This is a genomic window from Psychrobacter sp. N25K4-3-2 (genome assembly GCF_015351755.1).
Lineage (GTDB): Bacteria > Pseudomonadota > Gammaproteobacteria > Pseudomonadales > Moraxellaceae > Psychrobacter > Psychrobacter glaciei.
In genome coordinates this window covers 1153429-1268771 of record NZ_JADKLX010000001.1, presented here as the reverse complement: position 1 = coordinate 1268771, position 115343 = coordinate 1153429, and the positions used below count along the sequence as shown (strand labels likewise).

82 protein-coding genes and 1 pseudogene (2 of these 83 only partly in view) are annotated in these 115343 nt (G+C 43.7%); 53 read left to right on the top strand and 30 right to left on the bottom strand.

The genetic code is table 11. The features are described 5' to 3' along the window. From rpoB to IOD06_RS05065, 3 genes are all read left to right on the top strand, one after another. Positions 1-1205 carry the end of a DNA-directed RNA polymerase subunit beta gene (rpoB, locus tag IOD06_RS05075; RefSeq protein WP_189585786.1) on the top strand. Its footprint begins 2914 nt before the window's first position, so 1205 of the gene's 4119 nt are visible here — the last part of the coding sequence; its start codon lies off the left edge, out of view; its stop codon occupies positions 1203-1205. 185 nt (positions 1206-1390) lie between these two features. Then, complete coding sequence (gene rpoC, locus IOD06_RS05070; protein ID WP_010201712.1) at positions 1391-5608, top strand: DNA-directed RNA polymerase subunit beta'; 4218 nt, start codon at positions 1391-1393, stop codon at positions 5606-5608. Between the two features lie 275 nt (positions 5609-5883). Then, complete coding sequence (locus tag IOD06_RS05065; protein ID WP_189585783.1) at positions 5884-6411, top strand: DUF6586 family protein; 528 nt, start codon at positions 5884-5886, stop codon at positions 6409-6411. 127 nt (positions 6412-6538) lie between these two features. Here the strand turns inward: IOD06_RS05065 and IOD06_RS05060 are convergent, their stop codons facing one another. Beyond that, positions 6539-9211, bottom strand: a complete 2673-nt coding sequence (locus IOD06_RS05060; protein ID WP_194619555.1) for a penicillin-binding protein 1A — start codon at positions 9209-9211, stop codon at positions 6539-6541. A 193-nt stretch (positions 9212-9404) separates the two neighbouring features. Here IOD06_RS05060 and pilM point away from each other — a divergent pair, with 193 nt between their 5' ends. The 11 genes from pilM (at position 9405) to IOD06_RS05005 (ending at position 26337) form a co-directional block, all read left to right on the top strand. Beyond that, complete coding sequence (gene pilM, locus IOD06_RS05055; RefSeq protein ID WP_194619553.1) at positions 9405-10460, top strand: type IV pilus assembly protein PilM; 1056 nt, start codon at positions 9405-9407, stop codon at positions 10458-10460. Further along, positions 10460-11119, top strand: a complete 660-nt coding sequence (locus tag IOD06_RS05050) for a PilN domain-containing protein (RefSeq protein ID WP_010201708.1) — start codon at positions 10460-10462, stop codon at positions 11117-11119. Before pilM ends, IOD06_RS05050 begins: the two co-directional genes overlap by 1 nt. Further along, positions 11116-11847 (top strand): type 4a pilus biogenesis protein PilO, encoded by a 732-nt coding sequence (locus IOD06_RS05045; protein WP_194619551.1) that lies wholly within the window; start codon positions 11116-11118, stop codon positions 11845-11847. Before IOD06_RS05050 ends, IOD06_RS05045 begins: the two co-directional genes overlap by 4 nt. Beyond that, positions 11847-12380: a pilus assembly protein PilP gene (locus IOD06_RS05040; protein WP_194619549.1), complete on the top strand. Its 534-nt coding sequence runs from the start codon at positions 11847-11849 to the stop codon at positions 12378-12380. The genes IOD06_RS05045 and IOD06_RS05040 overlap by 1 nt, the downstream gene beginning before the upstream one ends. A 27-nt stretch (positions 12381-12407) precedes the next feature. Further along, on the top strand, positions 12408-14768 hold the full coding sequence (gene pilQ / locus IOD06_RS05035; protein ID WP_194619547.1) for a type IV pilus secretin PilQ: 2361 nt from the start codon (positions 12408-12410) through the stop codon (positions 14766-14768). Between the two features lie 165 nt (positions 14769-14933). Next, positions 14934-15494, top strand: coding sequence for a shikimate kinase AroK (gene aroK, locus IOD06_RS05030; RefSeq protein ID WP_026037374.1), 561 nt, complete (start codon positions 14934-14936; stop codon positions 15492-15494). 137 nt (positions 15495-15631) lie between these two features. Further along, positions 15632-16759 carry a 3-dehydroquinate synthase gene (gene aroB / locus IOD06_RS05025; protein ID WP_194619546.1) on the top strand — a complete coding sequence of 376 codons (1128 nt, stop codon included), beginning with the start codon at positions 15632-15634 and terminating at the stop codon, positions 16757-16759. 65 nt (positions 16760-16824) lie between these two features. Continuing rightward, complete coding sequence (locus tag IOD06_RS05020; RefSeq protein ID WP_194619544.1) at positions 16825-17931, top strand: hypothetical protein; 1107 nt, start codon at positions 16825-16827, stop codon at positions 17929-17931. Between the two features lie 898 nt (positions 17932-18829). Next, positions 18830-23293 carry a glutamate synthase large subunit gene (gene gltB / locus IOD06_RS05015; RefSeq protein WP_194619542.1) on the top strand — a complete coding sequence of 1488 codons (4464 nt, stop codon included), beginning with the start codon at positions 18830-18832 and terminating at the stop codon, positions 23291-23293. Positions 23294-23485: 192 nt separating this feature from the next. Further along, positions 23486-24907, top strand: coding sequence for an FAD-dependent oxidoreductase (locus tag IOD06_RS05010; protein WP_189585753.1), 1422 nt, complete (start codon positions 23486-23488; stop codon positions 24905-24907). Positions 24908-25113: 206 nt separating this feature from the next. Continuing rightward, a complete protein-coding gene (locus IOD06_RS05005; protein ID WP_194619540.1) occupies positions 25114-26337 on the top strand; it encodes an FUSC family protein in 1224 nt (407 codons plus the stop codon). A gap of 80 nt (positions 26338-26417) precedes the next feature. Here the strand turns inward: IOD06_RS05005 and IOD06_RS05000 are convergent, their stop codons facing one another. After that, positions 26418-27551 (bottom strand): PotD/PotF family extracellular solute-binding protein, encoded by a 1134-nt coding sequence (locus tag IOD06_RS05000; RefSeq protein ID WP_194619538.1) that lies wholly within the window; start codon positions 27549-27551, stop codon positions 26418-26420. A gap of 358 nt (positions 27552-27909) precedes the next feature. Here IOD06_RS05000 and IOD06_RS04995 point away from each other — a divergent pair, with 358 nt between their 5' ends. Beyond that, positions 27910-28722, top strand: coding sequence for a 3-oxoacyl-ACP reductase (locus IOD06_RS04995; protein ID WP_194619536.1), 813 nt, complete (start codon positions 27910-27912; stop codon positions 28720-28722). A gap of 51 nt (positions 28723-28773) precedes the next feature. After that, a complete protein-coding gene (locus IOD06_RS04990; RefSeq protein WP_194619534.1) occupies positions 28774-29034 on the top strand; it encodes a hypothetical protein in 261 nt (86 codons plus the stop codon). Positions 29035-29134: 100 nt separating this feature from the next. On the opposite strand, the gene IOD06_RS04985 is transcribed toward IOD06_RS04990, so the two are convergent. Then, positions 29135-29965, bottom strand: a complete 831-nt coding sequence (locus IOD06_RS04985; RefSeq protein ID WP_194619532.1) for a Cof-type HAD-IIB family hydrolase — start codon at positions 29963-29965, stop codon at positions 29135-29137. A 301-nt stretch (positions 29966-30266) separates the two neighbouring features. Here IOD06_RS04985 and IOD06_RS04980 point away from each other — a divergent pair, with 301 nt between their 5' ends. Then, entirely contained in the window at positions 30267-30773 is a 507-nt protein-coding gene (locus IOD06_RS04980; protein ID WP_194619530.1) for a hypothetical protein, read from the top strand. A 294-nt stretch (positions 30774-31067) separates the two neighbouring features. Further along, positions 31068-31547: a BLUF domain-containing protein gene (locus tag IOD06_RS04975; RefSeq protein WP_194619528.1), complete on the top strand. Its 480-nt coding sequence runs from the start codon at positions 31068-31070 to the stop codon at positions 31545-31547. Positions 31548-31645: 98 nt separating this feature from the next. Here the strand turns inward: IOD06_RS04975 and IOD06_RS04970 are convergent, their stop codons facing one another. Together IOD06_RS04970 and parC are read right to left on the bottom strand one after the other, a co-directional pair. Beyond that, positions 31646-32692 carry a TIR domain-containing protein gene (locus tag IOD06_RS04970; protein ID WP_194619526.1) on the bottom strand — a complete coding sequence of 349 codons (1047 nt, stop codon included), beginning with the start codon at positions 32690-32692 and terminating at the stop codon, positions 31646-31648. Positions 32693-32760: 68 nt separating this feature from the next. Further along, positions 32761-35067, bottom strand: a complete 2307-nt coding sequence (gene parC, locus IOD06_RS04965; protein ID WP_194619524.1) for a DNA topoisomerase IV subunit A — start codon at positions 35065-35067, stop codon at positions 32761-32763. A 350-nt stretch (positions 35068-35417) separates the two neighbouring features. On the opposite strand from parC, the gene IOD06_RS04960 reads away from it, so the two are divergent. From IOD06_RS04960 to IOD06_RS04935, 6 genes are all read left to right on the top strand, one after another. Next, positions 35418-37220 carry a VWA domain-containing protein gene (locus IOD06_RS04960; RefSeq protein WP_194619522.1) on the top strand — a complete coding sequence of 601 codons (1803 nt, stop codon included), beginning with the start codon at positions 35418-35420 and terminating at the stop codon, positions 37218-37220. A gap of 360 nt (positions 37221-37580) precedes the next feature. Next, entirely contained in the window at positions 37581-39308 is a 1728-nt protein-coding gene (locus tag IOD06_RS04955; RefSeq protein WP_189585723.1) for an AMP-binding protein, read from the top strand. Positions 39309-39811: 503 nt separating this feature from the next. Further along, entirely contained in the window at positions 39812-41596 is a 1785-nt protein-coding gene (locus IOD06_RS04950) for an AMP-binding protein (RefSeq protein WP_194619520.1), read from the top strand. 259 nt (positions 41597-41855) lie between these two features. Beyond that, positions 41856-42572, top strand: a complete 717-nt coding sequence (rph, locus tag IOD06_RS04945; RefSeq protein WP_010201684.1) for a ribonuclease PH — start codon at positions 41856-41858, stop codon at positions 42570-42572. 163 nt (positions 42573-42735) lie between these two features. After that, positions 42736-43227 (top strand): hypothetical protein, encoded by a 492-nt coding sequence (locus IOD06_RS04940; RefSeq protein WP_194619518.1) that lies wholly within the window; start codon positions 42736-42738, stop codon positions 43225-43227. A gap of 302 nt (positions 43228-43529) precedes the next feature. Continuing rightward, on the top strand, positions 43530-44366 hold the full coding sequence (locus IOD06_RS04935) for a hypothetical protein (RefSeq protein WP_194619516.1): 837 nt from the start codon (positions 43530-43532) through the stop codon (positions 44364-44366). Positions 44367-44522: 156 nt separating this feature from the next. On the opposite strand, the gene hemJ is transcribed toward IOD06_RS04935, so the two are convergent. The 6 genes from hemJ to serB form a co-directional block, all read right to left on the bottom strand. Continuing rightward, on the bottom strand, positions 44523-44957 hold the full coding sequence (gene hemJ / locus IOD06_RS04930; RefSeq protein ID WP_010201681.1) for a protoporphyrinogen oxidase HemJ: 435 nt from the start codon (positions 44955-44957) through the stop codon (positions 44523-44525). Positions 44958-45033: 76 nt separating this feature from the next. Next, complete coding sequence (gene bioB / locus IOD06_RS04925; protein WP_194619679.1) at positions 45034-46104, bottom strand: biotin synthase BioB; 1071 nt, start codon at positions 46102-46104, stop codon at positions 45034-45036. Positions 46105-46439: 335 nt separating this feature from the next. Next, the gene (locus IOD06_RS04920) at positions 46440-46946 is read right to left on the bottom strand and encodes an SCP2 sterol-binding domain-containing protein (protein ID WP_189585708.1); all 507 of its coding nucleotides are present in this window, start codon (positions 46944-46946) and stop codon (positions 46440-46442) included. Between the two features lie 225 nt (positions 46947-47171). Further along, positions 47172-47573 (bottom strand): AciT family ciprofloxacin tolerance protein, encoded by a 402-nt coding sequence (gene aciT, locus IOD06_RS04915; RefSeq protein ID WP_227669887.1) that lies wholly within the window; start codon positions 47571-47573, stop codon positions 47172-47174. Positions 47574-47811: 238 nt separating this feature from the next. After that, positions 47812-48801 carry a DUF368 domain-containing protein gene (locus IOD06_RS04910; RefSeq protein ID WP_194619514.1) on the bottom strand — a complete coding sequence of 330 codons (990 nt, stop codon included), beginning with the start codon at positions 48799-48801 and terminating at the stop codon, positions 47812-47814. 504 nt (positions 48802-49305) lie between these two features. Next, positions 49306-50496 (bottom strand): phosphoserine phosphatase SerB, encoded by a 1191-nt coding sequence (gene serB, locus IOD06_RS04905; RefSeq protein WP_194619512.1) that lies wholly within the window; start codon positions 50494-50496, stop codon positions 49306-49308. Between the two features lie 460 nt (positions 50497-50956). Between serB and IOD06_RS04900 the strand changes: the two genes are divergently transcribed. The 6 genes from IOD06_RS04900 to IOD06_RS04875 all read left to right on the top strand — a co-directional run bounded on the left by IOD06_RS04900 (position 50957) and on the right by IOD06_RS04875 (position 56485). Continuing rightward, positions 50957-52513, top strand: a complete 1557-nt coding sequence (locus IOD06_RS04900) for a hypothetical protein (protein ID WP_194619510.1) — start codon at positions 50957-50959, stop codon at positions 52511-52513. Between the two features lie 194 nt (positions 52514-52707). Further along, a complete protein-coding gene (locus IOD06_RS04895) occupies positions 52708-52941 on the top strand; it encodes a PA3496 family putative envelope integrity protein (RefSeq protein WP_010201674.1) in 234 nt (77 codons plus the stop codon). 520 nt (positions 52942-53461) lie between these two features. Beyond that, entirely contained in the window at positions 53462-54019 is a 558-nt protein-coding gene (locus IOD06_RS04890) for a YecA family protein (protein WP_010201673.1), read from the top strand. A 154-nt stretch (positions 54020-54173) separates the two neighbouring features. Beyond that, the gene (locus tag IOD06_RS04885) at positions 54174-54632 is read left to right on the top strand and encodes a YbjQ family protein (RefSeq protein WP_194619508.1); all 459 of its coding nucleotides are present in this window, start codon (positions 54174-54176) and stop codon (positions 54630-54632) included. Between the two features lie 49 nt (positions 54633-54681). Continuing rightward, a complete protein-coding gene (locus IOD06_RS04880; RefSeq protein ID WP_194619506.1) occupies positions 54682-55167 on the top strand; it encodes a YbjQ family protein in 486 nt (161 codons plus the stop codon). 394 nt (positions 55168-55561) lie between these two features. Further along, on the top strand, positions 55562-56485 hold the full coding sequence (locus IOD06_RS04875; protein ID WP_189585690.1) for a bile acid:sodium symporter family protein: 924 nt from the start codon (positions 55562-55564) through the stop codon (positions 56483-56485). Positions 56486-56618: 133 nt separating this feature from the next. Here IOD06_RS04875 and IOD06_RS04870 read toward each other — a convergent pair whose 3' ends face one another. Further along, positions 56619-57746, bottom strand: a complete 1128-nt coding sequence (locus IOD06_RS04870; protein WP_194619504.1) for a formate/nitrite transporter family protein — start codon at positions 57744-57746, stop codon at positions 56619-56621. Between the two features lie 356 nt (positions 57747-58102). On the opposite strand from IOD06_RS04870, the gene IOD06_RS04865 reads away from it, so the two are divergent. The 5 genes from IOD06_RS04865 to IOD06_RS04845 all read left to right on the top strand — a co-directional run bounded on the left by IOD06_RS04865 (position 58103) and on the right by IOD06_RS04845 (position 65456). After that, a complete protein-coding gene (locus IOD06_RS04865; RefSeq protein WP_194619502.1) occupies positions 58103-61048 on the top strand; it encodes a valine--tRNA ligase in 2946 nt (981 codons plus the stop codon). Positions 61049-61256: 208 nt separating this feature from the next. Then, positions 61257-63005 (top strand): hypothetical protein, encoded by a 1749-nt coding sequence (locus IOD06_RS04860; RefSeq protein WP_194619500.1) that lies wholly within the window; start codon positions 61257-61259, stop codon positions 63003-63005. A gap of 8 nt (positions 63006-63013) precedes the next feature. Then, positions 63014-64315, top strand: coding sequence for a VWA domain-containing protein (locus tag IOD06_RS04855; protein ID WP_194619498.1), 1302 nt, complete (start codon positions 63014-63016; stop codon positions 64313-64315). Positions 64316-64579: 264 nt separating this feature from the next. Beyond that, complete coding sequence (locus IOD06_RS04850) at positions 64580-65002, top strand: YbaN family protein (RefSeq protein ID WP_194619496.1); 423 nt, start codon at positions 64580-64582, stop codon at positions 65000-65002. A gap of 244 nt (positions 65003-65246) precedes the next feature. Next, the gene (locus tag IOD06_RS04845; RefSeq protein WP_010201661.1) at positions 65247-65456 is read left to right on the top strand and encodes a cold-shock protein; all 210 of its coding nucleotides are present in this window, start codon (positions 65247-65249) and stop codon (positions 65454-65456) included. A gap of 293 nt (positions 65457-65749) precedes the next feature. Here IOD06_RS04845 and IOD06_RS04840 read toward each other — a convergent pair whose 3' ends face one another. Further along, positions 65750-66835 (bottom strand): YeiH family protein, encoded by a 1086-nt coding sequence (locus tag IOD06_RS04840; RefSeq protein WP_194619494.1) that lies wholly within the window; start codon positions 66833-66835, stop codon positions 65750-65752. A 205-nt stretch (positions 66836-67040) separates the two neighbouring features. On the opposite strand from IOD06_RS04840, the gene IOD06_RS04835 reads away from it, so the two are divergent. After that, positions 67041-67976 (top strand): LysR substrate-binding domain-containing protein, encoded by a 936-nt coding sequence (locus IOD06_RS04835; RefSeq protein ID WP_194619492.1) that lies wholly within the window; start codon positions 67041-67043, stop codon positions 67974-67976. 154 nt (positions 67977-68130) lie between these two features. On the opposite strand, the gene IOD06_RS04830 is transcribed toward IOD06_RS04835, so the two are convergent. Next, complete coding sequence (locus IOD06_RS04830) at positions 68131-68592, bottom strand: universal stress protein (protein WP_010201658.1); 462 nt, start codon at positions 68590-68592, stop codon at positions 68131-68133. A gap of 434 nt (positions 68593-69026) precedes the next feature. On the opposite strand from IOD06_RS04830, the gene IOD06_RS04825 reads away from it, so the two are divergent. Further along, a complete protein-coding gene (locus IOD06_RS04825) occupies positions 69027-72104 on the top strand; it encodes an insulinase family protein (protein WP_194619490.1) in 3078 nt (1025 codons plus the stop codon). A gap of 72 nt (positions 72105-72176) precedes the next feature. On the opposite strand, the gene IOD06_RS04820 is transcribed toward IOD06_RS04825, so the two are convergent. Next, the gene (locus IOD06_RS04820; RefSeq protein WP_010201656.1) at positions 72177-72740 is read right to left on the bottom strand and encodes an NUDIX hydrolase; all 564 of its coding nucleotides are present in this window, start codon (positions 72738-72740) and stop codon (positions 72177-72179) included. Positions 72741-73438: 698 nt separating this feature from the next. Here IOD06_RS04820 and IOD06_RS04815 point away from each other — a divergent pair. Continuing rightward, positions 73439-74176, top strand: a complete 738-nt coding sequence (locus IOD06_RS04815; RefSeq protein ID WP_194619488.1) for a CoA pyrophosphatase — start codon at positions 73439-73441, stop codon at positions 74174-74176. A gap of 54 nt (positions 74177-74230) precedes the next feature. Here IOD06_RS04815 and IOD06_RS04810 read toward each other — a convergent pair whose 3' ends face one another. Beyond that, entirely contained in the window at positions 74231-75562 is a 1332-nt protein-coding gene (locus IOD06_RS04810; protein WP_194619486.1) for an oxygenase MpaB family protein, read from the bottom strand. A gap of 89 nt (positions 75563-75651) precedes the next feature. Beyond that, on the bottom strand, positions 75652-76851 hold the full coding sequence (gene nhaA, locus IOD06_RS04805; RefSeq protein ID WP_189585653.1) for a Na+/H+ antiporter NhaA: 1200 nt from the start codon (positions 76849-76851) through the stop codon (positions 75652-75654). A 502-nt stretch (positions 76852-77353) separates the two neighbouring features. Here nhaA and IOD06_RS04800 point away from each other — a divergent pair. After that, positions 77354-78109 carry a TSUP family transporter gene (locus IOD06_RS04800; protein ID WP_189585651.1) on the top strand — a complete coding sequence of 252 codons (756 nt, stop codon included), beginning with the start codon at positions 77354-77356 and terminating at the stop codon, positions 78107-78109. A gap of 489 nt (positions 78110-78598) precedes the next feature. Here the strand turns inward: IOD06_RS04800 and IOD06_RS04795 are convergent, their stop codons facing one another. The 3 genes from IOD06_RS04795 to radC form a co-directional block, all read right to left on the bottom strand. Then, positions 78599-79975, bottom strand: coding sequence for a dicarboxylate/amino acid:cation symporter (locus IOD06_RS04795; protein WP_194619485.1), 1377 nt, complete (start codon positions 79973-79975; stop codon positions 78599-78601). Positions 79976-80440: 465 nt separating this feature from the next. After that, complete coding sequence (locus IOD06_RS04790; RefSeq protein ID WP_194619483.1) at positions 80441-83338, bottom strand: acyl-CoA dehydrogenase; 2898 nt, start codon at positions 83336-83338, stop codon at positions 80441-80443. Positions 83339-83877: 539 nt separating this feature from the next. After that, positions 83878-84561, bottom strand: a complete 684-nt coding sequence (gene radC, locus IOD06_RS04785; protein ID WP_189585640.1) for a DNA repair protein RadC — start codon at positions 84559-84561, stop codon at positions 83878-83880. A 128-nt stretch (positions 84562-84689) separates the two neighbouring features. Between radC and coaBC the strand changes: the two genes are divergently transcribed. Together coaBC and IOD06_RS04775 are read left to right on the top strand one after the other, a co-directional pair. Next, entirely contained in the window at positions 84690-86114 is a 1425-nt protein-coding gene (coaBC, locus tag IOD06_RS04780; RefSeq protein ID WP_194619481.1) for a bifunctional phosphopantothenoylcysteine decarboxylase/phosphopantothenate--cysteine ligase CoaBC, read from the top strand. A gap of 39 nt (positions 86115-86153) precedes the next feature. Next, positions 86154-86936 carry a sulfite exporter TauE/SafE family protein gene (locus IOD06_RS04775; protein WP_194619479.1) on the top strand — a complete coding sequence of 261 codons (783 nt, stop codon included), beginning with the start codon at positions 86154-86156 and terminating at the stop codon, positions 86934-86936. A 48-nt stretch (positions 86937-86984) separates the two neighbouring features. Here IOD06_RS04775 and IOD06_RS04770 read toward each other — a convergent pair whose 3' ends face one another. The 3 genes from IOD06_RS04770 to IOD06_RS04760 form a co-directional block, all read right to left on the bottom strand. Beyond that, positions 86985-87902, bottom strand: coding sequence for a histone deacetylase (locus IOD06_RS04770; protein WP_194619476.1), 918 nt, complete (start codon positions 87900-87902; stop codon positions 86985-86987). Between the two features lie 118 nt (positions 87903-88020). After that, entirely contained in the window at positions 88021-88854 is an 834-nt protein-coding gene (locus IOD06_RS04765) for a YbjN domain-containing protein (RefSeq protein WP_194619474.1), read from the bottom strand. Positions 88855-88918: 64 nt separating this feature from the next. Continuing rightward, entirely contained in the window at positions 88919-89956 is a 1038-nt protein-coding gene (locus IOD06_RS04760) for a hypothetical protein (RefSeq protein WP_227669886.1), read from the bottom strand. Between the two features lie 133 nt (positions 89957-90089). Here IOD06_RS04760 and ccmA point away from each other — a divergent pair, with 133 nt between their 5' ends. From ccmA to ccmE, 5 genes are all read left to right on the top strand, one after another. Next, positions 90090-90719, top strand: coding sequence for a heme ABC exporter ATP-binding protein CcmA (gene ccmA, locus IOD06_RS04755; protein ID WP_194619470.1), 630 nt, complete (start codon positions 90090-90092; stop codon positions 90717-90719). Between the two features lie 56 nt (positions 90720-90775). Further along, on the top strand, positions 90776-91513 hold the full coding sequence (locus IOD06_RS04750; protein WP_010201640.1) for a heme exporter protein CcmB: 738 nt from the start codon (positions 90776-90778) through the stop codon (positions 91511-91513). A 219-nt stretch (positions 91514-91732) separates the two neighbouring features. Beyond that, complete coding sequence (ccmC, locus tag IOD06_RS04745) at positions 91733-92521, top strand: heme ABC transporter permease CcmC (protein WP_194619468.1); 789 nt, start codon at positions 91733-91735, stop codon at positions 92519-92521. Positions 92522-92565: 44 nt separating this feature from the next. Further along, a complete protein-coding gene (gene ccmD, locus IOD06_RS04740) occupies positions 92566-92787 on the top strand; it encodes a heme exporter protein CcmD (RefSeq protein WP_194619460.1) in 222 nt (73 codons plus the stop codon). A 242-nt stretch (positions 92788-93029) separates the two neighbouring features. After that, positions 93030-93530 (top strand): cytochrome c maturation protein CcmE, encoded by a 501-nt coding sequence (gene ccmE, locus IOD06_RS04735; protein ID WP_189585613.1) that lies wholly within the window; start codon positions 93030-93032, stop codon positions 93528-93530. A gap of 272 nt (positions 93531-93802) precedes the next feature. Here the strand turns inward: ccmE and IOD06_RS04730 are convergent, their stop codons facing one another. From IOD06_RS04730 to IOD06_RS04700, 7 genes are all read right to left on the bottom strand, one after another. Further along, entirely contained in the window at positions 93803-94651 is an 849-nt protein-coding gene (locus tag IOD06_RS04730; protein WP_194619458.1) for an aldo/keto reductase, read from the bottom strand. A gap of 357 nt (positions 94652-95008) precedes the next feature. Beyond that, a complete protein-coding gene (locus IOD06_RS04725; protein WP_194619456.1) occupies positions 95009-95968 on the bottom strand; it encodes a MetQ/NlpA family ABC transporter substrate-binding protein in 960 nt (319 codons plus the stop codon). A gap of 169 nt (positions 95969-96137) precedes the next feature. Then, entirely contained in the window at positions 96138-96824 is a 687-nt protein-coding gene (locus IOD06_RS04720; RefSeq protein WP_189585604.1) for a methionine ABC transporter permease, read from the bottom strand. Positions 96825-96843: 19 nt separating this feature from the next. Then, a complete protein-coding gene (locus IOD06_RS04715; protein WP_194619454.1) occupies positions 96844-97614 on the bottom strand; it encodes a methionine ABC transporter ATP-binding protein in 771 nt (256 codons plus the stop codon). 281 nt (positions 97615-97895) lie between these two features. Continuing rightward, positions 97896-100103 (bottom strand): sensor histidine kinase, encoded by a 2208-nt coding sequence (locus IOD06_RS04710; RefSeq protein WP_194619452.1) that lies wholly within the window; start codon positions 100101-100103, stop codon positions 97896-97898. Positions 100104-100214: 111 nt separating this feature from the next. Further along, positions 100215-100937, bottom strand: a complete 723-nt coding sequence (locus IOD06_RS04705; RefSeq protein ID WP_010201627.1) for a response regulator transcription factor — start codon at positions 100935-100937, stop codon at positions 100215-100217. A gap of 327 nt (positions 100938-101264) precedes the next feature. After that, positions 101265-102500: an efflux RND transporter periplasmic adaptor subunit gene (locus tag IOD06_RS04700; RefSeq protein WP_194619450.1), complete on the bottom strand. Its 1236-nt coding sequence runs from the start codon at positions 102498-102500 to the stop codon at positions 101265-101267. Between the two features lie 798 nt (positions 102501-103298). Between IOD06_RS04700 and pilG the strand changes: the two genes are divergently transcribed. The 7 genes and pseudogenes from pilG to IOD06_RS04665 form a co-directional block, all read left to right on the top strand. Then, positions 103299-103676, top strand: coding sequence for a twitching motility response regulator PilG (pilG, locus tag IOD06_RS04695; protein WP_010201623.1), 378 nt, complete (start codon positions 103299-103301; stop codon positions 103674-103676). Positions 103677-104009: 333 nt separating this feature from the next. Next, positions 104010-104372 carry a PleD family two-component system response regulator gene (locus tag IOD06_RS04690; RefSeq protein ID WP_010201622.1) on the top strand — a complete coding sequence of 121 codons (363 nt, stop codon included), beginning with the start codon at positions 104010-104012 and terminating at the stop codon, positions 104370-104372. A 3-nt stretch (positions 104373-104375) separates the two neighbouring features. Further along, positions 104376-104906 (top strand): chemotaxis protein CheW, encoded by a 531-nt coding sequence (locus IOD06_RS04685; RefSeq protein ID WP_010201621.1) that lies wholly within the window; start codon positions 104376-104378, stop codon positions 104904-104906. 380 nt (positions 104907-105286) lie between these two features. Further along, positions 105287-106501, top strand: a pseudogene (locus tag IOD06_RS04680) (methyl-accepting chemotaxis protein); the annotation flags it as partial. Between the two features lie 128 nt (positions 106502-106629). Beyond that, positions 106630-107580: a protein-glutamate O-methyltransferase CheR gene (locus IOD06_RS04675; protein ID WP_194619448.1), complete on the top strand. Its 951-nt coding sequence runs from the start codon at positions 106630-106632 to the stop codon at positions 107578-107580. Between the two features lie 30 nt (positions 107581-107610). Then, positions 107611-114570, top strand: coding sequence for an Hpt domain-containing protein (locus IOD06_RS04670; RefSeq protein WP_194619446.1), 6960 nt, complete (start codon positions 107611-107613; stop codon positions 114568-114570). After that, positions 114560-115343, top strand: partial view of a chemotaxis protein CheB gene (locus IOD06_RS04665; protein ID WP_194619444.1) — the 5' portion only. The gene runs 212 nt beyond the window's last position; only the first 784 of its 996 coding nucleotides appear in the window; the start codon lies at positions 114560-114562; its stop codon lies beyond the right edge, outside the window. The genes IOD06_RS04670 and IOD06_RS04665 overlap by 11 nt, the downstream gene beginning before the upstream one ends.

Below are 115343 nucleotides of genomic sequence, written 5' to 3'. Positions count from 1 at the left end.
TTGATAGTTACCGTAAAGATTTAAAAGAAGAGCTACGTATCTTTGAAGAAGCCGCTCGTGGTCGTATTGGTAATTTGCTTGATGGTCAAAAAGTCAGTGGTGGTTCAGGTCTAAAGGCCGGTACAGTGATGGCATTGGCTGATATGAAAGATATGAGCCTTGAGACTTTGCTTGATATTCAGCCAGTTGAAGAAGAAATCTCTGAGCGTCTGACGCAAATCGCTGATTACTTAGTTGATAAGCAAAAAGACATCGATGTGAAGTTTGCTGAGAAAAAACGCAAATTGACTGCCGGTGATGATTTACAGCATGGCGTACAAAAAATCGTTAAAGTATATCTAGCGGTTAAGCGTCGTATTCAGCCTGGTGATAAGATGGCTGGTCGTCATGGTAACAAAGGTGTGGTATCGCGCATTATGCCGGTTGAAGACATGCCTTATGACGAAAATGGTAATACCGTTGACATCGTACTGAACCCACTAGGTGTTCCGTCTCGTATGAACATCGGTCAGGTGCTAGAGACGCATTTGGGTATGGCAGCAAAAGGTTTGGGCGAGAAAATCGATGGTATGCTTAAAGCACAAGCCGCGATCAAAGACTTACGTGATTTCTTAGACCAAATCTATAACAAAGTAGGCGGTGAACAAGTTGATCTAGATAGCTTGAGTGATGACGACATCATGGCACTATCAGACAACTTGCGTGGCGGTGTACCGATGGGCACGGCAGTATTTGATGGTGCGCATGAGCATCAAGTCAAAGACTTGTTAGAGCTTGCTGGTCTAGCCAGAAACGGTCAGCAGACGTTGTATGATGGTCGTACGGGTCAGAAGTTTGATCGTCAAGTAACCGTCGGCTACATGTATATGCTCAAGCTTAACCATTTGGTTGATGACAAAATGCATGCACGTTCAACCGGTTCTTACTCACTAGTCACGCAGCAGCCACTTGGTGGTAAAGCGCAGTTTGGTGGTCAGCGCTTCGGTGAGATGGAAGTATGGGCACTAGAAGCTTACGGCGCGACTTACACGCTGCAAGAGATGTTGACAGTGAAATCGGATGATGTTGAAGGCCGTACCCGTATGTATAAAAACATCGTCGATGGTGAGCAATATATGGATCCAGGTATGCCTGAATCGTTTAACGTCTTGACCAAAGAAATCAAATCATTGGGTATTAACATTGAGTTAAAACAAACCCATTAAGAATGGCTGGCTGACTGAATTAAGATTATTACAGTCAGTTATTAACCTTAGTGGTTAGCTAAAAGCAGTATGCTAAATTGCTGCTGCTTTTAGCCATTTATCTCAACCCTATTCATTGCCTTCATTCATCTTATCCGCGTTAATAGTACGCTGTCAGATGATTATAAAGATAACGGAGAAGCAACTTGAAAGATTTACTCGATATCATGCAAAGCCCTACCGGCAACGGTAATCAAGAGTTTGATAGCATTCAAATTACTTTGGCCTCACCTGACGTGATCAAGTCATGGTCGCATGGTGAAGTGAAAAAGCCTGAAACCATTAACTATCGTACGTTTAAGCCTGAGCGTGATGGTCTTTTTTGTGCCAAAATTTTTGGCCCAGTAAAAGATTTTGAATGTCTATGTGGTAAGTACAAACGCCGTAAATTCCAAGGCGTTATCTGTGAAAAATGTGGCGTTGAAGTCACTACCGCCAAAGTCCGTCGCGATCGCATGGGTCATATTGACCTAGCCAGTCCTGTGGCGCACATTTGGTTCTTAAAATCACTACCAAGCCGCATCGGTCTCTTGCTAGACATGACGCTACGTGATATTGAGCGCGTTCTATATTTTGAAAGCTATATCGTCACTGAGCCGGGTTTAACTTCTTTAGAGAAGTACCAATTGCTTGACGATGAAGATTACTACCGAGCGCTTGAAGAGTTTGGCGACGAATTCACTGCCAAGATGGGTGCAGAAGCGGTACAAGACCTATTAAAAGATATCGACTTAGATTTAGAAATCGATGAGCTGCGTGAAGCGATTCCGCAAACGGGTTCTGAAACTAAGCTTAAAAAGATGTCTAAGCGTCTTAAACTATTAGAAGCATTCCGTGATTCTAATAACAAACCTGAATGGATGGTTATGACCATCTTGCCAGTATTACCACCAGATCTACGCCCTCTAGTACCACTAGAAGGTGGTCGTTTTGCGACTTCAGATCTAAATGATTTGTATCGCCGTGTGATCAACCGTAACAACCGTCTCAAGCGTCTGCTTGAGCTGAGCGCCCCTGATATCATCGTACGTAACGAAAAACGTATGTTGCAAGAGTCAGTCGATGCGTTATTAGATAACGGTCGTCGCGGTCGTGCGATTACTGGTAGTAATAAGCGTCCATTAAAATCTTTGGCAGATATGATCAAAGGTAAGCAAGGTCGTTTCCGTCAAAACTTACTTGGTAAGCGTGTCGATTATTCTGGTCGTTCGGTTATCGTTGTAGGTCCAACACTACGCCTACATCAGTGTGGTCTACCGAAGAAAATGGCGCTTGAGTTATTCAAGCCATTTACTTATAACAAACTATTATCTCATGGTTTGGCGACTACAATTAAAGCTGCCAAAAAGATGGTTGAGCGTGAAGAGCCGCAAGTGTGGGACATGCTGGCCATGGTTATCCGTGAGCATCCAGTACTTCTTAACCGTGCACCAACGCTTCACCGTTTGGGTCTACAAGCGTTCGAGCCAGTACTAATCGAAGGTAAAGCAATTCAATTGCATCCGCTCGTATGTACTGCATTCAACGCCGATTTTGATGGTGACCAAATGGCCGTTCACGTGCCATTGACGCTAGAAGCTCAGCTTGAGTCACGTGCTTTGATGATGTCGACCAACAACATCTTGTCACCTGCGAACGGTGATCCAATCATCGTACCGTCACAAGATGTGGTATTGGGTTTGTATTACATTAGCCGCTCATCAGTGAATGCTAAAGGCGAAGGCATGATCTTTGCCACCGTCAATGAAGCATTGCGCGCGATTGGCTCAAACGATTTGCATGTAAACGCGAAAATTAAAGTTCGTGTGACTGAAACGCATTTCGATGAAGAAGGTAACGAGACCAAAGAAATCAGTATCAAAGATACGGTTGCTGGTCGTTTACTTATCTGGAACATCATGCCTAAAGGTATGACGTTTGATGAATGTAACCAAGAGATGACGAAGAAAAACATCTCACGCTTGATCAACTCTTGCTATCGTAAAGTAGGCGTTAAAGACAGTGTTATGTTTGCTGACCAATTGATGTATCTAGGTTTTGCACAAGCAACGCTGTCTGGTGTGTCTATCGGTTTGGATGACATGGTTATTCCACCGAGCAAAAAGCAAATTATTGAAGTTGCTGAAGGCGAAGTGCGCGAGATTGAAGATCAGTTTGAGCAAGGTTTTGTGACGGCTGGTGAGCGTTATAATAAAGTGGTCGACATCTGGTCACGTACCAATGACAAAGTCGCGAAGGCGATGATGGATAACTTGGCGACTGATAAAGTCATCAACGCGCAAGGTGAAGAAGAAGAGCAGAAGTCATTTAACTCTATCTTTATCATGTCAGATTCTGGTGCTCGTGGTAGTGCGGCACAGATTCGTCAGTTGGCTGGTATGCGTGGCCTGATGGCTAAGCCGGATGGTTCAATCATTGAGACACCGATTAAAGCCAACTTCCGCGAAGGTTTGACGGTACTACAGTACTTTATCTCTACGCATGGTGCACGTAAAGGTCTAGCAGATACGGCATTGAAAACGGCTAACTCGGGTTATTTGACTCGTCGTTTGGTTGATGTTGCACAAGATTTGGTTATCACCAGTGATGACTGTGGTACCGAGCAAGGCTTGCTCATGAAACCACATATTCAAGGTGGCGAAATCATTGAGAAATTGGGTGAGCTAGTACTTGGTCGTGTGACCGCGCGTGATGTCACTTACAATGATGACGCTGATAAGATATTGATTCCAGCGGGTACGTTGATCGATGAGCATTGGGTCAATGTGCTTGATGAAAACGCGATCGATGATATCTGGGTACGTTCAGTTATTACTTGTAATGTTGAGCATGGCGTTTGTTCACAGTGCTATGGTCGTGACCTTGCTCGTGGTCATAAAGTGAATATCGGTGAATCAGTCGGGGTTATGGCCGCTCAGTCTATCGGTGAGCCGGGTACTCAGTTAACCATGCGTACGTTCCACGTGGGCGGGGCAGCAAGCTCAGCCTCTGTAGACAACAGCATCTCTGTACGTAATGCTGGTCAAGCGCATTTCGAAAACATGAAAACGGTTCAACATACCGATGGTCACCTAGTCATCGTATCGCGTTCTGCTGAAATCGCGTTGACCGATGAGCTTGGTCGTGAGCGTGAACGCTATAAAGTTCCTTACGGTTCAAGCGTACTTGTGAAAGATGAAGATCAGGTCGAAGGTGGTCAGACCATCGCTAAATGGGATCCGCACACGCATCCTATCATCACAGAATTTGCTGGTACAGCACGTTTCAGTGATATCACTGATGGTCTAACAGCGACTGTGAAGGTTGATGACGCGACTGGTATGAGCTCGTTTGAGATTCTTGCTACTCGTGACCGTTCAAGCTCAGCAAAAGACTTACGTCCTGCTATTATCTTGAACACAGACGAAGGCAAAGAAGTGGTTTACTTCTTACCAGCTGAAACCATCATTCGTGTGAGCGATGGTGAAAAAGTTGCCGCAGGTTCGATCCTAGGCCGTGTACCACAAGCGTCTTCAGGTACCAAAGATATTACTGGTGGTCTACCACGTGTTGCTGATTTGTTTGAAGCACGTCGCCCGAAAGATCATGCCATCATGGCAGAAATGTCAGGTGTGGTGAGCTTTGGTAAAGAGACTAAAGGTAAAAACCGCTTCATTATCACCAATGAAGATGGTGAAGTACATGAAGAGCTGATCCCGAAATGGCGTCAAATTAACGTCTTTGAAAACGAGACAGTTGCTCGTGGTGAAGTGATCGCTGATGGTCCACAAAACCCACACGATATCTTGCGCCTAAAAGGTCAAACGGCACTTGCTGATTATATCGTTAACGAAGTACAGGACGTTTATCGTCTGCAGGGTGTAAAAATCAACGATAAGCACATCGAAGTTATTATTCGTCAGATGCTGCGCAAAGTTGAAATTACCGATGGCGGCGATTCAAGTCACTTCAAAGGCGATCAGGTCGAGTACGCTGATATCAAAGCGTTGAATGCCAAACTAGAAGCGGAAGATAAATTCCCAGTACAGTTCGAGCGTCAATTACTAGGTATCACCAAAGCCAGCTTGGCAACGGAAAGCTTTATCTCAGCAGCGTCGTTCCAGGAAACGACTCGTGTGCTAACTGCTGCTGCCGTTACTGGTAAAGTCGATGAACTACGTGGTCTGAAAGAAAACGTCGTCGTTGGTCGCTTGATTCCAGCTGGTACTGGTCTTGCTTATCATAAAGCCCGTAAAGAGAAAGCGGATCAAAAGCTACAAGACAAAGATCTCAATGCAGCGTTTGATATGACTGCTAGCACTGATAGTAAAGACTTTGCTAGCTTTGATGAAGCCTTTGCACAAGAGCTGAACCAAGATAACTAATAGTATTAGACATCTTTGATTCATTGTTAACTTAATAAAAAAGCCAGCCTACGTTGCTGGCTTTTTTACGTTTGCAAATTAGTAAGGTAGTGAGAAAAATTGGTCTAAGAGCTATATCTGGTAAGCGGATAAGTCTTAATATAGCGCCGCTATTTTTTAGCTGATATACTTTCTAGCAAGATTGCTCCAGTTAGTAGTACACTCAAAAAATCATATCATGAGTTATGGATGTGCTAACTGGTCATATTTATTATTAATATAAGGATAATTAAAGCATGGCAGGTAAAACGCGCGTTGCTAAATATCAAGCAGATCGAACCAACCAAAAGCTGTATTTTTGTCGTTTATCTTGCCAAGCGGCTGGAAGTACCAACGATAAGCAGTTATATCAAGCACACTGTGAAACTGCTATTTTTCATTTGTATGGCAGTTTTCTAGCTTTTATCCAAGAGCTTGGTCATTTTTATAGCTTAAACATGACGGCACCCACTTTGTCAGATATCGAGCAAGCACTGAGCGAACGTACTCAAGTGTCACCTGAAATTCAACGCTTGCAGCAGTTACAAGAACAAGGCTTTCTTGCCAATGTAGAGCGCGCTTATCAACGTTGCCTGTATGCGGTACTGCCAGATAATTCGGCGGCTGAAAATGCTAATATGGTTGAGATAGAGCCAAAAGATCTTATCGTTAACGTTGTCACTTTATCGAATCAATGGTTGCCAGATGAGGCGACCATACGTGAGTGGCGGCAGCAGCTTTTAGAGCTGATTGAGCAGTTGCGTGCGGGCATGGTTGAGTTTTAGTAGGGTAGGACTTAACTGATTCTATAAGCAGATCTTTAAGATTATAGTTTCAAAATAAAAAAAGGCTGGTTCAGTGATTACTGAACCAGCCTTTTAATGCTAAATAGCCGTTACCCTCGTAAAGTATTTACTCTGGCATGGGTGGCATACGTTCGACAGGGGTGACCATTAAAGGGTTTTGTGGCACGCTATCGGCGTTATTATTGCTTGGCTGTGACACGGGCGAACGCTCAGGTTCTGATGGCTTACGTTGCTGTGCTTTGGTCTTGACGGGTTTGGCTGACGTGCTAGTATCGGCATCAACATCTTCGCTGTCAACAATGCCATCATCTGTCATTTCTAGGATTTGTTGCATCTGTTTCTTAGATTTGGCACGGTTGTTAACAGACACCCATTGATTAGGCACATCTTTAAGCTGCGCTCTCATAAAGTCCATCCATACAGGCAGCGCCGCCACGCCACCATACTCACGGCGACCCATGGTTGATGGTTGATCAAAACCCATCCATACGACAGTAGTATTAGTAGGATGAAACCCTGCAAACCATGCGTCTTTCGCATCGTTGGTTGTACCAGTTTTACCACCAATATCATCACGTCCCAACGCTTTTGCTCGTACAGCTGTACCACGCTGCACGACATCACGCAAGATATCAGCCATATCGTAAGCCACTCTTGGCTTCAAAATACGCGGTGCTTGCATGGCAGTAATGTACTGCACGACAGGTGCTTTCAAACGATCTGAGGCTGGACTCCCATCATAAATATTTAAATCAAGCGCCTCGTTATCTTTTGCCGTATTGTCGCTATTTTCTGCATTGAGGTCAGCAGCTGATTTATTCTCTGCTGCTTTGTCTTTAGCGTTGACTTTTTCCTCTTTTTTAGCAGCAAGCGCTGCATTCTCTTTTTCTATTTTTGCCTCATAATCTACGATAAGCTTTTTATTGAGATTTTCAAGTTGTTCGTTAAAGCATACAGCACAAGCTTGCTGCGGATTGGCTTGGAATAACAATTTGTTGTCGTAGTTGTAGATCTGTTCTATAAAGTAAGGTTGAACACGGTGACCACCATTGGCGAACGTAGAGTAAGCCGTTGCCATTTGTAATGGCGTTGCTTGCCCTGCGCCTAATGCCAACGATAAAGTCGTTGGTAGCTTTTCTTTATCAAGACCGAATTCGTCCAATAGATTGCGGGCATCAGAGATACCAATAGCCTGTAATAAGCGAATAGAGACTAAGTTACGTGATAAATACAAGCCACGACGTAAAGTGATATCACCTAAGAAACGTTGATCGGAATTTTTCGGTTTCCAGTCACCTACTTGAATCGGGCGATCCGAGACAATACTATCTGGGCGATAGCCTTTTTCTAATGCAGTGGTGTAGACCAGCGGCTTAATCGTTGAGCCTGGCTGACGCCACCCTTGCAAGGCACGGTTGAACTTACTGTGGTTAAAGTCAAAACCACCAACCAATGCATTAACCGCTCCAGTTTCTGGATTCAAGGAGACCAGACTTCCTTGTATTTTAGGAATTTGTCCCAACTGCCAATTACCATTCGCGGTCGGTATCAAACGAATGATATCGTTTTTATTAACAATTTGGCGAGCATTGTCAGGAAAGTAACCGATACGATTAGCAGAAATATACTTGCGTGCCCAGCTCATCCCAGACCAACCAACAGTCACATTCTCACCAGAGGGCATTGTCGCCTCAAAACTGCGAGCATTCACTTTGGTGACTTTGGCAGGAGTCATATTACTATAACGACGGAAATTTTCTAGCGGTTCATCATTTGCTTCAGCCCCGCGCCAACCATGACGATGTTCGTAAGCCACCAAACCTGTCAGTATCGCCGCTTCCGCATCTGTTTGTGCTTTGCTATCAACCGTAAGGCGTACCCGCCATCCACTATGCATCACTTGCTCACCATAGCGATCAACTAAGGTAGAGCGTGTCATTTCTGCCAAATAAGGCATATTAACGTCTAGCTTTTCTTGATATAAATTGATGGCTACCGGAGAGTTTACCGCTTCGTCGTGTTGCGCTTTATTGATATAGCCCAGCTCAAGCATACGGCCAATGATCCAGTTACGGCGAGTAAGGGCGCGGCTAGGGTTGGCAACAGGGTTATATTTAGAAGGGGCTTTTGGCAGACCTGCTAACATTGCCATCTCAGCAATATTCAGGTTTTCTAACGATTTACTATAATATTTTTTGGCAGCGGCACGAATGCCATAAGCCCCTTCACCGAGGTAAATTTTATTAACATAGAGAGTCAAGATATCATTTTTACTGAGTTCGTCTTCAATCTTACGAGCCAAAAACAATTCCGTCAATTTACGATTTAAGGTACGTTCTGGACTTAAAAAGTAATTTTTGGCAACCTGCATGGTGATGGTAGAGCCACCAGTTTGGCTGTCATCGTCAGTCACCACTTCAGTCACCGCGCGACCAAGACCTTTAATACTAATACCACTATGCTGGAAAAAGGCCGCGTCTTCTGCCGCTAAAAAAGCATGCGTGAGATCTTCAGGAATGTCATCAAAAGTAACAGGTAGGGAGAGACGATTACCATACTGACCGATTAATTTGTCATCTCGGCTATAGATCTGTAATGGCATCTCTAAATTGGCAGTTTTGATTTCTTGGGTACTAGGCAAGGTGGGTGATAGATACATCGCCATCCCATAGAAACCAATAGGCACAGCAAGCGCTAAGATAACGGCGAGCGCCAGACAGGCAATGAAAAGCCCCACCAAAAAGCGAATGAGACGAACGGTAGCATTTTTTTTAGCCATAATGAGACTTATCAATTAAAATTTGCAACAAATAAGGCATTATACCTTGAACAAAATAGGGAGGTCATAATAAATGTGTAAGTTGACCTTAATAACTTATTTAAATGCTTGAATCTATCTGGTAAGTAAAGTATTGTACTAAAATATTACAAATCACTATCAGATTGTACACTTAATATAAGGTATAGAGTTTGTGAGGCTATTTACTTCCAAGAGTCGACATTTGATTGGCATAGATATCTGTGCTACTTCGGTCAAATTGGTTGACATACAGCGCCAACAAGGGATGTTTCATCTAAAATCCTATGGTATTGAAAGACTACCGGAAGGCGTAGTCGTTGACAAACTTCTTGTAGATACTGAGGCAGTGGGTAATATTATAGCTGGCTTGGCGCGACGCTGTCAGGTAGCGGGCAGCGATGCCGCCGCCGCCGTCTCAGGCTCAGCAGTGATCACCAAAATCATTGATATGGATATGGTGCTAAGCGATATTGAGCGCGAAGCGCAAATCCGTCTGGATGCTGATCAATATGTGCCTTATCCCTTAGAAGATGTCAATCTGGATTTTGAAGTATTGGGCCCTTCTTTAGTAAATGACGAGATGGTACAAGTGTTGCTTGCTGCCTCACGCTCGGAAAATGTCGACCAAAGAGTTGATGCTTTAACCTTTGGTGGCTTGCAAACCAAGGTCATGGATATTGAAACACATGCTATTGAGCGTGCGTTCGGTTTGATGGCAGACAACTTGCCAAATATGCCAGAGATTGTCGCCTTGGTCGATATCGGACACAACCAAACCACATTATATATCGCCAAAAATGGCGAGTTTATATATAGCCGTGAACAGTTATTTGGTGGCTCTCAGCTCACAGAGGCGATACAAAATCGCTATGGACTATCAGCTGAAGAAGCAAATATTAGTAAACGTGCAGGTACTTTGCCTGATGATTACTATCCAGATGTATTGACCCCCTTTATAGAAAATACTATCCAACAAGTCACGCGCTCTCTACAGTTTTATTTTTCCTCGAGCCAATACAGTAGTATCGATCATATCGTACTGGCAGGTGGTAGTAGTTCTATTGCAGGTCTGGCCGGTATGGCGCAACAAAAACTGGGTGTGACTGTTAGTATTGCCAATCCTTTCACCAACATGACCATTGCGCCGCACATTGATAATGAGCAGCTGGTCATTGATGCCCCGAGTTTAATGGCCGCGTGCGGTCTTGCGTTAAGGAGCTTCGACTAATGGCTCGTATTAACCTACTGCCCTGGCGGCAAGAAGAACGCGCGCGTCGCAATAAAGAATTTCTTACTTTAGTAGTGGCGGTCACTTTATTTGCCTTACTAGCAGCGTTCGCTTCATGGAGCTATTTTAATAATGAGCTTGATGAACAACGCAATGCGAATGTACTGATTGAGCAAGAGAACGCTCGCTTAGACAAAGCATTGATCGAAATTGATAGCCTAGAGCAACGCCGTGAAGATATTATCTCTCGCATGCAGGTGATTCAAGATTTGCAAGGTCGACGACCTGTGCCTGTACGTCTATGGGATGATTTGGCCAAAGCCATTCCGCCTGCGCTTTATCTAAATAACTTAAAGCGCGAAGGCGATATCCTTACTTTGACGGGTCTTGCGGACAATCCAAATATCGTATCAAGTTTGATTCGTAACCTTGATAGTAGCAAATGGATGGGCAACTCAGCGGTCAGCAATATTCAGCAAAATATTAGCGCGTATACACCAGCGCCTGCGCTTAATGAGCCGGTAACAACTGATGGACAGCCACGTCCCGTTTATCCTGAGGACAGTTACGTACAGTTTGTCGTAACGACCAAGGTGCAATCAGAGACTGCTGTAGCCGTTGATGCTGATGGTAGTACTGGGCTGGGAGGTGAGTTATGAAGCTGAGCCGTAAAAAAAGCCTAATCAAGACTAAAAAGAGCGCTGTCAATCCTAAAAAACAGTTTGACTTGAATGAGTTTCGCCGCAGTTTTGAGTCTTTGGATTCTGAAAACTATGGCAGCTGGCCAGTTCCGGTAAAGATAACGGTCATTGGATTTATCATTGCACTGATAGCGGCGCTATCGTGGGCGCTACCGATTAGCAGCAAGATTGATGAGATTACTGCGGCAGAAAGTCAGCAGCAAACCTTACTTGATAGTTACCGTGAAAAAGAATCACGTGCACGTCACTTAAAAACTTATCAAGCACAGGTTGTCCAGATGGAGACGGAATTCAACACCTTACTTGACCAACTGCCAAAAGACACCCGCGTGTCAGAGCTGGTAGAGGGTATTAACATGACAGGTGTTGGCAGTAATATACGTTTCCAAGATATTTCTGTAGAGCCTGAGATTGAAAATGAATTCTTTATCGAGCAGCCTATTCGCATTGCAGCGTTAGGGGAATATCATCAGTTTGGTAGCTTTATCAGTGGTCTTGCTGCCTTACCACGCATCATTACGATGCACGATTTTGAAGTCAGTAATCCACAGCCTACTTTAGATGTGTTGCCGGAGCTGAATTTGGTATTACAAACCAAAACGTATCGCTCAAAAGAAGCGGCGCCTGAAGGTGAAGAGGCTGTTGCTAATGATGCCGCTACGACCGATGCTGCAGGAGGCAACTAATGAATATCAAAAAACTGCCCATGCTACTGATTTTAAGCACCGCTGCTTTATCAATCACAGGTTGTAGTGATCGTATTGGTATGGCAGAAAAGGCGATGACCGATATTCGCAATCAGCCTGCTCAGCCTATCGAGCCACCGCCAAAAGCTGAGCTGGTAGAAGATTTTGTCTATAGTGCCAGTACGCAGCGTAGCCCGTTTTTGCCGCCAAGCTTAGTCAATGTACAAGGTCCTAGCACCTCTATCGATGGCGTACGCCCTGATATCACCAGAGTAAAAGAACCGCTTGAGCAATATGAGCTCTCACAGCTGACTTTTCGTGGCGTCGTAATTTCGCCAGAAGGTCAGCAGTATGCACTTGTACAGCGTCCTGATGGTTCGGTTGCTAGTGTGAGAGTAGGTGATTATCTTGGATTAAATGACGGCCGTATTGTTGAAATCACGCCGACCCAAATTAATTTGATTGAAATTGTGCCAGACAGTCGCGCCGGGTTTATTGAAAAACCCCAGTCGCTGGTCTCCCCTATAAGTTAAGTCGGCAGATTTTTTGAGGAATAAATAATGACAGTACGCAATAACAAGGTAATGATGATGAGCAACCGCGTCTCTTCTGCTTTTGCCATTTCTGCATTGGCAATCAGCATGGTAGCAGTTAGTAGCAGCGCCCATGCCGCCCAGCGCATTAATAATGTCTCTGTGGTACAGACTGCACCAGCAGTGACACAAATGCGTTTAGGCTTTGTAGGTTTGCCAGTATTACCTGCCGCTTACCAGCTTGATGATCCTAGCCGTCTAGTGCTGGATTTTGAACAGGTGCAAAACGGACTTGCCAGTCGCTTTAACGAATACAATATTGGTATGGTAAATGATGTCACGACGCTAAGCAGTGACAGTACCACGCGTCTGATCGTTGGGCTTAAACAAGCGGGCAACTATACGACAGCGATTGATGGCAATGATCTGCTGTTGACCCTTACCGATCCCAGTCGCCCAGTCATCACCAATGACCCGATTCAAGACGTACTCAATGACAATAATGGCATTACCACGACGGCAGTGGTCACACCGATTGTAGAAACCAGTAGCGTGCCTGTCACTTCAGTGAGAACAGTCGCAACTAGCACGACCGTGGTGAATAACCAAGTGCCGACGGATACAATGGTCGTACGCGTAAATCCTCTACTAAATCCGCAACTTGCTGCCTCTCAAGTCAGTAAGCAGTATAGCTATGATGGCTTAACGGCGGTGAATTTTTCAGCAGGGAGTAACGGCGGTGGCAACGTTAGCGTTGCGCTTGCCAACGAAGCGATTCCGGTTGATGTACAGCGCCAAGGCAATAAATTGGTCGTACGACTAACTGGCAGCACGGTACCGAGAAACTTATTGCGTCGCTTGAATATTAATAGTGGTCTCGTTAGTAGTATTGATACCAAAAACCAAGGTCAAAATGGGGTTATCACCATTAATATGACTGAAGATTATGAGTATCAAGCGTATCAGTCGGGTAACCAGCTAAATGTCAGTATCAGTAAACCTGAGCTGCTACGAGAGCCAACACTGGAAGAGAGAGTGTACAGTGGCGAAGCGCTATCTATGGAATTCCAAGATGTTGAAATCCGTAGCGTCTTAGATATCTTAGCGCAGTTTACCGATATGAATATCGTCGCTAGTGATTCGGTGGCGGGTAACATCACCTTGCGCCTGATCAATGTGCCTTGGGATCAAGCGCTTGATATTATTCTAAAAAGTAAAAATCTGGGCAAACGCGAGAATGGCAATGTGATTTTAGTCGCGCCATCTACAGAACTTGCTGAACAAGAAGCGCGTGAGCTTGAAGCGCAGCAAGCGGTTGAATCTTATGCGCCACTGCGTACCGAATACATTCGCTTAAGCTATGCAAAAGCGCAAGATGTATTGACGCTTATTTCGCAAGGTAGTGGTTCATCTGGTGGCAGCAACACTGGCAATTCAAATACTAATGACAACAATACTTTATTGTCTAATCGTGGAACGGTTACGGTTGATGAGCGTACCAATACTCTGATTATCAAAGATGTCGCGGATAGTATCGAAAATATCCACAATCTAATCAGCAAAATTGATATTCCGGTTCGTCAAGTGATGATTGAAGCGCGTATCGTTAGTGCGACTGATAGCTTTAGTAAAGAGATTGGCGTTCGTTGGGGTATCCTATCGAATGGCGCAGCGAATAACCGTAGCCTATTGGTCGGCGGTAGTAATCAGACTTTGGCAGATCTTAAGGATTTTGATATTGAAACGACGACTGTCAATGGTCAAACGGTTTCTTATCCTTCTTATGATATCAGCCGTCCCGATAACTTAAACGTTGATTTAGGCGTTGCCAATCCAGCGGGTAGTATCGCTTTTGGCTTGTTAAGTATGTCTGATGTGATGCTGGATCTTGAATTGTCAGCACTGCAAGCCGACAATCGCGGTGAAGTTATTTCAACGCCGAAGATTTTGACAGCGGACAAACAAACAGCCAAAGTATCATCGGGTACGCAGATTCCTTATCAAGAAGCGTCTGCCAGTGGAGCAACCACGACCAGCTTTAAAGAAGCGGCACTCAGCTTAGAAGCGACGCCAAACATTACACCAGATGGTAAAATTGGCTTGCAACTGGTCATTACCAATGGCACGCCAACAATTATCAATAATCAGGTAGCAATTGCCGAAGATTCAATCTCGACCAATGTCATCGTTGAAGATGGTCAAACCATCGTACTAGGCGGGGTCTTTAAAAACCGTACCACTAATGAGGTATCTAAAGTGCCTTTCTTAGGGGACTTGCCTTACGTCGGTCGTGCATTCCGTCGTGATGTCCGTAGTAACTCCAAAGAAGAGCTACTGATATTTGTTACGCCAAAACTGATCAACGATGGTGTGAGCCGTTTAAATTAATAATCGTGTTATCGGCTATGAATCAAAAAAAGCAAGCCCTAGTGCTTGCTTTTTTTATGGGTAAGTTTTTGTGCGTGCGTGGATTTTACTCATAATAATCACTGCTCATTACTAGCCAGAATATCAATGACGTTGTATCATACCTAATTTAGCTGAGTGAGTGTTATGGTGGAGGAATTACCGTCGGTATTTTTAGTGGGGCCGATGGGAGCGGGGAAGACCACAATTGGCCGACTGCTTGCCAAGCAGTTAGGGCGGACATTCGTAGATAGCGATTGGTATATCGAGTCGCAAACCGGCGCTGATATTGCTTGGATATTCGCTAAAGAAGGCGAAGCGGGCTTTCGTGAACGTGAGACACGTGCCATTGATGAGCTGAGCCAGCAAAAGCAGATTGTCTTGGCAACGGGTGGTGGTGCTGTCATGGCTGCTGAAAATCGTGAATTTCTTAAGCAGCGTGGTATCGTGGTTTATCTCAATGCACCAGTTGATGTGCAAATGGCCCGCACTGCCAAAGATAAGTCGCGACCTTTATTACAACAGCCCAACCCCAGAAAAATATTGCAAGATTTATACAGTAAGCGCGATCCATTATACCGGCAAGTGGCTCATATCATTATGCCTACTGGTCATACATATCCTCGCCATATGGTCAATCAATTATTACAGCAGCTCGAATCCTTGTGTTGCGCGCCTTCTATAACACCAGACTCTAAAGAAGATTGAAGATAAAGAATAATAGACTATGGCGTGTCCTCAATTTAATCCCTTTAGCTCGCTATCGATTAAATTGAGGACACGCTCTAGATGTATAACGATACTCAGCTAATGTAACTTCACTAAAAATGCTCAGGGAGACTTTCATGGCAACGGCACTGTTTCATGATGGCTTAACGGTACACACACAAAGCCATGATTATCCAATCATCATTACTGAAAAATCTGCGGCAGAAGCTAGCAGTATGGCGAAGCAAGTCGCACCTTATATTAGCGGTCGCCAAGTATTGATTGTCACCAATGATATTGTGGCACCTTTATACTTAAAATCGTTAGAAGATGAGCTAGCACAGCAATTTACGGTAAAGGTCTGTGTGTTACCAGATGGTGAGCAATATAAGAACCAGACGAGTATTGACCAAATTTATGATGCCCTAATGGCTGAGCATTTCAATCGTGATGTTACGCTTATCGCACTTGGCGGCGGCGTGGTTGGTGATATGACAGGCTTTGCAGCCGCAAGCTTTATGCGCGGAGTGAATTTTATCCAAATTCCAACCACGTTATTGTCGCAAGTGGATTCAAGCGTTGGTGGCAAAACAGGCATCAATCATGCCCAAGGCAAAAATATGATTGGGGCTTTTTGGCAGCCGCAAATAGTACTTGCTGAGATGAGTACGCTAAAAACCCTACCAGCGCGTGAGCTTTCGGCAGGCCTTGCTGAAGTCATTAAATATGCTCTTATCATGGATGCGGATTTTTTGACGTGGCTTGAGCACAATTTACCGGCGATGATGACTTTAGATTTGGCGGTACTTGGCGAGGCGGTTAAACGTTGCTGTCAGTACAAAGCCGATGTCGTCGCCCAAGATGAAAGAGAGTCGGGTGTGCGTGCGTTATTGAACTTTGGCCACACTTTTGGTCATGTGATCGAAACCCATGAAGGCTATGGTAATTGGCTGCATGGTGAGGCCGTTGCCGCTGGCATGGTACAAGCGGCTGAGCTGTCACAAAAACTAGGCTGGTTGACGAATGAGGACGTGGCTCGTGTTAAGCGCGTTTTGACATTGGCCAATTTGCCTATTACCCCGCCTACTATTGACGTACAAACGGCTTTAGACTTGATGGGTCATGATAAAAAAGTGAAACACGGACAAATCCGCCTTATTTTGCTAAAATCAATAGGTGAAGCTGTGTTGACCAATGATTTTGATGCCAAGCTTCTCATGGATGTCTTGTCACAACATAGCTCATCAGAACGTCAAATTTATTGATTGTCACTGTATTGGTATGAGCACAGATTTAAAGCGTTTAACTATATTTCACCAAGGATCTCCTCATGGCAGCATCTAGCTCGTCGACTCGCACCGCTGGTCAGTCATATCGTCGTCAAGCACTGATTTGGTTGTTAGTGACCCTAGTGTTGGGCGTTGCTACGGCTTTGGTCTGGATGTTTAGTCAAACACCAGCGATGGGTGCCAAGATTGAAAATGCCCCGATATCAGCTCCGCAAACATTAAGTGCCGAACTTGAGCAGCCGTTGGCCATTGAATCGCTACATGAGCTAGATACGGATGTGCAGCCGATCAGTTTTGATGCGACGGTTCGTGATTTACGCAGTTATCCTAATGAGTTTAAAGACAAGCGTTATCTGCTGGCTAATAAAGGAAAATGGACCGTACAGGTGATGAATGTTGCGGAAAACGAGGTGATTGTCAGTTATTTAGAAGGCCGTGAAGACCGTGAGAAGTTTTCGTACTTTCGCTATCTTGATGATAATAATCAGATCCGTTATATGCTGACTTATGGTTTGATGAGTAGTCCGCAAGAGGCTGTTGGTGCTGCCAAATTAATTGATTTTAGACTACCGGCCAATGTGCGTGTCTTGCCTGAAGAAATTAATCGCTATGTCAGTATCATCGACAATTATGAACGCCCTGATCCGGTCAAAGACTTGAGTGCTAGACGCACACAATCTGTTAATTTGCGTCCAACCAAACGTGAATTGCCGGTGCGTCAGACAACGCAAACTAATGATAGTGTCAATGAAAAAGCTGTCAGCAATAATGCCAATCGTGGTGGTCAAGAAGTAACTAATAGTAGTAGTGAGGAAAGTATCCGTCAGTCGGTTGATACTTCAGCGACCTTGTCGGTCAATGAAGAACGTACTGTTGGTAATGAATCACAATCAATCTCTGAAGTACCGGCTAAAAACGAAAATGAGGCAAATAGGTCTAATCAGGACAATAAAACGCCTACGACATCAGGAACAGGTAATAGTCCTATAAAAAAACCACCAGTGGTAGTAGCGCCAAAACCACCAAATACGAATAGCAGTAATGGTGCAAGCAATAATTCGAACGCTACTGGTCGAGTCGCCAATACCAATCCTTCAAAAAATAATAGTGACAGCATGAAGGCGCTAATAGAAGATAAAAGCAACTGATCCTTATTGAGTGTTAATTTAATAATGAAACCCACTAACAAGAATAGTTAGTGGGTTTTTTGATGTATTAGCATTCGTTTTGGCTGTTTTAAAGTGAGGCTTAGAGACAGCTAGGCTTTATGTCTCTTGGCAGTTAAGTCTTAAATTTCTCTCTTTGTATTAAGTTTTCAATTCGGTTTTTCATTGTCCTATAACTAATAGTAATAAGTTGTCTTACAATTTATGGCTGATGAATCGATAGAAAAGACTAGATTTTTTGTCAAGCATTAACTAAGATGAGTATGGGCAACGCTCTGTATAGTTATCGTAAATAACGGTTTAACGAGCAGTCATTTAGTAACTTATTATTAGTGGTAAGATAGTTGCTTACTAAACGGTTGTCGCTTTAAGCGCGGCGATTGGCCCTCTATAGTAAGCTTATTACAAATCGCAAAATCCCTGCTAGTGTCACTTCGATTAGGGTTACTAAGGCGCTTGTATATAGAGTGTCTGATATTCAATATTAATAAAATGCCATATTGTCGCATGCTCAACTAGCCGCTTACTAAGCCACGCTAGTAGGATGTAACACCAAGCGTTAATGAAAGTGCTAATGAGTGGGTAACTGGTATACAGGGTGTTATTTTACCCGGTTGCCATGGGCGGTTACTGACTGTTTATTGGTGCATTTTATTATTACACGAGTGGTCTGTTATTAGATTATCAAAGGATTGGTTGCCAAAGCACTGTGAGAGTTAGAGTTTCCTCTTATTCTCACAGCATAACTGTCTACTGAGCATCGCACTATTTATTAATTCGCATATACGAATATTTACCTACCAGCCCGTTCTGCCTGCGGTCACCAGTTTATACTCCGCATTGGATATATAAGCTGCCCGTTTACTCAAAAGGACAAGCTATGTCAATGATTTCTTCCCATACGCATTTGGCCACGCCGGATGACTTTTCTGATAACTGCGGCTTTGGTTTGATTGCTCATATTGAGGGACAAGCCAGTCACGATTTGGTAAAAACGGCTATTCATAGCCTCAGCTGTATGACGCACCGTGGTGGTGTTGCTGCTGACGGTAAGACAGGCGATGGTTGTGGTTTGCTATTGGCAACGCCCACGGCTTTCTTCAAAGACATTGCCCGCGAGCAACAGTTAGTAGTCACAGATAATTTCGCCGTGGGTATGGTGTTTGTTAATCTCGACGAGTCCAAAGCCCAGTACAGTCAGCAGGTACTTGCTGATGAAATTATTGCTGAGGGTTTAGAGATTGCTGGCTGGCGCGACGTACCACTTGATCTAAGTATTGTCGGTGAGATTGGTCGTGAGACCTTGCCAGGCTTTAAGCAAGTATTTGTCAATGCACCTGACACTTTAGATGCGGAAGATTTTAACCGTAAGCTGTTTGTAGCCCGCAAAAAAGCAGAGCAGCGTTTGGTGGATGACGAGCTGTTTTATGTGTGCTCGCTGAACTGTCAAACGATTATTTACAAAGGCTTGGTAATGCCTTCCGATCTACCAGCGTTCTTTTTAGATTTACAAGATGAGCGTCTGGCCTCGCATATCGTGGTGTTCCACCAGCGTTTTTCAACCAATACATTGCCGCGCTGGCCATTGGCACAGCCATTCCGTTATCTTGCCCACAATGGTGAACTGAATACCATCACGGGTAATCGTAACTGGTCTAAAGCACGTACGCCAAAATTAAAATCAGATAAATTGCCTAACTTAAATGAACTGACGCCATTAGTGAATAGCACAGGTTCGGACTCATCAAGCCTAGATAACATGCTTGAAGTACTGATGTCTGGTGGTATGAACTTGTTCCATGCAATGTCGATTCTGGTACCACCTGCGTGGCAGAATGTTGATAGCATGGATATGGATTTGCGCGCATTTTATGAATTTTACTCGCAGCATATGGAAGCGTGGGATGGTCCAGCAGGTCTTGTGATTCAAGATGGACGCTATGCGGTCTGTATGCTCGATAGAAACGGCCTGCGCCCTTCACGTTGGGTGACGACCAAGAACGGCTATATTACCGTTGCGTCAGAGGTTGGCGTTTGGGATTACTCGCCACAAGATGTATTGGCAAAAGGTCGAGTCGGACCTGGTCAAATGCTGGTCATTGATACGTTGACTGGTCAAGTCTTAGATACGACTGCCATTGCAACTTTGCTAAAAACGGCTCATCCATATCGTAAATGGCTACGTGAAGAAGCGACACGCGTTCGTGATGATGAGCGCTTAGAAGAAACCTTGGCAGCGCAAGCTTGCCGTGGTGATAAGCTAAAAGCTTTACAGAAAATGTATCACATCACTAATGAAGAGCGTACAGAAATCATTCGTCCTAACGCTGAAAATGGTCAAGAGCCAGTTGGTTCGATGGGTGATGATACGCCAATGGCGGTACTGTCGCAGCAAATTCGCCATGTCGGTGACTTCTTCCGTCAGCAGTTCGCTCAAGTAACCAATCCACCAATCGATCCACTACGTGAATCCATTGTGATGTCGTTACAGACCTGCTTAGGTGCGGAAACCAACGTATTTGCGCCATCAGCTAGAGACGCACACCGTATTATTTTATCGTCACCAGTCTTGTCAGCCAGCAAAATGCAGCAGCTTGAAACCTTAGATGATTCGGCGTTCAAAATGACGCGCATTGATCTGAACTATGACCGTACTGTAGAGCTGTCTGATGCTATCGTGGCTATCTGTGAGCAAGTAGCGACTAGCATCCGTGCTGGTAACACGCTGATCGTATTGTCTGATAAAGATATCGATGCCGACAAAGTACCAGCCAATGCCATCATGGTTACGGGCGCCGTACATCACTACTTAATTGGCCAAGGTATTCGTACTGATGCCAACTTGGTGATTGAGACAGGTCTGGCTCGTGACTCGCATCAAATAGCAGTATTGATTGGTTTTGGCGCGACTTGTGTGTATCCGTACTTAGCTTATGACGTCATCGATGATTTGGTTGCCACTGGTGAGCTACTTGGTGATCCGATTCAAGCGCGGGTTAATTTCCGCAAAGGCTTGGATAAAGGACTGCTAAAAATCTTATCAAAAATGGGTATTTCTACCATTGTTTCTTATCGCGGCGCACAATTATTTGAAGCAGTTGGTCTATCTGAAGAAGTGGTGGGTCTGTGCTTTAAAGGTGTGCAAAGTCGTATCAAAGGGGCTACCTTCGCAGACTTAGCTGCCGATCAAGCTCAGCTAGCAGCCAATGCCTTTAAACGTCGTGCGCCACTGGATCAAGGTGGTCTGCTCAAGTTCGTCTTTAATAAAGAATACCATGCCTTTAATCCTGACGTGATTAACAGCCTACATACCGCTGTGCGTACGGGCGATTATGACAATTATCGTAATTATGCCAATTTGGTTAATAGCCGCCCAGTTGCCACTTTGCGTGACTTATTGCAGTTAAAGACGGACAATCCTATCGATGTCAATGACGTCGAAGATATCTCCAAGATTTTGACTCGTTTTGACTCGGCTGGTATGTCGTTAGGCGCGCTATCTCCTGAAGCGCATGAAGCCATTGCTATGGCGATGAATACCATTGGTGGTCGCTCAAACTCTGGTGAGGGCGGCGAAGATCCTGTACGTTATGGTACCTTGCGCAACTCAAAAATTAAACAAGTTGCCTCGGGTCGTTTTGGCGTAACTCCAGCGTATCTACGCTCGGCGGAAGTTATGCAAATTAAAGTGGCACAGGGTGCTAAGCCGGGTGAGGGTGGTCAGTTGCCGGGCGGTAAAGTCAACGCCTTGATTGCCCGTCTGCGTTATTCAGTGCCGGGGGTGACGTTGATTTCACCGCCGCCGCATCATGATATTTACTCTATTGAAGATTTGGCGCAGCTGATTTTTGACTTAAAACAAGTCAATCCAGATGCCTTGGTTTCAGTCAAACTGGTCTCACGTCCCGGTGTTGGTACTATCGCTACTGGCGTGGCAAAAGCCTATGCCGATTTGATTACCATCTCAGGTTATGATGGTGGTACCGCCGCTTCACCATTGTCGTCTATCCATCATGCTGGCTCGCCGTGGGAGCTAGGTCTTGCTGAGACGCATCAGTCATTGCGAGTCAATGGTCTTCGAGACAAAGTGCGTATCCAAACAGATGGCGGTCTAAAAACTGGTCTGGATGTGGTTAAAGCCGCTATCCTTGGCGCTGAAAGCTTCGGCTTTGGTACGACGCCGATGATTGCTGTTGGTTGTAAGTATTTGCGTATTTGCCATTTAAATAACTGCCCGACTGGCGTTGCCACGCAAAAAGCCCAACTGCGTGATGAGCATTTCATCGGCGAAGCTGAAATGTTGATTAACTTCTTTAAATTTGTCGCTACGGAGACACGCGAGTGGTTAGCAGCATTAGGCGTGCGTAGTATGGAAGAGCTGGTCGGACGTACAGACTTGCTTGACGTGCTAGAAGGCAATACTGATAAGCAGCGCCATTTAGATTTATCACCACTATTATTTAGCCATCCGGCCAGTAGTGGCAAAGCGCAGACCTGTCAAGTAGAGCGTAATGAGCCATTTGATAAAGGCTTACTTGCAGAGCAAATGATTAGTGATATGCTGCTCAATATTCGTCAAGGTAATGGCGGCGATTATAGCTATTTTGTTGGTAACTGTGACCGATCTATCGGTGCTCGTATTTCTGGCGAGATTGCACAAGTATGGGGCAACCTTGGCATGAGTGATATGCCGATAAAACTTCGTTTGACTGGTACAGCAGGGCAGAGTTTGGGCGTGTGGAATGCTGGCGGTTTGAATATTGAGCTTGAAGGCGATGCCAATGACTATGTTGGAAAAGGCATGGCAGGTGGTGAGATTGTCATTTATCCGCCAAAAGGCTCAAACTTTATCGCTCAAGAAACAGCCATCATCGGCAATACCTGCCTATATGGTGCAACTGGTGGCAAGCTATATGCTGCTGGTACCGCAGGTGAGCGTTTCGGGGTTCGTAACTCTGGTGCGCATGCGGTCATCGAAAGCACAGGTGATCATTGCTGTGAATATATGACGGGCGGCATAATGACCATTCTTGGTCGTACTGGTCTCAACTTCGGTGCCGGTATGACGGGTGGCTTTGCTTATGTGCTCGACATGGAAGGGGATTTCTTTGATCGCTGTAATCATGAATTGATTGATTTAAACCGTATCTCAAGTGAGCAGACGGAAGGTCATCGCATTCATTTACAACAAGTGATTGAGACCCATGTAGAGAAAACTGGTAGCGCGTGGGGTCAGACTATTTTGGCTGATTTTGAGCATTATGTTCGTAAGTTTTACTTGGTGAAGCCAAAAGCGGCAAACATTGCGAGTCTCCTTAAAACCACGATGGCTGACCCACAGTAGCTTGTATTAAGTTGATTTAATCAATTAATTTAATCAGAGTCGCCAGCGTTCCGTTTTAAGACACGTTTTAACTCACAGGTTTCGAGTAGGTAAGTGGCAGCAACGACGTAGAGATTTTAAGTCCTGATGTATTAAGTATCGTTGCCTGCCACCACCCATCATAGAAGAGCCTTATATTACAGAGATAACACCATGGCAAAACGCTTAGAAAATAGCTTTCAGTTTTTAGATGTACCTCGGCTTGAGCCGACCAAAAAAGACATCGCGACGCGCTCAACAGAGTTTGTCGAGATTTACAAACCGTTTGAGAATGAATCAGTGGCGCAGCAGTCGCATCGCTGTCTTGAGTGTGGTAACCCGTACTGTGAGTGGAAATGTCCAGTACACAACTACATTCCAAATTGGCTCAAACTGGCGACAGAAGGTCAAATATTTCAAGCAGCAGAATTGTGCCACCGTACCAATACCTTGCCTGAAGTATGCGGACGAGTTTGTCCACAAGACCGTCTGTGCGAAGGTGCTTGCACGTTGAATGACGGCTTTGGTGCAGTGACGATTGGTAACGTTGAAAAATATATCAATGACACCGCCTTTGCACTCGGTTGGCGTCCAGATATGTCTGAAGTGGTATGGACGGACAAAAAAGTCGCGGTTATCGGTGCGGGACCAGCAGGTCTTGGCTGCGCAGATATCTTGGTCAGAAATGGCGTAAAACCTGTCATCTTTGATAAACGTCCTGAAATCGGTGGCTTACTGACTTTTGGTATCCCTGAGTTCAAAATGGAAAAAGACGTCATGCGTAATCGCCGTGTGATTTTTGAAGACATGGGTATGGAATTCCGCCTAGAAACAGAAATTGGCACAGATGTCACTATCGATGAGCTATTGGCTGAATATGATGCAGTCTTTATGGGTATGGGTACGTACACCTATATGCGCGGCGGCTTTGCTGGTGAAGAACTGACAGGCGTTTACGATGCGCTAGATTACTTAATCGCCAATGTGAACCGTTGTAATGACTGGGAAAAAGACGCCGAAGAGTATATCGACTTCAAAGGCAAGAGAGTGGTGGTATTAGGTGGCGGTGATACAGCGATGGACTGTAACCGTACCAGTATTCGTCAAGGCGCTGAGCAAGTGGTCTGTGCCTATCGCCGTGATGAAGAGAATATGCCTGGCTCACGCCGCGAAGTGGTCAATGCTCGTGAGGAAGGCGTTGAGTTTTTATTCAACCGTCAGCCTACTGAAATCATTGGCTTAAACGGCAAGGTCAATGGCGTAAAAGTAGTCACTACGCATCTAGGTGCGCCGGACAACCGTGGTCGTCAGCGTCCTGAGCCGATTCCAAACTCTGAAGAGATTATCCCATGTGATGCCGTCATTATGGCGTTTGGCTTTAGACCAAGTCCTGCTGATTGGTTTGAGTCTCAGCAAGTGGCGATGGACAGCTCTGGTCGCGTATTGGCAGCAGAGAAACAAACTTTTAAATTCCAGACCCAGAATCCTAAAATATTTGCCGGTGGCGATATGGTACGTGGCTCTGATCTAGTCGTGACGGCTATTTGGGAAGGCCGCGAAGCTGCGGAAGGCATCCTCGACTATTTGGAAGTTTAGTCAGATTTATTCAAACTCAGCAATTTATAAGTAGCGTTTGAACATGAACGTCTTTTGTCTTTTGATAGGCAGGAGACGTTTTTTTTGATTAATGCTTTGTAAATAGAGAATCGACTGCTAGCATGTTTGTGAGTAACCTATGTGATTTATCATTTATCTCGCTTATCAACTAAAACTCGCTTAACCACTAAAAAGAGTAGCCTTGCGTGAAACCAACCCTTTATCAGCATGTTACTGCGCCATTTATTGAGCCTTATGTCCGCTACCAACATGCAGATGTTTTGCATGCCATACGCTTAGGCACCGCTATAATACTGGCTCTATTGGTCAATAAAGTCACTAACTTCCCACATGGTGAATGGACGACCATTACGGTTTTTATCATCCTGGGATTATTACAGTATCAAGGCGCTATTTATACCAAAGCGAAAGAGCGCATACTGGGTACGCTATTTGGTATTGGCACTGCCTTTGGGGTGTTGTGGTTTAATCAAAACGCAGGTGCATGGCTATGGGTGGACTATGCGCTCATCGGTCTATTAAGCGGTATCATTGGTTATTTAGCGGTCAGAAAGCTTGGATATACAGGGCTACTGACGGGTATTACCATGTTGATGATTGTCTCCGATCTAGGTAACAATAGTATCGGTCAAGACGGCATCTACCGCGCTCTGAATATCTTGCTTGGTACTGGCGTTGCGGTAGCCGTGACACTGATTTTACCGCTCAAATCGACCTTGATGTGGCGGTTTTTATTGAGTAGTAACCTTGACGCTTGTAGTAGCCTCTACGCTGGCGTAGGCCATCACATTGATGCAACGGAGGGCGGAGTAGATGGGACAACAGATGACTCTGTGCAAAAGTTAAAACCCGTAGCTTTTTCTATTGAGGAAGTGCCCGTTGATAGAGCATTGGTCACAGCGCTACAGCAGATCAATAAACGCTTGCTGGCTGTGCGTCCACATATCGCTGCGACAGCGAGCGAATCAGGGATCGAAAAAGAAACGTTGGAGACGATTCAACGTACTCATCGTAATATCATCGGCACGATTGATTTATTATTAAGTGCCGCGCCGCGCTTGGCAAATATAGAAATCGATGAAGAAAACCATGTCTTATTGATACATTATCAGCATGAGTTGACCCAAGCCATGCACCATATGGCAGCGGTACTACGTAGTCCAAGCGATGAAGTATTTCGACCCATTACTCGTATTGCCGTCTCAGAGTACCCAAGCGTACAGCACTTGGCATTTGAGTGGCAGGGATATTTTTGGTTGACCCAAACTTTGCAGACCCAGCTGCAGCAGTTGAGCGACTTGTTGCAAACGACTAAGCCACACTGGTTTGCAGCATCTGGTCTGGGCTATCAGCGCCGTGAGCAGCGCAGGATAAAAGAGCATGGTGGTGAGACAGATTTGCATTTATAACACATAAAAAAACGCTGACCGTTTAGGATCAGCGTTTTTTTTAAAAGTATGCTTTATTTTAAAGTACTAAATCAAAACTATTAACGACCAGTTTTTAGCTTATCCCAATACTGCTGATACACTTGCAATGCTTCATCACCGACATCTTCTTGGAATTCAGCTTTTGCCAGTACGTCTTTGGCAGGATAAATCGTTGGATTGTTACGGACGCTTTCGTCCATCATCTCCCGTGCTGCCATGTTTGGCGACGCATAGCCAATCTCTTCACTCACGATTTTTGCATTTTCAGGACGCAATAAGTAATCAATAAATTTGTGTGCTGCATCTACTTGTTTGGCATTTTTTGGAATGACAAAATTGTCCATCCATAAGATAGCGCCTTCGGTTGGATATTTATAAACCAAGCTGGTCAGACCTTCGTCATTTGCCATGACGGCCTCGCCATTCCACGTCATACCGAGCGATGTTTCACCTTCGATGTAAGGCATACGTGTCGCATCTGAATTGAAGGTTTTGACGTTTGGCATCAACGTGGTGAGCTTATCGTAAGCGGCTTTGATTTCGTCAGGATTTCTACTATTGCCTGAGTAGCCTAGGGTCAGTAGTGCCATACCAAAGACTTCGCGTACGTCGTTGGTGAGCATCACTTGACCTTTATACTTAGGATCCCATAGGTCATTCCAGCTATTGACGGTTTTAGGGTCGACACTGTCACCATTAATCGCTAGACCGGTGCTGCCCCACATATAAGGAATAGAGTATTTGTTTTCAGGATCGACTTTAGTATTGGTAAATGAGGTGTCAAGGTTTTTAAAATTGCTCAATTTAGACTTATCCAGCTCTTGCAGCAGTCCTTCTTTCGCCATTTTTTCGACATAATAAGTCGATGGAATCGCTAAATCATATTGGCTAGAATTATCCAGTAGTTTGAGCTTGGCATACATCGCTTCGTTAGAGTCAAAGGTGGTGTAATTGACCGAGATGCCAGTCTCTTCTTCGAAACCATCTAAAATCTCTTGCGGCATATATTCTGACCAGTTATACAGATTGAGCGTCTCATTGCTCGCCGCTGCGCTGCCATCCGCTGAATTGTCAGAGTTGCTACAGCTGGCTAGTGCCAAGCCAACAGCTGCCGCTAATAATGCTTTTGGCACTATGCGACCGATACGGGCCGAGGTATTAATGGTTGGATGGGACGATGATAAATGGGTCAAAATATCTCTCCTAAATAAAGATGATGCAAATCAAAAAAATTGATAAAAATGGCAAGACGATAAATGCCTAATGTCGCTAATAAAACTATTATGGTTATCACTTTGCACAATTTAAAGGGCTATTCTCAAGACTGTACTTAGTAATACTAATAAAGGTAGCGAGTCGTGCCAATCAAATGAGTAGTAAATCTAACTTAAAGACAGCCAATGTTTGGTAGGGCTTTTAGAAAATCGCCAACAGTGAATCGGATAATGACAGTATATAACCATGCTATGATTAGCGCAGGCCAAAACGCGCTAAGCCCTTAATTCTCATAATACTAAATAACCATACCACAATAATAAAGGATGCAATATCATGACTCAAATTACCTCGACTCACAGCGCCTCTGTGATTCCTGCACTGCTCACAGAAAAAGTCGCTATCGTTACGGGAGCCAGTCGTGGTCTTGGCGCGCAGATTGCTCAGCAAATGGCGGCAGCAGGCGCAATCGTTTGTGTCAACTATCTCAACAGTGAAGAGGCAGCTAATAGAGTGGTTGCTGACATCATAGCGGCGGGTGGGCAAGCATTTGCATATCAAGCGGATGTCACCGAGCTTGAGCAAGTACAAGCAATGGCGGCTGAAGTCGTTAGCCGTCATGGTCGTATCGATGTATTGGTCAATAACGCCTTGCCAAGCTATCAGTTTAATCCCAGTGCCGAGTACACCAGCATTGAGACCGTCAAATGGTCGCATTTCTCGCAGCAGATGGATGGTATCGTTAAAGGAGCGGTCAATACAGTACAGGCCGTATTACCACAGATGAAAGTGCAGCAGATGGGTAAAATTATCAATATCTCAACCAACCTTGTTTATAATCCAGTAGTCACCTATTACGACTATACCACTGCTAAATCAGCATTGATTGGGCTGACACGCAATCTCGCTGCGGAGCTAGGGCAGTATGGTATTCGCGTAAATTTGCTGGCAGGTGGACTGCTAAAAACTACTGATGCAAGCAGTCTAACCACCGAAGAAGTATTCGATTATATCGCGACCACCACACCGTTGCGTCAAGCAACTTCAGTGGCTGACTTTGCCAATTCTGTATTACTCATGGCATCAGATTTGAGTTCGGCTATCACTGGACAGTCCATCGCTGTCGATGGTGGTTTGACCATGCCTTAACAATGCCTTGAGTGGTTAGTGTCATTTGATTGAGTTTAGAAGAGGAATGAGATGAGTAATCGTAAACGTACTGGGATTATTACGGCTGTGCTTGGTATCGTCGCTTTTATGGCACTGTTCAATGCTGGCTCACCGACCGCTATCATCGATTGGCCGATTGAGACATATATGGGTTTGGCGTTTACGATTGGTTGGTTGAGCAATGTGCCCAATTGGTTGGCTTATATATTGGCGGCTGTGGTGCTTATTTTGATTATTGTCGGATTTTATAAAATTGGTGGTTGGGTTCATGGCTTAATAGTAAGAAGATAAATTTCACTAACTTTTCCCATTAAAAGTTATCTTGCACCCCCAGCTTATCGCCTATGAAAGGTTGTAGCGTGTAACAGTTATCGCACGCTACGGTCTATTTTTATAATGCTACATGCAATCGATCAAGCACCGCTTGTATGCCGTACTCTTCAATCGTACCAGTGACAAAGTCTGCACGCGCAATCAATTCTTGCTTTGCATCACCCATCGCTACCGCATAGCCGACCAAGTCAAACATCTCTAAATCATTCATTCCATCACCGAACGCCATACACTCACTGGCATCTACCGCATAATATTTGCACACATCTTTGATACCTCGTGCTTTAGACGCATCGGCTGGGAGTATGTCTGCACCAATCTGATGCCAGTGCACCAGTTTTAAATCATACTGCGCAAAATCGACGTCTTGCATTTTTTCTTGTTGATTATTAAAAAATACCGAGCACTGATAGACAGTGTTTGACTTGTAATACTCAGGGTCAACGATAGAGTTGGGTGTGACAGCATTGAACTCGCGCAGACGGTCATTTTCATCTGACCATGCGATATGGGTTGCCGAGTCAAACTTATGAATCAAATCACTCTGCTGGCACAAGCGCACTATTTTATCTGTTTGCTCAGCGGACAACGGATAGTGGCTGATCCGGCCGCTTTTATCAAAGCTATACTGTCCATTCATACAAATAATGGCATCTAAGACATCAGCTTCGAGCAAGGCTAAAATATCTGCTGGCAATATCGCTTTGGAGCGTCCCGTTGAAATCACCAGCTTAATACCAGTACCTGCAAGCTGCTCAAGGGTCTCTTTGTTGTGTTCGGCAATGATGCCATTGCGGCTCAAAGTATCATCGATGTCAAAAAAGATGATCTTAGGTGTCGAGATTTTAGTGGTCATACTTTCTTTGGCAATCTTATCTTCGATAAACATGATGATCCTATTATTTTTAGTCGTTTCAATACCAATGATTTAGATACTACTACAACACACCCAAAGAGATAAATAACTATCGAGTAACCTGTGATGCTGCAAATTTGGCTACTGATGCAGTATTTGCTTTGCTGGCGGTGCGATCGATTAATACTTATTCGAAGGATTAACAAAAATCCTAAACGATATGATTAACTTAACAGTGTTGATTTATTATAAGGTTATATTTAATTATTAAAATTAATTTATAAGATGAGATGGACTGTTTTCATTAGTGCATCAGCTACCTAAAGGAACAAGTATGAAATTCTTTACCTTAAAATCGGTTACTGCTTTGGCAACATTGGCACTATCTGCCAATGCTTTTGCGATGGATGTTAAGTTTAGTGATGCTGCTTGGGATGGTGAAAAAATACCTGAAGGGCAGCAGTGTTTAAACTATGATGGCGAAAGTCCAGCCACGCCAAACATGACCATCTCAAACATTCCGGCAGGCGCAGAGAGCTTGGTTTTCGTTTACAACGATGTGAGCAATAAACGTATGCAAAATGGTGGACATGGCATTGTGGAGTTTGCTCTACCAGAAGGCGCTACGAGCATAGAAGTACCACGAGTATTTGGTCATACTTATGAGGTGCCAGTAGGGATTGAGATGGTCGCAGAATACCGTAGCCGTAAAGGCGAGGTGGGTGGTGCATATAAACCGCCTTGCTCAGGTGGCAAAAACCATCTATATACGGTAGATGTGCAGGCATGGCAAGGCGATAGTGTACTTGCTGAGACAACGGTTGAGATGGGTCGCTATTGATGCTTTACGTTACTAGGTAGTTTATATTTTGGGCTTAAATTGCGGCTGATAGGCAAATACAGATTAGACTTTTGAACGATTAGAATAATACTATTACACTGATTTTGACAACTTTTGTAGTACTATTTTACGGTGATAGATGTTGCGTGCTATCCCGTTAAAATTTTTATGCTATGACTCTAAAAAATCATGATAGCTGATAAAAAATCGGTCAAAATCCAAAAATTTTATTGATTATATTTTATAATAAAGTGTATCTTAGTTTAGGTAAGTATTTTATAAATAAGGTTTCTTATGCATACAACGACAAGCCATACTCCAGAAAGCAAAAAAAGAAGTGGCGAGCATATTCTTATCAAAATGACATATATCGCCAAAAATGTCGACCTAGATTCGGGGATCGAGCTGACTCGTGCACTTGAGTATTGGCGCAGATATTTTGAAGAAAACGATATCGTTTCAGCTTTAGTTATTAGTGAAGGTTATTTCGTTCAAAGTTTTCAAGGCACAAGGCCTGCTATCAATACTGCCTTAGAAAAGATACTTGACGAGCATTCAGCCATTTTTCCTAATATTGTTAATATAGAGGAAATTGAATCGCGTCAATGGAATGGGTTTTTAGTCAAACATCTTACGTCAAGTGCTGAAGATGAAGAGTATGCCCTAAAAAGCTTCTCAGCAGGTTCTGACTATAATCCCTATCTAATGACAAGTACTCAGATTGAAAGCTTTTTGACAGCAGTTTTTGAAGATACCAAATCCAACAAACTTTAGATGAGTTCTCTATTATAACTAGCGTAAAAAAGCCGTCTATACATTGTGTAGGCGGCTTTTCTAGTAGGAAGAGATCGATTTGATAAAAACCAAAGGTTTTAAATTTTCAACTTGAAAACTATATCACCCTTTGGTATTTCCAAATAACTTATTGCTGTTAAAGCATGAGGAGTGACGCTCATAAAATTTATTGTAAAATTCTCACTATCCCAGTGGAAATCAATATTGTTTTCATTAACCGCGTTAATGTAATCTAATAGAAAATCTTGGTCCTCTTTTGCGTATTTATCAATTTTATTTGTTAGCCATTCTATTAAACATTTGAACTCAATAAAATCTTCTAGTCGCAAGGTTCTTTCTGGGTTTAAAGCAAAATGTTTGTGACTTAAGTAATGATTTGGATGAGCTCCACCCGAATATTCACTTATGCCAGTCGATACTGATAAAAATTCTGGTGAATGTATAACTATCGAATTACCAATTTCAATATAAGCATGTTCCATCTGAGGAGATGAGTTTAAACCATACTTTTTTTCATCATTTCGGAAAGTATCAATAAGATCATAAATCTCTCTTTCAATAAATGAGTTTATGTAGTTTGAATCAAAAAATGGATTATCTCTACATATGTAATAGTCAATATGGCAGTCATAAGGTGTGCTGATTTTAAGATCAAAACCTTCTGCTTTTTTCACGCAGTCATCAAATAAAATATCAGACTTGTCAATTAAAGTTAGATATTTTTCCCTTTGAAAATTCAACGAATCCAATAGGTTTCTTCTAAAATCTACTTGGCTAGTTTTCATGTACTGGTATTTAGATAAGCTTCTTGGGACCTCACATTCATCTATTAATACGGGTAATATATAAATATCATCTGAAAGCTTTTCTTCAGAATATCTATCCATACGTTTGATTTCTCTCTGAATATACCCTCTTTTATTGGTCGCTACTTTCGATAGAAGAATAACAACAAAGTCTGACTCTCGAAGGGCTTGCTCAATTTCGTAATCCCATTGCATCCCTACCTTTAATGCTTTGAAATCTAACCAAGGCTCATAATGATTAGATTTTAGGAAGTCATAGATAGATTCAGCATCATCTGTATCTTCGGAAGCGTGACTGATGAAAACTTTACGATACATTAAACATTCCTTAATTTGCCTAAAATCATGAATTTTTAATCTAGCTTACCCGAACTTAAAACCCAAAACTACCCAACTTCAACACTCGTCACATTCTGAAAGCCTCTTGGCAACTGCCCACCACGATTGCCTCGAACACCCGTATAGTTAGCCAAATCATTTGGCTTGAGTGTCACATGACGTTTGCCAGCAGTAATGATAAGGCTATCTTGCTGACTGAGTGGCGTGATAGTAAGCACCTCTTCGCCATCTTTCAACTTGATAAGTTTATTACCCTTACCACGCGCCTGTTCAGGCAGATCATCGAGGCCAAATATCAATAGATATCCCGCATTGGTCGCGACGGCGATATGGTCAGGTGCTACGCGTGTATTGCTATTCTCACCATCAGCATTGGCGGTTGTTTCCACTGGTGCATCAATACGTGCAACAGGAAGCAAGCGACTATCAGTGGCTAGATTGATGACATTTTTCCCTGCTTTTTGATTGCTGTCTAGATTGCCAATGGTATTGATAAAACCATAACCTGCGGAGCTGGCAAGAATGATGCGTTGATTGTCAGCACCCGTTAATAGCTGCTCAAAGCTAGCACCGGCTGGTGGTTTTAATACGCTAGTCAACGGGTCGCCTTGACCACGCGCCGAGGCAAGACTATGTGCATCGATACTGTAGCTGCGTCCAGTGCTGTCGAGCACGTAAATCCTTTCATTAGATTTACCGCGGACGTGCGCTTGATAGCTGTCACCTGAACGGTAACTCATGCCAGCGGCATCGACGTCATGACCCTTAGCAGCACGAATCCAGCCTGCTTTTGATAGGATGGCGGTGACAGGCTCGCTCGGTACGAGATCAGACTCTTTTAATGCTTGTGCTTCTTCGCGTTCTGCTAATGGTGATACGCGCTCGTTGCCATGTTCTTTCATATCAGCAGTGAGCTCATCGATCATCAGATTGGTCAGACTGTCTGGATTGTCCAAGTACTCTTGAATAATGGCGCGTTCGGCTGCCAACTCATCTTGCTCGCGACGTAGCTCAATCTCTTCTAACTTCGCCAGCTGACGCAGACGAATATCCAAGATAGCATTTGCTTGAATGTCAGTTAGATCGTAGTCCTGCATCAATGTTGCTTTTGGATCGTCTTCTTCCCGAATGATGCGAATTACTTCATCAATATTAAGATAAGCAATAAGCAAACCTGCCAAAATATGTAAGCGTTTATCGATTTTATCAAGACGATATTGCAAGCGGCGTGTGACCACTGAGCGGCGACAGACTAGCCATTCTTCTAGGATTTCTTTTAGGTTTTTGACCTGTGGTTTACCATTTAAGCCAATCATATTCATGTTGACGCGATAATTGCTTTCTAGATCCGTACTGGCAAACAAATGGCTCATGACGCGATCGACATCGACCCGTGTTGATTTTAGCTCAAGCACGATACGGCAGGCATTTTCGTGATCTGACTCATCATGAATATCAGTAATCCACGGCAGCTTTTTGTCGGTCATGAGCTTGGCGATTTGCTCTTGGATTTTGTTGCCCGATACTTGGTAAGGGAGTGCATCGATGATGACGAGGTTTTTCTCTTTAGGGTCAACATGGAACGTCGCACGCATTTTATAGCTGCCACGACCAGTCTCGTACATCGCTTGCAAGTCTTTTTTACTGGTAATGATTTCAGCTGGCGTTGGCAGATCAGGTGCTGGTATCGACTGGGTAAGCTGCTTAACTGACAGTTCTGGGTTTTTTAATAGACGAATCGCTGCGCGTACCACTTCATTCAGGTTATGCGGTGGGATATCCGTCGCCATACCGACCGCGATACCTGTTGTACCGTTCAATAGTATGTTAGGTAGGCGGGCAGGTAGGGTTGTTGGCTCTTGCATCGTGCCATCGAAATTGTCTTGCCAATCGACTGTGCCTTGACCTAACTCTGCGAGCAAAGTATTGGCATAAGCAGACATTTTGGCTTCGGTATAACGCATCGCCGCAAATGATTTTGGATCATCTGGGCTACCCCAGTTACCTTGACCCGTGATGAGCGGATAGCGATAGCTGAACGGCTGCGCCATCAGTACCATCGCTTCATAACAAGCACTATCACCATGCGGGTGATATTTACCCAACACATCACCGACCGTACGTGCAGATTTTTTAGCCTTGGCAGTTGATTTTAGCCCCAACTCGCTCATGGCGTAGACAATACGGCGCTGGACGGGTTTTAGACCATCAGCGATGTTTGGCAGCGCCCGATCCATGATGACGTACATGGCATAGTTGAGATAGGCTTGCTCAGTGAATTCTGCGACTGAGCGAGTATCCATCGGTTCAGTGGGTATGATTGGGGCAATCGTATTATCAATAACATCAGACATAAAATAGGATTCACTTATCAGTTTTAATAGGTATAGATAATTGGTGCAAGCGTACAAATAGGATAGTGCTATCGTAAAGGAAATTGGCAGAATTAAAAAGGCATAAGTCAGAATAGACGACAGGTCGTGACGCGCTTATATTTTGCTTTTATAGAGCCTTCTTATCATGTTCTGATACATAGCTTTTATGGATTAAGTTGAGTATAGTAAATCTAATATTTGTTTTCTATATTATTAATAAGTGTTCTAATATTCGAGCGCGTTTATCTTATGTCATTCATCTATCATTGGCGTAATGTGTCGATATGAACACGCTGCCATTGACCTATTTGCAATAAGGAATATCTGCCATGTCATCTGACCATTTGTCAAAAATGCTTACACCTGCCGTTATTGAAAACAGAACCAAACCCATAGGCAAAAATTTTACTAAAAATGCACTGTTAATTAGTGTTGTAGCCAGTTTAGGATTGACAGCCTGTAGTCCCTCACAAATAAGTAAATCTGTGCCAGCCGAGACAAGCAGCACCGTGGAACAAGATGCAGCGGTGATGTCAGAATCTGTCATGGCGTCACCCATCGCCATAAACTTGGCCAGCGGACAACAGATGATGATACGTTCTGCCCCCCAGACAAGTGTCATACGTCCGTCACCGAGCATCATAGTCACACCAGAGACGAAAGACAACTATCAAAAAAACGAGGCGAATCCTGTACATCGGACTACGGACATGGCGGTATCGACCTTATCTATCGATACGGATACGGGCAGCTACGCCAATGTGCGCCGCTACTTAAATGAAGGACAGCTACCACCCGTCGATGCTGTACGAGTAGAGGAGATGATCAACTATTTTAACTATCAATTTGATGATGGCAAACGCCTTGGCAACGCACCATTTGTTGTATCAACGGAAGTGGTTGATTCGCCGTGGGATAGAGCAGATCAAGGCAATAAAATCGTCAAGGTTGGCATCAAAGCCGTTGATAGTAGTTGGTCACAAAAAACTGATAAGCAGTCTATGCCACCTGCCAATCTCGTATTCTTAGTAGATGTCTCAGGCTCGATGTCGTCGCGCGATAAGCTGCCATTGGCGCAATCGTCGCTTAAACTATTGACGGAACAAATGCGCGCTCAAGATAGCATCAGTATCGTCACGTATTCAGGCAGTACCAGTGTGGCGTTGCCTGCGACCAGTGGTGACCAAAAAGCGAAAATACTGGCTGCGATTGAAAGCTTAAGCGCGGCAGGCTCAACCAATGGAGAAGATGCACTCAAACTGGCTTACAGACAAGCTGAGCAGGCGTTAAAAAAGAACGGCATCAATCGAATTATGATGTTAACAGATGGCGATTTTAATGTCGGTATCAGTGATGTCGATGAGATGTTGGATTTGGTCAAAGCCAATCGCGATCGTGGTATCTCTTTGTCTACGGTTGGCTTTGGGCGTGGCAATCTCAATGACCACATGATGGAGCAGATGGCGGACAACGGCAATGGTAATTATAGCTATATCGACAGCTTAACTGAGGCCAAAAAAGTCTTTGGTGATGAGTTAGCAGCGACATTCAATACCGTTGCCAAGGATGTAAAAGTTCAAGTAGAGTTCAATCCTGATGTGGTAAGTGAGTGGCGTTTGATCGGTTATGAAAACCGAGTATTGGCTGAAGAAGACTTTAATAATGACAAAGTTGATGCTGGCGAGCTAGGTGCAGGTAAAGCCGTCATTGCTTTATTTGAAGTGACACCCAAAGGGCAAAAAGGTCTCTATAGCGACCGACGTTATGGAGAAAGCAGTACTAAAGAGATAAATGCCAATACCAAAAAAGGTCAAAAAAATAATGAGCTTGCTTATCTAAAAATCCGTTATAAAGCGCCTACAGGCGGTAGCTCTAAACTGATTAGTCAACCGATTAACAACACCAGTTATGCTTTGAATAAAGCCAATATTGACACCCAATTTGCCGTGGCAGTAGCGGGCTTTGGTCAACGTTTAACCCAAAGTGAATATATTAATAATTGGCAATACAGTGATAGCACAAAGCTTGCAAAAAACAGTATCGCAGATAAACCAAGCAGTGACACAGATGGCACGCGCCGTAACTTTGTGACGTTGACCGAGCTTGGTAGTGCGCTTGATGGCAAGCGCTAATGCAACGCATATCAGACGATAGCAACTGATATAAATGGATAATTGTTTAGTAGTGAAAACTGGTGGATATGGCTATTATTTTATAGATAGGCTATTGATATAAATAGTAATATACTACGTCAAGGTGCTTTGCGAACTCAGGTAGCAATCTTTTGTATTGAGTAGTTTGTACAAAGTGTGTATGTTAAAGAACAAAGGGCTATTTACTGCTACATTGTTTACTCATCACCATACGTCGACGTCGTCAGCCTTGCCACCCTAAAGAGGGTTCGCTTGCGCTCCGATGTATCGTATGTTTATCACTCTGTGATTGGTATGGGTGGACGATAACGCATTATTATTACTAGGAGAGATAAGATTATGGAAAATCAAGGTAACCTCATTCGTCGTAATGACAAGGTATGGGTCAAAACTTACGAAAAACTTGGTATTCAGTACAATATTGACATGCCAGCTGCCAACACCTCTTTAATTGACGTACTTGAGCAGAACTTCATCAATCACGCAGGCAAAACTGCGTTCGTATGTATGGATGTTAAGCTCTCTTACGAAGATTTAGACTGCTATAGCAAACAAATTGCTGCCTATCTACAGTCACTTGGGCTAAAAAAAGGCGATAAAGTTGCGGTCATGATGCCAAACATTTTGCAGTTACCCGTTTCTGTATTGGGTGTACTTCGCGCTGGCATGACCTTGGTCAACGTTAATCCGCTTTATACCACCAAGGAGCTTGAGCATCAGTTAGAAGATTCTGATACCAAAGCTTTGATTCTTTTAGAGAACTTTGCCAAAACCTATGAAGATATTGGCAAGGACTTGGTTGATCATGTGGTCGTGGCGTCCATGGGTGATTTGATGAGCCCATTAAAGGGTCTGATCGTTAATACCGTTGTGCGTCATGTCAAAAAAATGGTGCCTGATTATCATATTAGAGGCAGCGTTAAGTTCAAAAAAGCACTACATCGCTTCCCAGCCAAAAGCTATAAACGCCCTAACAATATCGGTCTCGACGACGTCGCGGTACTTCAGTACACGGGTGGTACTACGGGCGTGGCAAAGGGTGCGATGCTGACCCATGGCAACTTGGTGGCCAACCTGATTCAAAGCGATACGTATCTAGGTGATGCTTTTGATAAGTTTGATGGTAGTAATGAGCAGCCAGTCATTATGACCGCTCTGCCGCTATATCATATTTTCTCATTTACCGTATGTGGTATGTTTGGTCTATACCGTGGTTGTATCGGTCTACTCGTGCCAAACCCACGCGATGGCGCCAGCTTGATCAAAGCTTACAAAGACTATCCACCAGCATTTTTCCCTGCGGTTAATACCCTGTTTAATGCCCTCGCCAACAGCGAAGTTTTCCAAGCGTTAGATCATAGCAAGCTTGAGATGTCTATGGGCGGCGGCATGGCAGTATTGAAAGACACGGCCGAAAAATGGCAGAAGATTACTGGTAATGTAATTGTACAAGGCTATGGTTTGTCAGAGACATCTCCTGTTGCCTCAGCAAATCCGCATGGTACAGGGGAGTTCTCAGGTAACATTGGTTTGCCAATGCCTATGACTGATATGGCCATCTTGGATGAAGAAGGCAATGAAGTGGCCCTTGGTGAGCGTGGCGAGATTTGTGTTCGCGGCCCGCAGGTCATGAAAGGTTATTGGAAGCGTGAAGATGCGACGGCGGAAGTCATGACTTCAGACGGTTATTTCCGTACTGGTGATATCGGTGTGATGGATGAAGAAGGTTACTTTAAAATTGTCGATCGCAAAAAAGACATGATCTTGGTGTCTGGCTTTAACGTTTATCCAAACGAAGTTGAAGACGCCATGTCAACGCATCCAAAGATTTTGGAATGTGGTGTTATCGGTATTGATGATGAGAAGAGCGGTGAAGTACCGAAGATTTATGTGGTACGTAGTGACAACAGCCTGACAGCCGAAGAAGTCATCGCTTATGGTAAAGAAAACCTAACTGGTTACAAACGTCCTCGCCATGTTGAGTTTATTGATGAGCTACCAAAATCTAACGTTGGTAAAATCTTACGCAAAGATTTACGAGTGCTTGAAGAAAAAAACCACGGTTAGATAATTAATAGTCAATGCTAGACAGTTTGTTATCAGCCGCCTTTTATTGGAGCTGATAACGACTATCGTGGTATAAAATTTCGTGATGACCAAAAATGATAAGGCCAGTTCTATACTGCCTTATCATTTTTGTTTGTTTCTATCAGCGTCAAATAGCTGGTTAATATCCCGATATTATTTGCGCTATTTTTCTTGTTTGACGGCAATTTATCTCATTTTTATCACCATTTTTAAATTGAAGACACGCCTTAGCAGAACTGCTATAGTGCCTGCCGATATATTTTCTTATTTAGCGATAGAATCGCATGAGTTTGGCGCTATAGAGCTGGCATGATTATCGTCGTAAAGACGTATTGGCGGCTTAACCTTTTTGCCTGATTTGTAGTAGGCTTAGTGATGAATGTCAGGATTGTTCATTTATTGGAATGCATAAACAATCCTGACGTTCAGGATATTTTCATCAGATTATTCTATCTTTTTAACGGTAATATTTAGGGGAAGTTATGACGGACAATATCAATAAAGAGACAAAAAACGACAGCGCGGCTAAAGATGCTCAGTCAACGATTGAGACCAACACCTTTCCTACGATGCCGACGATAGCTAGTGACCGTCCTTGGCTGAATGCTTACGAGCGCTACAATATCGATGCGACTATCGATATGCCAGATGACAGTACCTCTTTACTTGAAGTGTTCGAACGCAACTTTAGCCGGTATGGACAAAAACCTGCCTATATCTGTATGGGTGCCTCTATTAGCTTTAAGCAATTAGACCTATACAGTCGCCAGATAGCCAGTTACTTACAGTCGTTAGGACTGGTCAAAGGCGACAAAGTAGGGGCGATGATGCCCAATATTTTGCAATATCCTATTGTGATGTTAGGCATCATTCGGGCAGGTATGGTGTTGGTCAATGTCAACCCCTTGTACACCAGCCGCGAATTGTCGCACCAGTTGCATGACAGCGGTGCCAAAGCGTTGTTTATCGTCGAAAACTTTGCCAAGACTTACGAAGAGGCGGAAGACAAAGGTCAGGTCAAGCACGTCATTGTCTGTAAGCTCGGTGATATGCTCGGTACGGTGAAAGGAACCGTGGTCAACCTCGTCGCTCGCCATGTCAAAAAAATGATTCCGTCTTATAGTTTGCCAGAGAGCACCAGCTTTAAGCATGCGCTAAATGCGGTCTCAGCTAGCGAGTATAAGCGCCCTGACATGAATCTAAGCGATGTGGCGTTGTTGCAGTATACTGGCGGCACGACCGGTGTTGCTAAAGGCGCGATGTTGTCTCATGGCAACTTAATAGCCAATATGCTACAGATTAGTGCGCTCATGGACAGCGCTTTTGAAGATGATATCGAAGCTACTGATGTTCTTTTGACGGCGCTACCGCTATACCATGTGTTCTCATTTATGGTTTGTGGGATGTATAGCATGTACCAAGGTTGTGCTGGTTTACTTATTCCAAATCCACGTGATCTTGACGGCTTGATCAAAGAGATGGGTAAATACAAACCTGCTTTTATCCCTGCGGTAAATACCTTGTTTAATGGCTTGGTACATAAAGACAGCTTTGCCGACCTAGATTTCTCTAACTTAAAAGCCTCGATTGGCGGTGGTATGTCGGTATTGCCAAGTGTGGCAAAAGAGTGGCATAAAATCACTGGTTTACCTATCGTCGAAGGTTATGGTTTGTCTGAGACATCCCCTGTGGTTGCTTTTAACCCAATGACCATCGCTGAATTCACGGGTAAAATTGGTATTCCGGCTTCTAGCACCGATGTGATACTGATTGATGATGATGAAAATGAAGTCGCCTTAGGCGATCGTGGTGAAATCTGTGTCAAAGGTCCTCAGGTGATGATTGGTTATCAAAATCGTCCAGAAGAAACCGCCGAGAGTTTTACTGTCAACGGTTACCTAAAAACAGGTGACATCGGTATCATGGACGAAAAAGGCTTTATAAAAATTGTCGATCGCAAAAAAGACATGATTTTGGTCTCTGGCTTTAACGTCTATCCAAACGAAATCGAAGAAGCCATGAGCGAGCATCCAGGTGTGGTAGAGTGCGGTGCCATTGGTATTCCGAACGATGATCGCGGCGAAGAACCAAAAATCTTTGTGGTCAAAAAAGGCAATGTGACTGAGCAGGAGCTGCTTGATTTTGGCAAAAAGCAGTTGACGGGTTACAAACGTCCGCGTCACGTGCAGTTCGTTGACGAATTACCAAAATCAAACGTGGGTAAAATCCTCCGTAAAGAATTGCGTAAGATGGAAGGTTTAGAATAAAGTAAGCGCCACATTTAATGGCAACAACGGCGTAATAGCTTGAGTGAATCTTGCTATTGCGCCGTCGCCACGTTAGGATGTCGTAATATTTAGGTCTGCTAAGGCATCCAGTTATCCTTTATTTCGGAGTGTCAGTATGTTGGAATGCAAGAGTTTCGGAACTTGAGTGTTTCGCTAAATAAATGCTGGCTACTACCAAAATAATGACAGACCCCTTATCTTATGACATTGCTTTTAAAACATCGTACTAGGAATTTTTATGCGTATTGACAATCGTGAGCTTGACCAACTTCGCTCGATCAGCTTTGAGCGCCATTATACTAAGCATGCTGAAGGGTCTGTATTAGTCAGCTTTGGCGATACCAAAGTGCTCTGCACAGCCAGTGTTGAATCAGGCGTACCGCGTTGGCTCAAAGGTAAGGGTAAGGGCTGGATCACGGCAGAATACGGTATGTTGCCACGAGCGACCAATACCCGTAATCAACGCGAAGCGGCACGTGGTAAGCAATCAGGTCGCACGCAAGAAATTCAACGTCTCATCGGCCGTAGCTTGCGTGCCATGATTGACTTGAGCAAGCTGGGCGAAAACACCATTTATCTTGATTGTGATGTGTTGCAAGCAGATGGTGGTACTCGTACCGCTAGTGTGACTGGCGCTGCTATCGCGCTCATCGATGCCTTAGAGAGCATTCAAAAAGCCAAAAAATTGAAAGCCGATCCATTGATTGGTTTAGTGGCTGCTGTTTCTGTTGGTATGAAAGATGGCAAAGCGTATCTAGATTTGAACTACGAAGAAGACGCCAGCTGTGATACGGACTTGAATGTGGTGATGACTCAGAAAGGTGAGTTCATTGAACTACAAGGTACGGCAGAAGAAAAGCCGTTCACCCGTGCGCAAGCAGACGATATGTTGGTACTGGCAGAAAAAGGCATTGCAGAGCTTATTGCGATGCAAAAAACAGCGTTAGGCTGGTAATTCACTGTTAATGTCTAAGATAATGAAATTTTTTTTTGATGCTATCGTTAATCTTTGATAGTTAAGTGTCTTTTGACAGATAGTTGTTTCCCAAAACCCATGGTTGTCTTTTAAAAGATAATTGTCTCTCAAAAAACAGTGGTTCTGCAACAGGTAGTAACGCATGCTTAAGCTGACTGATGATGGTGCCAAAATCACTCTGCACGCTCAACCGCAAACGGCTGATAATGGTCTGTTTTGGTTTGGGTCAGCATTGCTTATTGGTGCAGTTGCAGTGGCCATGGCCATGAGTCTACTCTCTGAGCGCTTGGCTATTGGTGCGCTTGCTTTGCTTATTATCGGTAGTTTTATTTTTAATAAGCAACGCCAGCAACGCAAAAAGGCCATGAGTGGCGTTATTAATAACGGCATTTTATGGGTGCGAGCTGGTGAGCTGGTGCATGACAATAATGGCAAGCGTGAGCACATCCATTTGACCGATAGTGATAATGTCAAGCTCATCGGCGAACAGCTACAAATTTGCGATAGTGACAATGCATGTAAGTATTGTATTAGCGGCTTTGAGACTGTCCAAGAGGCAACCGCTGCTAAAGCTATCTTGCAAGGTCAAGCGCTGACAAAGCGCCATGTCAATATTAAGATGAGCAGCGATTAGCGTCTTTACTAGGGCGTGTCCTCATTTAAAAAATGAGGACACGCCTTAGCCTTATAATTGTGAGCTTATACTTTTCTAAAAATTTCTATCCCACTCCCGTATTATTCGTACTTACATTTTTATTGCCTGTCTAAACCCTTTTTCTCTACTACCACTAGTCTGTCTTTTTATACCTTTTATCGTCAATGAAAAAGGAATAATGCTTGCAGATGCACGCTTAAATAGTTTATAAATAGGATTGGAAATCCAACCCCTATTATTGTTAATGCTATCATTGCGATGCTATTGACAAGGAGCTAGTCATGTCGCGTTTGCCAGTGTCTATGTCGTCGGTCACAACGTCATGTAGTATGTCGTGCAGTCTATTGCTACTCACTATCGGCGTGGTAGGTCAAGCCCATGCAGATAGTATGAGCGCGCTTATTGCGCAAAAATCCGTCCAGCCTGAGTACAGTGCCCGTTATACACCAACGCATGCTGCGGTACCTGCTGCCAAAGTGAGTACACGCTCTACGATTCAACGTGCTGGCAGCTATCGCTCAAGCCCTGTCAATGTTCGACCAACTAGTAATCCCTCTTATTCAACCACCACTTATTCCAATAACAACCCTTACGCGAATCCGCCAGCTGTCAATACTTCTTATCGTTATCCTGACGTACAACGTCAAGCACCTAGCGCGCTACCAGCATTTTTATCCGGTAGTTATGATAACGTCGATAGTGAGTATTTACCGTTGCTCAGCAATGCTGAGACGCAAAGCAATATGGCGGCGCGTGAGGTGGTGAGTACAGCGCGCAAAATGGCACTGAACGAGCGCTCGATTATTCAAGGCGGCTGTTGGGACTATCTTGATGCGGTATTTAAACGCGCAGGGGTGACGCGTGATACGGTGCATAAAGGGACTTATGGTCAAGGTCCGTACGCCAATAGTGGCGAGATTGAAGTCGGGGATTGGCTCTACTATATTAATCATGGCTACAATGGTGTTGAGCATAGTGGACTGTTCGTCGGCTGGGTCGATGAGCGTGCAAAGCAAGCCTTGATACTCAGTTATGCGGGCGAAAACCGACGCGAACCTGCACGTTATCGTGTTTATGATTTGAGCAATGTTTATCAAATCATGCGCCCTAGTGTTTAAGCTCTACTGTTTGACAGTAAGTCATAAAATACGATTGGCTATGTCAAATGCCTTTGGTATATTAGGATAATAAAAAAGCGTCCGTTACTTATTAAAGTAGCGGACGCTTTTTATTTTTAGGCCGTTAGTTCTAGAAATTAGCCATTGTACTGAGCTCTAGAAAGGTTTTACCACCACTAAAATTACGATAATGACCAAAGCAAATACTGGCACTTCATTAAACCAGCGCCAAAATTTATGCGACTTATAATGTGGATTATCCATCAGTTTTTTACGATAAAATCCGCATGCGCCATGATAGCCAGACAGTAGTACGACTAGCAAGAGCTTAACGTGTAACCAACCTTGAGTTTTATAAACATCCCAGCCTAGACCTAACATCCATAGACCAAATACCCATGTCGCTATCATCGATGGTGTCATAATACCGCGATAGAGCTTGCGCTCCATAATGGTAAAGCGCTCTTGGCTAATGCTATCATCGCTCATCGCATGATAAACAAACAGGCGCGGCAAATAGAAAATCGCCGCAAACCAGCACACCATAGAAATAATGTGTGCTGCTTTAATCCAGTTAAAATAGTCTGCCATCTAGGTTTCTCTTACTCAGCTTTGATTGTCTACTGCTAGTTGGTTATACGGTAAAGTGGAATGTGTTCATCAGGCATTAATCAGCCATCACGACTTGTGTTTGATGACCGTTCATCGCATCCATCACAGGCAATACTCTAGGCGCTCTTGGTGTGGCAAACTGCTTTGTTAGACCAAGCTCACGCATGAGTCTGTCATCACCTGATTGACTGGCGTTACCAGTGGTCAGAAGTTTGTCACCATAGAAGAATGAATTGGCACCTGCCATAAAGGCCAGTGCTTGCTCAGAGTCAGATAGGCTTTCGCGACCAGCCGACAGGCGCACATAGCTGGTCGGGCAGCAAATACGTGCCACGGCAATGGTACGAATCCACTCAAGTACAGGCAGCTGACCTTCTGCTAATACCTTATCGCCAATTGGAGTGCCTTTAATGGGCACTAATAGATTGACCGGAATCGACTCTGGCGCTTTGGGCATTTTTAGCAGCTCGTGTACCCAGTCGATGCGATCGTCACGGCTTTCACCCATACCAACGATGTTGCCGCTACAGACATTGATACCTGAGTTGCGCACGTTATTGATAGTATCTAAGCGCTCGTCATAGCTGCGAGTGCTGACAACTTGCTCATAGTAGCGGCGCGAGGTATCCAAATTATGATTGTAATAATCCAATCCTGCATCCGCCAATTGCGTTGCTTGATTGGTATCAAGCATACCAAGCGTCATACAGGTCTCAAGACCTAACGCTTTTACTTCTTTGACCAGTTCAACCACATAGGGCATGTCTTTGGCGCTAGGATGTTTCCACGCTGCACCCATACAGAAGCGTGACGAGCCACTGGCTTTGGCACGTTTGGCTGCGGCAATGACTTTATCGACTTCTATGCGTTTCTCTGCTTGCAGGTTGGTGGTATCGCGATGATGACCTGATTGCGAGCAATAGCCACAGTCTTCTGGGCAGTTACCTGTTTTAATAGACAGCAATGTGCTGATTTGCACTTCATTCGCTTTAAAATGTTGACGGTGGATAGTTTGTGCTTGTAATAATAAATCCATCAAAGGCAAATCAAAGAGCTGAGAAATTTGTTCACGGCTGTGTTTGCTAGTCACGTTTTGGTCTGTTTTAATCGCGTCTGTGGCTAGCATCGCCAATAAGTCATTGGTTGTATCGGCTTGATTGTTAAGTGTGTCAGTTTGGCTGTCGGCGTTAGGTTCTGAGATACTAAGCAGTCCTGCCATAATATAAGTCCTTTTATAACGGTATTAAAAATATGGATATTTGCGTCTTTTATTGTTTTAAAATATTTAATGGTTCTAAAACAATAAAAAAGGCTGCGATATAGTATACCGCAACCTTTTTAGAAAGTCAGAACGCGACTAGACAGTATTTAGAATGACTACAATTAAGCACATTAGAAACATCTTAGAGGCACATCAATAGTCATTGTTGGCTATTCATTTATTTAACTGTTTATGTCTGACTATTTACCCAATTTATGCTTAGCAACACCAACCCAATGCTCTGCAAATTTCTGTGCTTTATAGGCATAAGGTTTGGCTTTATCAAGATAAGGTTTACACTCTTCTGGAATGGCTGGCACGATGTGTTTGGCAAGCTTGTTGAACCACATCATTAGACTGTAATCACCCTCGATGCTCAGGTTGCCTTCTTGTACTGCTGTCATAAAAGCAGGCAGACTGCCTTGGGTCAAAAGCTTAACGCCAGTCATAGAGTCTTTGAAATTGATGGTTAGGTCCGCTTCTTTTGCATGACCGCTATGTTGGCTAAACTGTCCATTATCAAAGCTAAAAGAACGGGCAATATCAGATTCAGTACTGGCAAATTCAATCGTGACTTTGCGATCAGCAAATAGTGCTTTGACGTCTTCATTATCGCTATCAGCTAGCATAGACAAACGATAACCAACCACGGCCAATAATGCATCTAATGGGTCAGATTTGATATCTAATACAGGAATAGTAAACATAGTGGAACTCCTAAAGGGTGGGGCATAAAAATAAAGCGTACTTTATACCAGTTTTTATGATAAATATATAATTAGATTATAAACTATTGAGTGGTATCAATTCTTTAGGAGTTAAGTAGAGCGTGTTAAGTATCTTGTAACATTGGTCGTTTAAGGTTGACCGATTGCTTGGCATCTGTATTTTTGATTACTTGCTTTTTGATTAATGGTTTTCTGTTTAGCCCTCTAATGAAAACGCGGCTGATAATCGTCGTCGTAGACAGGTGTATGCTCGACATAGCGAGCCGCTTCCAACTCGCGCTGCTGACTGACCGACTGACTCACATCGTCGTAGCGTAATGCCCGATACAGCACCCAGACCGCCAAAGGTAGCCAGCTTATTCCAATAGCGATGACGTAGCTGTGCCATTCTGAAAGCTCTGATAGTGTAGGGCGACCTGACAAGATATTTTGGATAACTTCGACGCTCAACCAGTAGACCATGCCGCCAAACAGATATAGCAAGAGCCAACGATGCGATGAGAGAGCAAGTGCCACGACCACACCTGCTAGCAGCCCATAACCAAGCCATGCCGCGCTGCTCCACGCATCAACACCGATAAAAGAAAAAATAGTCAGTAACATCATTCATCTCGCTATTCATAAGGTGAATTCCAATGAGTCTATTATGAAAGGTTATTGAACAAAGCTGAAGAGGGTGTAGGCGACTTTGCGACAACCGTTGACGTTTGGTTTTTTGAATGATTTTGACCATTTAGCGTAGGGAGTTGCTAGAAAAAGCGCCGCAAGAATGGGCGTTTTTTATTAGTAATGAAGGGAAGGTTTTGCTAATTCTAGATGAGATTAATACAGGCTTGAGGCAGGGCTAAGCTCGATTGGTACGGTTGCCCCACCAAGACAATAGCGAGACTAAAATAGCACCGAGTAGCATAAGTCCGACTGTGCTTAACCAGTGCGCGCCAGTAGGATATTGCCATGGCATGACATTGGTGATCGCCTCGCTATTTAGAGAACCTAAGGCGTCGACTTTCCACGGCCAGACTTTAACCAAAGATCCGGCGATAAAGCCTGTGAGCAAGGCTAATGTAGCTTGATAATAGCGAGACAATAACCATTTAAGCGCACGAGTAAATAATAATAATCCCGTTGCCATACCCGCCATAACAGTAAAAATGATGGTGAAATCATGAGTATGGACAGCCTCTAATACCGTATCGTATGCCCCCATCAACAGTAAGATAAACGACCCTGAAATACCCGGTAAAATCATCGCACAAATAGCAATGGCTCCGGCAAAAAACAGATAGGGTAAGCTTGGAGTGGTGGTCAGTAAAGGCAAGCTACTGATAGTAACAGCTGTTACTATTCCAATGATAAACAGTACTGCTCGCCCTATATTCCAGCGCTTAATTTCGCTTAATAAAATAAATACGGTTGCGACAACCAGCCCCAAAAAGAATGACCAAATCAGTAATGGCTCATTGTCCAGTAGATGCTTGATCATACCAGCCAAGGTCAAAAAACTGGTGGCAATACCGAGTAGCAGACATAACAAAAAAGTGGCATCCACTTGTCGCCAAACCGCAACTAAACCTTTGATGCCACCTTCTTGGCGGAATATCTGCCACAGATGAGGGCCAATGCTACTAAGTGCATTAATCAAACGTTCATAAATACCTGCAATCAATGCAATAGTACCGCCAGAGACACCAGGTACGATATCAGCCGCGCCCATGGCCATACCTTTGAAATAGACGCCTAATAGCTGTTTTGGACTGTCAGTAGTAGTCACACTGGTATCTAATGGTTGCGGCACTGACGACTCGCTTGGTTTAGGTGATTGGGGTGCCGTCATGGACAGTCCTTGAGTGATTTAAGATGAGCGTTGAAGGTGAGTGCCAATACTTAGAGTAAAGTCATGAGTTAGACTAAAGTCATGCTCAGGCAGTAAGGTTCAAATGGTTTTATTAAAATAGCGCCATAGTCAGCGGCAACAAAATATAAAAACTATAACTATAAAAGCCAGATTAGGGTCTGTTGAATATTCAAATGTGGAACTGGCAGTGGCTATTTTTTAGACAATACGCAGTGAAATTTTTGACACCTAGTCGTTCTAGGGTAGACAATTTCGCCATGTATTGGCAAAAAATAGCCCTGCCCTGAAAGGCTGATGCTAAAATCACCCCAAACGTTGTTGTAAACCTAGCTAAGGTCTCGACATTATCGTCGGTTTACGCCTGATTTGATAAAACGTTTGATGCGATTTTAGCGATCAGCAGTCCTAATATTTGAATGTTCAACAGACCCTAATGACAAAGACATTAACCTAGCTTTTTATAGTGTGTCCAGCATTTAGACATTACTCAGTAAGAGCAAGTGCGGGATAGCCAAGCGCGTAGAGCACGCCTTCTAGACCAGTCACACTAATCGCTGCATCAGCACGTGCTTGCACAATAGGCTTAGCATGATACGCGACCCCCAAGTCAGCAATCGCCATCATCGGCAAATCATTGGCACCGTCACCGATACAGACCACTTGTGACATCTCGATACCCAAACGCTCAGCAGTATGTTCGACGATAGCCGCCTTTTTGGCGCCATTAACGATGGGTAATTGTATGTGGCCAGTGACTTCACCTTCGTCGATGTCTAATGCATTGGCATGGACTTCATCAATACCCAATTGCTCAGCGATATAGCGGGCAAAATAAGTAAAGCCGCCAGACACCAATACCGTATGATAGCCCAAGGCTTTTAGTGCGCTGATGGTAGTGCGAGCGCCCACAGATAGCGTTAAGCGGCTGCATATATCATCGAGCACATCCGTTGAGATGCCTTTTAATAACGCCACACGCTGAGCGAATGACTCATCAAAATCAATCTCACCGCGCATGGCCGCCTCAGTGATGGCTTCGACTTCTTCACCAATTCCCGCTGTTTTTGCCAGTTCTACGATGACTTCTTGTTCAATCAACGTTGAGTCCATATCAAAGCAGGCAAGCTTGTGGGTACGCAGCATATGACCGACAGATAAAATATGGCAGTCAACGACGTTTAAGTCGTCCGCAATATCCGCGCTGTGCGTGTTTTTATATTGCTCGGTCAAGTCATGACGCAAGCGCGTGGTCAATTGATCATCGATGATATGAGCCGCCGCTGTCTTCTTGCCAGGGTGCATGAGAGTGTCGGTTACTGGCACCAGTAGATAGCGGAATACTTGCGCATGGGTAAAGGGAAGACGTTGCGCATCTGCTGCCATTGGCTCTGTATCAGAAACCGTGATATTGACAAAGCTTGCATCGGTGTCTTCGGCGACGGTCACCAAATGCCAGCTTGGTTGCTCATCGACCCATGACTGAATATATTGATGAATATCCATTGCTGACACTTGAGTCGGCAGCACTACGATGAGTGCAAAAACAGGCAGCGACTGTAGCGCATCAAAATCTTGCAAATTGGTATCATCAGGTAATAATGCCGCAATAGAGTCGACGGCTTGTTGCCATGCTTTGCTGTCTTTTGGTAACGAATAAGAGGTATTTTTTGGCATGGCTCAATTGTCCCTTGTATGCTCATATAAGATTGGGAATAATAACAGTTTTACTGAGCAGCGCCTATAGATGACGCGCAAAGTATCGCAGGTGTCTAAAATTGCCTGTCAGGGCGTAAAAACTGCTCAAATGCGATAAAGTTATCATGATAAATTTATAAAGCGACTAACGCTATAAGGCTTATTATGGTGATATAGTAGATGAGATAAACTGACCACTTGGTAACGATGTTGTGGCAAAGACAGCAGCGGTGTTAATGATGCAGATTGCGATACTATCATGAGTTAAGTTTAGTCCGATGGGCGAGAGCTATTTGACGTTATCGTGGTTTAAATAATGGTGATTGGTTTCAGTAACGCCCTATCAATATGCACGCATCACAATTTTCTAAAAATTAGCCAAAAAATGAGCAATAGCCTCGTTTTTTAATTTCTCTTCTCCAAAAAAGTTTACCATATCATGACGTATTTAGCGCCGCGGCAAGGGTTGTTTGCCATTATTCTTCTGGTTAGTTTTTGTTTGCAGACTCTATTATTGGTCATCAGTACCGACCAACAGCTGAGCAAAAGTCGTGCGTTAAAAGGCGAGCAGATGGTCGCCCAGCTGATTGATGAGGCAAGGTTGTCTTTAGAAAACAAAGACCGTGTCAGCTTGAGCGTTATTGCCAATCGCTATACCAGCGAGCAAGACGTCACACGGATACTGATTAAAGACAACAACGACGACATCTTGGTGCCTGTTGGCAATGCGCCAATGCAGCAAGGCGATACCATTCGTCAGATCGCCACCAATGGCGATGCGGTGATTGGCAGTGTATCGTTGACACTAAAAGATATTAGCAAGGGCGAGATTATCGCTATGCAATGGCCGTTTGTCATCGGTACTATGCTGCTGCATTTATTGCTTTGGCTGATTTATGGCTATCTTGCTCGTCCTACTAAAGAGCAAATCAATGCGCTCAGCCGTGATGTCGAAGATTTATATCGCGAGCAATATCGGCAGGTTGATCAACGCAGTGACTATCGTGAGAATGCTCGCGAGAATGCTCGTGGCTATGCTGATGGTGCAAATGACAAGTGCTCAGCCGATAACGAGAATGACAGTACTAGAAACAGTAGCAATAAAAATGAAGGTCGTAATCTTGATGACAATCAAGGGGCTGGTGAAGCCAGTGATAAAAACACAAATACCCGCAAAATTGACGTCCATAATGAAGTCAATGCCTATCTAAGGGCGCAGCAGAATCAAGATGCGACGACGGAAGACACTGGTCTTAATGCTGACAATGTCGCTGAATATCGTACAGATGATCAGGCCGCCAACGCAACGCAAAACGATGGGCGCAGCAGTGATAATGGCACTCATAAAGTCAATGGCAGTGCCTCTCAGTTATCTACCGCTAAGCTATCTGCCACACGCGCAGTTGACACGGTCAGCGTCCAAATCGTATTTCATGACGAATTTAATATGCTTGAGCGCCTAGCGCCTTCCCAGCGCTTGCCTTACCTTGCGCTATGTACACAGCTACTCAATCAGGCAATAACCGAGCTACTCAAACAACCGCTGTTGATGGGTGTGAGTGCGATGAATGAACCACGCTTTGACGAAAGCGGTGCCTGTGCGGTGCTCAAAGCGGATAATAGCCATGCCAAAGTCGCGCTAGCAGGCGTGATGCTTGGCAAGCTCTACCTGATGCTCAATAAGATCATCCACGACAAGCATATTGAACTGTCGCGTTTTGCCTTGTCAGCCAAAGCTGGCGTGAGTGATGATGCCCAAGCCGATGCCATGACCCAACTGTTACAAAGCGTGGGCAAAAAAGAGCAGATGTTGATATTGCTGCCTAATGCTGGACTCAAACAAATCAGCAACCATGTTCAAGTACACAGCATCATGCGTCCGACAACTGTCTATGAGCGTGAGTGCGCGATATTTGATGGTGGCAATGACTCGATGATTCAGCGTTTGGCAGATGTCCGTAATGCAGTTCTGATGATTGAAGAAACGGATGAGTAATATGCTTCATCGCTATTAATGCTGCCACTCTCTCTACAATTGCCTGCGAGATAGCCTTTACGATTGTTCTTGTGTTTGTTGCTAAATAGGGCATAGTGATAAAAAGGATTGACAATGCCCAGTAGAGACTTTATAAGGCATATATATATTCACGTATTTTTAATACACTTGCCAAAAAATGATAGGAGTTTGTCATGAGTGACGCTGATATTGACGACGATTTTGATGATGATTTTGTCGACGATGATGATGCAAAGATGGTAGAAGAGGCTGAGACTAGTGTGCGTACGCGCCTAAGTAGTCTTGAGAAGCGTCGACTAATCGATAATTTGCTAGAAGAAAAGCGTTTGGCTAAAGAGTTAAAAGACGATCTTGATGATCTAGATAACTTCGATGAAGATGGCGATGACTGGGATGATGATTTTTAGGTTTTAGACTTAAGTTAACGATCCTTTTAGGTCAGCCAAGCAGACGATACGATTAAAGTAGGCCCAGTAAACCAAACTAAGCCAATGCCTTAGGGGTTGATCGTGACTGAATTGTGCTAAGCTGGCTGTACCATATTTTGGTTTTCAATGCTTGGTTTTGAACGCTTGATTTTAGTTTTTAATGATTGCTGTGCCACTTAGGGCGTGTCATCAATTAGCACATTGATACATTTAGTGGTCTTAAAATGGTTGAATTTTGCCAAATGTCGTCAGAAATCTTGTCAATAGATTCATGTTTACGGCAATTTCTTTCTTGTTTGGCTACAATTTCCCTTATTTTAGGCCTCACAATCTAAATGATGACGCGCCCTCGCTATATTCAATAAATTTATTTTATAAAGGTTGTTTGGTTTTAGGTGTGTCATCCAAGCAATTGCTATCCTCTTCTTATTCACCATCAGACATTTAATCGGTCGTTTGTGGTGACTGACGCAATCCATCTTTCAAGGATTATTACATCATGAGTAACCAACTAAGTTTTGATGAATTACTAGATTATTTGGACAATCAAGAGAGCCAGTTTGTGCTTGATAGTGTCGCCGCGCATGGTTTTCTGACAGCGACAGTCATCGGTCGTCCATTGCCTAATTGGATGGATGCGCTATTTGAAGGTCATGCTAGTGAGATTCCAGAAAATGTCATCGATGGCATTAAGCGCTGGCGCGACTCTATCATCGCTGAACTAAAAAATGAGACACCTATCGAGCTACCGTTTGGTGAAGGTGCTGGCGACGAAGAAGTGGCTGTCGATTTTTCTGACGAGTCAGATATCGTTGCTTGGTCAATTGGTTTTGTCGATGCCATGTATGGCGATGAAGCCAGTGATTGGTTTGAAGATCAAGACACCGCAGAAGACGTGGCAGTATTGACCTTACCAATGATCGTCCTAAGCGGCATCGATGATGAAGATCCAGAACTATCTGAGATGCGTAAAGACGAAGACAAAATGGTACAGATGGCCAATAGCATCGAAGGCAATTTGACTGAGCTATTTTTATTGTTTCATACCAATGATTAGTCTTTTATAGACAGTTTTTATAGGCAGTGTTGATTGCCATTAATAATGTGGTTTGTTCGCAGCAATGTGGTCTGCCATTATTCTTTATCAATGTTGATTAACGCTGACCATTTCTAGCTGAATGATTTTTATAAGTCACCGATAAGGTCGTACTATGACTGTGCAACTCTCCAATCTTGAGCACTTACCCAATTATCAAATCACCGAGCGTCTCGATGTGGTGTACGGCAGTACCGTGCGCTCAAAGCATGTGGGTAAGGATCTGTTTGCTGGGTTAAAAAATATCGTTGGCGGCGAGCTGACTGCCTATACTGAGCTTCTAGAAGAGTCGCGCCAAGAGGCGATAGATCGCATGATTGTCAAAGCCGAAGCGCTAGGGGCTGACGCAGTTGTCGGTCTGCGTTTTTCGACTTCTAGTATCGCGCAAGGTGCGTCAGAGCTGTTTGTCTATGGCACCGCGGTCAAAGCAGTACCTGTGCAACAGCAGCCTGCATCACCGCCACAATACCCATCTGGTCACACTCCACCTATTCAAAATGCACCTACTCAAAATCCGCAAACGCAACCGCCAACTCCAGCGGATGATTTACCACGTTTCAATCCTTTTGGTTAGTTAATTAAGTTTTAAAACACTAAAGCTTTTTTATGATAAGAGACGTGCCATGAATAATTCTATGACTCAATTCCTCATTAACTACGCGCCGCTTATTATATTATTCGTGGTGGGGTGGTTCTTTGGATCGCGTCATGAGCGCCAACACTTAGCACAGCTCAGTATCGCAGAGCAAACCTTGGGTCACATCGTGGTCTCAAGCGAGCGCTTTTATCATCCCAAGTTGGCAGCCGATAGTAAAGGTGAGCTGGTGCTGGGCAGCGTGGTGATTGCCCAAGATTACTTTAAGATGATTATCGCTCGAGTACTGAGTTTATTTGGCAAAAACTTAACCACCTATGAGACTTTGCTAGATCGCGCACGGCGTGAGGCTATCGTCCGTATGCGCACGCAGGCACAGGCCAAAGGCTACAATCATATCTATGGTTTACGTCTGGAAGTCACTAGTATCAATCAATTGGGCAGCATGGTCGAAGCCATTGCCTATGGCACAGCAGTGGTCGATATCGACACAGCAACTGACCACCACAAATAGCTGAACAAACCCCTAATTATCTGTAAGTTTCTATGGCTTTTCCGACAGTCATCAATGCTTGTTTCTTCAATGCCATCGTAAGCATGCCATCCTAAAATTTATATTTACATCTATCAGCGTAAATACCTCAAACCTATATTTCATTACAAAAGCCCATTATTGACCGGGGAGTAACTGAATGATGTAAGTTATGAGCACGTGACAACGCTATACTTCATTTTAACATTCGATATGCTGGTGTACGTGTATTAGCAGGATTGGCTTATACCACTAGCGTGAAAAATATCGTTATAAATTCTACAGCAACCTAGCCATTAAGTGCTTTGATCAAGTGCATTAAGGACAAGCGCTGTGTGTCGACCTATAGACAGGTCTTATCTACATGGATGTAGTTATGGAAAATCTTGAAATAGTCACCTTAGTAAACTCAGTCGTTATTCCCCTTTGCCTATTTTTGATTATGATGGGCATGGGTATGACTCTTATTACCAACGACTTTAAACGTGTTTTGAAATACCCAAAAGCGGTCAGTATTGGCTTGCTCAATCAGCTTATCTTATTACCGATTATTGGTTTTGCACTGGCAAATATTATGCCGTTGCGACCTGAATATGCGGTAGGGGTCATGTTACTCGTGCTCTGTCCGGGTGGTACCACTTCCAACTTATTTACCTTCCTTGCCAAAGGCGATGTAGCGTTATCAGTCACTATGACTGCCATTGCTAGTGTCGTCACGGTATTTAGTATTCCTGTTGTCCTGAGTTTTTCATTGATTCACTTTATGGGTGCTGGGAGCGAGTTTCAACTGCCGATTATAAAGACAATGATTTCTTTATTCGTCATCACCATTCTGCCTATTAGTATTGGTATGCTGATCAAACGCTTTGCGCCAAGGGTTGCTGATAGCTCACAAGTCATAGTCTCTCGTTTTGGCGTGACGTTTTTGACATTCTTGGTCGTGTTTTTGAGTTATGTACAAAGAGATATCATCGTTGAGGCCCTTATCGCTACCGGACCAGTATCGTTGCTACTAAACCTGTCAACCATGGCGCTTGGTTACTATAGCAGTAAATGGTTGGGCTTGAACCTAGCACAACGAACGTCCATCACTATGGAAGTCGGCTTGCAAAACAGTACCTTATCTATATTCATGGCGCTCACGCTATTGTCTAATTACGACATGTCGATGACACCAGCTATCTATACGTTAGTCATGTTCTTGACAGCAGGTATTTTGGTGCGAATATTTAGCGCAAAATATAATAAGATGAAGAAGACGGAAATTGAGAAAGGTGTTTTGGCTGCACGTATGCTCTAAATGTGTCGTCACTATTGATTACTCATAAAATATTGCCAGCGCACACTCTTAAATAATGAGTCTGCGCTGGCATATGTTTGTGCGAATCAGAGGCTTTATGAGTTGATAATAATTTGATAGTGATTTGATTACTTTAGCGATGTCGTCTATCCATCCTCGCTATTTGATTGTCTTTATTTTGCTGCTTAACTTTGGCGACATCAAATAAGAAAGTACGGTTTTTGAGAACCGCGACAAATACCACGCCGCCGACGGTATTGCCCAATATCACCACCACCAAAAATATCAAGTAACGCCAAAATCCGACGGTGTTGCCATAGAGTAGGGCAGAAAACACCTCAATATTACCCACGATACTATGATGCAAACCCAAAAAGCCAATACTGCCTGTGATCAACGACACCAGCACGATACGGCTAAGGGTGTCGCGTGCCGAGGTGACAAGCCACGCAGCAACGCCCATCATCCAACCTGCTAGTACCGCACTACCAAATATGACCCACCATTCAAATCCTAAAACATGCTCGGAATATGCGTCGATATCGCTGGCGTCAAACAAATGCATATGCAAACCCAAACCGATCATCAACGCTGCAAATAAACAGCCGCCAACGATATTGCCAGCGATGACAATCCCCCAAAGCCGCATGAGTTTGTTTAATGGTTCGATACCATTGAGTACCGGTAGGCTCAGCAGAGACGTTTGCTCAGTGAACAATAGCGACTGACCAATGACGACGATAATAAAGCCAATCGGATAAAGTAATGACGCCAGCACCATGGCATATTGATTGGGCATTACATCGGTCAATAGGGCGAAGGCGGACAAAATCATAAACAGACTAATACCAATCTCCAATCCTGCAGTAAAGGCACTGGTAAATAACGAGCCAAGCGAGCGATTAAAGGTTTCTTTGGCATCGATGACTTGCTCAACTAAGATGCTGGCATAACTTTTTGGTTCGCTTAAATTGTCATCACTGGCCACTTCTTTGATGGTTTCTTTGTCTTCGTCACTGATTTCTTTTGGCAAGTCTTCATCTTTTATGGCGTCACCTTTGGGCACACCTTCATTTCGGTTTGCATCTTCAGAGCCATTTTGGCTTTCATTTTGAGCGCCATCCTGATTGGTTCCAGTTGCCACTTCTAACGCCTCGTTATTGTCCTTCTCATCGGCATTGTCACTACTCTGTGCCGCGTGAATACTAGCTGTCGAACTCGGATCATTATTTTTGTTAGAATTATCTTTAGTATTAGGCATGACAGTAAACTTATATAAGAGGAGCGGTGAGTGAAGGATATAAAAATAACGGTCAAACCAGTGTCAACGTCATAGCCGTTGCCATGTTGCTGCAATGCAAAAAAGCTTATTTTAATAAGTTACAGTAAGGCCATAACGACTGCAAGTATCGAAAAAGCATTCGATACTAACAAAATCTGCCCATATAAGATAAAATCATCCTACTAACTTTTTTGTTTGCTCGAATCACCTATTATTATCCAGCGTTAGCGCTATGCCTGAACCCAGCTTGCGTTGGTTAATTGTATGAATTCAGCGATAACCATACTTTTGCTTACTATTTATTTAATCCATTTACGTTTTAGTCTGAGAGCCTTATGAGTAACCCTAATAGCAAAAATAATTTAACCCAGTCTATCCAAGCGGCCTTAAGCCAACTTGAAAACGCCTATAATCCTGCGGAAGTCGAAGCAGGCATGTATCAGGGCTGGGAAGAAAGCGGCTATTTTCAGCCGACTTTTGACAAAGAAGAGTCGTTTTCTATCGCTCTACCACCGCCGAACGTCACTGGCTCGCTGCATATGGGACATGGTTTTAACAATGCAATCATGGATGCGCTCACCCGTTACCACCGCATGGATGGTGACAATACGCTTTGGCAGCCAGGTACGGATCATGCTGGTATCGCGACCCAAATGGTCGTTGAGCGTCGTTTAGAGGCGCAAGGTATCAAGCGCCGTGATATGACGCGTGAAGACTTCATCGATAAAGTGTGGGAATGGAAAGAAGAGTCGGGCGGCAATATCACCAGCCAGATTCGCCGTTTGGGCAGCTCTGTTGACTGGTCGCGTGAGCGCTTTACCATGGATGATGGTCTGTCTAATGCGGTAAAAGAAGTGTTCGTTCGTCTGTTCGACGATGGCCTTATCTATCGTGGCAAGCGTTTGGTGAACTGGGATCCTAAGTTCCAAACGGCATTATCTGATTTAGAAGTGGAAAATCATGACGAAAAAGGCAGTTTGTGGCATTTCCGCTATCATTTCACGGATAAAGATTTAACGACCCAAGATGGTAAAAACTATCTGGTCGTAGCCACCACGCGTCCTGAGACATTGCTTGGTGATACGGCTGTCGCAGTTAATCCTAGCGATGAGCGTTATGCACACTTGGTCGGCAAAACCATTACCTTGCCAATCACTGGTCGCGTCGTGCCTATCGTCGCTGATGACTATGTCGAAAAAGACTTCGGTACGGGCTGCGTAAAAATTACTCCAGCGCATGATTTCAACGATTATGAATTGGGTCGTCGTCATAGCTTGCCATTGATTAATATCCTTGATGAGCGCGCCAATATCTTAGCATCGATGGAAGTGTATCCTGATCTGCAAACGCGTGAGCCAGAGTTAGAGACCACGCCGAGCGAGTATGCAGGACTTGAGCGTTTTGCCGCACGTAAGTTCCTCGTTGAGCAAGCAGGCGAGCAGGGCTGGCTAGAAGATATCGAGGACTATGCCCTAAAAGCCCCGCGTGCTGAGCGTGGCGGTACGATCGTTGAGCCGTGGTTGACCGATCAGTGGTATGTCGCTGTTAAAGAGCTTGCTAAGCCTGCGATTGACGCGGTAGAAGACGGCAGCATCGAGTTCGTCCCTGCGCAGTACAAAAACATGTATATGTCGTGGATGACAGATCTGCAAGATTGGTGCATCAGCCGTCAGCTCTGGTGGGGACATCGTATCCCTGCATGGTATGACGATGCGACGGGTGAAATCTATGTCGCCCGTGACGAAGCCGAGGTGCGTAGCAAGTATAGTCTAAGCGACGATATCGTATTGCGCCAAGATAATGACGTGCTCGATACGTGGTTCAGCTCTGGTCTATGGACGTTCAGTACGCTTGACTGGGCAGACGTCAACGCCGATCCACGCGTGATGGACACTTTCCACCCAACCAGCGTGTTGGTGACAGGTTTTGACATTATCTTCTTTTGGGTTGCCCGCATGATCATGATGACCATGCACTTCGTGAAAAACGAAGACGGCACGCCGCAAGTACCGTTTAAGACCGTCTATGTGCATGGTCTGGTACGTGATGGCAATGGTCAAAAAATGTCAAAATCAAAAGGTAACGTTTTAGATCCGATTGACTTAATCGATGGTATTGATCTAGAAGCGCTGGTGGAAAAACGTACCAGCAATATGATGAATCCGAAAGACGCGGCCAAAATTGAAAAGCAAACGCGTAAAGAGTTCCCAGAAGGCATCCCAGCCTTTGGTACGGATGCACTGCGCTTTACCTTTACCTCACTTGCCAGTACCGGTCGCGATATCAATTTTGATCTAAAGCGTGTCGAGGGCTATCGTAATTTCTGTAATAAAATCTGGAACGCCAGCCGTTTTGTACTCATGAACTGTGTCGATAGCGAAGGTACTGCCAAGCCTATCGACCAAGCGGCGAACCCTGACGTTTGGGAATTACCAGAAAAATGGATCATGAGTCGTCTGAACTCTACCGTTGCCGATATCCATCAGCATTTCGCCCAGTATCGTCTCGATATGGTCAGCCAAGATATCTATGAGTTCATCTGGAATGAATACTGTGATTGGTATGTTGAGCTTGCCAAAGCCAGTCTAAATGATGACTCTGTGTCTGACGAGCGTAAAGCGCAAATCCGTTATGTACTACTGCACGTGCTAGAGACGGCGCTACGCTTTAGCCATCCAATCATGCCGTATCTGACTGAGCAAATCTGGCAGACGGTCGCACCGCTACTGAATCGCAAAGACACCGACAGCATCGTGGTCGCTGACTATCCAAAAATGGATGAGGCACAAATCAGTGAGCAAGTTGAGGCGGATATGGCGTGGCTACAAGAGCTAATCGCTAGCGTCCGTAACATCCGTGGTGAGATGAAACTGGGTAATGCCGTACGTCTGCCAGTGCTACTACAAAATATCTCTCTAGCAGAAGACGAGCGTCTATCACGTATCGCCAATCAGTTTAAAGCACTTGCCAAAGTCGAAAGCTTAGAGATCGTCAAAGAAGGCGATGAGGTGCCATTGTCATCATCAAGTATGGTCGGTCAGCTACGGGTACTCGTACCGATGAAAGGTCTAATCGATCCAACGGCTGAGCTGGCACGTTTGGGTAAGTCATATGATAAGTTGAAAGGTCAAGCGGAAGGCATCGCCCGTAAGCTAGGCAATGAAGGCTTTGTGAGCAAAGCGCCTGTGGAAGTGGTCGATGCTGAAAAAGCGAAACTGGCTGAGCTACAAGGTCAGTTGACCGCGATGACGGCGCAGATGGGGCAGTTGAAAGCGTTGTAATTGGTATAGTAATATTTGTAGTAATAAAGAACGCTTTCACGTTTGTGATGGCGTTTTTTATTGTCTACTGGTTAGTTCTCTAACCAACTCTTAGTTCCAATAAATACTGAATATTTGTGTGCTATTCTACAAATTTACATCCACAGTATGAGTAAAAAAACTAGTGTGAATAAATTGTATGCGCTTAATTCGATTGGGAAATAAATAAATGAAATGTAAATTACCAAGTGGTTGTAAAAATGATATTTTTCGAGAGCTTGATTACTGTGTTTTGCATTGTTCAGATGAAGGGATTGAAAAAAAAGATATAGATAATTACTTGGAGGAGTTTGCTAACGTATTTATGGAATACTTATATGAAAATATTTTGAAAAATACTTTCTATAAAGTAAATAAAGATGGAGTAGCTATACGTAATTATTCTATCCATGAATTTAAGCATAAAAATATTATTTTGAATGATGAACTAAAAAAAAGGATGGGAGAAGTAAGTATTATAGTTAAAAATATAGTTTTCCCAGGAAATAGTAGACTTGCAGATTTCATGTTGAATATTAAAACAATAATAAGATATTTAGGTAGTGTTAATTTTGAAGAGTGTCAATTCGGTTATTTATCTTTTAACGGGTTCTATAATTGCTATCACAAAAATTGTAATTTTAATGAGGACTTACTGATATATCCATTTTCACAGGTAGTAGATAAAAATAATGAAAACATTATTAAGTACAGATATGTAGGTTGTAATTTTAAAGAAAATGTACGTTTGACTCCATCAATATTTTCTAACGATATATATTGTAATATGTTTGCAAACTGTAATTTTGAAAAAGATGTATTTATTATTAATTTGACGATACATAAAAATGTATTTCTATTTCCAGACCCTCTTAAAGACTCTGATATCAAGTCTGTAAATATTTATTTTGAAGAATTCAAAAATAGCTATGATATTAATAGTATTCATATAGAGAATTGCATATTTAAATCTGATTTTAAGATAAACGGACTTGATAAGAGGTACATAGATGATTTAATATTTTATGGATGTGCGTTTAAAGAAAATATTCAGAATATAAATATTATAAAAATAATAGATACTAAGTTTGAGTCTAAAGTTGAGATAAAGTATAGGAATATAGAAGATTTTAAATTTATCAACTCTAATGTAGATAAGATATTTGACTCTTTTAAAAGTAGGTTTAAGAAAATCGATTTCAACAAGAGTGTTTTTAATAGTTTTGCAGGTTTTGAAGAGATTGTATGTGGATTATCGGTAGATGATAAAGATTTAACTGAAAAAGAGAAGTCGTTATTTAAGAGCCCTGAAAGTACTAGACTTAGTTATTTGACGGTGTTCGAGCATGTAACTTTTATGGATTTTTCAAGTTTTAGAGGTGCTAATTTTAATTCAGGGTTAGATTTTTCGAAAAATAATTTAAAAGATAAACCTAATTTTTTAGGTGTGAAAATTAATTCACTAAATACTAAACGGGAAACATTTAGAATTGTGAAAAGCTCATTTGATGATGCAGGTAATCAGATTGAAGCGAATAAGTTTTTTATTGAGGAGATGAAAGCTTACAGAAAAGAGCTCAAAGTTAATAGAGGTAGTTTGTTTGAGCGATTTATACTATTCTCTAATAGGTGGATTTCAGACTTTGGTGGCAATTATGTGTTACCTATTGTGTGGCTAGTAGCGAGCATTGTGATATATACGGCAATAATTTACTGGCACCACTCATTTTTCACTGAAGCTAAGAATACATATCTTTGGCATTCTAATTTTGATTATGTATCCATTAGAGCTAATGATTTTGCAAAAAACTTCTTACCCTTTAGTAGATTTCTTATAGGTAAAAGTGGTATAGAGTTCGTGAGTCTATTGTTTTATATATGGTTTGCAGTTTTAATTTGGCAAACTATCGTAGCTGTCAAACGACATACACAACGTTAAGGAATACCATGAACCATCTCACCGTCGGACAACGCTCGCCTTTGGGCAACCTTGCCATTGACGATACCGCGCCCATCACGCTTAAGTTCACCCGTCAAAGCCCAATAGAGATGGACATCAGCTGCTTTGCCTTAGATGCAGCGGGCAAACTGATCAATGATGATTACATGGTGTTTTATAATCAGCCAACCTCACCATGCGGGCAAATCAAGCTCACCCATTACGAGTCGCAGCCAACAGCAAATAAAGGCATCCAAGCCGAGTTTGAGGTTAATTTATCCAAACTGGCAGATAATATAGACAGCTTGTTTTTTGTGTTGTCAGCCGACACGCCGCTCAATCAAATTCAATCGTTAGAGATTGGCATTTGGCAGCAATCGCAAAAGGTACAGGCAGAATATCAAGCAGCAGATTTTGCCCAGCAGCAAGCCAGTATGCTGATGCAGCTTTATCGTAAGAGTGGCGTGTGGCGAGTATCTAACGTCGCGCAAGGCTTTAATGGTGGACTTGCCGCCATCGTGCAGCATTTCGGTGGCGATGTAGAAGAGAGTAGCCCGCAAGCAGCAGCCGTAACCGCAGCACCAGCACCAGTTCAAGCAAAACCGTCGTTAGAAAAGGTTATGCTAGACAAAGCCCCAAAACTGGTCAATCTGGCCAAAAAAGCCACGATATCGCTTGAGAAACGCCAATTGCAGCAATTAACCGCAAAGGTAGCACTGGTGTTAGACGCCTCAGGCTCAATGAACAGACAGTACAAAAAAGGCCGCGTGCAAGAGGTGGTCAACCGCCTATTGCCATTGGCAGTGAGCTTCGATGATGACCAAGCGCTAGACTGCTGGGCGTTTGCCCGAGATCCGCAGTATTTGGGTGAGATTGGACTGAGCAATTATGACGGTTTCATTGACAACGCTCATGGCGGCTGGCGCAAATGGGCACTTGGCCCGCGCATTAATAATGAAGCAGAGGTCATGAAAGCCGTGACAGAGTTTTATCAAAAGGATGGCTTGGATGTGCCTGTCTACGTGCTATTTATCAGTGATGGCGGAGTGAATGACAATCGCGGTATTACGAGAGTCATGACGGAAGCCGCGAAACTGCCGATATTTTGGCAGTTCTTGGGCTTGGGTGGTCGTGGTTATGGCATCCTAAAAAAACTAGACGACATGGCAGGGCGCGTGATTGATAATTGCGATTTTTTTGAATTAGATGACTTGGACGACATTAGCGAAGAAGCTTTGTATGAAAACATGTTAGAAGAGTTTCCACTGTGGCTAAAAGAAGCCAAGCAACTTGGTATAGTCACGAAATAAACCAATCAGACATTTGTCACTAAAACTAAAAACCGCTCATAGTTTAGACTGTGAGCGGGTTTTTTTGCTAAAAATTCAGTCAAAGGTTGTGAGCTCACTTACTCAACCACTAACCAAACATACTTATTAATAGCAAAAACCTCGTAAAAATAGCCTTGTACCGTTTTGAGCAATATCGCATGCTTAGCTACCTATATAGGTAGCTATTTTATAAACCAGTAGCTACTTACCCCAACTGATACATAGTTGAATGACACTACTTATATGACTCAATCAAAAAAAACCTTTTACTATAGACCTAATAGCAATCAATCGAGAAGCCCCGCAGTGCGTTGGACGTTTGTCATACTGGGTTGGATATTTTTTATATTGGGTATTATAGGAGTGCTGTTACCCGTGATGCCAACTGCGCCTTTTATACTACTGGCAGCAGGGTGCTGGGCACGCAGCTCGCGGCGCTTTCATTTTTGGCTGATCAATCATAAATACTTTGGTAAGTTTGTCCGTGATTGGGAAAATAATCATGCCGTACCCCTCTATGCCAAGTGGTTAGCAACGATAATGATGACTATATCGACGGCAATGTTATTTTATCGCTTGCCAGCCGATACGATGTGGGTGGCATGGGCGGTAGCCACTGTTTGTAGTGGGGTTGCGGTGTATTTGTTCCGCTTGCCAAATGCCTAAAATCGTTGCAATTTGAACCAAAAATGGCTAATAAAAGGGCTTTGTTACACGAAATGTCAGATAAGGCTTGCGATACTAGGATGTACCCCTTATAATACGCCCAAGCTTAAGAGCAGTTCTGCACCAAATCATTACCTCGTAGTATTAGTTATAATCCTTCGTTTTAATATTTATCGTTCAGTAGCTATTTGCAAGCGTTACCGGTCACTAGGCCATTAATAAATTAAAAAGTAGGATTATCAATATGTCAGATACTCAAAAAGGTACAGTTAAGTGGTTCAACGAAGCTAAAGGCTTTGGTTTTATCGCTCCAGAAACTGGCGCAGACGTTTTTGCTCATTACAGCGAAATCACTGGTTCAGGCTTCAAAACTTTAGCTGAAGGCCAAGAAGTTGAGTTCACTGTAACTCAAGGTCAAAAAGGCCCACAAGCCCATAACATCGTTGCTATCTAATCTGTCTTTATAGACACTTAGAGCAAGATGAAAAAAAAGCGAACCTTCGGGTTCGTTTTTTTTCGTCTGTCATTTAGTATTAGATAAAATAATATAGTCAGTGAAAAGTAATATCTATACATCACGCACTGCTAATATCAATTTTTTTGCTTGCTGTGCCTGTGCAGACAGAGGCTACAAAAAATGGATATCGGTAGTATCGTAGCGTTTTTGGGATATTTTGACTATATATTAAAAAGGCCTCCGACTATAAATAGTTGGAGGCCTTTTTTTTAATGAGTGTGGTGAGTCTATCAGATAGAGCTAATACCAATATTAATCAGACCGCCACCAATGATTAACCAAGCAAACATAATTGCACCCAAGATCAGTGGCTTCACGCCAGCTTGCTTAATCGCGCTCAGATGAGTCGTCAATCCTAGTGCAAACATCGCCATCGTCAGCAAAACATCATCAAACATGACCATACTTTGCTCAAAGCTGTCAGACATCGGCACCCATGTGTGCAGTATGACGATAAGAATAAAAATAAAGGCAAACCATGGCACGTTGACCTGTTTAATGCGGTCTACAAATGATAATTTTTCACCATGACCATCATTGTCACTCTTAGTCAAAGCAAAGGATAAAATCAGTAGAAAAGGGGCGAGCATCATGACGCGTATCATTTTGGTCACGACGGCTGTATTACCAACCTCAGGATTGATCGCGTTACCTGCCACCACGACCTGTGCGACTTCGTGTATGGTCGAGCCAGTATAGATGCCATATTGCTGAGCATTTAACCAAGGCTGCAACCAACCAAGATGATATAGGAATGGGTAGAGTAGCATCGCAATAGTGCCAAAGACGACGACGGTTGCCACAGCGATAGTGACTTTATGCGCTTCTGCTTTTACCACTGGCTCTGCGGCAATCACTGCGGCTGCCCCGCAAATACTCGCGCCTGAGCCAATCAATATAGTCGTTTTTTTATCGACTTTTAGCCATCTCGTACCCAGCCAATAGGTCAATAAAAAAGTCGATGTCAGTACCAGTGCATCCGTCATAATCGCTGGCATACCAACGCTAGCCACTTGGGTCATGGTTAGCTTAAACCCATAAAACACAATGGCTAAGCGCAAGATTTGACCTTTGGCAAAGCATACACCAGCATTTAGCTGCTCAGCGAAATTAGGGTATACCGTATTACCTAAGACCATACCGAGAAAAATTGCCAATGTTAAAGAGGACAGTCCGACGATGCGCCCGTTCGACCAAGTGTCTAGACCAGTATTGAGCCATAAACAAAATAAACTACCGACCAGCACCACGACCAATCCTGCTAAGTGCCGATTGTTTGGAAAGTAACGATTCACTGAGTGGGTAAAAGCGTGCATGATAGACCTATCCTATTATTGCTAATCGACATAAGCATAAACTTATGAATAGACAGTATAAGATAAGCTGATTTATAATAAAAACAGATTAATAAGATACAAGCTATCGATTTTTTAGGTTAATGCTGATTATCTAAGATTGATAAAAAAGATATCAAGATTGAACTAAAACAGGCTAAAAACTGACATAAGGTGTCATTAATTAATGAAAAAAGCGATGCAGACGCTACCGAAGATTACGCTAAAACAATTGGCGGTATTTGTGAGTATTTATCAGACGGGTAGCACCAGCCGTGCCAGTGAAGCGCTGCATTTATCACAGTCAGCAGTCAGTAGCGCGCTGACTGAGCTCGAATCCAGACTGCAAATGCCGTTGTTTGAGCGCGTTGGGCGTAGGCTTAATCAGCATCCAAATGCCCATCCCATTTATGTGCAAGCGCAGGCAATTTTGGGGCAGTCACTGACGCTTGAACATTATCACAAGCATCAAGCAGGACAGATTCATATTGGCGCGAGTACGACCATAGGCAACTATGTATTGCCACCGCTGCTGGCTGAGTTGTATAGAGCCTTGCCAAATGCAAATGTGAACACTTATATCGCCAATACCCAAGAGGTAGTTGCGGAGGTCGAGCAACTCAACATCGATATTGCCCTAGTAGAAGGGATGCCGCGACCTGCGGATACTAAGGTCATTGAGCAGCGTGCATGGCGAACGGACACCTTGATAGTCTTTGCCAAACGCGACAGCAAATGGCTGACAGACATGGCAGCATATAACGAAGTGGATAATTGCTACGAGCTTAGTATTGAACAACTGGCACGATTGCCATTATTGGTGCGAGAGGCAGGATCAGGTACGCGGCAAATTATCGACGAGCAATTATTACAGCATATGCCCGATGCCGAAGTTATCATGGCCATTCAGCAATCGGAAGCGATCAAGCATATGGTCAGTGCCGATATTGGGCTGGGTTGTCTATCACAGCACGTGATTGAGGCAGAATTGGCCAGCGGTAAGTTAGTACAAGTAAAAGTGGCAGGCATCGATTTGTCGCGAACTTGGTGGCTAGTGTGGCATAAAGCCCGCCATCAAAGCCCAATTTGGCAAAGCTTTATTGATATTTTGACATCAGAATAAGGGTTAGAGACAGATAATAAAAAACGTCCCATAGCCATGACTATAGGACGTTTTATAAAATATTATGTTCAGCTTGTAATATAAGCGGCTCAAGTCAACTCATCAAAGCTAAGCCACCTTTACACTTAAGCATTGTTTATTGAAAGGTGATCGCTTATTTATTAACTGGCTTATCCAGTCTCACGACTAAGCTATCGCAGGGGACATTTGGCAAAATATTATCTGCTGTTGCCCCACTAAGCCATGCGACGATACCATGGCGCTCATGACGACCGATAACCAGTAAATCAACGTCATGCTTATGACAATAATTGACGATACCTTCGCTACTAGAGATGGCGGTGGTCACCTCGGCATTGACGGCGGTTAAGCCGTTACGCTCTAAAAATTGTGCTAGCTTGGCTCGTGCTTCTTGGCAACGCTCATCGTCAATCTGGTCATATAAGCTAGAGGCGGGTACTAGCTCATAGCCAAAACCAACCATCGTATCTTTGACAATATGCAGTACAGACAGCTTAGAACCCGGACGGTTATCGACGATTTGTTTGGCTTTTTGCGCCACTGTATCGGCATCAGATAACAAATCGGTAACTAGTAAAATATGTTGGTAACTCATGAGGTGCTCCTCGTAGCAAGTAGTCTTAACTATAGCACTACTGATGACTGCTGTTAAGTAATGTCGGCATACTTTTAAACCGCTAAGGTATTGCCCTTCCTAATTGTACTATAGTTGGATTCAAATAATTTCGATACAAGGAAACCGAGCGCAAGTTATACATTAGTATGTTTAGCGAGGATGACGATGTAGCGAATTTATATGGATTTGACTATATCAGCGCTGCTCTTTCTTAGGATAATGCCTTGACTTCTCTGTCTGCTAGCCCCATCTATTAGCGCTAGACCCATTTTTTCATTGCTATAGCTTACCCACCATAAAACCGATAAAATTTTGAGCGTTAAGTTTTAATGATCATTTTATCACGCACATTGTTACCATTCTATTTACCCTGAACTGCAGGGCATTATCTACATAATGAGCTAAGGACAACTATGACTGACACCGCATTTACCGCTGACCTAACATTGCACTCCGCATTTGAGTTGATTGAACATCGCCATATTGAGGCGCTATCGATGGATGTGCTGATCAGTCAGCATGTTAAGACTGGTGCGATGCATTATCACTTAGCACATCCGAGTGATGAAAATGCATTCTTGGTAGGCTTTCGCACTCAGCCAATGGACTCAAAAGGCGAGGCGCACATCTTAGAGCATGTGGCTTTATGTGGTTCTGAGAAATTCCCTGTGCGTGATCCGTTCTTTTCGATGATTAAGCGCTCGCTCAATACCTTTATGAATGCGATGACCGCTGCTGATTGGACGGCTTATCCGTACGCCACACAAAATAAAAACGACTATTTCAACTTGCTTGCCGTTTATCTTGATGCGTCATTTTTCCCGAACATTCATCCGCTTGATTTTGCTCAAGAAGGTATTCGTGTTGAGTTAGATGAAAATGACAAGCCGCAATTTAAGGGTATTGTTTTTAATGAAATGAAAGGCGCTATGAGCGGCGAGATTGATCAGCTGTATCATGCCGTTGCCCATCATCTCTTCCCAACGACGACGTACCATTATAATTCGGGCGGTGAACCTGCTGATATTCCGGACTTGACCCATCATGAGCTGGTCGAATTTCATCAAAGCCATTATCATCCATCAAACAGTGTGATTATGAGTTTTGGTAATATTCCTGTCGCTGAGACGCAGGCGAAAATCCATGAAGATGCCTTGATTCAGTTTGAGGCGGGCAAGAAGCATGTATCGCGTCCAGAAAAACGTCTGTCTGCACCGATTAGCGCTACCGACACCTATACCGCTGACGAAGCTGGCCCTGACCAAACCCATCATGTTGTGGCGTGGTTATTGCCATCTATTACCGACCCCAAGCAGCGCCTTGCTTTGCGTCTACTAGAAGGCGTGTTGATTGAGCATGCAGGCTCGCCGTTGCGTGCTTATCTGGACAGCCATCCACTCGGCAAAGCACCAAGTCCGCTATTGGGACTCGATGACAGTCATTATGAAATGGTCTTTTATACGGGTCTGCGCGGTTCAAACCCAGAGCATGCCGAAGCAGTCGAGCAGGGCATTATCGACTTGCTAACCGAAGTTGCCAACTCACCAGTCGATGACGAAACGATTGAAACTATCCTACATCAGATTGAGATAGATCAGCGTCATATCGGCGGTGACAGCATTCCTTATGGTTTGAATCTCATGCTAGAAGGCTTTAGTACCGCCATTCATGATGGCAATCCAATCGATGTGTGGGAAGTGGACGAGCATCTACAATGGCTGCGTGAGCAAGTAAAAGACGAGCAATGGTTGCCCAACTTAATCAAAATACATCTACTGGATAACAATCACCGCGTGCGCGTGACCCTAACACCAGACAGCGAAAAAACTGCTCGTTTAGCGGCAGCTGAGCAAACGCGTCTCGACACTATCGCCATGGATTTGACCGCTGATGATAAAGCCATCTTGCACAAGCAAGCATTGGATTTAGCAGCGCGCCAAGCGGCACCAGATGATTTGAGCTTATTGCCAAAAGTTGGCTTGGATGACGTACCGACGGATATCAGCTTTAAGCAAGGCAAGCAAAAACAAGTGAATTTGAGCGGGCAAGACAGCACCTTATTTGAATATGAAGCAGGCACCAATGGCTTGTATTATTATCAAGTAATTGTGCCGTTGACAGATGCGATTGGTAATACAGGTACAAGCGAGTTACCCGTCAATGAAGTCATTAATCATCCGCTACTGCCTATTTATTTAAGCTTACTGTCTGAGCTAGGTACAGACTCTCTTAGTGCCCATGAAATGCAAGCCAAGCAAGCGGCGCATTCGTCAGGTGTGACAGCGCGTATCAGCCAACGTACCAATATCGATGACAGCCAGTCTATCAGCAGTTATTTTGTGGTGGCAACGCGCGCGCTAAACCGCAAGCCTGAGGCGATTGATTTACTCAAAGAAGTGATGGAGCACAGCGTCTTTACGGAGCATGATCGTATCAAAGAGATTCTGCAGCAGCGCCAAGCAGGCTGGCAATCAAACCTTGCCGGTTCAGGGCATGCTTATGCCATGCAAACGGCCAGTCGCGGTATGAGTCGTCAGGCGCAGTTAGAGTATGTGCGTAGTGGTCTGCCAGCATTGAACGCGTTAAAGGACTTTTTAACCCATGCCAGTAATGATGATGCGCAGTGGGATAAATTAGCCACCAGTTTGATGGATTTACATCAACGTTTCATCAGCCTCCCTAAGCATGCCGTTATCATCTGTGAAGCCGAGCAAACTGAACGCTTAAGCAATTTGATTGTTGATAGCTGGAAAGACAGCCAAGCGCCACGTATTGCCGCGCAGCTGAGCAGCTCTGATGCTAGTATTGAAGACAATATCCCAAGCGAATTTGCCGAGTTACAACTTGATGCGGCACTAAATGGTGAGAAAGACGTTGTCAAATCGTTAGAAAGTGGTGTCGCGCTCGATGTTGAGGACTTGGCATGGTTGGTGCCGACCAACGTCTATCATAATGCTAGTGCCTATACGGTTCCAGCGGCTGATCATCCGGACACAGTAGCCTTGATGGTATTAGCGCCTTACTTGCGCAATGGCTATTTGCATAGCGCCATCCGTGAGCGCGGCGGTGCTTATGGTGGCGGTGCGGGCTACGATGCCAATGCTTGCGCCTTTAAGTTCTTTAGCTACCGTGATCCACAGTGTGCTGAGACTTTTGCTCACTTTGATGCCAGTATCGAGTGGTTATTAAATGAGCCGCAAACTGACGAGCAATTGGAAGAAGCTATTTTGGGGATTATCTCCGGTATGGACAAACCAGGTTCTCCAGCAGGTGAAGCGATCAAAGCATGTTTTTCTGACCTGCATCATCGCGGTGCTGACTGGCAGCGTAAAATGCGTGCGTCAATTTTAGCCGTGACAGTCGCTGACTTACAGCGCGTTGCCAAGCAATATTTGCAAGGGCAAAAACATGTGCGTGCAGTCTTAGCGCCTTATGACAAAGAAGAAAAGGTAAAAGATCTTGGTTTTGAGGTTTGTAAAATAAAAAGCTAAGGTGGTCAGACTTACCATGAAGTGCAAAAAAGCCAAGCATCAAGCTTGGCTTTTTTGTGCCTATGCACTCAATTAATACCGTTTAATGCTTTGGTCTTTACCAATATAATCTTGATGCACAGGGAATTTATCATGGCTATCGAATTGCTTACGATCTTCAAAGTAACTGGTTAGCGTACGACGTACTGCTTCAAAGGCGATGCTATCCCATGGAATGTCTTCTTCACTAAATAACGCACAGTCAAGACTCTCAGAGCCAATACCATAAGCACCATCTTTAAGGTCATTCAGGTAAATCGCATAAATTTGCCCAATATCAGGGATATCATAGAGGCAGTATAAATGGGGGTTGGTCACCACCGCTTCAGCTTCTTCAAAGCTCTCACGCGCCGCGCCATCAGCGATGGTTTCGCCATTCTCCATAAAGCCCGCTGGTATCGTCCATAAGCCATATTGTGGCTCAATCGCTCGGCGGCATAGCAATACTCGGCCCTTGTGAACGACCAATGAGCCACAGATGACCTTTGGGTTTTCGTAGTGAATATAGCCACAATTTGGGCAGACCAAACGCGGGATATTATCGGTGGCCGGTATTTTACGTTCAGCCTCGTGGCCACATTGTAGACAATAGCGCATATAAACTGCCTTGTTATTATGATCAGAAAGGATATGGGGTGTCATTGTAATAGCTTGGGTGTGCAGCGTTATACTTAGGGTGCAACAGTCATGCTGCCGTACGATCGTAAATAGCAGCCATTACCTTAAGATAGCACATATTTTCTTTGCACAGAATGATGATAACAGTAATGTATAGTCAGAGCACTTTTAAACCGCTACGGTGTTACCCGTCCTAGATGTACTGAGTGTGCTATCTGCGGTCGGGCGGCTTGTAGCGATTCTAAAATTTCTTGACTATATCATTTCACCGCAGAGTCGTTGTTTGTTGCTATAAAAGAAAGACTCTCAATTAATTCTTGTGATACAAATAGGCAGTCACATAAATAGCATGCAGTAAACAGGCGATTGCGCTAATCTAGATTGAGACATTATTTTAGGTCTTTAATTAGCACACGCTCTAGGGCATGTCCTCAATACTATGTTCCTTGTTTGACGGCAATTTACCTCATTTTTATCACCATTTTTAAAATGAGGACACACCCTAGCAATTATTAAATAATTTGATGATAAATTTTTAGATTTGATGATGATAACTATCGTTTTATGACCGTTGTTTTTATGACTATTGTTTTTATGACTATTGTTTTATGACTATCTTATTGTGACTATCTTATTGTGACAAGGCTTTATACCGATAAAAATACAAGGCAATTATAATGTTACTTCCCCCGCAGTCTGTAAATTTTGATGAATTGTCAGTCGCTGTGCCAGACTTTATTCGTTATCCCACTATTAGAAAATTGGCAGAGCGAGTGCAGCATGAGACATTAAATGCTGTCACCAGTCCAGCAATGTACAACGCTTGTGGCACCTCTCGTCGTACTCGCATTTTAGACAGCCTATATCAGACGCCCATTGCCGATGCCTCAGTATTGGTTGCCATCACCCATGAACGCCATCCTAAGTTGCTATTGACACGCCGCGCTGCCCATATGAATAGTCATGCTGGCGAGGTATCTTGTGCAGGCGGTAAGCATGAAGCTGGCGATGGTAACAATGTCGTTACCGCATTACGTGAGGCTTGCGAAGAGACGGCGCTACCACCCAATAAAGTCCAGCTACTCGGTCAATTGCCGATCCAAACGTCCAAAAGCGGTATGAGTGTGCGTCCGATTGTCGCGCTTATTGCGCCAGATTTAGTATTAGTACCTGAGCTTGGCGAAATCTCACGTATTTTTTGGGCAGATTTTGAAACCTTATTAACTCAGCCCACCGTAGAGTATGCGATAGAATATGCGATGCAAGATCAAATGGCGACCATCCTTACGCCCAGCTGGCAAGTGGATGGTGAAACAGTATGGGGTTTAACAGGACGAGTCATCGCTAGCTTATTAGAAACGGGGTTTGATCGGCAGCTTGAATGGTATTACCGTATACAAGATACGCGCAATTAACACGCAGGGCAGTTGAGTTTTTCGCTTAAAATGTTCAACAGACCCTAGTCATCATTACTTATAGTAGTCGTCATTTTTTTTGAGCCACCAATTCATATTGTCTTGCCGTTTGGCACGGAAGGCTTCTAATTTATGCGCCACAGCTTGATTGTGCTGGCGCGCCGTATCGAGAGCAAAGAGAATCGGTACTGAAGATAAGACGCCAAAGCGGATTTTCGATTTGGGCAAATCCAAGCCATCACCGATATCATCACCGACTAGCATCCGTGTCACACTGGCATTGACCATCTCAACAAAACGTCCACGGCGATTGTCTTCTCCCATCAGTTGGCGCGGCAAATCATGCAGGGCTTTTGCTAATGGCTGTCCCATCTTAAAATCAAGCTGTTGAATCGATAAATAAGTATATAACCACTCCCAGCAAGCCGCTTCATCTTTTGGCAAGCGCTCTAAATCAACGCCCATCCAGTAGCTGGCCAGATTCCATAAATGCAAAATCCCTTCTCCTTCCTCAGGGCTGATGCGTGCACCCAGTAGGCGTAGGCCGCGCATAATCAACAACGAAAACTGCAAATGGGTAGCAATCATGTCGGTCTGATTAATAGGAAGACCCCAGTAATCCGTGTTCCAGCTGCCATCTGGATTATGATGCTGGTCGGCATTTGCTATGACGCCTTTAGCAGCATTCCCTTTACCTTTAAGCAGGTTTTGCCGCACCAGTGTATGGATTTGCCGTACCTGAATGGACTGCCGCCACCCTTCAGAGCCAATCGCTAGCACTTGCTCGATGGGCTGGCGGTCGTTAGCCATATTTGCAGTTGATTGTGGATGCTCAGAGACCGCTAAAATGTAAGCATAAGTACGCATCAATCGCGGTAGCGCATCGTGCATCAAAGCACCGGTTTGAATCAAAGGCAAGGAAAGGGCAGGGATGCTATAGCCAGCCATCAGCGCGACGTTACGAAGTAGCCAAATAAGCATCAGCGGATAACGTCGATAGGCGACTGCGCCAATTTGCGCAAGCTTAGGATCAAACCAATCTGGATGGCTGCTAAATTGTTCAGTTAAGGCGCTAAACGAAGAGTGGGTTATGGGGTCATAGGTCGGAGTATCGTCAAGAATGATGTGCTGTAAGGGTTTAGAAAAACGAATACCGTCAGCCGCTAAATCATCTGCGAATGGATCACCGATATCATAGCCCGCGACTATCTCGTTTAATAAGTCTTGCGAGATGGCAAAGTCTTTTGGTAATAAATAACGCTTAATGCGCTTTAGGACCTGTAAGTCACTATGATCATCGACAGCAGTGGTACGACCATGACGCTGATAAGAAGTTGCCGACTGATGATAGGTGTCTAAATCTAAACCATTGTGCTTTTTGTTCATATTTATCTCTACACCTATCATCTATCGCGTGCGTCTGTTGCTTATCAATTGCCTCATTGCCTCATTGCCTCATTAACCCATCAATCGAATTAATGACGGGTTAGATCTACCGAGGTACTGTTAATGTCTTCTTTTAGCGTTGCTTTGAGCATCATGTAACCGGCGATACCAGAGACAATTGAACCCATGATAATACCCAAACGCTCATCGAATAAGGTCGTGTCGCCTGCGAATGCTAAGCCACCGATAAACAAACTCATGGTAAAACCAACCCCGCATAGTAAGGATGCACCGTAGATTTGCTTAAAGTTCATCCCTCTTGGCATGGTCGAGATGCCAAGTTTAAAGATTAACCAGCACATTATCATTACGCCCAGTTGCTTACCGATGAAAAGACCAGCGGCGATACCTAGCGGCACTGAGTGAAATAATTCAGCGAAGCCTGCACCTTTGAGCGAGATACCCGAGTTGGCAAACGCAAACAGGGGCAAAATACCAAAGGCAACGGTGTTGTGTAGATCGTGTTCTAGCTCTTCTACTGGCGAGTGCTCAGGATCAGTACGATCGAACATAGGAATAAATAGGGCTAACACCACCCCTGCCAATGTCGCATGAATACCAGATTTGAGTACCGCAATCCACATAATCACGCCGATAAGTAGATAAGGGGTGATGCTCGTCACATTGCGACGATTGAGTAAGTATAAAAACGGTAGACACAAACCAGCGACAGCTAATGAGCCCAGTGACAAGTCGTTGGTATAAAATAAGGCGATGATTAAAATGGCACCAATATCATCAAAAATAGCAATAGACACCAAAAACACCTTTAATGAGTTTGGTACACGATTGCCAAGCAGGCTTAAGATACCCAAAGCAAAAGCGATGTCTGTCGCCGCAGGGATCGCCCAACCTTTCCAAAAATCAGGTTCATTATAGTTAAAGAGCAAATAGACAATGGCGGGCATAATCATGCCACCCAGTGCCGCTCCAGCAGGCAGGATAATCTGCTTAATGTTAGAGAGCTCACCAATCAAGACTTCACGCTTTAGCTCAAGTCCGACTAAGAAAAAGAAAATAGCCATCAGACCATCATTGATCCAATGACTGGCATCTTTGGCAATACCAAATTCGCCAATACGAATGGATACAGGGGCATGAATAAAAGCCTCATACCAAACACTGAGGGGGCTATTGGCAATGATCATTGCAGCAATGGCAGCCAATGCTAAAACGATACCGCCTGCTGCCTCAAATTCGAAAAATGCCTTAATTCTTTTTATTGCCATATCATCCTCATTTACTAAATACAATTTGCTAAATAATGCAATAACCTCAAGTATCTATACTGTTAAATTGGACAGTGTCGCAGATAGACGTTAACAGTTTCTCATAATCTCATTCATATACACAACAAAATCTGTAAAACTGAAACCATAAACCTATCTTACCCTATCAATAAGAGCGAAATGCCAGCGCTATGGCGAGAGGCAAAGCAGGAATAAATCATAAAATCTGTCATTGATAAAAATATTATTCTTAAATATTTCAATAACCTGTTAGACAAATCTAGCAGACTTCAGCTCGTTTTTGGCTTTTTTTAGTCTTTTATCTCTATAATGAGCGGCATTACGCAGTGTTCTGTCACAGCTTTGATACATATCAGCAGTACTATTGGCTAGCTACTAGCAAAGTTGGTAGCAACACTAGTAGTGATGATTTATTCTCAGTTCTTAAAGCCAGTTCTTATGGCTTCTTCATTTTTCATCATAAAGTTTACAGGTCGGTGTTATGGACTTATCATTCTCTCTAGAGATTATTTTAATGCTGACAGCCGTGGCAGCGCTGGCAGGTTTTATTGACGCTATCGCAGGTGGTGGTGGCTTATTGACCATACCAGCCATGCTACTGGCCAATATTCCCCCAGTGCTAACGCTGGGCACTAACAAGCTGCAAGCCGCTTCAGGTGCGTTAGCAGCGTCCATTACGATGATTAGAAAAGGGGTCGTCAAGCCACAACGCATCAAGGTGGCCATTATTGCTGCTTTTATCGGTTCAGTTATCGGTACGATCGCCGTACAGATGTCACCACCTGATTTGCTCGAAAAGCTGATTCCGTTTTTAATCGCAGCGATTGGTCTCTATACGCTATTTGCACCCAGACTTGGTGAGGTAGAAGCCGCACCGCGTATCTCAGAAGGCAAATGGCAAAAAGTCGTGGCACCTTTAATTGGTTTTTATGATGGTTATATCGGCCCAGGAACTGGCATGTTCTTTGCGCTTGGTAATGTGGCTTTGCGCGGTCGTCAGATCATTGAAGCGACAGGCGCGGCAAAGGTCTTGAACTTATCGACCAATATTGGCTCGCTGATTTTCTTTATTTTGGGCGGTAATGTATTGTGGAAAGTTGGGCTAGCAATGATGGTTGGGCAAACGATAGGTGCGTATTTTGGCTCGCACATGGTGGTTAAAGGCGGTAGTAAGCTGATTCGTCCGATGATTGTATTGGTGTGTTTTGCCATGTTGACCAAATACGTTTTTGGTTAAACAACAATAGGGTCTGTTGAACATTCAAATATTAGGACTGCTGATTGCTAAAATCGCATCAAACGTTTTATCAAATCAGGTGTAAACTGACGATAATGTCGAGACCTTAGCTAGGTTTACAACAACGTTTGGGGTGATTTTAGCATCAGCCCCAAGTATACAAGCAGGGGCAGGGCTATTTTTTGCCAATATATGGCGAAATTGTCTACCCTAGAATGACTAGGCGTCAAAAATTTCACTGCATATTGCCTAAAAAATAGACACTGCCAGTGCCACATTTGAATGTTCAACAGACCCTAATAAATAACCTTATATGTCTCAAAAAAACCTCAGCCGATTTGGCTGAGGTTTTTTATTTTATGAACGTCTATTTATAGTCGATTCAATTTAAAAGTAGTACAAGGCAACCGAGTGTAGATGTATATGTGATACTTCAAGCGAGGTTAACGCTGTAATACTTTTATAGTGGAATGACTATAGCAGTGTTGATTAGCGACGACGATCTACATCATCATACTCACTACCCATGATGCCATCACTAAAGACTTCAGAGAATTCACGCTCGTTGTCTTCATCAATATGACCGTCAAATACGTCTTTCGCGCCAGCGTTAGGATCGTTATAAATAGCCAGATCCATTTTGCCTTCTGATTTTGCTACGATGGCAGTTACTGCCGCATCACCACCAACGTTGACAGCAGTACGTAACATATCGAGGATACGATCCACACCTAAGATCAAGCCAATACCTTCGATTGGTAAGCCAACTTGAGCAAATACCATAGAGAGCATGATCAGACCAACACCTGGTACACCAGCCGTACCAACAGACGCCAAGACCGACATCAAAATAACCGTTAGATACTCGGTCACGCCCAAATCAATACCATAAATATTGGCAATGAAGATGGTCGCAGTACCTTGCATGATAGCTGTACCATCCATGTTAATGGTGGCACCAAAAGGAACGGTAAACGAAGCAACAGAGTTATTCACACCCATACGCTTGGTAACGGTACGCAAGGTAATAGGAATCGTCGCGTTTGAGCTTGACGTACTAAAAGCAAAGATCTGAACTTCGCGCATTTTTGCCAAAAAGGTCTTGATAGACAAGCCTGAAGCAAGCTTAAGTACAATCATCATGGTGATAAAGAAATGGAAGGCCAATGAACCGACCAATACCGCAACATAACCAAGTAATGACCAAATTAAATCTAAACCAAGCTCAGCCATTGCCTTGGTCAATAGAGCAAAGACACCATATGGGGCAAGGTTCATAATGATAGTCACCATCTTCAAGATGACTTCATTAATTAACTCTAAGCTTTGTACCAAGCCTTTGGCAGGCTTACCAACCATCAGAATACTGACACCGATGAGAATCGCAAAGAAAATAATCGATAACATATCACCATTTGCCATCGCGCTGATCGGGTTGGATGGGATGATGTTTGAGAAAACATCAAGCAATGGCGGCGCTGATGCTGCTTCAAAAGTGGCGTCAGTGCCAATGTTCATGCCCTTGCCGATACCAAATAGCGAGCCAAGTCCAATCGCCGTCGCAATAGCAAGCGCGGTGGTGAACATATAAATCATAAAGGTTTTGGTACCGATACGACCAAGCAGACGAATATCACCAATACCGCACACACCACAAATCAATGAGATAAGTACTAGCGGTACGACCAACATTTTGAGTGAGTTAACAAATAGCTTGCCAATAATAGCGAGGAAGCCATTTGTAATATACGTATTAACAAAGCCGCCTTCTGCGTTTAGTCCTGAATAGTTTATAAACAAACCCAGTATGATACCGAGCGCCATGGCAACCATGATCTTGCCCGTCAGTCCCATATTTTTCCACATAACCTCTATCCTTTTATATGCAACGCTCAGTAGTCAGTACGGCAATAAATCAATATGTCTATGATTGTTGTCTCAACGCCTGATGGTGTTACGTCTATATGTTTTTGTGTATTACTTAGTGTCAGTTTTTTTGACAATATAAAATAATTGTTAAGGGTACTGCAAGATTTTTTTATCATTTAAATATCGTGACATTAGCAATTTTTTCCGTTTCACTTATTTTATTGTCATAATAAAGACCTTAAATGCGAGTAAAGTACATGTTAAATAGTAAATATAGACGGCAATTTTTTTGGCAAAAAAAGCGAGACCGCCTATTTTAGACGGTCTCGCTTGTGCTTATTTATCTGATTGATTTAAATAACTTTTTGACAGTAAGGGTTTCGTATGATTAAAAGGTTAAAGCGATATCTATCATAAATAGACGCCTGTCAGTGATTGCCTGTACCTTTAGACCTTACACCTTTAGACCTTGTCGCTTTCATCACGACGGAGGCCATCTTGCCATTTGCTGTCCTTGACTACCTCAGATTGAGTATTGGTTGAAGTAGACTCTGAATCGTTAGATACTTCAGAGTCTGTTTTATTCAGACCATGATTATAGCTCATACGCTGGTTAAGCGTTGATTCGGCATCACGATAACGAGGGTCAAGTGCTTCTGCTTCTGGATCAGATGCCTCAAAATGCGTTTGCCCGCGTACTTCTTCGACGGTACTTTGCTCGTCCACCATTTTTACATCGCCATCGCTCTCATAGCCGTGATCAGGGTTGGCATCACCCGTTTGATCTTGAGGATCTGTGGCTACCATCGAGCTGCTAGACGCTGTGCCATTTTTTGCTTGGGCCTCATTTTTTAGCTGCGCATAATCAGTCAGCTTGTGCACGGCGTTCTCTAGGGTATGTGGGTTTTCACGCTCTTGTGCTTTCAATAGATGTCCATCGAACACATCTGTTAATAATGAATCAAACCGTAGCCCATTATATTGAATCAGTTTTTCAGCTTCTTCTTCAGTGATATCACCATTTTGGCTGGCATAGACCACATGATCTTCGAAGGTTAAGCCTTCAAAGCTGTCTTTATGCTCTGCTTTTTTGAATTTCTGCCACAAGGGTTCAATGTCAAGTAAGGTTTGATACGCATGCTCCATGCGACCGCTGACATCATCAGGCAAGGTATTATAATAGACCATGGTCTTGAGATAATCACGGAATGGGTTGGCTTCATGGTCATCCATAAACACATCACCCAGTTTGGTTTTTAGCTCATCGCTCGCTGGAGTAAAGATGCGACCACTCGGGAAAGTCACAAAGCTGACGACACCCGCCGCCATACGATTTGGGAAGTTGGCAAAGAAAGAAACAAAGGCTTCTTGAATGGTATAGAGGCTGTTTTGTAGCGCGACCTCGGCATGTAAGCGCTCGGCTTCTGATTTGCTGCCGTGCTCATAAAACTGCAAAATCGCGGTCGCAATGAACAAGTGACCATGAATATCTGCCAAACGACCAGAGAGCATCTCTTTGCGCTTCAAGTCACCAGCTAACAATCCTAAGGCCATGTCAGCTGTCAAGGCAAAGCTAGCACTTAGACGGTTGATATGTTTGTAATAAGGGCGGGTAAAGTCATCGGCAAAGCTTGGCGCATCGCTACTGCCACCAATATAACCAGCGATAAAGGCTTTTGCCCCGCGGTTAAAGGTATAACCCAAATGTTTAAAGAATAACGTATCGAACTCTTTGGTCGCAGATTCTTTGTCTTCACTTTGCAAGAGTTGTAATTCGTCAAATAAATACGGATGACAACGCATCGCCCCTTGACCAAAGATCATCAAAGAACGCGTTAAGATGTTGGCACCTTCAACAGTGATAGAAACGGGAATCGCTTGGTATGGCGTCGCCAAAAAGTTACGTGGCCCCATTTGTACAGCGCGTCCACCGACGACATCCATACCATCGTTGACTACACTGCGCATAGTTTCTGTCGCATAGTATTTTGCCATTGCCGTCATAACCGATGGCGTACCACCTTGGTTGAGTCCGCAAGTGACCAAATGACGGAACGCTTCTAACATATAAGTATTACTTGCCATACGGCTGGTTGCGTCTTGTACACCTTCAAATTTACCTACTGATATCTTGAACTGCTCACGAACTTTGGCAAACGCACCAACCGACAGATAAGTCATCTCACTTGCTGAAGTGGATAAGGCTGGTAGAGAGATACCGCGACCCACACCCAGACATTCCATCAGCATGCGCCAACCGCGCCCAGCGTTTTCAACACCACCGATGATATAATCTAGTGGGATAAAGACGTCTGTGCCATCGACCGTACCATTCATAAATGGTGAGCCGATTGGGTTATGACGCGGCCCTGTGATGACCCCTTCGTGGCTAGCAGGAACCAACGCACACGTAATGCCATAATCGGTTTTGTTAGGGTCACCAAGCAGACCTTCGGGATCGTGCATTTTAAATGCCAACCCAACCACAGTAGCGATAGGGGCAAGGGTAATCCAGCGCTTAGAGAAATTCATACGCAGACCAAGCATTTGCTCGCCTTCGTGAGTCCCGTAACACACCACACCCGTATCAGGAATAGCGCCAGCATCCGAACCGGCCTCAGGGCCAGTTAGACCAAAGCATGGCACTTCTTCGCCTTTTGCTAAACCGGGTAGCCAGCGTTGTTTTTGCGCGTCCGTCCCATAATGCATGAGCAGCTCACCAGGGCCGAGCGAGTTTGGCACCATACAGGTCACGGCTGCGGTCGGTGAGCGCGAGGCAATTTTACTCATTACCCGACTTTGGGCATACGAGCTAAACTCAAGACCACCAAATTCTTTAGGAATAATCAGGCCCAAAAAGCCATTACTCTTGATAAATTGCCACGCTTCGGGCGACAGGTCTTTATCTTCATGCTGAATTTTCCATTCATCAAGCATGGCACACAGAACTTCTACTTCATTGTCTATAAAGCTTTGCTCTTCTTCTGACAGTTTTGGATATGGGTAATTGGCAAAAGTGTCCCAGTTCGGCGAACCCATGAATAGCTCTTTTTCCCACCAGCTCGTACCCGCATCGAGAGCTTCACGCTCAGTATCACTCATGCTTGGCATTGCGCCAGCGAGTATCTTATAGACAGGCTTGGTAATCAATGACTGACGGATAGGCGCGACAAGCAGCACCAAACACAATAGCAATATCGGTATGCCTAAAATAAGTGACCATGGACTGATAATGGCGGTCACGACCACGGTAATAATGGCGACGATACTACCAGTGACGCGCGATAGAGACAGCAAAAAGATGGCCAAAACTGTGGCTAACTGTATGATTACTGCCAAAATAAATAAGCCAACTGCCATGACTGTCTCCTTGGTAAAACCTAACTGGAAAATGAGGTAAAGCTCAGAAAGAGATTATATTAAGAAAGCATTTTATTTAAAATAATGGGTTTTAAATCAATTAACTTTGAATCTAAAACCTTTTAAAATAAACAATGTCATTATTTTTATAGCAATCATATTAAAAATCTATTGGTGAACAAACTTATAAACGTCTATCACAACGTCATTCTGACTCAAAGAATCGTTCTTGAGTCAAAAAAATGCGATAAAACTAGGATTGCTGACCATTAGAAATATACATTTGATGCTCTACAAAAACTAATGAATCAAAATATAAATAACTGAGCGAAAGTTAGCTACTAATATGAAATAGTTATCGATAACTATCAATAGCGAAAGTGCTATTCTGTGTCGAGGATATGTATCATATTCTAGATATATCTTCAATAAACCAGCGTTATAATTGATTCAAGATAACTGCGTGTTCATTATCAAAGTATTGTGGCGTTAACTCGCTTGAAGTATGGTGTATAACTCTTTACTCGAATATTTTTCGATTAATCGAAAGGCGCTAAGCAGCTTTCGGCATAAGATAATGTCTGATTGCGTCCAACGATGATGTGGTCAATCAAGGACAAGTCTATTAAATCGCAGGCTTTCTTTAGCTCGTAGGTCAATAGATTGTCTGCCGTTGAAGGGGTCGCATCGGTATGCGGATGGTTGTGCGCGACGATGAGTTGACTGGCAGCATGGCTCAACGCATGACGGAGTACGTGTTTGATACAGACCGAGCACGACGAAATACCGCCAGTAAACAGTATTTCAAAGTTTAGCAGGTTTAGCGCATTGTCTAAGCAAAGGACGGCAAATACTTCACGGTGCTCACCGCGCAATTGAGTGCTGATATAGTCCTTGACGACTTGTGAGCGTCCCAGTGCTTGACCTGTCTTTAGCTTACTGTCTAGATAACGCGTACCCATCTCAAGCGACGCCAATATCTGTGCGTACTTGGCAGGGCCGATACCATGACAAGCAAGCACAGTCTGTGGCGGCGCTGCTAAGAGTTCGGCAAGACTGCCAAACTGATCGATCAGATGACGTGCCAGCTCAATTGCCGACTGCGACTGCGTGCCAGTGCGTAAAAATATCGCCAATATCTCAGCATCTGTTAAATGAGCGGCACCAAATTTTAGCAGTTTTTCTCGTGGTCTATCATCTTCATGCCAGTCTTTAATCGCCATTGTCACTCCTTAATGAGGGTTGGATGCTAGATATATGATATAAATGCGGAAAACGTTACCCAACTTATCTCATAATTGTTACTATAAGCGCAATTTTATCTTTCAATTTTTTTACTGATGCCACGCTTATGTCGAATGTTATCCTTGCTATCACCGGCGGTATCGCCGCTTATAAATCTGCTATATTTGCCCGTCTGCTAATCAAGGCAGGCTTTGATGTGCGTGTCATTATGACCGCAGGTGCGCAGGCTTTTATTACGCCATTGACCCTACAGGCATTGACCGGTAATGAGGTGCATATCTCCTTGTTAGATGAGCAAGCAGAAGCGGGGATGGGTCATATTGAGCTTGCTAAGTGGGCGGACTTGATCGTCATTGCGCCAGCCTCTGCCAATACACTGGCTCGCCTCGCGATGGGTATGGCTGATGATTTGTTGGCGACTGTGTGCTTAGCAACGACGGCTCCCGTTATTATTGCTCCAGCGATGAACCAGCAAATGTGGGCGCATCCAGCGGTGAATCTGAACGTTCAGACCCTACATGATATGAATTATCAAATCATCCAGCCCGCTAGCGGTGAGCAAGCGTGTGGTGATGTGGGGGCAGGTCGTTTGCCTGAACCTGAGCAGCTATTGGCAGAAGTATTATTATTCAATGCGATGCAAACCACGCCGCAATTATTGGTAGGTAAAAGAGTGGTGATTACTGCTGGACCAACTGTCGAAGCGATTGATCCGGTACGCTATTTGTCTAATCACTCGACTGGCAAAATGGGCTTTGCATTAGCGCGTGCTTGCGTGGCTGCTGGTGCAGACGTTATTTTGATTGCCGGTGGCAAAGTGGCACTGCCCACACCGCTCAATGTCACGCGTATTGATGTGTTGTCCGCGCAAGAGATGCTAATTGCTGTACAGCAATGTGTGGATGGTACGCACAGTGCGCTACAGTATGTGCCTGAAGATGAGCATGACCATTCCCACGATCATTCTCACGATCACAGCCATGAACATGCGCATCATCATGAACATCATAGTGAGTGTGATTGCGGTGATGATCGTAGCCATAACCACAGCCATGAGCTTGACAATAAGCATCATGCTCATAGCGAGACTCAAAATGTAATGGCGGATATCTTTATTGCCACTGCGGCTGTCGCCGACTATCGTACTGAAGAAGCTGCCCCGCAAAAAATTAAAAAAACCCAAGATGCCATGACGCTGAGTTTGGTCAAAAACCCTGATATCTTAGCGACCATTTCGCTTGCTCATCCAGAGCTGTTTGTCGTTGGTTTTGCGGCAGAAACGCAAGATATCGAGCGCTATGCTCGCGGTAAGCTGGTGGCTAAAGATTTAGATTTGATCGCTTGTAATGATGTCTCACGAGCAGACATTGGCTTTGCTAGTGACGACAATGCTATGCAAGTGTTTTTCTCTGAGCGCTATGAGCAAGCGGCAGTGACGCTGGAGAAGGCGAGCAAAGATAAGATTGCTGAGCAGTTGGCTGGCATCATTGGTGAGACAATATGGCAACGCCACAATGGTCACAGTGCCTAGTTATGTCACTCTTAATCCAGATGTTAGGTCTTAATAGTTATGGCTAATATAATGGATAGTGATAGCACCCAGACGTTGTTACTGATGGTAATCTTTGCGCTGGCATCGTTGCTACATGGTATTAGTGGGCTGGGTGTGACGTTGGTGACGACCACTGCGCTTGCTAGCATCTACCCGTTACCACATGCCATTGTGCTAGTTATCTTCCCCTCGTTATTGCTTAATGCCATGACTTGGCTCGCGGGTGGCGGGCGCACGATCTGGCAAAATTTCATCTATTACGGCAGGCGCTATTGGTTACTGGCGTTGACCAGCTTACTTGGTAGTATTCTAGGCGCGAAGCTCTTGCTATGGGTCGATAGCGCATATATTTTATTGCTATTGGCAGCGGTTATTGGTTTTTACGTCATAAGCAGCTTGCTTGGTAAGCAACTCCGGCTACCTGCTACCAAGCCTGTATTAATCATCGTTGGCTTTAGTGCAGGTGTGATTGGCGGCTCGACCAATGCCATGTCGACCATATTGATGATGTATCTACTGTCTGCCAGCGATGATAAAAATACCATCGCTAAAGTCGGCAACATGTGCTATTTCTTAGGAAAAATTGCCCAAATCATTGTATTGCGTGAGCCTATTATGGCGCTCAGCAGTGGTGAATGGCAGCTGATTACTTTGCTCAGTGTTTTATCTATTGCCGCGCTTTTAGTTGGTATCCGCTTACGTCGTTATTTACCACAAGCACGATTTCGTCAGCTTATTTTATTGATTCTCACGGTGCTTGGGCTGCGTGTCGGCTGGCAAGGAATTGTAGCATTTTTATAAAATAGCTCGCGAGGCAGCTGGCTGTTTAGATGCTATTTTATGCGTGCGTTATTCTGTTATTTCATCAAAAAATATCTGTTGTGCCAAACGAAACGTATTGCAGTGCGCTTCAACCACATCTTCAATATCTTCTGAATAGCCGCCACCCATCACGATAGCGATAGGAATTTTAGCGGCTTTTGCTTGGCGTAACACATATTCATCACGCGCCTTACAACCTTCTATCGTCAGCCCAAGTTTTCCCAACTTATCGGTCGCCAGTACATCGACAGCAGACTGATAAAAGATCATATCTGGTGCAACGTCGCTAATTAAGCGCGGTAGCGTGTCCTCTAATATCTGTAAATACTCAGCATCACCGGTATCATTGGCAAGTTCAATATCTAGGTCAGATAGTTCTTTGCGAAATGGATAGTTCTTGGCGCCATGCATACTAAACACAAAAACCCGTGGCTCATTCGTCATGATACTTGCATTTCCGTTGCCTTGATGCACATCCAAATCGACCACCAAAATCTTTTGCGCCTGTCCACGATTTAATAATAAATTACTCGCAATACAAACATCATTAAACACGCAAAAGCCCTCGCCATGATCAGCAAACGCATGGTGCGTACCGCCGGCAACATTCATCGCCACGCCATATTGCTGAGCATAAAGCGCACATTCATAAGTCGCATGGGCAATATGACGACCACGATCGACTAAAGCTTCAGTCATCTCAAAGCCGATAGGGCGTGCTTCCTTGCGCGGTAAGGTTTGGGTTTTAAGCTTATACCAATAGTCCATAGTATGAGTGGTCAAAATCTCTTCTTCGCTTAATCGTGCAGGCGCAAAAAAATTAACCGTACTGATAGTGCCTTCAGCCAATAGCCGCTCAGGAATCATGGTGTATTTTTGCATGGGAAAACGGTGCTTTTCAGGCACGGCATATCTAAAAATATCAGAGTAAGCAATTTTGAGCATAGCGTTAAAGGATGTCTTGGTTGAGAGGGGTTTTAAGGATAGATAGGTTTAAGCGCTTTGAAAGTAAGGTATTGGTGAGAAATTGTAAAAACCGCCAATATCTATTGTGATCAGTTGATTACTGAACAAACTGTGTTGGCAAAAAGAAGGTTTTAGAATCTGATTGTTGACGCAGCTCTATTAGTAAAGTCTGCATGTCTTCAGCAGGATCTTGGTTATTGAGCAAATCACTAAACAGCTCATTCGCCACAGTGGTCATTGCAATAACGCTTTGTAGTAAATGCTCGATGATTTCGTCATTAATACCGACGGTTTCGACATCGACAGCGTGTTTATAGCGTATCTCGCCATCGTTGATATCCATTTCTAGGTTACCAATCAGCATGTCATAATTGATCTGAGTAATCAGTAGCATCGCGGCACTTTGATGACTTTCTGGTATTAAAAATGGCAAAATGCCATAGACTGCCAGTAGCTTGGTTTTTTCTTGCACCCGAAATAGATAGCCGCAGTTCAGTTGTTTATGACGCATTCTCAGCGACAAATGATGCGTTGTTTGGCTGTCACTGCTTTTATCGCCACTGGTTTGGGGACGATAGTGAGTATAGTGCCATTGCTTATCATTAAAGTACTGTTTCAGACAATCGACAATGGAAGTGTCATTAGGCTCGTGTTGTGATGCTTTTAATTTTGCCTCAGCTTGAGAGCGCTCGCTGTCATTATTATCACGCTGACCGAAAAAACTGCCAGTAGAGTCAGCCGTATTTGCCTCATCGCTATTACGAGTGTTGGCGCTAGAGATTCCGGCCTGCATCAGATCAAGATCAATGTCATCGTCAGCCGCTGATGACTGCGTCGACGAGTTTGCGCCATCGACAACAGACTGCGGTGCTGAGGCAGTCAGTAACCGTTTGAGTTTTTGCCACAAGCTGAGTTTGTTACGTTGACTCATAAGTATTGTGCTGACAAGTAAATGGATGATATTAAAAACTGACCACTAAGTAAAAAACAGTCAGTTACTTATTGTTAAACATCAAACCCTCTTTGATAGAGGGCTGTGCATAAAATGCTTGCAACATCTCACGTATATGCGCTGTAAACCACTCGCTTTCAATGGCATCATGTATCATAGGCAATAGAGCGGTACTCAATTGCGTCATGGCTTGCTCATCTATATATAAACTCGCGGCTACCGTTGCCATGCTATCGCCTTGATGGTTGGCATACCACGTATCGATGCTGGCTGACACGAGGCTGTGCAGATAAGGTGACATGCGCAGGCGGTTGTAGCTCTGTTGGATGCTGGCTTCGATATGCTCGATACTACTATTACCAGGCTCATCACTTAAATAATTTTGTAGTTGGCTAATCGGCTGATCTTTGATTCTTGCCCAACCGCTTACTAGCAACCGAGCGACTTCGTCATTTGATAAATGCTCTTGGGCATTGGCTTCTGCACGACGTGCTAAGTCTTTAATATTACGGTGCAAATACGTCTGTAATTTTTCATCAAGATTTCTATTGGTCGCCTTTTCAAAAGAGCTGCGCCCAAACTTCATCAGTTTGCCAGCAGCGCCTGCTTTATCCAGCGTGGTTTCCATAAAGTCGTTAATCGCGTGATAGAGCGTTTGCGTCAGCAAATCTGCAAAAGTCTCGTTGCCGACCAGCGTATGAATCAAGATATTACGCTGCTGCTCATGGCTACCCACATAATCGGCTAGGGTCTGCACTTGAGTGTCATCCACCAGCTCAGACAACGGCACATTGTCATTGACTGGATGATAAATAATCGTATGCAAGATATCGCGAATATCTTTACGTATCACATCCGTCATCGGCTGGTTAAGTAGCCAATCGTTGATCAGATGTTGCAAATCATCGGCGCTGACATATTTATTCAATGGCTGGGCAGCAAACCACTGCCAAGCCTCAATGCTTAGCGGTTCTGCTTGCGTGCGTAACCATTGCTGCATAAACGCAACTTGCGCGTCGACTAAGCTGTCTATTGTTAGCGCTGGCGTATCTAAGTTTTGGCTATCTTTTGAAGTCTGCATAGGTTTTGAGGTCATAGTTATCGACAATTTGTTATACTGTGTGGTTGGGGTAAGCATAAAGTATTATGCCACGAACATGATATTTGTTGGTGACGAATATTGACTGCTGCTTGATAAATAATGAGAGGTTTGAATGACAGCTCTGAATACCGCCTTACTTACGCTTGATGAGCTGACCGTTCAGCGCGGTGAAATCCCTCTATGTGAAGGCGTTGCGCTCGATTTACCTGCGGGCAGTATTTGTCACTTGATTGGTGCTAATGGTACGGGCAAAACGACGCTACTGATGCAGCTGGCTGGATTATTACCAGTGTTGGAAGGTCAAGTTTACTATCAAGGAACAGCCAGTTTACCGGTTCAGCCTTTATATGTGTCGCATCAGTTGGGCATACATCCAAATTTGACGGTCGCGCAAAATCTGACCTTTTTGCTGAATTTATACGGCATCAGCCCAAGTGTTGTTGATATTGATGCCGCTTTAGCTTGGGTCGGACTGCAAGGCTTTGAGACGATTAGCTCAAGCCATTTATCTGCTGGACAAACCCGCCGTATCACCCTTGCACGGCTTTATTTATTGACCCCTGAGGTGACACCGTTATGGCTACTTGATGAGCCTTTTACTGCTCTTGATGTCGATATGGTGGCGCGAATGGAAGACAGATTACGCGAATTTGCCAACATGGGCGGCGCTATATTAATGACCAGTCATCAGGCAGTCGGCGTGGCCAATCAAGTGCTCGATTTATCCGGTTATATGGTTTGAATGCTAGGGCGTGTCATCAGTATAAATGTGCCAAGCATCCGTAGAAGAGCGAATAAATGATAGAAACAGACAATCCAGTACAAGTAGCGAATAAAAGCTCAAACGTTAGTGCATCGGCTGCACGCGGTATCAGCTTTGTGCAGTTATGGCGGCGCGAGTGGCACGTGAAGCAGCAAGGAGCGGTACAGTGGTTGTACCCTTTGGTGCTGTTCTTAGTGATTATTACCTTATTCCCGCTAGCGGTTGGTAGTGAGCCTGCGCTATTGCAGCGCCTTGGCGTGTCGGCAGTGTGGATTGCCGCTCTGTTGTCACTGGTAATGGGTGTCGACGGCTTGTTTAAGCCTGCCCTTGATAATGGTACGCTGGCGCAATTGGTCGTCGCAAAAGCGTCGCTGCCGTTATGGGTGTTGATTCGTTTGGTTATCCATTGGATTTTTAGTAGTGGTATTGTGGCAGCGCTGAGTTTGCTTGCCGTGCCATTGTTTCAGCTTAGCTGGTTTGAGGCGTGGATATTGATGGCTTCTATTGTGACGGGCAGTCCGATGCTATTGATGTTATCAGCGGTTGCCAGTAGTTTGACGCTGTCATTAAAGAATGGCGCGGTGCTGGTGCCTTTGATTGCTTTGCCGATGCAATTGCCGGTATTGATTTTTGCCACAGGTGCGGTTGATTTATTTGCCACTGGTTTGAACGGTTTACCGATACTGGCATTATTATTGGCAGGGAGTATTATTTCAGTATTAATCATGCCATGGGTGATTGCGATGACCTTAAAAATGTCATGGCTCAATTAAACAGTAGACTTTCTTTATTCTCAAAAACCCAGTCGTTTAAACCCAATGTATTAACAGCATGTTGAAAACTGGCAACTTTGCTATAATAGCCAGCTAACTAAGCAAACAATCACTTGTAGATTCTATCCAGTGTTTAACGCCGGCAGGTTGACAGATAGTTGCGCCCATGATGCGCTATATCGATTACAACCAATACGCTGTGCCAATAGGTTTATTCCCATGCCCAACCTGAATAACGTCTCATCTCCTAGCCTGTGGCAGCGCATCTGGCAGGGCTTTTTGACCACTGTGGGTACCAAGCAGTTTTTTCGCATTTTTTCGCCTTGGGTCAAGTGGCTGGCAATATTAGCCACTATTTGTCTTGTGATCGGTAGTGTCTGGGGTCTCGCTTTTGCGCCGCCTGATTATCTGCAAGGCAATAGCTATCGCATTATCTTTATTCACGTGCCTGCTGCCAGTATTGCCATTTCTATTTATTTTGCCTTAGCAGTGCTCGGGGTTATTTATTTAGTCTGGAAAATCAAGACGGCTAGTCTAGTGGCGCAGGCGCTTGCTCCTCTAGGATTTTTGCTCTGTGTGGTTAGCTTAATCACGGGCTCTATTTGGGCGAAACCGACATGGGGTACTTACTGGGTTTGGGATGCACGTTTGACCTCTATGCTCATTTTGGCGTTTCTGTATGCGGGCGTGATGGCGTTATTTGCTGCGTTTGAGCATACTGCCAATCGTGGTAAAGCCGCCGCCATCCTATCTATTGTTGGCGCAGTAAACCTGCCTATTATTAAGTATTCGGTACAGTGGTGGAACACCTTGCATCAAGGCTCGACCTTTACCTTAACTGCTGCACCAAAAATGTCTGCAGATATGTGGATGCCATTATTACTGATGATTATTGGTAGTTATTTATTGGTCGCGACGTTAGCGATTTATCGTACCAACACGCTGATTTTGTATCGTGATCAAGGCAAAGCGTGGGTCAAAGAATATATCCGCGGACAAGCCAAATGACTGCAATGATTGTCGCCAAAACAAATAACGGCTAGGAAAATATTATGCAGCCTTACTTTTATAGCGTATCTGAGTTTCTCGCCATGGGTAAGCATGGTGTTTTTGTTTGGTCATGCTGGGCCATTACCGTTGGCGTGATGCTGGCTTTTATCATTTATAGTCGCAGGCAGCGACAGGCCCTCATCAAGCAGCTGACCATTCAGCAAGCACGGCAAGCACAGCGTACGGCTAAAGCCCCTAATCCTGAAACCAAGCAACCGATGTAAAAAATATTTTAATATCATCGCTTTAGCTCAAAAAATTATGACCTCTTAATTGTAAATATATGACCTCGTCAGTTGCTAAGGGCTTATTGATTTATACGAAAAATGCTACCATATAGCCATTAGAAGAGTACGATTAGAAAGACATTTTTAGAACGTTTTTCTAATGGTAGTTTCTTTAATATTTTCTGTTTTATAGGCTGTCTATAGCCTACAAAACAGCGACTCATCAATGAGGTAGTGGTATGAACGCAGTTCGTCGCAAAAAACTGATGTGGGTTATGTTTACGTTGGCAGGGGCGGCAATCGCCGTCGTATTGGTGATTTATGCCATTGGACAACAAACCGACTATTATTTCGATGCCACAGCCATTGCGCAAGGTGAAGCACCCCAAGATAAGCGTATTCGAGCGGGCGGCATGGTAGTCGCGGGTAGTGTCCGACGCGCAGAAGACAACCCATTGAATGTTGAATTTGCCATTACTGATTTTCAATCGACCGTACCTGTGACCTATCAAGGTATTTTGCCAGATTTATTCGCTGAAAACTCAGGCGTCGTCGCCACGGGTAAAATGCAAGGCGATACCTTTGTGGCAGGGGAAGTATTGGCTAAGCATGATGAAAAATATATGCCGCCAGAAGTGGCCAAATCAATGAAAGAAAACAACCGTAGCGGTGCAGTGCCTTCTTCTGAGCAATACAATCCTGCTGAAAAGGTACATGAGACGGACACTTTACAGCAGTAATTTTCTAGGGCGTGTCTTCATTTCAAAAATGGTGATAAAAATGAGATAAATTGCCGTCAAACAAGAAAAATAGTGCAGATAATATCGGGATATTAACCAGCTATTTGACGATGTTTGGCAAGATTTAGCAATTTTTAGCCCATTCAGATGACTATCGAGTGAATTGAAGACACGCCCTAGTCAATCCAATAGTAAAAAGAGCCGCTAATAATGTATTAGCGGCTCTTTTTTTACACGAATTTTGGTACTAACAGATCTTTATTATCTAGACCTTAATCATCCCATACAGGGCTGTAATCAGGATGCTCAATTTTACGACCATCGCTACTGGCAAGTTTGCCAATCTTCTCTAACTCATCTGCACTCAACTGCACTTTCATTGCATCCAAGTTACCTTGCAAATGGTCAGGGTTAGACGTCTTCGGAATGGCAACACGGTGCTTGTCTGATAGAATCCAAGCCAATGATATTTGTGCTGGCGTGACGTTATGCTTATCAGCGATTTCTTTAATAATCTCATTATCGAACACATCACCGCGTGCAAGTGGCGAATAAGCTTCCAATAAAATATGGTGATTGTTTAAAAAAGTCTGTAAGGTATTTTGCTTAATAAAAGGGTGAAACTCAACTTGGTTGACCACGATTGGTACATCCGCATATTTTTTGGCTTCAATAATGTTAGCAATATTAAAGTTAGAGACCCCGATATGACGCGTCAAACCTTGTTTCTGTAGTTCGCACAACGCAGGAATGGTTTCAGATAAAGGGACACGGTCATCCGGCCAATGCAAGAGCAATAGATCGACATAATCTGTACCCAAATCTTCTAAAGAGCGTTTAGCGGCTGCGACCAATTTCTCAGGCTCGAACTTCATATCATCAGGGAAAATCTTTGTCGTCAAAAAGAATTTATCACGAGCGATACCGGATTGCTTAATACCTTCGCCAACTTCTTTCTCATTACCATAAGCTTGGGCGGTATCGATATGCTCATAGCCCATCTTAAGACCTTGGCTGACGACATCAATACAATCTTGACCGGTTGACTGCCAAGTACCAAGACCTAATACCGGGATATTTGCTTGTCCAGCAGTACGAATATTATAATTTTTTGAACTCATATTATTATCCTTATGTGCAAGTTTTCATATTATTAGTTGATGACTTTATTCAGTTCATTAGCATTCGGTTCATAGGCTCAGATTCCACTTTTAAAGTTGATCATATAAAGAGCCAGAACCGATTCAACTGCACTTACTATAAGGAAAATGAGGACAGTACGATAGAGTAGGTGACGCTTTCCTACAAAGGGCAAACAGGCTGTAACGTCATTTTTAGTAACTGGTAACCACTAGAGACAGGTTTAAAAAAGTAATAATCACAAAATCGAGGCCATAAAAAACGCCCACTACTATTCAGCAATGGGCGTTCGTCATTAGCATAATACCTATATGTTCAGGTATTTTTTGACCTAAAAATTATTGAGCAGCAGCTTCTACTGGTGCAGATTCTGTCGCGGTATCCGTGTTTGCACCGTGATCAGCGCCCCAGATTTTTGGGTACTTATAACCAGGGAAAGTATCATGAGCATACTTTTTAAAGGCTTCAGAATTATAAGCATTGGTTACGTCTTCAACCCATTTCTTACCAGTATCCGCTGATTTAATCGCTGACCAGTTGACGTAAGCAAAGCTAGGCTCTTGGAACAAGGCTTCAGTCAGTTTGATACCAGCGTCAGTAGCATAGTTACCGTTGATAACTGCAAAGTCAACTTCATCACGTGCGCGTGGTAGTTGGGCAGCTTCTAGTTCAATGATCTCGATGTCGTATTTGCTGTTATCAGCGATATCAGCCTTTGACGCAGTCAATGGATCGATGTCATCTTTTAGCTTAATCCAGCCAAGATCATTCATCATGACCAAAGCACGAGCAAAGTTACTTGGATCGTTTGGCGCAGAAACACTCATGCCTTTAAATGCAGCATCAAGGCTGGTTTTTTTACCTGAATAGATGCCAAGTGGTGCTGTTGGTACTTGGAACACTTCAACTAGGTCAAGGTTGTTTTCTTTTTTGAAGGTATCAAGGTAAGGTTTATGCTGGAAAATATTGATATCCAAATCACCTTCAGCCAGTGCAAGGTTCGGGCGCACATAGTCGGTAAAGGCAATCAGCTCAACTTCATAACCTTGTGTTTCAAGCGTGCTTTTTACTTGGTTACGAACCATATCAGCAAAGTCGCCTTCAGTGGTACCGATAATGATTTTGGTATGATCAGGATCGATATCGCTAGCGGCAGTTTCTGCAGTTGACCCTTCGGTAACTGGCTCTTTGATCGCTTCTGGTGCTGATGAATTGCTGCAACCGACCAAGACCAAGCCTGATACACCAACAGCGGCAAATGCGGTCGCTAACTGACGGCTGATATCTGTTAATTTCATAATATGTCCTTTAATGAATGGGATTGAGTAAAACGTTTATCGTCTGAAAATTAAAAAAGCAACATTATAAATAGTAATGCTGCTTTTTGGTATAGGCGCTGAGATAAGGGTTGAGTATGGCCAAAAATAAACCTAGTCGCTCGTGATGTCAAGTATTCTCTAAAGCGGTTTAACGTTTATCTAAACGATTGGCGAGCCAATTGCCAGAGGCTTGGATTGAGATAACCATGATCGATAATACAATCACAATAAAAATCATCACTTCAGTTTGATAGCGATAATAACCATAACGAATGGCCAAATCACCCAAACCGCCACCACCGATCATACCAGCCGCCGCTGAATAAGATAGTAGACTGATACAGAGGATGGTCACTGATAGCACCAATCCTGAGCGCGCTTCGTTTAGTAAAACTTTTATGATAGTAAAAGGTCGTGCACCCATAGACTCGGTTGCTTCAATAATACCGCGTGGTACTTCACGTAAGTTTTGCTCCACCAAACGGGCAAAGTAGAACGAACCTGCAATCGCGAGTACTAGCGATGCGGCGATGGGTCCAATACCAGTACCGACGATGGCTTTAGTAAATGGGCTCATGGCAATCATCAAAATCACAAATGGGAAAGCGCGCATAAAGTTGGTGATGCCGCCAAGTACCCCGTAGAGGGTTTTGTTTTGCAAAAACTGTCGATCACTGGACAAAAATAAGAATATGCCAAACAGTCCGCCAATGACAATGGCGACTGTTGTAGAAATACCAAGCATAACAAAGGTATCGATAAAGGCACTTATAATTTCTTTGCGCAGCACCAACAGTTTATCGATTGAAGCAGATAATTCAGTACCAGTTAACATATGTGTTTCTCCTGCCTCATTAGTCTTCGTGCACTAAGCCTTTGCCAATCGGAGTAGTGGCCTGAATAAGACCATCGCGAATATCTGCCACTTCAAGTAATTGTCCTTGGTGTAGTAATGCTGCACGATGACAGAGCCTACGAATGACGCTCATCTCATGAGTTACAATGACAATGGTGACGCCAAGTTGTTCGTTGATATCGCGTAGACAAGTCAGTAGGCTGCGCGTCGTTGCAGGATCAAGCGCACTGGTCGGCTCATCGGCCAACAGTACTTTTGGACTGGGTGCAATTGCGCGGGCAATACCAACACGCTGTTTTTGTCCACCCGATAGCTGCGCAGGATAGTGGCCAGCACGATCAGTTAAGTCAACGATTGCCAGACAATCCATAACCCGTTTATGAATATCACGGCTTGGATAACCAGCAACGGTCAAATTAAATGCCACGTTATCAAACACCGTGCGATTGGACATCAGATTAAATTGCTGAAAAATCATACCAATGTTGTGACGAGCGATACGCAAATCGCTAGCAGACAAGGTGGTCAAATCAGTACCATCTATCACTACTTGACCAGAATCTGGACGTTCAAGTAAGTTAATCAAACGCAAAAGGGTAGATTTCCCTGCGCCTGAGTAGCCCATCAGACCAAAAATTTCACCTTGCTGAACAGACAAAGAAGTCGGTTCGACAGCGGTAAACCAATGCGGCTTACCGTCTTTATCTTTGATTGATCGGTCGCTTAAAAAACTTTTGGTCACATCGTTTAAGACAATCATGTCACTCATGGAGGGCTCAAAATTTAATAGGTTTATGATGGTTATAGAATAATTAGGCTGCAACTTACTAATGACAGCGTCAAAGTGGATGGTCGCTACCATTAACAATGCAATAAGGGGCGGTAATATAGCATATTATGTAATGTTTTGGATATGCACATCCGTGAACGGCTTATGACTAATGGTTATTAGTTATAAGCTATCTGGAAAATTTAAGTTGTTGTATGAGAAGGAGGTAATGACTAGCAGGGTAAAAGAGGTTCTGCCAGTTGCTAGTGGTGATTATCGTGCTAGTGGTTGTTGTCGTGATAGTTATAATGTGGATCTTGCTTTACGGGTATAACGACCAAAAATCTGGTGTGACCATTGATAGTATCAGTCACGATACGCCCTTGATGAGCAGTGACGATTTGCGATACCAAGGATAAGCCCAAACCTGAGCCTTTGTTTTTTTGCTGCAAGCGCACGAATGGACTAAAGACTTCTTCGCGTTTGTCTTCAGGAATACCTTCGCCTTCATCAATGACCGCCAGCACCACGTATTTTGGTAGCGGGCGTATTGGGTCGGCTTTGGCTTTTTTCATGTGTTTAGTGAATAAATTTTCTTTACGCGCTGTGGTCGGCGTCTCGTTCTCGCTTTGAGCATTGCCTTTAATATCATCTTTGCTAACAGTTTCATCGGTCGTTAATTTATTGGTTTTCCGAGATTGAATATTATCATTTGATAGCGCATCAGTGGATTTACTGGTCGCTTTACTACTAATAATTGCTTCGTTATGGCTACTGATTTCTACAGATTTTTTGCTGTCAGGAACGGCTTTCCACATGACTTTTTTGATTTTCTCAGTCAATTCCGTGGTAAAACTCTGGTAGTTGGCGATTAGGGACGATTCTGAATTAACGTTGACCACATTGCCATTGATTATAGTATTTCCAGTAGCATTTTCTTCAGCATCGGCACAATTACTAGGGTCTGTTGCTGAGGTGCCAGTTTCTAGCCCAGTCATGTCAGTTATTTTAGTGTTGTCAGTGATGACGTCAGTTACATCCACATTTGAACCGTCATCATCAGCATCGTTATTATCAAACACAATGCTCTCACCATTTCGATAAATCGGTGGTGCTGGTAGTGTGATTAGCGCTGCTACTTTTTCTGCTTTGTCTTTGTCACTATTGGTTGTAGGAGACCCATTAGAAACGTCGTCAAGTTGTGCCGACGTTTGCTGTATTAAGTTATCAGAGGCATGTGATTCATCATAATGGTCAAAATATGAACTGTTATAATCAGCAAAGCTACTACAAACCACTGTTTGCAGCAAATAATCTGGAATGGTATCGGCTTCATCAACAGTCTGAATGCCATAGATCAAGACGGTAACCGGTGGCTTACCATGTAGCATGGCATTGGTTAAGAGGTTGCGAATGAGATGGGTCAGCATCGGTGCCTGACCATCAATGACGATATGCTCACCTATCAAAGTGGCTTCAGGATAATGCTGACGCTCTTGATTCACTAAGTCATACAAATCCAAATGCTCGACTTGCTGCATGACATGACCAGCATCTAAGCGACTCACCAATAAGATACTTTCAACCAAATCATTAAGCCCCGACAAATCTCGGTTGATCGCTTGTGCACGTTTATCAAATTTTGCTTTGGTATCTGTTGGCATCGCATTTGCCAGCATATCCATCATCTCGATTTGTAGGCGGATACGGGTAATCGGCGTACGCAGCTCGTGAGAGGCGTGCGCCAATAGCAGATTGTTGGCATTAATAAGGTGCTCAATCTTTTGCGCCGCTTGGTTAAAGCCGCGTGCTAACGAAGCAATTTCATCATTACCACGTGCATTGACTCTTACTGTAAAATCACCATCACCCAATTGGGTCATTTGCTGGCTCATCTGATTGATACGCCACGTCATAGTGCGAGCAATCAACCATAGAACGCCTGCCATAATTAATAGCAGCAATAGAGTACCAGTAAATAAATTTAAGGCAGCGGAGAGCACGGGTTTTTTTGGCGGCAAGCGTGATTCGTACAGCAATGTATAACCAGTGCTGCTATATACCTGAGCCTGCTTGGTAGGGGAGGTGTCTGAAAGGGATGGAAAAACTTGTGAAAATAAAGAGGGAGTGGGCGGTAGCACTAACGGCAAGTCGCTATTGTCAGTCTGCATAAGCAAACGACCTTCGTTGTCGTATAACCCCATCTTTGCTTGTAAGGATTCATCAAAGATATCAAAGCTTTTTTTGACCACTGCCAGCATAAAGCGTGACTGTAAACGGTTGTCCTTACTAATGGAGATATTCAGCTCATGCAAAAAAGGATCAATTTGACCCAAAATCTGTGTAGCCAATACTTCTGAGCGGATACCCGCATCTTTGTCATGAACCAGCTGTGTCAATAGCACCATGGCTACTGCAAATAAAGTAAGTGCCAGCATCACGCTGGCAAATAACTTGGCAAATACGGAGCGAAAACCCAGTTGCTGCATTAAACCATCTCTATTGTCAGATGCTCGTATCAATTCATATCACGCCATTCGTCTGATTTAATCCAAACTATGGTGACAGGCTCGATTAATTGTATATCGAGCCATTTAAGATTAAACCTGATCGGTAGCAAACTGATAACCAACACCGCGTACAGTAATAATACGCTTTGGTTGGCGTGGATTGTCTTCGATCAAGGCACGTAAGCGTGAGATATGAACATCGATAGCACGATCAATATTGTCTGAGCTGTCATCATTTGGCATGGCTTGCCACAATTGCTCACGATTCAGTACCTTACCAGAATGGGTGGCAAAGTAGTGCAGCAATTGAAACTGATGCGTCGTCAAACGCACGGGCAGCTCATCGATCGTTACTTCGTGGCTATCAGGGAACACACTGAGACGGCCAAAGGTCAAACTGTCCGATTGACTGTCTGCTTGATTTGGCTGCTCGTGACGACGAATGACCGCTCGTATCCGTGCCAATAGTTCACGTGGCTCGAATGGTTTAGAGATATAGTCATCAGCGCCCATCTCAAGACCCAATACGCGATCGGTAGTATCGCCTTTTGCCGTTAGCATGATGATCGGCACTTTATTGGTCATATTGTTTTTGTTACCGCGTATCTTTTGGCAAACCTGCATGCCATCCATATCAGGTAGCATCAAATCAAGGACCACCAAGTCAATACCGCGCTCTTTGGTGTCTAGCAACTCCAGACCTTCTTGACCAAGTCCTGCATGATGCACATCATAGTAATTCATGGTCAGATAGTCACTGATTAGCTCTGCTAAATCTGGATCATCTTCAATTAACAAAATCTGCTTACTCATAGTTTGTCCTCTAGTTGTTGTTATGGTTTGTCAAGAAATCGCTTTTTATTAAAATTCTAGCGCGCCTCGATATCTATATTATCCTAAATCTAAGTGCTTCTAAATCTAAGTGCTTCTAAATCTAAGTGCTTCTAAATCTAAGTGCTTCTAAATCGTTATTGTCCTTGATCATAAGACATTGACCGTTAAGATAGGGTTAAAAAAACATGATTAAGCTTTCAGTCAACATAAGACAAGATAATAGTACTATATTGCCTAATTAACACGTGACTAAACAAGACACGCTTTGTTAATGTTTCTACACAATGTAACTGTCTCTACTGCTCTCTAAGAGACCACCACTTTTTTACCTTTAGATTCAATGGTTAAGTCGGCAAGACAAATTAAACTGTCATTGCTAATGCCTGCAATTAAATACTGCTTGGTAATAGGATCGTATTCGACGACCTCAACTGGCTGACGAGTTAGGCGTTGGTCTTGCTTAATAATCCATACATTGGCGCTCAAGGGTCTTAACGGTTTATAGGGTGGGCGCTGCAACTCTGTTAAGTCAACGTCATGTAACGCGCGTTCGGGGACAATCGTACCGACATCGATCTGACCATAATTGACACGCCCCGTCACTTGCATATCAGGCTGTAATTTCTCGCGACTGATTTCATTATTGACGACATTTACATGAACCAAAAGCTGTTTGGGCTGAACTGTTGCCGTCAACCTGCTAACTTGTCCAGTAAACTTATCTGACATGCCTTCAGCGGTAAAATTGACCGTCTGTCCGACAGAAAGCTGAGGCTCAGCTTGAATGGGTACAATGCCGATGAAATGTAATTCAGTTTCATCACTGAGCTGCAAAAGTGGTTGGCGTGCGTCCATTTTTTGTTCAGCTTCGGCATACAGCTTTTCAACGCGTCCTGAGAAGCTGGCACGCACCGTCATCAATTTGTAGGATGGTTTGGTACTAGCAGGTGCATTTTTGCTTGCTATTACATTATTTTTATCAACGCTAGTTTTATCGCCGCTAGACTGAGGCGCTTCAGCGTTATTTTCATTAGCCTTTCTCGATGTTGGTGTTGGTGTCGGCTTCGTTGTTTGGCTTGGGTTATCAGTCTTGTTCTCTGTTTTATTATTTTTTGTGGATTGGTCTGATGTTGCGAATTCTGTATTTTCAGCCGTTGAGGTAGGAGCTGACTCTGTGGGTTTATTAGCGGCTTCCTGACGCTGGACGATCAGCAGTGGCGTGCCTTTTTCTACCCATTGATTTTCTTCTACCAATACTTGCTGGACAGTGAGCGCTTTTGCTGCGGTGAACTGGGTCTTCTTGATTGGTTCAATACGGCCTTGAAGTCCTATGCTGGGCTGATAGCGTGATGGCTTTATACTTAAAATATGGTCAGGCGTCATGGTAACGCTATCGTCATCAATGATAATGGGTGTTTCTACCGTCTCACTATTTTCTGCGGTCACAGGCTCATCAGTAGGGGGCGAGGGCTGACAGGCAGCAAGCAATAATAAAGCACTGCACAAATACGCACTATTTTTTAGACCTATAAAAACTCTCATACCAATTGCCCTCATAAACATTGGTTTATTATATAGTGAATCGGGGCGAGGGCAAATAATAGTGCGATATTTACGCAACGAGACAGAGTTATTGATTTCAAACGCATGACTGGAAGAGGAAGAGTAATAATCAGAGTATTTTTGCTAAACCGATGATTAATTTGAACATAAATTCACTAAATAACTGGAAAACAACGAGTAACTGTGCTAAAACGAACATATTAAAATACAGTGATACATATTTATCACAAATGAAGATGATTCGGTAAGATAACTGTTGCTTCTACCCAATGTTAAATTCTTACCACACTTCTTTGATGAGTGTTATGCCCGTTAAATTGTTTGTATTTATAACGATTATGCCCGCTAATTTTGACAGGTTTGAAATTTACATAAGAAAAATGATTGGTCATATAGGCGGTTTTATACAGTAAGACGCTTGTTAGCCACATGACCTCCCATTTAAGTATTTATCTCATTTTTATTATTATTTTCAAAATGAGGACACGCCCTAGTGATGGTCATAAAATCTGATAATTATCTTCGTAAGTTAAACTCAGATTAGAAATTAATTTACGAAGATAATTGACGATAAAGTGCGTATAGTAACTGAAGGTAACGTCATGCTTGATAGACAATACTGATAAAGAACATGTTAGCTATTATGACAGCGTAAAATGCAAACTTAGTCGTTCATATCAATCCAAGAATAAGCCATTTTATAAATTGGAATAACTGTTAAAATTTTGCACTGACAGATAGCGCTACGAATAAATAGTCATTCATAGGATAATGATAATGGAAAATAATTTTGAGGGTCTGAAGGTCATGGTTATCGATGACTCAAAAACCATTCGCCGTACGGCAGAGACTTTATTGCAAAAAGCTGGCTGCGAAGTCGTAACCGCTATTGACGGTTTTGATGCTTTAGCCAAGATTGTTGACAACAATCCCGATATCATTTTTGTTGATATCATGATGCCACGCTTGGATGGCTATCAGACTTGTGCATTGATCAAAAACAACCCTGATTATGCCAGTAAGCCGGTGATTATGCTGTCATCTAAAGATGGTTTATTTGACAAGGCGCGTGGACGTATTGTCGGTTCAGATGAGTATTTGACTAAACCATTTAGCAAAGATGAGCTTTTTGAAGCAATCAATCAGTACCGTTAATAACCAACCATTTTATAAAACTGATAATTAGACAGTCATATTGGTATGCTTTATATGTGCAGCGGTACGGCTAGTGCAAGTGGCTAAGAAGACTGTCATACAAAAAACAACTATAGCTGTCGTGACTGTTTCATGAATTAAGATTTCAGGTTAATTAAATAGCCGTGTTAGAAATAGCTCAGTGACGATCACAACAGTATTGTTTAGTATTTACTACTTTATATATATCATCGTGGAAATAGTGCTGCCCTCGAAAGTGTCAGGCATTATTTTTAATAGATTTGTCTCAATAATATATCCCAACGGATATCATCGAAAATAAAGGAAATTTCCATGGCTACTATTTTAGTCATTGACGACTCGCCATCAGAGATGGCGAAATTTCGCGACATGCTTGCAAAAAACAACTATCAGGTGCTTGAAGCAACCAATGGTGAGCAAGGCTGTCAAATGGCAACTGATCATTTACCAGATGTCATCTTGATGGATGTGGTCATGCCTGAAATGAATGGTTTTCAAGCTACCCGTAAGATAACTCGTGGCAAAACAACATCGCATATTCCTATCATTATGATTAGTACCAAAAATCAAGAAACGGATCGTGTTTGGGGTAAGCGCCAAGGCGCTAAAGAATACATAACCAAGCCAGTTGACGAAAATGGTCTGGTTAATATTATTCGCAAAGTAATGGGGTAACTTGTGGCTTCCAAAGGGTTTATTGAGCTTCTGCGTTTCGCAGATTTGGCACGCGCACGTAAAAGTGGCCGTCACGGTGGACAAGAATCCGACTGGCAGGGTGTGGTATTTGAGATTGGTGGTCAGCGCTTGGTGGCACCAATGGGTCAAGTCTCAGAAATACTCACTATGCCAGAATTCACCAGTCTGCCCTTAGTAAAGCCTTGGATGATTGGCATCGCCAACATTCGCGGACGCCTATTACCACTGACGGATTTGTCTGAGTTTTTGCAAGTTCCTAGTCGGTTGGCGCAAATGAGCCAACGCAAGGTTATTGTGATCGATCATGATAATGTGTTTTCAGGATTACTTGTCGATCAAGTACTTGGTATCGAGCAATTTACTCGTGATGAATATCGCCCAGAAGCGCTTGAATATAACTCGCCATTCTCTCCTTATAATCATGGCAAGTTTTTTAAAGATGAACAAGATTGGTATATTTTTATGCCAAGCTTGTTAGTGCAAGATTTGCAGTATGCTGATGCAGCGCTATAACGGTCTTTCATACGGTATTTGCTGCCATGAAATACTCGCCTGCTAGCACGATGAAAAGAAACACCGACTGACATAATACAGTTGTATGTCAGCATTCATACAGGCTTTGCTAATCACTATTGTTTCGATAACAATATGATTGTCGGAGTCAGTCACGATAAGACTTTGACGATTGTTCGAAAGGGATACGCAAGATGAGTGATGTTATAAAGAACTCTGTAACTGGCAATAGCAAAACAACGCACACGGTTAAAGACGCCAATAATATTTGGAAATTATTATTGGGGTTTTTTGCTTTATTGACCGTGGTTTGTCTAATTTGGCTAGTCAATTCATTGTCATCAGTAAGTCAATATCTGCCTGATTTTAATCAATCAGTAGTATTGCCAGTGATTATATTTGTAGTAGGTGTTGCCGGTATTCTATTTGCCTTATATAAGTTACTTAGTCAGCGTGGCGGCTCAGAGCGTCTACTCATCGAAAAAGAGACCTTACGTCGTCGTCAAGAAGCAGAAGCAGAATCCGAGCGTGCGCGCCAAATTCAAGAAGAGAATGAGCGTAACCAGATTGCAATTTTGCGTTTGCTTGATGAATTGGGTGATTTGGCAGACGGTGATTTGACGGTCAATGCGACTGTATCAGAAGATTTCACTGGGGCGATTGCCGATTCGGTAAACTTCGCCATTGACCAATTACGTCAATTGGTACTGGTTATTAACAGTACCGCTGATCGCGTTTCACAGTCCTCAGAGCAGACGCAGATGAATGCGGTTGAGCTTGCTGAAGCCTCGGAAAACCAAGCGCAAGAAATCGCTGGTGTATCCGCAGCAATTAATGAGATGACTGTCTCAATTGACCAAGTTTCAAACAACGCGGCAGAGTCTGCAACGGTTGCCCAGCGCTCGGTTGCTATCTCTTATAATGGGGCAGAGGTTGTGCAGCGCTCTATTGAAGGCATGAACGTTATTCGTGATCAGATTCAAGAAACGTCAAAGCGTATCAAACGCCTCGGTGAATCTTCGCAAGAGATTGGTGATATCGTTGGATTGATTAATGATATTGCGGATCAGACCAACGTATTGGCATTGAACGCGGCCATTCAGGCGTCAATGGCAGGAGAGGCTGGTCGAGGTTTTGCGGTCGTTGCTGATGAAGTTCAACGTCTCGCTGAGCGTTCAGCCAATGCTACCAAACAGATTGAAACACTGGTAAAAACCATTCAGGCGGATACCAACGAAGCTGTGATGTCAATGGAATCCACGACCTCTGAGGTTGTACGCGGTGCACGTTTGGCCAAAGATGCTGGTGAAGCACTAGAAGAGGTACAGAGCGTTTCTAATACCTTGGCAGATCTGATTCAAAACATCTCAAATGCCGCCCAGCAACAGGCTGAGTCTGCTGGACATATCTCTCACACGATGAATATCATTCAAGATATTACCTCACAAACCTCATCTGGTACGATGGCTACAGCGCGTTCTATTGGTGAGCTAAGTGAAATGGCTGCTGCCCTCCAAGAGTCGGTGACTGGCTTCAAAGTATCGAACGATGATGAGCAATTAGAAGCTGAAGAAAACCTATTGACCAACGCTTAATAATTAACGAATGCGTAATAGGTAAGTATCATAATTAGTCATCAAGCTTAGGGTTTTGTTATCTTGAGATGTTAATCAAAGTGCTGCTCTAGTAGTGATGCTGGGCAGCAGTAATAATAGCAGGTCACGTGGATAAGCATACTCAACAAGACGTTAATGTAGTCGATAAAGCCAATCCCGATTTGGTGACAGCCTTAGGGCAAGTTAATGCCTTTGATACACAGCAATGGCAACGTTATATAGAGCAAGAAATTGGCTTTGTTTTACCTCCTATCCAACGACAGTGGTTGGTAAATGCGATTGACCGTACGGCTGCCGCGCATGGACTATCGATTTTGCAATTATGGCGTCAACTGCCAAGCAATGATGCGCTGCGCCAGCAATTATTGGACAAAGTGCTGATTGATGAAAGTCGCTTCTTTCGTCATATGCCTTCTATAGACTTCATTACAGAGTGCGCCTTGCGCCACCAGCGACTGAGTCTAATAGATGACAGTATTGATGAGACATTTCGCATTTGGAGTGTTGGTTGTGCCAGTGGACAGGAGACTTGGTCGCTTGCCATGAGTTTGGCATCGAAGCAGCTGGTCAATTACGCCGTATTGGGTACAGATGTCAGCCAAAAAGCAATTACGAAAGCACGTTTGGCACAATATGACAAACGTCAAAAAACATTGATTCCTTCAAGCTGTCAGCAGTTTATTTACCCATTACATTCTGAAACTGTACCCGATCAATCGACTGTTTTTGATTCATCTATAGTAGAAAGTACTATTAACGACACTCAAGAACATTGGCAAATCGTGCCAACTTTACAGCAGTATGTTAGCTTTGCTTTACACAATATTATCGGTCAAGAACCACCCACGTCCGATCTACAGCAGGTCATCATCTGCCAAAATATGCTGCTATATTTTCGTAAATTTGATCAACGAGATATTCTTAACAAGCTGTCAGAGCAGTGTGCGCTAGGTGGTTATATAGTATTGGCTCCAGGTGAGGCGTTGTTTTGGCGTCCTTCAAATATGCGCCGTATTGCGCACCCAAAAATTAATGCGTGGCAAAAGATCAGTGCCTAAATTAGCGCCTAGACGAGTTAGGATAAATCTATGAAAAACCAGCCCAATGACATGGTGACGCTCGAGTGGTTATTACCACTTTTTAATCAGCAATTATCACAAGTATCTGATGGCTGGCAATTAGACGCTGACAGCAATAATTACGAGCAAATGGTGCAGCACTATCATCAAGTTGGTGGTGCTTTAACTATGATTAATCTGCCTTTGCTGTCAAATTTAGCGACTAAGCTGAGTCTGTTGGCAGGGGCGGGTAGCCAAGATGGTTTTACCCCTGATGATCGCCGCATCGGTCAGTTTTCTCATCGGCTGTTACAACGTGAGCTGACGCAATATATGCGTACAAGCAGTCATCATACCGCTCTAATCAGTAGAGCGGCTGATGATCTTACTCAGTCGCTATCACGACTGGGTATAGCGACCGACCATTTGTCAGCGCAATCTACTATAGCCAGCAATGCTCATTACAAAAGCCTAGTCGATGGCGGTATTAATTCTGAAAAAGTTATCGATGATATTGAACTAGTCGTGCCAAGCCACGCGGTAGATGCTCATCTAGACACTCAGCAGTATCAAAAATTACTATTGGTTTGGCGTCAGCAAGTACAGGCGCTACTGGTTGCCAATAGCAATCAGCCCTCAGTACTGACGGTCTTAGAAAAAGTAAGTGAGTATTTATGGCAAACCACGCAAGACGATGATTTGCAGCGTCTATGGTATTTAACCGAGCTGTGGTTGCGCGACCTTGCTCATAATAAAACACCGTTGCCTAAGCACTATGCTCCGCTATTGGCAAAGCTTGAGCAAGTGCTAGAGTCTTGTGGACATCAAGCCGAGTTGGCGTCGAGCGTTATTAAAGAATTGCTCGCCAGCCTCTATATTGAGCTGAGTGGTCTTGCGCAAAGCAGCGAGCATACTCAGTCTATCCTTAGTAATCTACCGCAAAGTGCAATAATGGATGCACGTTTTTTACCTCGTATACTGAGCGAGCTTGAGACCCTCATTTTCAGTCTCGATCAACCGCAGACTTTATTGAACCCATTGCAACGCATAAATAGTCAGCTCGAAGCTCGAGGGTGGACTTTTTATGCCTCAAAAGCTGCATCCATCATTGCTGACATAGAGCGTGCCCTTTCCTCAGAGATTGGGTTTGCGCAAGAACAGTGGCAGATTGAACGCCAGCTTCAAGAGTTATATAGCGCTATTTACAATACAGAGCAGGCAATATCTACAAAGATCGGTGATGCCGCTGATTTTACGCCGGTGTCTGATGTAGCAGCGAGTGTCGACGCACAGTCAGATTCTAGTACGGACATCAACTCTACTAGTAAAGACTTACGTGAATTGCGCATTGCTGTTGAAGACATAAAACAAAGCTTTAACGCATATATACAGCGTCAGGATATTGCTCTCTTACCTGAGGCTGCTGATTTTACTAATATTGGTCATGCTTTTGATGAAATGGGATTGCCTTCAATCCGTGAAGCGACTGATGCTATAGCCAGCCTATTTGTACAACTCACCACTCATGAAATTGACGTGCTCAGTTGGAAGGTTACCCAAGCATTGGCTGAAGGTCTGACTTCGATAGAGCTGTTGCTTGATTATCTGGCTCAGCAAGTTTTTGACCAACCGCTATTAGCGTTGGCAAATCAGCATATTGATAATGCTGCCACATTGCTCAGTGAGTATATTCAAGCACCTGAAAGTGTTGATCAAAGCTTACTTAGCCAAAAAGTCGCGGCGACCGATGTACTGCGCTACGATGATAACGGTGAGATTGCGCCAGTTACTGAGCACGCTATCGATGACCAAATTCTTAAAGATCAAGACTTTGATGCGGCAATTTTGAGCCATGAAACGGCGGTAGAAGATGAGTCGAATAACCTCATCATAAATAATACCGTCGGTGATGATTTCAGCACTGTTAATGATAGTGAAGCTTTGCTACGTGCGCGTGAACAAGTGAAGCCAGATAGTTTTGATATAGATGAAGATATTCGTGATATTTTCATTGAAGAGGTGACAGAGGTCGTTGAGGACTTAGAGGATTTTTTACCAATTTGGCAACAGGATTCACAAGATCTAACACCTTTAACAGAAGTGCGTAGAGGCTTTCATACGTTAAAAGGGTCGGGGCGCATGGTTGGTGCCTTTAGTATCAGCGAAATGGCGTGGTCAATCGAAAATCTGCTCAATCGACTTTTAGACAAAACACTGCCTGTCACTGATGAGGTCGTTGCGCTAGTAACAGAGACGACCAAGCGACTTTCAGTCTTAGTTACAGATTTTACGGCGCAACAGTCGCCAAGCTTTGATCCTGCGGTAACCATTTTACAAAGTCATAATATACTAACAGGACAGCCAGTTAACACGGGTTTAAACAGTGCCGTATCTGCCTCATCGGACACTGAATTAGACGAGGCTTTGGACTCAGATGAGCCAATGGCAACTGCTGAATATGACAATCTGGCAGACACGATTGATGAGTTTGAACATGAACAGGAAGTAGGCGAAGATAGAAACGTCATAGACTCTCTTTCTGGTCTGATATTACCCACTGTACTCATTCCTTTCATGCAAGAGACGCAGCAGTTACCGACAGATGCGAATGATGCCGATCCTGATATCAAAGAGATATTTATAGAAGAGGCGAATGAAGTGTTGGACGACATCGTGCCTTTATATGAGCATTGGCAGCTGTCTCCCACTGATTTGAGCGATTTGCCAGACATTCGTCGCGGATTCCATACGCTAAAAGGTTCTGGTCGTATGGTTGGTGCCAACTATACCGGTGAGCTGGCATGGTCAATAGAAAACATGCTCAATCGCATTTTAGATAAGAGTATTGTTGCTTCAGCTGATATGAGACAGCTTATTACCGATGTGTTAGCAGCATATCCTGCTATGCTCACCACGTTTGAAAGTGACAGCCAAGATTATCCAGTGCTAGTACCACTATGGATTGCCTGTGCGAACGCTTTTAGTAAGCAGCATGGTAATGAGTTCAGCTATGCTAAGTTATATGAGCAAGCGCTTACCTCTACTGAGCAACCTTCAGTATTACAGTCTGATAGTACGATCGAAAGTAGTGATGAAAACATTGATAATATGCTGCAGACCATTCATTCGGCTAATGAAATGATGGCAGAAGCGCCAGTCATTTTGACGCATCAAAATGCAGAAGAAAAAGCATTTTTTGAGATTTTTATCGACGAAGCAGAGACCCTATTACAGGAGGTTGATACCTTTGTTAATGAGCATCGAGGTCAGCCCTATGTTGAAGTTAGTGATCACATTGTTCGGGCATTCCATACCCTAAGAGCCGCTTCAGGTTCTAGCGCTTTGGCAGCGATTAGCGAAATCAGTGCAACAATAGAGAAAAGTCTAGAGCTGTTGCAACAGCAAGATATTCCTATGAGTGCGCAACACTTAGAGGCGTTAGCACAGTCTGTGACACTAATTAATGGCTATCTTAATAATTACAAACCAAACGTCGAACAGCAAGATATATCGGTAGAAGACGCGCAGAGCCAGCAAGATATTGCGTCATTGCAAGCGATGCTGGGTGAGCATTATGCTGTCGGCGATTATAGTGAGATAGCAGACAATAAACTCACTATAGAGCAGCTTTTCGACGAAAATATTGATGAACTGCTCGATGCTGAATGGCAATTAAATGAGGCATTGAGCCACTCCGAAAGTGAGCATGTCCAGAAATATATTGAACAACAACTGGCACAAATAAATTATCTGGCTGGCAAAGCGGTAGATATTCCAAAATTCACTGCAATTCTCAGTGCCTTAGCTGGCGCTTATAATCATCTGCAAGACAGTCCTGAAACAGCAGCTGATACAGACATTCAAACCACGTTGTTGGCTGGGCATGCGCAGTTAGTAGGGTTGTTCGATGCATTGGCCGGTAGCACGTCATTGAAAGTCGATGGGCACGTTCTTGAGGATTTACAGCGTATTGCTAGTGGCGCTGACACTGAAGATGACATTATTGATGAGGATAATGATGGTCTGCCTACCGTGCAAAGTGTCTCTGCCGCTGAGTTTCAGCTAGAGTCTATCGATACTGACATTGAACTGTTAGAGATCTTTTTAGAAGAAGCGCAAGAGCTTGATGATGCCCTTGCCGAAAGCTTTAATAAGTGGCGTGCGGATATTAATAACATCAATACGCTAAAGGTATTACAACGTCATCTGCATACCATCAAAGGTGGTGCACGCATGGCAGGTATCCGTAGTATTGGAGACTTGACCCATGAAGCAGAGAGTATCTATGAAGCTTTTGTAGAGCACAGACGCGCGCCAACCACACAGTGGCTTGAGATTATGCAAATCGTGCAAGATACCTTGTCGTTGCAAGTCATGCACATGGTAAATCACCAGCAATCATTTTTTGCTCCCGAACTTATTGAGCAGTTACAACGTTTTGAGAAAGCACAAGTATTGCCAGATACGGTTAATTTGATTGTACCCGTGCCAAAACATCATACTGTCGCTGAGCCGCAAGCTGTTGAAGATGACTCTATACTCAGCAATGTCGAAAACACAGAAATCCTAACGCTTGATAGAATGATTAAACAGTCATGGGCCAATGGCTTACCGGATCCTGACATATTAGAAGTATTCTTAGAAGAAGCAGAAGCGCTGACCAATAATAATCAATATCTACAGTTATTTTTAGATAACGTGAGCGATACGGTTGCCTTACAAGCGCTACAGCGTGACTTGCATACCCTTAAAGGTGGCGCAAGAATGGTCACGGCTAATGGAATAGCGGACTTGGCACACGATATGGAGTCGGTCTATGAAGATCTTGCCCATCATCGTCGTCCTGCTACAAAAAAAGTTTTAGAGCTACTCGTGGCCTGTCATGACTGGATGGCAGATGCACTATTTATTCTTAAGCAACAAGTCAACCCGCCAACGCCTGCTTTATTAATAGAGTCGCTACAAGAATTTAGTAAAAACCCTGATAGCTTAAAACAAATACCTAATGAATCTCTGCAAGCGCAGCGCAAAGCGATTTTGACTGCCAAAGAAAATCGAAACTCAGCAGGTATGGTAAAAGACATCAGTAAAATGCCGGCGATGATCGGTGAGTTTACGGAGCAAGAGCAGAGCGCTAGTAGCAATGAGATGATCCGTATCTCAGGTGGTTTGATTGAGCATATGATTAACTTGTCTGGCGAGTCGGCGATTAACCGTGCGCGTATTGACATGGGCATGAGTAGCTTGACCAACAGCCTTGAAGAGATGGGCATCACGGTACAGCGTTTGGCAGATCAGTTACGCCGAATGGAGATTGAGCTTGAAGCCCAAATCTTATCGCAGATAGATGATGAGTTGATAAGCCATGAAGGTTTTGACCCACTAGAGATGGATCAATACTCTTCTTTGAATCAGTTATCAAAATCTCTGACAGAGTCGGCATCAGATTTGGTTGATATTAATCATACTCTTTTAGAAAAAACGCGTGATAGTGAGAGCTTATTATTACAGCTGTCACGGACGCAAACTGAGCTACAAGATGGCTTGATGAATTCGCGTATGGTGCCATTTACGCGCTTGACACCGCGTCTTGAACGTACGGTACGCCAAACGGCTAATGAGCTTAATAAGTCGGTTGAGCTGACAATTATTAATGCTGATGACGAAATGGATAGAACCATTCTAGAGCGTATTACGTCGCCGCTTGAGCATATGCTACGTAACGCCGTCGATCATGGTATCGAAGACAGTACAACGCGTCTGAAAGCTGGTAAAGAGCGCAGTGGTAACATCACTTTAGAGGTGTTGCGCGAAGGCAGTGAAATTGTCATCAACTTATCCGATGATGGGCGCGGTATCGATGTCGAAGCTGTTCGCAGCAAAGCCATTGCGCAAGGCCTTATCGATGCAGCAGACAGTAGTCTGACCGATCTTGATATCATGCAGTACATCTTTAATGCGGGCTTAAGTACCAGTAAGCAATTAACACAGATCTCAGGGCGCGGCGTTGGCATGGATGTCGTCATCAGCGAGATTCGTCAATTAGGTGGCGTAGTGTCTGTAGTCTCTGAGCTGGGCAAAGGGTCGCGTTTTACCATGCGCCTACCGCTTACAGTAGCCGTATCGGATGCCCTAGTAGTGCGAGCAGCAGATCGCTACTATGCCATACCGCTGGTTCAGATTGAGCGTGTGGTACGTATCAATCCAGAAAAGCTTTATGATTACTATCAGTCAAATGACGCCACGCTAAACTTTGAAGACGCTGATTACCGTGTGCGCTATTTAAATGAGATTTTATCAGGTAATAAACTCAATGAGCTGGTGGTCAATACCAATACGAGCTTACCGGTGATTATCATCAAAAACCGTACTGGACAGAATATTGCTCTGCAGGTTGATCAGATAGCTGGGTCACGTATCGAAGTCGTAGTAAAACCATTAGGACAACAATTCTCAAACCTATCGGGTATTTCAGCCGCTACCATCATGGGTGATGGCTCGGTCATGCTTATCTTAGATTTGATTGCCTTGATGCGTAATGCACCAGCGCTTAAAGAAGTCATGCCATCTGTTGGCTCTAAGCATAGACGTTTAGAATCTCAGCCGACGGTTATGGTCGTCGATGACTCGGTCACGGTACGTAAAGTAACGTCGCGCTTCTTAGAGCGTCAAGGGTATAAAGTTGCCGTTGCCAAAGATGGTGTCGATGCGATTGAGATACTACAAGAGACGATACCGGATCTTATCTTATTGGATATTGAGATGCCACGTATGGACGGCTTCGAAGTAGCCATTCAAATACGCCACAATAAACGCTTGCAGCATATTCCGATTATTATGATTACCTCACGTACTGGTGAAAAGCATCGTGAGCGTGCCTTAGAGATTGGGGTGAATGATTATATGGGTAAACCATTCCAAGAAAACGAGCTACTGAATAAAATCCAAATGCTATTGGGTGAAGAGGTCAGCCTAACTTATGAAGGATAAGGCACCTGTTCCATTAACGCTCAAAAACAAAAGTGATATCAAGGTGCTGGTGGTCGCAGAAGATCATCACCAGCGTATGGCCTTTTCAGATACCGTACGTGGTTGTGGTTTTACCCTCATTGATTGTGTATCACGGGCGCAGTTGCACGATAAGTTTGAACGTTATGAAACACCCATTGATATTTGGTTGATAGACAGTGATTATGATGACAGTGTAGCCACGGCTACGGCTATGTCTCAATCAATCGGGGTTTTGGTGGGTTTTAGTCAAGCGCCTTATTTAAATGAGGCAAAGCAGTATGCTAAATGGCAACGCAAACTAAAACGTAAGCTTGCACAGATGCTACTCCTACCAGCATTGGTAGATACCAAGGCTTACCAGAGCGATACCAATGACTGGCAGTATGTTGTGTTTTTGGGTGCATCTATGGGCGGTCCTAGCGCTGTAAAAGAGTTCTTAGATAACTTGTCACCCACGCTACCCATTTGTATTTTATTGGCGCACCATTTCAACCAGACGATGATTGGGACGCTACCACGCATACTGAATCGCCATAACGATTGGCGCTGTCAGGTCATTACCTCGTCGCAACGTTTACAGGCGGGTCAATGTCTGATTGCACCTATTGATAAGCAAATCGTTTGCGATTCGACCGGACGAATTATATTACTTGCTAAAGCATGGGAAGGTGATTACAAGCCCGCTATTGGTCAGATCCTAAAAAACACCAGCGATGTTTATGGTAGTGAGCTGATCAATATTATTTTTTCAG

What these genes read in the sequence shown, in the direction of transcription:
- IOD06_RS04855 (WP_194619498.1), top strand. Translation starts at nt 63,014, where the DNA reads ATGAACCATCTCACCGTCGGACAACGCTCGCCTTTGGGCAACCTTGCC.
- IOD06_RS05050 (WP_010201708.1), top strand. Translation starts at nt 10,460, where the DNA reads ATGGCTCGTATTAACCTACTGCCCTGGCGGCAAGAAGAACGCGCGCGT.
- IOD06_RS05060 (WP_194619555.1), bottom strand. Translation starts at nt 9,211, where the DNA reads ATGGCTAAAAAAAATGCTACCGTTCGTCTCATTCGCTTTTTGGTGGGG.
- IOD06_RS05020 (WP_194619544.1), top strand. Translation starts at nt 16,825, where the DNA reads ATGGCAGCATCTAGCTCGTCGACTCGCACCGCTGGTCAGTCATATCGT.
- IOD06_RS04775 (WP_194619479.1), top strand. Translation starts at nt 86,154, where the DNA reads ATGGCTAATATAATGGATAGTGATAGCACCCAGACGTTGTTACTGATG.
- IOD06_RS04835 (WP_194619492.1), top strand. Translation starts at nt 67,041, where the DNA reads ATGAAAAAAGCGATGCAGACGCTACCGAAGATTACGCTAAAACAATTG.
- IOD06_RS04980 (WP_194619530.1), top strand. Translation starts at nt 30,267, where the DNA reads ATGAAATTCTTTACCTTAAAATCGGTTACTGCTTTGGCAACATTGGCA.
- IOD06_RS04810 (WP_194619486.1), bottom strand. Translation starts at nt 75,562, where the DNA reads ATGAACAAAAAGCACAATGGTTTAGATTTAGACACCTATCATCAGTCG.
- IOD06_RS04840 (WP_194619494.1), bottom strand. Translation starts at nt 66,835, where the DNA reads ATGCACGCTTTTACCCACTCAGTGAATCGTTACTTTCCAAACAATCGG.
- IOD06_RS04730 (WP_194619458.1), bottom strand. Translation starts at nt 94,651, where the DNA reads ATGAGTTCAAAAAATTATAATATTCGTACTGCTGGACAAGCAAATATC.
- IOD06_RS04795 (WP_194619485.1), bottom strand. Translation starts at nt 79,975, where the DNA reads ATGTGGAAAAATATGGGACTGACGGGCAAGATCATGGTTGCCATGGCG.
- coaBC (WP_194619481.1), top strand. Translation starts at nt 84,690, where the DNA reads ATGTCGAATGTTATCCTTGCTATCACCGGCGGTATCGCCGCTTATAAA.
- IOD06_RS04820 (WP_010201656.1), bottom strand. Translation starts at nt 72,740, where the DNA reads ATGCGCTATTGTCTACAATGTGGCCACGAGGCTGAACGTAAAATACCG.
- IOD06_RS04995 (WP_194619536.1), top strand. Translation starts at nt 27,910, where the DNA reads ATGACTCAAATTACCTCGACTCACAGCGCCTCTGTGATTCCTGCACTG.
- IOD06_RS04860 (WP_194619500.1), top strand. Translation starts at nt 61,257, where the DNA reads ATGAAATGTAAATTACCAAGTGGTTGTAAAAATGATATTTTTCGAGAG.
- IOD06_RS04690 (WP_010201622.1), top strand. Translation starts at nt 104,010, where the DNA reads ATGGCTACTATTTTAGTCATTGACGACTCGCCATCAGAGATGGCGAAA.
- IOD06_RS04830 (WP_010201658.1), bottom strand. Translation starts at nt 68,592, where the DNA reads ATGAGTTACCAACATATTTTACTAGTTACCGATTTGTTATCTGATGCC.
- IOD06_RS04710 (WP_194619452.1), bottom strand. Translation starts at nt 100,103, where the DNA reads ATGCAGCAACTGGGTTTTCGCTCCGTATTTGCCAAGTTATTTGCCAGC.
- IOD06_RS04970 (WP_194619526.1), bottom strand. Translation starts at nt 32,692, where the DNA reads ATGTATCGTAAAGTTTTCATCAGTCACGCTTCCGAAGATACAGATGAT.
- rph (WP_010201684.1), top strand. Translation starts at nt 41,856, where the DNA reads ATGCGTATTGACAATCGTGAGCTTGACCAACTTCGCTCGATCAGCTTT.
- IOD06_RS04760 (WP_227669886.1), bottom strand. Translation starts at nt 89,956, where the DNA reads ATGCAGACTTCAAAAGATAGCCAAAACTTAGATACGCCAGCGCTAACA.
- IOD06_RS04750 (WP_010201640.1), top strand. Translation starts at nt 90,776, where the DNA reads ATGATAGAAACAGACAATCCAGTACAAGTAGCGAATAAAAGCTCAAAC.
- IOD06_RS04960 (WP_194619522.1), top strand. Translation starts at nt 35,418, where the DNA reads ATGTCATCTGACCATTTGTCAAAAATGCTTACACCTGCCGTTATTGAA.
- radC (WP_189585640.1), bottom strand. Translation starts at nt 84,561, where the DNA reads ATGGCGATTAAAGACTGGCATGAAGATGATAGACCACGAGAAAAACTG.
- IOD06_RS04985 (WP_194619532.1), bottom strand. Translation starts at nt 29,965, where the DNA reads ATGTTTATCGAAGATAAGATTGCCAAAGAAAGTATGACCACTAAAATC.
- IOD06_RS04885 (WP_194619508.1), top strand. Translation starts at nt 54,174, where the DNA reads ATGACTGTGCAACTCTCCAATCTTGAGCACTTACCCAATTATCAAATC.
- parC (WP_194619524.1), bottom strand. Translation starts at nt 35,067, where the DNA reads ATGTCTGATGTTATTGATAATACGATTGCCCCAATCATACCCACTGAA.
- IOD06_RS04955 (WP_189585723.1), top strand. Translation starts at nt 37,581, where the DNA reads ATGGAAAATCAAGGTAACCTCATTCGTCGTAATGACAAGGTATGGGTC.
- IOD06_RS04895 (WP_010201674.1), top strand. Translation starts at nt 52,708, where the DNA reads ATGAGTGACGCTGATATTGACGACGATTTTGATGATGATTTTGTCGAC.
- aciT (WP_227669887.1), bottom strand. Translation starts at nt 47,573, where the DNA reads ATGATGTTACTGACTATTTTTTCTTTTATCGGTGTTGATGCGTGGAGC.
- IOD06_RS04790 (WP_194619483.1), bottom strand. Translation starts at nt 83,338, where the DNA reads ATGGCAGTTGGCTTATTTATTTTGGCAGTAATCATACAGTTAGCCACA.
- IOD06_RS04865 (WP_194619502.1), top strand. Translation starts at nt 58,103, where the DNA reads ATGAGTAACCCTAATAGCAAAAATAATTTAACCCAGTCTATCCAAGCG.
- ccmE (WP_189585613.1), top strand. Translation starts at nt 93,030, where the DNA reads ATGAACGCAGTTCGTCGCAAAAAACTGATGTGGGTTATGTTTACGTTG.
- aroB (WP_194619546.1), top strand. Translation starts at nt 15,632, where the DNA reads ATGGCAACGGCACTGTTTCATGATGGCTTAACGGTACACACACAAAGC.
- IOD06_RS04720 (WP_189585604.1), bottom strand. Translation starts at nt 96,824, where the DNA reads ATGTTAACTGGTACTGAATTATCTGCTTCAATCGATAAACTGTTGGTG.
- ccmD (WP_194619460.1), top strand. Translation starts at nt 92,566, where the DNA reads ATGCAGCCTTACTTTTATAGCGTATCTGAGTTTCTCGCCATGGGTAAG.
- IOD06_RS04875 (WP_189585690.1), top strand. Translation starts at nt 55,562, where the DNA reads ATGGAAAATCTTGAAATAGTCACCTTAGTAAACTCAGTCGTTATTCCC.
- IOD06_RS04950 (WP_194619520.1), top strand. Translation starts at nt 39,812, where the DNA reads ATGACGGACAATATCAATAAAGAGACAAAAAACGACAGCGCGGCTAAA.
- IOD06_RS04800 (WP_189585651.1), top strand. Translation starts at nt 77,354, where the DNA reads ATGGACTTATCATTCTCTCTAGAGATTATTTTAATGCTGACAGCCGTG.
- gltB (WP_194619542.1), top strand. Translation starts at nt 18,830, where the DNA reads ATGTCAATGATTTCTTCCCATACGCATTTGGCCACGCCGGATGACTTT.
- IOD06_RS04770 (WP_194619476.1), bottom strand. Translation starts at nt 87,902, where the DNA reads ATGCTCAAAATTGCTTACTCTGATATTTTTAGATATGCCGTGCCTGAA.
- IOD06_RS04670 (WP_194619446.1), top strand. Translation starts at nt 107,611, where the DNA reads ATGAAAAACCAGCCCAATGACATGGTGACGCTCGAGTGGTTATTACCA.
- serB (WP_194619512.1), bottom strand. Translation starts at nt 50,496, where the DNA reads ATGCCAAAAAATACCTCTTATTCGTTACCAAAAGACAGCAAAGCATGG.
- IOD06_RS04890 (WP_010201673.1), top strand. Translation starts at nt 53,462, where the DNA reads ATGAGTAACCAACTAAGTTTTGATGAATTACTAGATTATTTGGACAAT.
- IOD06_RS04850 (WP_194619496.1), top strand. Translation starts at nt 64,580, where the DNA reads ATGACTCAATCAAAAAAAACCTTTTACTATAGACCTAATAGCAATCAA.
- pilG (WP_010201623.1), top strand. Translation starts at nt 103,299, where the DNA reads ATGGAAAATAATTTTGAGGGTCTGAAGGTCATGGTTATCGATGACTCA.
- bioB (WP_194619679.1), bottom strand. Translation starts at nt 46,104, where the DNA reads ATGCTAGCCACAGACGCGATTAAAACAGACCAAAACGTGACTAGCAAA.
- IOD06_RS04845 (WP_010201661.1), top strand. Translation starts at nt 65,247, where the DNA reads ATGTCAGATACTCAAAAAGGTACAGTTAAGTGGTTCAACGAAGCTAAA.
- nhaA (WP_189585653.1), bottom strand. Translation starts at nt 76,851, where the DNA reads ATGGCAATAAAAAGAATTAAGGCATTTTTCGAATTTGAGGCAGCAGGC.
- IOD06_RS04825 (WP_194619490.1), top strand. Translation starts at nt 69,027, where the DNA reads ATGACTGACACCGCATTTACCGCTGACCTAACATTGCACTCCGCATTT.
- IOD06_RS04900 (WP_194619510.1), top strand. Translation starts at nt 50,957, where the DNA reads ATGACGTATTTAGCGCCGCGGCAAGGGTTGTTTGCCATTATTCTTCTG.
- IOD06_RS04910 (WP_194619514.1), bottom strand. Translation starts at nt 48,801, where the DNA reads ATGACGGCACCCCAATCACCTAAACCAAGCGAGTCGTCAGTGCCGCAA.
- ccmC (WP_194619468.1), top strand. Translation starts at nt 91,733, where the DNA reads ATGCCCAACCTGAATAACGTCTCATCTCCTAGCCTGTGGCAGCGCATC.
- IOD06_RS04870 (WP_194619504.1), bottom strand. Translation starts at nt 57,746, where the DNA reads ATGCCTAATACTAAAGATAATTCTAACAAAAATAATGATCCGAGTTCG.
- IOD06_RS05040 (WP_194619549.1), top strand. Translation starts at nt 11,847, where the DNA reads ATGAATATCAAAAAACTGCCCATGCTACTGATTTTAAGCACCGCTGCT.
- IOD06_RS04880 (WP_194619506.1), top strand. Translation starts at nt 54,682, where the DNA reads ATGAATAATTCTATGACTCAATTCCTCATTAACTACGCGCCGCTTATT.
- IOD06_RS05065 (WP_189585783.1), top strand. Translation starts at nt 5,884, where the DNA reads ATGGCAGGTAAAACGCGCGTTGCTAAATATCAAGCAGATCGAACCAAC.
- IOD06_RS04935 (WP_194619516.1), top strand. Translation starts at nt 43,530, where the DNA reads ATGTCGCGTTTGCCAGTGTCTATGTCGTCGGTCACAACGTCATGTAGT.
- IOD06_RS04705 (WP_010201627.1), bottom strand. Translation starts at nt 100,937, where the DNA reads ATGAGTAAGCAGATTTTGTTAATTGAAGATGATCCAGATTTAGCAGAG.
- IOD06_RS04700 (WP_194619450.1), bottom strand. Translation starts at nt 102,500, where the DNA reads ATGAGAGTTTTTATAGGTCTAAAAAATAGTGCGTATTTGTGCAGTGCT.
- IOD06_RS04815 (WP_194619488.1), top strand. Translation starts at nt 73,439, where the DNA reads ATGTTACTTCCCCCGCAGTCTGTAAATTTTGATGAATTGTCAGTCGCT.
- IOD06_RS05045 (WP_194619551.1), top strand. Translation starts at nt 11,116, where the DNA reads ATGAAGCTGAGCCGTAAAAAAAGCCTAATCAAGACTAAAAAGAGCGCT.
- IOD06_RS04920 (WP_189585708.1), bottom strand. Translation starts at nt 46,946, where the DNA reads ATGTTTACTATTCCTGTATTAGATATCAAATCTGACCCATTAGATGCA.
- IOD06_RS04725 (WP_194619456.1), bottom strand. Translation starts at nt 95,968, where the DNA reads ATGAAATTAACAGATATCAGCCGTCAGTTAGCGACCGCATTTGCCGCT.
- IOD06_RS04765 (WP_194619474.1), bottom strand. Translation starts at nt 88,854, where the DNA reads ATGAGTCAACGTAACAAACTCAGCTTGTGGCAAAAACTCAAACGGTTA.
- ccmA (WP_194619470.1), top strand. Translation starts at nt 90,090, where the DNA reads ATGACAGCTCTGAATACCGCCTTACTTACGCTTGATGAGCTGACCGTT.
- hemJ (WP_010201681.1), bottom strand. Translation starts at nt 44,957, where the DNA reads ATGGCAGACTATTTTAACTGGATTAAAGCAGCACACATTATTTCTATG.
- IOD06_RS04990 (WP_194619534.1), top strand. Translation starts at nt 28,774, where the DNA reads ATGAGTAATCGTAAACGTACTGGGATTATTACGGCTGTGCTTGGTATC.
- IOD06_RS05010 (WP_189585753.1), top strand. Translation starts at nt 23,486, where the DNA reads ATGGCAAAACGCTTAGAAAATAGCTTTCAGTTTTTAGATGTACCTCGG.
- pilQ (WP_194619547.1), top strand. Translation starts at nt 12,408, where the DNA reads ATGACAGTACGCAATAACAAGGTAATGATGATGAGCAACCGCGTCTCT.
- IOD06_RS04715 (WP_194619454.1), bottom strand. Translation starts at nt 97,614, where the DNA reads ATGAGTGACATGATTGTCTTAAACGATGTGACCAAAAGTTTTTTAAGC.
- IOD06_RS04975 (WP_194619528.1), top strand. Translation starts at nt 31,068, where the DNA reads ATGCATACAACGACAAGCCATACTCCAGAAAGCAAAAAAAGAAGTGGC.
- IOD06_RS04940 (WP_194619518.1), top strand. Translation starts at nt 42,736, where the DNA reads ATGCTTAAGCTGACTGATGATGGTGCCAAAATCACTCTGCACGCTCAA.
- aroK (WP_026037374.1), top strand. Translation starts at nt 14,934, where the DNA reads ATGGTGGAGGAATTACCGTCGGTATTTTTAGTGGGGCCGATGGGAGCG.